Genomic DNA, 111,961 nt, shown 5'->3' on the forward strand with positions numbered 1-111,961 from the left:
GGCACCGCGCTGCTGAACACCATCGCCGCCTCGGCGACCACGGCGTACCTGACCGACCACGCGGCCCAGGCCGCGGCGGGCGGGGCGGCGGGCCGGCTCGTCCAGGCGCAGGCCATGGTCGAGGGCTACGCCTCCGCCATCTGGTGGGCGGTCGGCATCCTGGTCGCGGCCTCGGCCGTCGCCCTGACGCTGATCAACACCGGCCGTCCGGACATGGGCGGTCCGGTGGCCTCCGGCGAGGGGGCGGACGTCGAATTCAAGGTCCCGGTGATCGCCCACTGACGGCGGCGCCCGCACGGGAATGACTGACCACCCCGCTTGGTTCAAATTTGAACCAAGCGGGGTTAGTCTTTTCATGGCGGCCCTGTACCGACGACCGAGGAGCCCCCCATGACCCAGGCCCCCACACCCCCGACTCCGGCGGGCGCGACCCCGCGGGGGGCCCGCATGCCGGCGCTGTACCTCAGCCACGGCGCCCCGCCGCTCGCCGACGACCCGATCTGGCCGGGCGAACTGGCCGCCTGGTCCGCGGACCTGCCCCGCCCCACGGCGATCCTGATGGTCTCGGCCCACTGGGAGGAGGCCCCGCTCGCCCTCGGCGCCACCGAACCGGCTCCGCTCGTCTACGACTTCTGGGGCTTCCCCGAGCACTACTACCAGGTCCGCTACGAGGCCCCCGGCGCCCCGGAGCTCGCCGCCTCGGTCCGGGGGCTCCTCCAGGCCCCCGGCACCCCGGTCCAGGACATACCGGGCCGCGGCCTGGACCACGGCGCGTACGTTCCCCTGGTGGAGATGTTCCCGGAGGCCGACATCCCGGTCCTCCAGATCTCCATGCCCACCCTCGACCCGCGCCGCCTGATGGACATCGGCCGCAAGCTGGCGCCGCTGCGCGACGAGGGAGTCCTGATCATCGGCAGCGGCTTCTTCACCCACAACCTGGCCGCCCTGCGCCACGTGGGCGTGCCCGCCTGGTCGGCGGAGTTCGACGCCTGGGGCCACGAGGCACTCGCCTCCGGCGACCTGGACTCCCTGCTCGACTTCGAGGCCAAATCCCCCTCGGGCCGCCTGGCCCACCCCCGTACGGAACACTTCGCCCCGCTCTTCGTCACCCTGGGCGCGGCCGACGCCGCCGGCGACCTCACGGCCCGCCGCGACCCGGTCACCGGCTTCTGGATGGGCCTGTCCAAGCGCTCCCTCCAGTTCGGCTAGCGAGACCACGGCGCAGCGGTGCGCCGGGCCCTCATCCGGGCAGGGGGTCGCCCAGGCGCTTCTCGTACCACCGCACGTCCCAGTAGCGGTCGAACTTCCAGCCGGCCTCCGTGAACTCCCCGACCCGGCGGAAGCCGAAGCGCTCGTGGAGGCGTACCGAGGCCTCGTTCGGCAGGGCGATCCCGGCGAAGACCCGGTGCACCGGCTCCTCGGCCAGCGCCGCGAAGAGGGCTTCGTAGAGCAGCGTGCCGACGCCCCGGCCGACCGCGTGCGGGGCGAGGTAGACGCTCGCCTCCACCGATGTCGCGTAGGCCGGCTTCGGGCGGAATGCGCTGCTTGTGGCATATCCGGCCATTCGATCGCCCGTCCAGGCAACCAGAAGCCGGTGCGGGCCGTCTTCAGGGTGGGAGTGCAGCCACGGGCGGCGCTGTTCCGGAGTGAATTCGGCCGTGTCGAACGTGACGGCCGTCTCACGGACGTAGTGGTTGTAGAGGTCCGTGAGGAGGGCCAGATCGGCCTCAGTTCCGGGCCTGACCTGCACCTCTTCGAGTTCCTGCGACATTCGTTCCCCTCTCGTGGCGGGGCAGGGTACTGCAAGATCTCGAAAAAGGGACAACGGTGTGGGAATTCTGTCCCGATTCCAGTCGTTGTTTCCTTCGGAAGCGGGCACTCGGGAGAGTGTCCGGGGACGCACCACCGAGCCACACCGCGACCGAACTCATCGCAAGGGAGCACGCATGGCAACCCGCGCCGTCGCCCGTCGTCAATCCACGAGCAGCGCCCGCGCTGCGGGCGGAGAGATCGCAGACCGCGACCTGGTCGGCATGTACCTGGACGAGATCGCGCGCACCCCACTGCTCGACGCCGCCAAGGAAGTGGAGCTCTCCCAGATCATCGAGGCGGGCGTCTACGCCCAGCAGATCCTCGACGGTGCGATAGAGCGGGCCGGGGACACCCTGCCGCGCCCGGAGCTGGAGGCGCTGGCCGCCGAAGGCGAGCGTGCCAAGGAAGTCTTCATCCGCTCCAACCTCCGCCTCGTCGTGGCCGTCGCCCGGCGCTACCCGCGCAGCGGTCTGCCCCTCCTCGACCTGATCCAGGAGGGGAACGCCGGCCTGGTCCGCGCGGTCGAGAAGTTCGACTACGCCAAGGGCTTCAAGTTCTCCACGTACGCCACGTGGTGGATCCGCCAGGCGATCACCCGCTCCATCGCCGACCAGTCCCGCACCATCCGTCTCCCCGTCCACCTGGTCGAGGAGCTCGGCCGCATCCGCCGCGTCCAGCGCGAGTTCAACCGCGAGAACGGCCGCGACCCGGAGCACGCCGAGATCGCCGCCGAACTGGACTCGACGGAGAAGCGGGTGGGTGACGTACTGGACTGGGCGCGCGACCCGGTCAGCCTCAACATGGCGGTCGACGACGACGGCGACACGCAGTTCGGCGACCTGCTGGAGGACACCTCCGCGATCTCCCCGGAGCAGTCCGTCCTCTCCCTGCTGCGCAGCGAGGAGCTGGAGGACCTGCTCGGCAAGCTCGACCAGCGCACCGCGTCGATCATCAAGATGAGGTACGGAATCGAGGACGGCCGCGAGCGGACCCTGACGGAGGTCGGCAAGCAGCACGGCCTGACCCGCGAGCGGATCCGCCAGATCGAGAAGCACGCCCTGCTGGAGCTGAAGCGCATGGCCCGCGACACGGGCTTCGACGCGGTGGCCTGACGGCCCGCAGCCCAGCCCCCAGACGAGCCCCGGTACCTATCCCCCCCAGGCGCCGGGGCTCCCCGCTTCCTGGGGCTCCGCCCCAGACCCCGCGCCTCAAACGCCGGCGAGGCTGAAATATCCAGCCGCTCCGGCAGTATCCAGCCGCTCCGGCAACATCCAGCCCCTCCGGCGTTTGAGGAGCGGGGTCCGGGGCGGAGCCCCGATCTTTCAGCCTCGCCGGCGTTTGAGGCGCGGGGGTCCGGGGGCGGCGCCCCCGGTTACTGCGGGCCCGGCGCGGCGGCGGCCAGCCGCGCGCCCAGCGCACCCGCAGCAGCCACCAGCGCCGCCGGCTCACGCACAGTGAACGGCACTCCCGCCAGCGCCAGCTTCGCCACCAGCCACTCCGGCGCGTCCCCGCTCTCGAAGCGGACCACCGTCTCCGGCCCCCCGCCCGGCAGGGCGACGGCCCGCAGCCACGGCGGCAGCTCCTGCGCCCCCGCCGCGAAGGCGGCCTCCACGGCGTACGTCCGCTCCCCGCCCCGCAGCCCCCGCCGTACGAACTCCTCCGCGTCCACCGGCAGTTCGCGCGGCGCGAACCTGGCCCCCGTCGCGAACGGCTCTGCCACCCGGTCCACCCGGAAGGTCCGCCAGTCCTCCCGCTCCAGGTCGTAGGCGACCAGGTACCACCGGCTCCCCGTACTCACCAGCCGGTACGGCTCCACCAGCCGCCGAGACTCCGCCCCGTCCGCCGCCCGGTACGCGAACCGCAGCCGCTCCGGCCCCGCGACCGCCGACGCCATCGTCGTCAGCGTCCGCGGGTCCACGGTCGCCCCGTCCCCCCGCGTCAGCGCGGTCGTCGCCGACTGGAGCGCGCTCACCCGGTGCCGCAGCCGCGACGGCAGGACCTGCTCCAGCTTCGCGAGAGCCCGTACGGAGGCCTCCTCGACCCCCTCGATCGCATGCCCCGCCCCGGCCCGCAGTCCCACCGCGATCGCCACGGCCTCCTCGTCGTCGAGGAGCAGCGGCGGCATCGCCGCCCCCGCCACCAGCCGGTAGCCGCCTTCCGCGCCCAGGGTGGCCTCCACGGGGTAGCCGAGGTCCCGCAGTCGCTCGATGTCGCGCCGGATGGTCCGCGCGCTCACCCGCAGCCGCTGCGCCAGCTCGCTCCCGGGCCATTCGCGCGGGGTCTGGAGGAGGGACAGCAGGGAGAGCAGCCGTGCCGGGGTATCGGTCATGCGATCCAGGTTGCCAGCGAAAGCGGACACACTCTGACCTAGATCCCGTCTAGGTTTCTCCTCATGAGCACCGAGACGTCCATGACATCGCCCGAAAGAGAGAACGGGCCCGTACAAGAAGAGCGGAACGACGTAGCCCACGACGCACCCAGCTCACCCGGCGAGCCCGCCTCGCCCACCGACCGCCGCCGCTGGCTGGCGCTCGCCATCGTGATGACCGCGGCCTTCATGGACCTGGTCGACGTCACGATCGTCAACATAGCCATCCCCAGCATGCGCGAGAACTTCGGCGCCTCCACCAGCGCGATCCAGTGGATCACCGCCGGCTACGCCCTCGCCTTCGCCGCCGGCCTGATCACTGGCGGCCGTCTCGGTGACATCTACGGCCGCAAGCGCCTGTTCCTCGTCGGCATCGCGGGCTTCACGGCCGCCTCGCTGCTCTGCGGCATCGCCGCCAACCCGGGCATGCTCGTCGCCTCCCGCATCCTCCAGGGCGGTATGGCCGCCATGATGGTGCCGCAGGTCCTGGCGATCATCCACGTCACCTTCCCGCCGCACGAGCGCGGCAAGGTCTTCGGCATGTTCGGCGCGATCGTGGGCCTCGGCGCCGTCTCGGGCCCGATGCTCGGCGCGCTGCTCACCGAGTGGAACCTCTTCGGTCTCGAATGGCGCCCGATCTTCCTGATCAACCTGCCGGTCGGCATCGCGGGCGTGATCCTGGGCCGCAAGTTCATCGCCGAGTCCAAGGCCCCCAAGGCCCTGCGCCTCGACCTCGTCGGCGTCGTCCTCGCGACCCTCGCCCTGGTCATGCTGATCTTCCCGCTCACCCAGGGCCGGGAGAACGACTGGCCGCTGTGGGGCTTCGCCTGCATGATCGCGTCGCCGTTCGTCTTCGCCGCGTTCATCGCCTACGAGCAGTACAAGATCAAGAAGGACGGCTCCCCGCTGGTCGAGCTCTCCCTCTTCAAGGTCAAGAGCTTCGCCGGCGGTATCGCGGTCCAGCTCACCTTCGGCATCGCGACCGGCATCTTCTTCCTGGTCTGGACGCTGTACATGCAGATGGGCCTCGGCTGGAGCGCCCTGCGGGCCGGCTCCACGGGCATCCCCTTCTCCATCGCCGTCTCGGTCTCCGCGGGCCTCTCGGTCCAGAAGCTCGTACCGCGCTTCGGCCGCAAGGTGCTCCAGGCCGGCGCGCTCACCATGGCGGCGGGCCTGGTCCTCTACATCTGGGAGTCGCAGCACTACGGCATGGAGATCAGCTCCTGGCAGATGGCGGCCCCGCTGATCGTCATGGGCATCGGCATGGGCCTGATCGTGGCCCCGCTCAACGACACCACGCTGTCCGAGGTGCCGCGCGAGCACGCGGGCTCCGCCTCCGGCCTGATCAACACCACCGGCCAGATGGGCAACGCGCTGGGCCTCGCCCTGACCTCCGTCGTCTTCTTCGGGCAGATCGACGACGACAGGGTCTTCGGCCCGCCGTACGTCGAGGCGTTCCGCGGCGCGCTGTGGTGGGTCGCGGCCGTCCTGGTCGTGATCTTCTCGGTGATGTTCATGCTGCCGCGCAAGGCGATCCCCATGGAGCAGCGCGAGGGCGGCTCCGAGCACGCCGGATCGGCCGCCCCCGCCGCCGAGAAGGTCCCGGTCGCCTAGGCACCCGTCCGGGCCCCGATCTGGTTCTTCCTGCACGGACATGCCCGCACCTCGTGGCGGGCATGTCCGTTTTTCTTTGTTTCTGTCCATAAATGGGCGTACGGTGAGGGGAAACCACAGATTCGGGCATCGAACGGACGTAAATCCACATGTACGCGCCAGAGCGCCGCCAGGAGATCCTCCGCATGGCTCGCGAGGCGGGCAGCGTCGACGTGCTCTCCCTCGCCGACCGGTTCCAAGTCACCGCCGAGACCGTGCGCCGCGACCTCAAGGCCCTCGACCGGGCCGGCCTGGTCCGCCGGGTGCACGGCGGGGGCATCCCGGCCGGCCGCCTCGACTTCGAGCCGGACCTCACCGAGCGCGAAGCCACCGCCGCCGACGAGAAGGCCCGCATCGCGGCCGCCGCACTGGCCGAACTCCCCGACGGCGGCAGCATCGTCCTCGACGCCGGCAGTACGGTCGCCCGCCTGGCGGCCGCGATCCCCGTCGACATCGCGCTCACCGTGGTCACCCACGCGCTGCCCGTCGCCGCCCGGCTCGCCGGCCACACCGGCATCGACCTCCACCTCGTCGGCGGCCGCGTCCGGCACCGCACCCGCGCCGCCGTTGACGCGTGGGCGCTGCGCGCGTACGCCGAGATCCGCGCCGACGTGCTCTTCCTCGCCACGAACGGCTTCGCCGCCGAGGGCGGACTGACCACCCCCGACCTCGCCGAGGCGGCCGTCAAGCGCGCCGCGATGGCCGCCGCCCGCCGCGTCGTCCTCCTCGCCGACTCCGCGAAGGCCGGCCAGGAGCACTTCGCGCGCTTCGGCTCCTTCGCGGACGTGGACCTCCTCATCACGGACACGGGGCTCGCCCCCGCCCACCAAGCGGCGATCGAGGCCGCCGGTACGGAAGTTGTGCTCGTATGATCCTGACCGTCACCGCCAACCCCTCCCTCGACCGGACCTACGAGGTCCCCTCGCTGGACCGCGGCGCGGTGCTGCGCGCCGCCGCCGAGCGGGTCGACCCCGGGGGCAAGGGCGTCAACGTCTCCCGCGCGGTGGCCGCCGCGGGATTCCGTACGACGGCGGTCCTCCCGCTCGGCGGCGCCCCGGGCACCCTGCTCGCCGAACTCCTGGGTGCGCAGGGCGTGGACGTCACGGCCGTCTCCATCGCGGGCCAGACCCGCTCGAACGTCTCCATCGCGGAGCCGGACGGCACCCTCACCAAGATCAACGCACCCGGCCCGGAGCTCTCACCGGAGGAATCCGCCCTCCTCCTGGAGACGGTCCGCACGTGCTCCGCCGACGCCGCCTGGATCGCCGGCTGCGGCAGTCTCCCGCGCGGCCTCGGGCCCCGGTGGTACGCCGACCTGGTCACCCGCGCCCACGGAGCGGGCGCCCGCGTCGCCCTGGACGCCTCGGGCTCCGCGCTGCTGGCGGCGCTCCCGGCCCGCCCGGAGGTGATCAAGCCGAACGCGTCCGAGCTGGCGGCGGCGGTGGGCCGCCCGCTGGCCACCCTGGGCGACGCGCTCAAGGCCGCGGAGGAACTGCGCACCCGGGGCGCCGGCGCCGTACTGGCCTCGCTCGGCCGCGACGGCCAGCTCCTGGTCTCCGCGGACGGCGCCCACTACGGCACCGCGCCGGTCCCCGCCGACCGGGTCCGCAGCAACGTGGGGGCGGGCGACGCCTCCCTGGCCGGCTTCCTGATCGCGGGAGGCACCGGCTCCGCCGCCCTCGCCTCGGCCCTGTCCCACGGCGCGGCCGCGGTCCAGCTGCCCGGCAGCGCCATGCCGACGCCCTCCGACCTGCGCCCCGGCCAGGTCCACATCACCCGGGACCTCCCGCTGGACCTCGCCCTGTCCGAACCCGCGACGGCCTGAAGCGTCACCTCACCCGGGCGCGGAGCTCCATGGCGTCGCGCGCGGCGCCCTCGCTCTCGTACACCTCGCACATGTGCCGCCCGTCGGGGGTCACCGTGTGCTCGACCTCCCACAGACTGACCTCGCTCCCGTCCACCAGCACGAAGGCGTGCTCGTACAGGCTGAAGCCGGCGTCCCGCCCGTCGGACAGGCACTGCCGCCCGCCGAACGCCTGCGTGATCTGGTGCGCGTACGCCGACCGCAGCCGCTCCGCCACCGGCTCACCGGGCCGGTCCGCGTTCTCCGCGCGGCGCAGCACCCGCCGGGCGTGGTCGGCGGACTGCTCCACCGCGTACTCCCGGTGCCGCCGCACCGGCGTGGAGGCCGCGAACAGCGCGCTCAACGCCGCCAGGTCGTTCTCCGGCTCCTCGTCGCCCGGCAGCAGCACCGGATCGGGCGCCGCCCCGGCGGCGGCCTCACCGAACAGCCGGGCCACCGCCAGGCAGGTCTCCGCCTTGCTCGCGAAGACCTCGTGACGGACCGTCCGGTCGCCCTCCAGCCGGTACGCCAGCTCCCACAGCGAGACCGAACCGCCGTCCGTCAGCAGATAGGTGTGCCGGTGGGTCTCCCGCCAGATCCCCGTCGCCGGGCTGTGGTGGGTGGTGTAGAGCGAAGAGCTGTGGGCGAGCGCCGTGCCGAGGCGCTCGACCAGCCTGTCCGGCAGGTCGAAGGAGTTGAGGGCGCGGCCGAGGAGTCGGTCGAGGTGCGCCTCGGTTGTCTCGTACGGATCGCTCAAGGGGGGTCTCCAGGCCGTCGCAGCTTGTCACTTCGCGGAAGCTCAACGTAACCCCTGGTTCTGACATCACGTCCGGGGTTCGGTAAAACGTCCGGGAAGCATCGGAGGTTCCCGCCACCCCTTCAGGTCAACTTGCGTACGGATGCGCATGGTTCGGCCTGCTCTGTGGTGGAGCGCGGGAGTATGGGCCACATGGCAACGAATACAGTGGGCGTCCCCCGGCAACAGGGACGGCCCGGCAGTCGACACGAGGGCGAACGGGACGCCGCACCACGGGGGTTGGCCTGGCTCCTGGTCCTCACCGGGGCGGCCGGGCTGCTGGCCTCCTGGGTGATCACCCTCGACAAGTTCCTCCTGCTGGAGGACCCGAACTTCAAGCCCGCCTGCAGCCTCAACCCGGTGGTTTCCTGCGGCAGCGTGATGAAGAGCGACCAGGCGGCGGTCTTCGGCTTCCCCAACCCCATGCTGGGACTGGTCGGGTACGCCGTCGTGGTCTGCGTCGGCGCGGGCCTGCTGGCCGGCGCCCGCCATCGCGGCTGGTTCTGGCTGGGTCTGAACGCGGGCACGCTCTTCGGCACCGGCTTCTGCGCCTGGCTGATGGTCCAGTCGCTCTACGAGATCAACGCGCTCTGCCTGTGGTGCTGCCTGGCCTGGGTGGCGACCCTGCTGATGTTCTGGGCGGTCACCGCGCACAACGTCCGCACCGGCGCGCTCCCCGCCCCCGGCCCGCTGCGCGGCTTCTTCACCGAGTTCGGCTGGGCCCCGCCCGCCCTGCACATCGGGGTGATCGCCATGCTGGTCCTCACCCGGTGGTGGGACTTCTGGACCTCCTGACCCCCGTGCGCGAGGGCCCCGGCAGCTGGACGCTGCCGGGGCCCTCGTCACATCGCCGCGGCGCTCGACGCGGGTGGGGTCCCCCCGGGCGGAGTCCGGGGGGAGTCCGGGGAGGAGATCAGCTGCCGGCCGAGAGGTTGCCGGACAGGATCGGGATGTTGCTGAGGATGTGCGAGAGCGGCTCGTCGCCCTTGGCCTGGGTGGAGTTCTCGGTGCACTGCTGGTTCTGCGGGTTCGACAGGACGTTGATGTCCTGGACACCGATGTTGGCCGCGCCGACCAGCGACTGGGTGTTGATCTTCGCCGGCAGGGCGATGCAGGGCTTGTTCAGGGTGCCCTGGACCAGGCTGAGCTGCGGGCTCATGTCGCCGTGGGTCTTCTGGTTGCCGTAGATCTGCGCGGCACCATTGCCGTTGACGGTGTTGACCCCGTTGTCGTTGCCGATGGCCATCGCCGGGGCCGCGGCAGCGGCGCCCGCGCCGACCGCAACGGCGGAAACCGCGGCGGCGGTCATGAACTTCTTGAACATCTTGATCCTTTTGTCGCACGAGTGCCCGCTGATGGAGCGCCCTGGTCAACTGGCCCGACCGGGGGTTAGTTCCGCCGCTTCACTCAAACGGCCCGTGCGCGCCGGGGTTTTCCCCGGCCCGGGTGAGTGGCCTCCGGACGTGTGCGCGAAGCCCGTACGCAGCCCTCAGCGGTTCAAGATCCGGTTGCGCTCCGTGCGAGGTGTTCGCACGGTGGGTGAGGAAGCGGATCGCTCGGGTCCGTTCGCGTGTCCCCACCAGTTCGCGTGTCCCCACCAGAAGGAACCTCCATGCACCGCACGAAGCCGTCCCGCGCCCGCCTCCTCGTCCCGTCGGCGCTCACCGTCGTCATACTGTCCGGCGCGGCCGCCCCCGCCGGCGCCGCGGACGGTGAGGGCTCCCGGGCCGTCAACGATCGAGTGGCCTCCGTCCAGCGGCAGGTCGACAAGATCGAGAAGCGCGCCGCGGCCGCCGGGCCGATCGACGACCTCCTCACGAACCTGGGCAAGACCCTCGAGGGCCTCCTCGCGACGGTGGGCGGTCTGCTGCCCGACGGGGTGAAGCTGCCGCCGATCGAGCTGCCGAAACTCCCGGAGCTGCCCGGCCTCCCCGACCTGTCCGATCTCATCCCCAAGCTGCCCCCGGTGGAGCTCCCGCCGATCGACGGGCTGGTGCCGGAAGTTCCCGCGACCCCGCTGGTGCCGCCGGTGGACGCCGTGCCCGAGATCCCCGAGATCCCCGAGATCCCCGAGATTCCGGAACTCCCGGAGGTTCCGGACATCCCCGCCCTTCCGTAGGGCTCAGGGCGGGCGGGAACCCGCCTCGTGGTTACGACAATTGAGCCGAACAGGTCTAATCGCGCGTGTACCCGTGTCGTCATGGGAGGCTGGGCCGTTTCGCTCGGTGTGAGCCCCGGATCGGGGCAGAACGTCGAACAGAAGGTGCACTTCCCATGAACTCTGCCAAGAAGGCCGCCCTGGTCCTGGCCACCGCTGGTATCGCTGCGGCCGGTGCCGCCGGCTCCGCCGTCGCCGACGCGTCGGCCGAGGGCGCGGCCGTGGGTTCCCCCGGCGTCCTCTCCGGCAACCTGCTCCAGGTCCCGGTGCACGTCCCGATCAACGTCTGCGGTAACTCCGTGAACATCGTCGGTCTGCTGAACCCGGCGTTCGGTAACGTCTGCATCAACGACTGACGTCGGCTGCACAACCTGCTGTGGGCGCCCCGGCCTTGCCGGTGGCGCCCACAGTCGTGTCGTGCGTGTTCAGCCGGGGCGGTCTCAGCCCTGGCCGCCGTTGAGCTTCACGCCGCCGAGCATCGGGGACGCCTGGGTGGCGCCGTTCGCGAGGCCGAGCACAGTGCCGGGCACGTTGTTGCGGGCCTTGTTGACCTCCTGGACGGTGCCCACGACCTTGTTGACGTGGTCGCCCTGCTCGGCCAGCGCGGCGCCGGCGGTCTGCGGAAGCGACTCGGACACCGGGTTCACGGCCTCCGTCACCGCGGTCACCCCGCTCGTCAGGCTCATGGGCACGGCCGAGGCTTCGGCGGCGAAGGCGGGGGCGGTGGCGGCGAGGGAGGCGACGGAGCCGACGACGACAGCGGCGACCTTCGTGAGCTTCATTATCGAAATCCTCTTCTTTTCGTGGGCAGAGGCGTCAGTGGCGACCGGCGCGCCACTTTCCCCATGGGTAACGATTCCCCGCCGCTACGGAAACGCGGACGCGCGTGTGATTAGCGGCGGGATCACGACAGCGGCCGGAGAATCCGACAAGGGATTCTCCGGCCGATATTTCTTCTGATTACCGGTATTGCCGGTCAGGCGATGCGCGACCGCCGGTACAGAATGGCGCCGCCCAGGATCAGGGCGGTGGCGAGGGCCGCCGCGGCCGCGGGCTGACCCGCGCCGGTCTCGGCCAGCATGGGCGCGGTCACCTGCGCCGGAGCGGGCACCGGCGCAGGCGCCTCGGCGGGGGCCGGAGCCGGAGCCGGGGGCAGGTGCACGGGGACGTCACCGGCGGGGGCGGCCGGCGGCTGGTCCGCCGGCGGTACGACCTCGGGCGCCGGGGCCGGGTGCTCTACGGGCTGACTCCCGTGCGGCGGCCGGGGCGCGGGCGCCTCCTCCCCGACCGGGGCGGGGGTCTCCGGCGCGGGGGCGGGTGCCGGAGCCGGCAGCGGAGCCGGGTGCTCCTCCACGGGCTGCGGCATCGGGTGCGGCCGGTCGGGCGCGGGCGGGGCGTGGTGCTCCGGCGGGGGCGGTGCGGACCCGGGGTGGTCGTCGCACTCCTCCTCCTTGCCCTCCTCCTCGGCGGGGCCGCCGTAGCCGCCCTCGTGGCGCTCCTCCTCGACGCGCGGCTTCGCGTGCCGCGGCCCGTCGCGGCGGGGTTCCTGCTGCCGCTGCTCCTCGTAGCGCGGCGACTCGTGGCGCTGCTCCGGCACCGCGTGCCGCGGCCCCTCGCGCTCCTCGAGGTAGCGCGCGAAGGCCTCGGCGTTCTCGGGGCTGAGGTAGCGCTCGTACGCGTGGTCCTCGTTGCTGTGCGAACCGGTCGTGGTGGCGCACTTGTTGCCCATCGCGGGGTTGAGCGCCGCACCGCCGTCCACGCTGTTGCCGCACACGTTCGGGGCGAGGGTGAGCGGTACCGAGACGCTGTTACCGGCCAGCACACCCGGTGAGTGCGAGGCCTCGGCGCTCGCTCCGGGGTGCGCGTAGGCCGCGCCCGCCGCGATCGACAGCAGACTCGACGCGGCCGCAGCCGTGAGCATGCCCTTGCCCAGAACCTGTCGGCTCAGTACCTGTCGCATGGATCCTTCCCTGTCTACCGGCGCTACCGCCGGTGTCGAATCGAAGGTGGCCTCGGAGTGCACCGCCGTGCACTCCGAGGCCACCCCGAGGAGGTTTGCCCGTGTGGGCGCAACCGCTTCGTCAGCGGTTGACGCAGACGTTGCCGAAGGCCGGGTTCAGTGCCGCGACCAGGTTGATGGTGTTGCCGCAGATGTTGATCGGGATGTTGATCGGCACCTGGACGGCGTTGCCCGAGAGGACGCCGGGGGAACCCACGGCGGCGCCCGAGGCGTCGGAGTTGGCCATGGCGGGGGTGGCGGCACCGGCCGCCATCAGAACCCCGGCGGTCAGCGCCACGGCCTTCTTGTGCATCATTTCTTTTCTATCCTTCCCGCAGAGGTGTATCCGCTGCAGAATTAACAACGAGTGGCCCGGGGAAAAGAAACCGCACTTTTCGTGCAGTCGGCCTGGAACTCACCCCAATGCCCCGGCTTGAATTCGGGGCGACCGGCGGATTTGAGCAGCCGATTTCCGAGAGGCGGGGAACCGGGCTTTACATGCGGCGAGGCCGCCGCGACCCGAAGGTGCGACGGCCTCGCGGGCACCGGCCTCGGTCAGCTGCCCTGGGACACGTTGCCGGAGAGGATCGGGATGTTGCTGAGGATGTGCGACAGAGCCTCGTCACCCTTGGCCTGGGTGGAGTTCTCGGTGCACTGCTGGGTCTGCGGGCTGGACAGGACCGGGATGTCCTGGACGCCGATGTTGACCGCGGAGACCAGCGACTGCAGGTTGGCCTTCGCGGGGAGGGCGATGCAGGGCTTGTTGAAGGAGCCCTGGATCAGCGCCATCTGCGGGCTCATGTTGCCGTAGGTGGCCTGGTTGCCGTAGATCTGCGCGGCACCATTGCCGTTGACGGTGTTGACGCCGTTGTCGTTCCCGATGGCCATCGCCTGCGGGGCCATGGCGGCACCCATGCCCACGACCGAGGCGGCAACCGCGGCCGAAGCCATCATCTTCTTGATCATTGTCGTCCCTTTTTTGCAGGATTGCCCGGTACTGGAGCACCCGGAACAACGGCGCTGCCACGGTTCGGGTTGCGTGGCTTCACTCGGATGCAGCCGTTTCGGGCGGCGCGGTTGACGCTCAGGCGTTCACGCAGGTGTTGCCGAAGGCCGGGTTCAGCAGGGCGATCACGTTCACGGTGTTGCCGCACACGTTCACCGGGACGTCGACGGGGATCTGGAGCAGGTTGCCGCTCAGGACGCCGGGCGACCCGCCGGCGAAGCCGTGGGCCGTCGCACCGTCCCCGCCGTCCCCGCCGTCCGCGGAGGCGAGGCCCGCGCCGCCCATCAGCACGGCGACGCCCGCGACGGCCACGGTGGTGCCGCGCACCAGCCTCTTCTTCATCTCGGTATTCCCTTTTGGTTCGAACGCTGGTGCAACTCATAACGACCCGCCCGTTCCGAGGGTGCGTGCTATCGCCCAAAAGGCCGTACGAGCGAGTCCGACGTGATTTCCAGCCCGATTTCTGACAAAGTTCACTCCTGTTTTGTTCCCTTGATCGAAAATGGAGACAGGGTCATGGGTTCCTCCCGCAGAATCCTCGGCACGCTCGGTCTGCTGTCCTGCCTCACGCTTTCCGCGCACGCCCCCGCGGCGTGGGCGGCGCCTCCCGCTCCCAAAGAGCTGCCCCGGGTCCCCTTCACTCAGCGTTACCAGGCCGTGCAGCACGGCGGGCTGGTGCGCGCCTCCAACTCCGGCATCAGCTGCCGCCGGGAGGAGTCCCCGCAGGCCGAGCCGTGCGCCGAGGTCAAGAAGGGCGCGGCCGGGGTCAACAGCGACTTCGAGATGTTCTACAGCGAGGTCGACAAGGACCCGGACACCTACAACTCCACCCGGGCCGAGCTCAAGGTCCCGCAGGGCGCGAAGGTCTCGTACGCCCGCCTCTACTGGGGCGGGAACCTGCGGGTGGGCGAGCAGAAGCCGCCGGAGGACAACGGGCGGGTGCTGGTCGCCGAGCCGGGCGGCTCGTACAAGGAGGTCCTCGCCGACACGGTGATGGGCCACCGCACGGACGCGGGCAGCGATGCCTACCAGGCCTCCGCCGACGTGACCCCGCTGGTGCGCAAGGGTGGCGCCGGGATGTGGACGGTCGCCCAGCTCAACATCGCCATGGGGCACTCCGACGTGGGGGCCTGGGGCGGCTGGACGCTGGTCGTCGCCTACGAGCACCCGCAGGAGCCGGTGCGCCGGATCTCGCTGTGGGACGGCTTCGAGGGGCTCGCCGCCCCGGGCGGCGACGGAAAGGTCGAGATCGAGGGCCTGGACGCGCCGGCCGGGTCCGCGGGCCGGGTCGGGCTGGTCGCGTACGACGGCGACCGGGGCACCCTGGGCGACTCACTCACCGTGACGGCCGACAGTGGACGCCGGGTGAGCCTCAGCGACGGAGAAAATCCTTTTAATGATGTTATGAATTCCACGATCACGGAATTCGGAAATCAGTCGTTCGTGCGACAGCCCGAACATATGAATAATCTCGGATATGACGCGGACGTGTTCGACCTGAGTCCCGCCCTGTCCGGTGGCGCCCGCAGCCTGAGCTTCAGGTTCACGGGCGAAAGTCAGGGTCATTTCCTCGGTGTGCTCTTCGTTCAGACAGACGCGCGCCGCTGAACGTAGGAGACCACTCCACGTGCCCACACAACCTCGGGCAGCACAGCCCACGACCGTCCTCCATCTCGTACAACCCGTCGACGGCGGTGTGGCCAGGGTCGTCACCGACCTCGTCCGCGCACAGACCGCCGAAGGCCTTCGCGCCGTCGTCGGCTGCCCGTCCGGCGGCACCCTCGCCGAATCCGCCCGGGCCGCCGGGGCCGAGGTGCTCACCTGGCGTGCCGGACGCTCCCCGGGGCCCGGCCTGCCCGCCGAGCTCCTCGGGGCCCGGCGGCTGCTGCGCCGGGTCCGGCCCGACCTCCTGCACGCCCACAGCGCCAAGGCCGGGCTGGCCGGGCGGCTCGCCGCGCGCGGCGCCGTACCCACCGTCTTCCAGCCCCACGCCTGGTCCTTCGACGCGGTCGGCGGGGCCACCGGCGCACTCGCCCTGCGCTGGGAGCGGTACGGGGCCCGCTGGGCCGACCGGGTGCTCTGCGTCAGCGAGGCCGAACGCCGTGCGGGCGAGACCGAGGGCATCACCGCCCGCTGGTCGGTGATCCGCAACGGCGTGGACCTGGGCCACTTCCGCCCCCGCGAACCCGACCCCGACCACGACAAGGCCCGGGCGCGCGCCGAACTGCCGCTGCCCCCCGTCTTCCGGACCGACGGCGGGCCGCTCGCCGTGTGCGTGGGCCGGATCTGCCACCAGAAGGGGCAGGACATCCTGCTGCGGGCCTGGCCGGAACTGCTGGGCACCGTGCCCGCGGCCCGCCTCGCCCTCGTCGGCGACGGCCCCGACACCGAACGGCTGCGCCGCACGGCCCCGCCCGGAGTGCTCTTCGCGGGCGCCGCCGCCGACATCCGACCGTGGCTTCGGGCCGCCGATCTCGTTGTACTGCCGTCGCGGTGGGAAGGCATGGCGCTCGCCCCGCTCGAAGCCATGGCCTGCGGCCGCCCGGTCCTGGTCTCCGACGTCAGCGGTGCCCGCGAGAGCCTGCCGCCCGGCCAGGGACGTCTGTGCCTGGTGCCGCCGGAGGATCCGACGGCGCTGGCCAAGGCGCTGGCCCGGCTGCTCGCCGAACCGCGGCTCCTCGCCGAACTGGGGGAGCAGGCCCGGCAGCACGCCCGGACCGACTTCGACGTGCGGCGGACCACGGACGCGGTCACCGGCCTGTACCACGAACTGCTGGGCAGGCCCCGGCCCTTGAACCAGGAGCGCATCAGCCGATGACGATGGACAGCGCACCCGCCCGGCACACCGGGCAGGGCGGCACGGGGCCCGCCGGCGGCAGCGCCTTCGCGCCCGCGCCTCACGCGGGGGCCCGCCGCTCCGCGACCGCCATCCACCCCCCGCGCAGGCCCAGGACGGACCAGGCCCGGTCCGCCGTACGCCCGAAGCGGGTCCGGCGCCGCAGCCGGGTGCTCCCGCTGCTCACCGCCGACGCGCTGGCCGCCGTACTCACGGCGGCGACCCTGCCCGGACCGGCGTTGCCGGCCGTCGCCGTGCTCCCCGTCCTGCTCGGCGCGCTGCACGCGCAGGCGGGGCTGTACCGGCCGCGGCTCGCCCCCTCCGCACTCCTCGAACTGCCCGTGCTGGCCGGGCGGTCCGCCGTCCTGTGGTGCGGGGCGGCCGCCGTCGTGGCCGCCCTGGACCCGGCCCACGCCCTGGGCTGGAGCGTGCTGCTCACCGCCGTCTGCCTCCAGGTCGTGCTCGCGTGCGCGGGACGAGGTGTCGTCAACCAGCTCCAGCATCGTGCGGCCGTTCGCAGGCCCGCCTCCGCCCTCGTCGTCGGACCCGGCGCCGGGGCGGGCGCGGTGGCCGCCGCCCTGTACGGCCGCCCCGAGTTCGGGCTGCGCCCGGTCGGGATCGCCGATCCCTCTGTGACCTACGCCCCGGCCGAAGGGGACGCCGGCGCCCTGCCGTTCCTCGCCACCCACGAGGACATCCGGCGCGCGGTCATCCAGAACTCCGTCCGGCACGCGGTGTTCACCCGCCCGCCGGAAGCCGACGAGCGCACCGCCTCCCTGGTCCGGCTCTTCCACGACCACGGCTGCCGGCTGTGGCTCGCCGACCCGGCCGGCACCGCCAAGGTCACGGGCATGCGCCTCGCGCACCCCGCCGACCAGCTGTGGGGGTACGCCGTACAACCGCTGCTGCCCCGTCCGGCGCGGCCGCTGGAGCGCTGGGCCAAGCGGGGCATCGACGCCGTGCTCGCGCTGGTCGCGCTGATCGCCGCCGCGCCCGTGATGGCCGCCTGCGCGCTCGCCGTACGGGTCGGGGACGGGCCGGGGGTGATCTTCCGGCAGGAGCGGGTCGGGCTCTACGGACGCCCCTTCACCCTGCTGAAGTTCCGTACCCTGCGCGCCGACGAGCACGAGGCCGCCACCCGCTGGACGGTCGCGGGCGACCGGCGGATGAGCCCGGTCGGCTCCTTCCTGCGCAAGTCCTCGCTGGACGAGCTGCCGCAGCTGTGGAACGTCGTACGGGGTGACATGAGCCTGGTCGGCCCGCGCCCCGAACGGCCCTTCTTCGTCGCCAAGTTCTCCACCGTCCACCCCGGCTACGAGGCCCGGCACCGGATGCCCGTCGGCATCACCGGCCTGGCCCAGATCAACGGCCTGCGCGGGGACACCTCCATCGAGGACCGGGCCCGCTTCGACAACCACTACATCGACACCTGGTCGCTGTGGCAGGACCTGTGGATCCTCGCCCGCACCGCGGCCTCCTTCTTCCGCTTCCGGCTGGGGGGCAGCTGATGAGCCTTGCCGTGTCCCTGAACGGTGTACGGCCCGACCTGTCGGGCCTGCTGCGCCGGCACTGGCCGCTGCTGCCGCTCGCCGCGACCGTGCTGTTCCTGCTCGCCCCGCTCCCGGCGGGGGACGCGACCACCTCCGGGAAGGTCGGCCCGGCCGACGCCGCCTCGCTGCTGCTGGTGTTCGTCTGCGCGGTGCAGGCGCTGCGCGGCCGGGTGCGGGCGCTGACCCCGCTGGGCGTGCTCGTGCTCGGGGCGCCGGGGGTCGGGCTCGCGGTCGCGACGATGACCGCGGGGGACCCGTACGCGGCCCTGCCCGGCTTCGTGCGCTACCTCCAGGTCTTCGTGCTGGTCCCGGCGGCGGTGGTGCTGCTGGTGCGCGACGCCAAGGAATTCCGGCTGGCCGCCGGGTGCTTCGTGGTCCTGGCGCTGGTGCAGGGCGCGGTGGGGGTCGTGCAGTACGCCACCCACACCGGGGCCTCGTACCAGGGCGAGGACATCCGAGCCGTGGGCACCTTCGGCCCCGGTGACGTCATGGGCATGGCCACGGTGGTGGCGTACGGGCTGGTGGTGGCGACCGCCGCCGCGCTGGCGCCGGACCTGCCGCAGCGGGTCCGGCGGATCGCCGGGGGCTCCGCGCTGGTGCTGGTGCTGCCACTGGTGCTGTCCTTCAGCCGGGGCGCGTGGATCGCCACCTTCGGCGCGGCGGTCCTGGTGATGGGGCTGGCCGGGATCCGGCGGGCGCTGAAGGTGGTCGCCGCGCTGGCCGCCGCCGGGGTGGTGCTGGTGGGTGGCCTCGGGGTCGGCTCCGAGATGGTCGCGGAACGGCTGACCTCGATCACCCAGGTGTCGAGTGCGCCCGACCAGTCGGTGACCGACCGTTACACGATGTGGGCCGCCGCCGAGTCGATGTGGCGCGAGCGGCCGGCGGTGGGGGTGGGGCTGAAGGGCTTCCCCGCCAACCGTGACGGGCACGCCTCGCTGGGACTGTCCTCCGGCAGCGACACCGCGGGCGCGGGACAGGCCTACATCCGCCAGCCGCTGCTCTCCCCGCACAACATGTACCTGCTCATCCTGAGCGAGCAGGGGCTGATCGGGCTGACCGCGCTGGCGGGGGGCTGGGCGGCGCTGCTGGTGGCGGGGCTGCGGCGGGTCGCCTCCGGCGCTGCGGGCATGCGGGACTGCGGGCTGGTCGCGATCGGCCTGTTCGTGTGGCAGCTGACGGACTTCCTCTACGCGGACATCGGGGGCCCGTCCACGGTCCTCACCGGGGTGATCATCGGCTTGGCGGCCTGGTGGGCGTTGCCCTCCCGGGGGATGGCTGGTTCCGGGGCCGCGGCTGAGGGTTCCGGTTCCGCCGGCGCGGGTCCACTGCGTGGGGCTGCCGCGGTTTCCGGTTCCGCCTCCGGCGCGGGTTCACGGGGTAGGGCCCCCGGGGTTGCGGCTCGCCGGTGACGGACACCACGCCTTGGCGGCCCGCCGCCGGCCCCCCGGCCGGGGCGGGCCCCGCCCGTGTCCCGGGTGCCCCGGACCTCGGTCCGTCGCGTGCCCCCGGGGGCACGGATCCCGGCTCCGCCGGTCCCCCCTGGAGCGCGCCCGTGCCCGGGCGCCCCGGCAACGGCCCGGGTCTGCCCGGTGGCCCGGGCGGGCCGGGTGCGGTGGATCCCGGGTTCGTCGCCGGGGTTCTGCCGGGCCGGAACGCCTCCGGGGCCGTGCCCCGTTCGGTCGCACCCTCCGGTGGGGCGGGTGCGGTGGACCCGGGGTTCGTCGCCGGGGCGCTGCCCGGGCGGGGCGGGGCCGCGGCCGTGTCGCGGCCTGGTGGTGAGCCCGCCGCGCGGGAGGCGGTGTTCGGCTCCGCCGGGTATCCGGGCGGAGCCTCGGGGAAGCGCAGTGTGCCCGTGGCCGCGCGGGGCGCGAGCCGCTCCGCCGACGTGCCCCAGGCCCCCGCCGCGCCGGGGCGCGACCGGTTCGGCTCCGCGGCGCTGCCCGAAGGACCGGCCGCGCCGGCGCGGGAGCGGCTCGGTCATGGCCACCGCGCCGGCGGTCCCGGCGGCACCGGCGGGAGCCAGCCCGGCGCCGGTGGGAGTCCGCCGTTGGGGCGGTTCCTGGCGAAGGCCGCCGCCGTCACCGCCGGGCTGACCGCGGCCGGGGCGGTGTTCGGGCTGGTGCGCGACCAGACCATCGCACACCTCTTCGGGGCCGGGCACGACAGCGACGCCTTCCTGATCGCCTGGACCGTGCCCGAGATGGCCTCGACGCTGCTCATCGAGGACGCCATGGCGCTGCTGATGGTGCCCGCCTTCAGCCACGCCCTGGCCCGGCGGGCCGCCAGCCGGGCCGGGCTCACCCGCAAGGAGGCCCGCGCGCAGGATCCCGTACGGCTGCTCGTGGGGGCGACCCTGCCGCGGCTCGTCGTGTTCCTGGCCGCCGTCGCCTCCGTGCTGGTCGTCGCCGCGCCGGTCGTGGTCGGGGTGCTCGCGCCCGGCCTGCCCGATCCCGGACTGGCCGTCGAGTGCACCCGTATGACGGCCCTGACCGTGCTCTCCTTCGGAATCGCCGGCTACTTCAGCGCGGCGCTGCGGGCGCACCGGTCCTTCGTGCCGCCCGCCGCGATCTACGTGTCGTACAACGTCGGCATCATCGGGACCATGGTGGCCCTCCACGCCCTGTGGGGGGTGCGGGCCGCCGCCGCGGGCGTCGCCGCCGGCGGGCTGCTGATGGTGCTCGTCCAACTGCCCGCCTTCATCCGGAACGTGGGCTTCGGCGGGCCCCGCGCCAAGCGGACCGCCCCGCGCAGCCAGCGCGACCGGGACCGCCCCACCCTCATCGCCTTCGGGGTCATCGCCCCCGTGATCTTCTTCGCCGTCTTCCGCCAGTCGCAGGTGCTCGTCGAGAGGTTCCTGGCCGCCTCGCTGCCGTCCGGGGCGATCTCCCACCTCAACTACGCGCAGAAGGTCGCGCAGATGCCGATGGTGCTCTCCCTGATGATCTGCACCGTCACCTTCCCCGTCGTCGCCCAGGCCATGGCCGTCGGAGAGCCGGAGAAGGCCCGTCGGCGCGTCGAGCAGGACCTCGCGCTGGCCTCGCTCGCCGTGCTCATGGGCACCGCGCTCGTCATCGGGTACGCGCCCCAGATCATCCAGGTCCTCTTCGAGCGCGGTGCCTTCACCCACCAGGACACCCTCGCCACCGCCTCCGTCATGCGGGTCTACGGACTCGGACTGCTCGGCCACTGCCTCGTCGGGGCGCTGTCCCGGCCCTTCTTCTCGACCGCCCGGCCCACCTGGTTCCCGGCGCTCGCGATGGGCGCCGGACTGCTCGTCAACGTCGTGGCCGGAGCCTTCGCCGTCGACTGGTGGGGCACCTACGGGATCGCCGCCGCCAACGCCGCCGGCATCTCCACCACCGCCGCCCTGCTGCTCACCGGCCTCGGCTCCCGGATCATCGCCATCCAGGTCCGCCGGGTCGCCGTCAGCATCGGACGGCTCGCCGTCGCCGCCGTCGCCGCCTGCGTGACCGGCTGGATCGCCGGGCCCATGATCCCCGACCCGATGCTCAGCGCCGCCCTCGGCTGCCTGCTGGTCCCGGCCATGTTCGGAGCCACCGGCATGGCCATACGCGCCCTCGAAGTCACCGCCCTGCCCGGTCAGATCTCCCAGTTCACGCAGAGGTTCCGCAATGTCCGCTGACACCGACACGGCCCACGAGGCCGTGGTGGTCCCCGCCCGCCGGACCGCTTCGCCGTGGGTCCTGATGTACCACTCGGTCGCCGAGTTCACCGACCCCGCCGAGGACCCGTACGGGATCACCGTCACCCCGCGCGCCCTGGAGGCGCAGCTGCTGTGGCTGCGCTCCCGCGGCCTGCGCGGGGTGTCGGTCGGCGAACTGCTCCGGGCCCGCGCGGCCGGGCGGGGCGCCGGGCTGGTCGGGCTGACCTTCGACGACGGCTACACCGACTTCCTGACCCGGGCGCTGCCGCTGCTGCGGCGCTACGGCTGCACCTCCACCCTCTTCGTGCTGCCCGGGCGGCTCGGCGTGGACAACGTGTGGGACCCGCTGGGGCCGCGCAAGTCCCTGCTCACCGCCGAGGGCATCCGCGAGGTCGCCGAAGCCGGACAGGAGATCGGCTCGCACGGACTGCTCCACCAGGACCTCACGGCGACCTCCGACGACGTGCTCCAACAGGAACTGCGGGGCAGCCGCGACCTGCTGCGCGAGCTGACCGGCACCCTGCCCGAAGGATTCTGCTACCCGTACGGGCACCTCGACGCCCGGGTCGTCGACGCCACCCGCGCCGCCGGATACGGCTACGCCTGCGCCATCGACCCCGGACGGCTCGCCGGCCCGCACGCCCTGCCGCGTACGCACGTCAGCCAGGCCGACGGCGGCGCTCGGCTGCGCATCAAGCAGCTGCGCCACCGCACGCGCGAGCTGCGGCGGGCGGTGCACCGGTGAAGAAGGTCAAGGCACTGCACGTCATCACCGGGCTCGGGGTCGGCGGTGCCGAGCAGCAACTGCGGCTGCTGCTACGGCACATGCCGATGCAGTGCGACGTCCTCACGCTGACCAACCCCGGGCCGGTGGCCGAGGGGCTGCGCGCCGACGGGGTGCGGGTCGTGCACCTGGGGATGCGGGGCAACCGGGACCTGGGGGCGCTGCCGCGACTGGTGAAGTTCATCCGGCGCGGCCAGTACGACATCGTGCACACCCACCTGTACCGGGCGTGCGTGTACGGGCGCCTCGCGGCCCGGATCGCGGGCACCAGGGCGACCGTGGCCACCGAACACTCCCTCGGCGAGGGCGAGATCGAGGGCCGCCCGCTGTCGGGCGGGGTGCGGGCGCTGTACCTCGCCAGCGAGCGGCTGGGCGCGGCGACCGTGGCCGTGTCGGACACCGTCGCCGCCCGGCTGGAGGGGTGGGGGGTGCCGGCCGCGCGGGTGCACGTCGTACCCAACGGGATCGAAGCCGTCCGCTTCCGCTTCGAGGAGGGCGTGCGGCGGGCCACCCGGGCCCGGACCGGACTGCCCGAGCGGGCCTTCGTGGTCGGCGGGGTCGGGCGACTGGTCCCGGGCAAGCGGTTCGACGTCCTGGTGCGGGCTGTTGCCGCGCTGCCGGGCGCGCACCTGCTGCTCGCCGGGGACGGGCCGGAGCGGGCGGGGCTGCGCCGGCTGGCCGCCGAGCTCGGCGCGCAGAGCCGGATCCACCTGCTCGGGGAGCGCGACCCGCTGGGCGACAGCGAGGACGGCCGCACCCCCGGGATCCCGGCGCTGCTGGCCGCCATGGACGTCTTCGTCTCCCCGTCGCGGGAAGAGGCCTTCGGGCTCGCGGTCGTGGAGGCGCTGGCCGCCGGACTGCCCGTCCTGCACGTGACGTGCCCCGCCATCGACGACCTGCCCGCCGCCCAGGCCCCCGGGGCCCGGCGCATCGGCACCGGCACGGAGGAACTGGTCGCGGCGCTGCGGGGCCACATGGAGGCGGGTGCGCGCAGGCTGCCACCGCCGCCGGTGGTGCGCCGCTACGACATCGCCCGCAGTGCGCGGCAGCTACTGGACGTCTACGACCTTGCCCTTTCGGCTGCGCCGGGCCCGGCAGGTCCGCGTGCGGGTGCGGCGCCGTTGCCGGGGGCGCTGCCCCCGGACCCTCCCCCTGCCTCCGCCGGGGGGACCCCCAACGCCTCAAACGCCGGCGGGGCTGAAAGAGCGCCTCGATCGCCGGCGGGGCTGGATCGGCTGGAAGTGCCGGGCGCCGGTGGCTGATCCGAATCCCAGACGGGGTCCCCATCGGGACCCGAACCAACTCCCCTCCCTCCAGGAAGCGAGCACGCTCATGGCCGATACCGCCGACCAGAAGAAGTCCGACGCGAAGTCCGACGCGAAGTCCCAGGCGAAGTCCGACGCGAAGTCCCGGGCGAAGTCCGGGAAGAAGTCCGAGAAGAAGTCGGACCACCGCTCGGAGAAGAGGCAGCGCCGGCGGTCGATGTCGCTGCCCGCGTGGTGGCCGTTGCCCGCGTGCGCCCTGCTGGGGCTGGCCGCGGGCGGGGCGTACGGGGTGGTCAAGGCCCCCGAGTACGCCGCGACCAGCTATGTCGTCGCCGTCCCCGACGACACCACCGAGCCGGCCACCGCCCTCGGCTTCGCGCAGGCGTACGCCCGTATCGCCACCAGCAGTTCCACCCTCGCCTATGCCCAGCCCCGCGCGGGCATCGACGCCCGGAAGCTGCGCACCCAGGTGCGGGCCGAGACCTCGCCCGAGTCCCCGATGATCGCCATCACGGGTACGTCGAAGAGCCCCGCCGAGGCCGCCGACATCGCGAACGCGGTCGCCGACGCACTGTCGCTGAGCAGCAATCAGGCCGCCAAGAACACCGGTGTCCAGCTGCTCCTCTTCAACCAGGCCGTGGCCCCCTCCGACCCCGCCTCCCCGTCCGCCGCCATCAGCGGAGCCGTCGGGATGTGCGCCGGCGGGCTGGTGGGCGGTCTGTGGCTGCTCGCCCGGCCGGGCCGCGCGCGGCGTCCCGAGGAGCCGGAGGCGGCGACGGCGGTGGAGACCGCGGCCGGGCCGGTCGCCGAGCCCGCGGTCGAGGAGTACGCCTCGCTCCCCGCCCAGGGTGAGCACGCGGAGGCCAAGGAGAAGGAGTCCGTGCGATGAGTTCGGGCTCCGCCGGGGCCCTGTCGGTGACGCTGTGCCGCGACCCCCGGCAGTTCGCCGCGCTGGAGGAGCCGTGGAACCGGCTCGTCCGCGGCTGTCCCACCGCCACCCCCTTCCAGAGCCACGCCTGGCTGCACTCCTGGTGGCTGTCGTACGGGAAGGACGGCCGGCTCCGGATCGTCCTCGTCCGGCGCGGCGAGGAGCTGGTCGGCGCGGCCGCGCTGATGCTCGTACACCGGCCGCTGCCGCTGCTGGTGCCGCTCGGCGGCCTCATCACCGACTACTTCGACGTGCTCGTGGCCGCGGAGCACGCCGACCAGGTCGTCCCGGCGCTGGCCCGCGGGCTGCACCGGGCCGCCCGTGGCGCGGTCGTCGACCTGCGGGAGGTCCGCCCCGGGGCCGCCGTCGAGCAGCTGGCCAAGCACTGGCCCGGGGTGGGCGCCCAGCTCACCGACTCCACCTGCATGGAGCTGCCCGCGCTGCCGTTCGACGAGCTGGTCAAGCGGATGCCCGCCTCCGGCGGCCAGCGGGTGCGGGCCAAGCTGCGCAAGACCGACGCGGCCGGGATCGAGGAGCACGAGGTCACCGAGCACGAGGTGCCGCGTGCCGTACGGAACCTGCTGCGGCTCCACGAGAAGCAGTGGCGCGGCCGCGGGGTGACCCCCGAGCACCTCAAGCCGCGCTTCGCCGAGCACCTGACCCGGGCCACCCGGCGGATGGTGCGGGCGGGGGAGGGGCGGCTGACGGAGTTCCGGCTGGACGGGAAGGTCGTGGCGGCCAACGTCACGCTGCTGTCGGCGGCGCTCAGCGGCGGCTACCTGTACGGGGCCGACCCGGACCTGCGGACGCGGAAGGTGGACGTGGCGACGCTGCTGCTGCGCTACGAGGCCGGGCGGGCGCTCGCCGAGGGCCGCCCGGTGGTGAGCTTCCTGCGCGGCAACGAGCCGTACAAGAACCACTGGCGGCCCGAGACGGTCGTCAACCAGCGGTTCCTGCTGGCCACCAGCGCGCTCGCGCCCCTGCTGCGACTGCACGAGTCGCAGGTGACGGGGCGCGAGCGGGCGGTGGACGCGCTGCGGGAGGCGCTGCCGGCCGCCAGGGACTGGCGGGCGCGGCTCAACGAACTGCGGGTTCGATGACCCGTCTAGAAGGGCCAGTAGCCGGAGTCCTTGCCCCAGTCGAACTTGATGCAGACCGACTGCTTGCCGACCAGCGCGGAGAGCCATTCGCCGAAGTTGAGCGGCACGCACCACTGCTTGGGGTCGTTGACCGGCGGCTTCTCCGGCTGCGGCAGGGGCTTCGGCGGGGTGGGCTGGGGCGCCGGGACGAGCGGGCTCGGGACGACGGGCGAGGGGGAGGCCGAGGGCTTGGGCACCTCGGGCGTCGGGACGAGCGGGCTGGGAGTGACCGGCGCCGGGGCCTCGGGGCTCGGGGTGACCGGGCTGGGAGTGACCGGCACCGGGATCTCCGGGCTCGGGGCGACCGGGCTCGGGGTGACCGGTGCCGGAGTGACCGGTGCCGGGACGAGCGGGCTCGGTGTCACCGGCAGCGGGACCTCGGGGCTCGGCGAAGCGGGCGAGGGCTTGGGGATCTCGGGAGTCGGGACCTGGGGAGTCGGGACCTGAGGCGTCGGGACCTGAGGCGTCGGGACCTGGGGTGTCGGCATCGGGATCGGGATCGGGATCTCGGGCGTCGGGACGACCGGAGTGGGTACGGCCGGCGTGGGCACCACGGGGGTCGGGACCACGGGCGTGGGCACGACCGGGGTCGGAACCACCGGGGTCGGCACCACCGGGCCGGGCAGATCGGGCCGCAGCGCGTCGCGGAAGACCTTCGCGGACTGCGGGTTCTGCTTGCACTGCCACACGCCGTGCGGGCAGTAGTCGGTGATGGTGTGGTAGAGCGGCTTCTGCTGCTCGATCCACTTCAGCATGCGCCGTACGTACTCCGGATTGTCCCCGCGCCGGAACAGCCCCCACTCCGGGTACGAGATCTCCTTGCCGTGTGCCTTCGCGAAGTCCACGTGCTGCTGGAGCCCGTACGGCTGGACGATCTGGTCGTCGAAGTCCCGGCCGGGACCCTGGTCGTACGAGTCCATGCCGATGATGTCGACCACGTCGTCGCCGGGGTAGCACTCGGTCCAGCCGATCGCGTCCTTGCCGCGGTTCGGGGCGAAGTCGAACTTGAACTTCTGCCCGGGCACCGAGCGCATCGTCGTGACGATGCGCTTCCAGTACCTCTTCCAGTTCTCCGGGTCCGGTGCGCAGCGGTGGGTGTAGGTGGTGCCGTTCATCTCCCAGCCGAGCACGATCACCGTGTCCGGGACGCCCAGCGACACCAGCCGCTCGGCGAGCCGCTCGAAGTGCAGGTCGTACCAGCCGAGCGCGCCCGCCCTGATCAGCCGGGCCACCCGGCGGTCGGGCACACGGCTCTCGTTCCGTGCCTGCATGGGCACGTTGAGGACGAAGATCCGGTCGTCCTCGGCCTGGCGCCATTCGGCCCAGTCCTCCAGGAAGGAGACCCTGCCCTCGATGCCGGCCCACTGGTCACCGGGCAGATAGGTGTGGCCGACCCGGATCTCCTTGCCGCCCAACCAGCGCGACAGGCGCGGGATCCGGCTCACCCCGCGCGGCCCGTAGTGGAGATAGGCGCCCATGGCGATGTCGGAGGCGGTGGAGCCCTCGGGCCGGTCCTCGACGGGCGCCGCGAGTGCGGCCCCCGTCGCGAGCAGTCCGGCCGTGACCGTACCGATGCAGGTGCTCGCCAGTCGGCGTCGTGGTCTGGGCATGGCGTCTCCCGAGCTTTCCTGAATCGGTGTGCTTACCAAAGACGTTAGGCATCAGATCTGACGAATGGCCTGTCCGGTGACTGCCGCATAGGCCATTCGCAGGTGCACACCACCCCCGCTTGGTCCGACTAGGTGAAAGACACCGTTGCCATGTACGCGCATCCCAACCACGTGCCCGCCGTTGTGCTCAGACTCGATCGCAATCCGTTCCACCACGGAACCCTCGGCGCCGTCAGATCCCTTGGCCGCAAGGGCGTGGAGGTCCATGCCGTCGTCGAGGCCGGGGGAGGTCCCATGGGGCGTTCGCGGTACCTGCGCGCCGTACATGCCGGGCCGGCCGGCGGGTTGGACCCGGAGGCGCCCGAGGCGTTGCTGGAGTGCCTGACCGGGGTGTCGGAGCGGATCGGCCGCCCGGCCGTGCTCTTCGCCATGGACGACCTGAGCGCCATCGCCGTGTCCCGGGTCGCGCCGATGCTCCGCGACCGTTTCCGGATTCCCCATCAGCCCGACGACCTGCCCGCCCGGGTGGCCGACAAGGCCGAGCTGTCCAGGCTCTGTTCGCGGTGGGACGTGCCGCACCCGGAGACCGTGATCCCGGCGAGCGGGGCCGAGGCGGCGGAGGCGGCCTGGCGGCTCGGGCTGCCGGTGGTCGCCAAGTGGAGCAGGCCCTGGCTGCTGCCCAGCGGGGCCGACGGGCTGCGGAGCACCACGCTGCTGCACACCCCCGCCGAGGCGCGCCGGCTCTACGAGCGTTCCGCCGAGGCCGGGAGCCGGCTGCTGCTCCAGCGGTTCCTGTCGGCCGGACCGGACACCGACTGGTTCTTCCACGGCGCCTTCGCGCGGGGCGGTCGTCCGCTCCTCGCGGGATCGGGCCGCAAGGAGATGTCCTGGCCGGTGCGGACGGGTCTGACGGCGGTGGGGCGCTGGCTGCCGGACCCGGCGGTGGAGGAGGCGGGGCTGCGGCTCGCCGAACGGCTGGGCTACCAGGGGATCCTGGACCTGGACTTCCGCCGGGACGAGCGGGGCGTCTTCCGGCTGGTGGACTTCAACCCGCGCCCCGGCGCGCAGTTCCGGCTGTTCACGGACGCGGCCGGGCTGGACGTCGTACAGGCGATGTACCTGGATCTGACGGGCCAACGGGTTCCGGAGCCCTCGGGCGGTCCGGGACGGGTGTTCGTCGCCGAGAACTACGCGCTGCTGGCGGCGGTCCGCGGCGGGTCGCTGCCCCGTCGCCGGGCGGCGCGCCCCGCGGTGTCCGCGCCGGCGGTCGCGGGCCAGGCGCCCACTGCCGGCGATCCGGCGTCCGCGACGCCGCCGGGCGGCCCCGCCGGGCCCGTGCGGGTGTGGCCGAAGGGCGAGCGGGGGCGGGTGGAGGCGGCCTGGTTCGCCGCGGACGACCTGCTGCCGTTCCTGGCGATGCTCTGGGCCCTCCTCCGGCGAGGGTTCGACAAGGGGGCGCGCGTCCTGCGGGGCGTGCCCGCGCAGGGCCGTCGCACCGCGCTCGCGGCGGTCCGGGCCCCCCGGCAGCGGGGGCGGGACCAGCCGCAGCAGGCCGCGCTCCCCCGACCGGCCCCGCCGGAGGCATCGGCCGAGCCGGACGAGCTGGTGACCCGTTGACCTTGCCCGGCGCGGCGGACGGGCCGGGTCGGTGACCATCGAGCTGGAGGAACGGCCGTGACGCGCATCGAGGACCTCGTGGTGATCGGCGCGGGCCCGTACGGGCTGTCGATCGCCGCCCATGCGGCGGGCGCGGGGCTCGACGTACGGCTGCTCGGGCGGCCGATGGCCTCGTGGCGCGACCACATGCCCGAGGGCATGTACCTGAAGTCGGAGCCCTGGTCCTCCAACCTGTCCGCGCCGGACGGGCGGCACACGCTCGCCGACTACTGCGCCACCCGCGGACAGGTCGCGGAACACGGCACTCCGCTGCCGATCGGCACGTTCAGCGCGTACGGGATGTGGTTCGCCCGGCACGCCGCGCCCGAGGTGGAGGAGGTGACCGTCACGGAGGTGACCCCGCAGGGCGACGGCTTCCGCGTCCGCACCGCCGAGGGACCGCCCCTGCTCGCCCGTACGGTCGCCCTCGCGGTCGGGGTGATGCCCTTCGTCCAGCACCCCGAGGCGCTGCGGGACCTCCCTCCCGACCACTACTCGCACAGCAGCGGCCACCGCGACCTGACCGGCTTCGCCGGCCGCGAGGTCGCCGTGCTCGGGGCCGGGCAGGCGGCCCTGGAGACCGCCGCCCTGCTCGCGGAGCAGGGTGCCCGGCCGTGCCTCGTCGCCCGGCGCTCCCGGCTGAACTGGAACACCGTCCCGCAGCCCCTGGACCGGCCCCCGCTGCGCGCCCTGCGCGATCCCCACAGCGGCCTCGGCACCGGCTGGCGCAGCTGGGTGTGGTCGGAGCTGCCCTGGGCGGTGCGCAGGCTGCCCGCGCCCACCCGGGAGCGGATCGCGGCGACCGCGCTGGGTCCGGCCGGCGCCTGGTGGCTGCGGGACCGCTTCGAGCGGCGCGTCCCCGTCATGCTCGGGCACCGGCTGCACCGGGCGGTGGCGGTCGGTGAGCGGACCCGGCTCGGCCTGTCCACCCGATCGGGGGAGTCCGTGGTCCTGGACGTCGCGCACGTCATCGCGGCCACCGGCTTCGCCCCGGACCTGGCCCGCCTGGAGCTGCTCGACGCGGGCCTGCGGGCCGCGCTGGAGACCGTGGGGAAGAGCAGGGCGCCGGAGCTGAGTGCGGGCTTCGAGTCCTCGTGGCCCGGGCTGTTCTTCGCGGGGCTGCTGACGGCTCCCTCATTCGGCCCTTCCATGCGATTCGTGCACGGTGCGGGCTTCACGGCGGGGAGACTGGTGAAAGGAGTCCTGCGGCGCCTCGGTTCCCGGGGTTCGCGGCCGGGCTCCACCGGTCTCGCACGGCTCGACCGGGCTGCTCCCCCCGGACACCTTCCCCGGCTACCGCTGGGAGGGGCTCCCAGGGGGTACTCCCAGGGCATCTGAAGACGTATCTGCGGTGAGATCCGCGGTGAGAGGGGTCCGTGATGAGCGCGGAGCGAGCACAGGGCCGCGGCTGGGTACGCATTCCGGCCAGTCGCGCGGAACAGCCCGCCACGGCCAGGACCGCCGAGTACGACCGTGCCCCGTACGGGGGCGCGTACGCCGGTCCGTACGCCGGTCCCCACGCGACGGGCTCCGCCACCGACCAGCCCACGATCTACCTCTCCGTCGTCGAGCGCTGGCGGCAGGCCGGGCGCACCCTTCCGGGGCATCCTGACGAGGAGTGGGAGCGGCTGATCTCCCAGCCGTGCTGGCCCGGCCGTTAGGTGGTGTGGATCGTGGCAGCGGCGGAGCGCGACGGCCCCGAGCCGGGTCGGCAGTCCCCCGTGACCGGTCCCGGGGAGCGGCTCGCGCTGAACGGCATGGGCAGTTTCGAGTGGGACCTGAGCACTGGCGCGGTGGCGCTGGACGAGGCCGGGATGGCCGTCCTCGACCTGGGGCCGGGGGAGTTCGACGGCACCCGGGAAGGGGTCGGGCTGCGCATCCGGCACGAGGACCGGGTCCGGCTGGCCGAGACCATCGCCGGGGTGCTGGAGGGCGGCGGGGACACGTACGGCTCGTACTTCACGGTGCAGCGGCGCGACGGCCGCGACCAGTGGACGCACACCTCCGGCCGGGTGCTGCGGGACGGTGCGGGGCTGCCGCAGCGGGTCGTGGGGATCGTCCGGGACGCGACGGCCGAGCTCGCCCACGCGACGCTGCTGCGCAAGCTGGAGGCGGCGCGCGCCCAGCAGACGACGATCGTGCAGCGGACCACGGAGGCCCTCTCGCGGGCGGTCACGGTCGACGACGTCACGGCCGCGCTGACCGGGGCCGGCGCGCTGGAGCGGCTCGGCGCGGACGGGCTGGCCCTGGGGCTGGTCGAGGGCGGCACCATCAAGATCATCGCGCTCAGCGGGGAGTCGCTGGAGATCCTCAGCGAGCGCAAGTTCACCCGGCTGGACGGTTCGCTGCCGCTGTCGCACGCGGTCCTCACCCGGCAGGCGCGCTTCGTCACCTCGCTCACCGAGCTCGGCGGGGAATTCCCGCTCCTCTCGGACTACCTGAACCGGATCCAGTTCGACGCGGCCGCCTACCTGCCGCTGATCGCCCAGGCCAAGGCCATCGGCGGACTGGTCCTCTTCTACCGGCGGCGCACCGAGTTCAGCCCCGAGGAGAAGAACCTCTGCCTGGGCCTGGCGGGCATCGTGGCCCAGTCGCTCCAGCGGGCGCTCCTCTTCGACCAGGAGCGGGAGTTCGCGACGGGTCTGCAGGCCGCCATGCTGCCGCGCCGGATCCCGGAGATCACGGGCGGGGAGATCGCGGTCCGCTACCACGCCGCCTGGAGCGGGCGGGAGGTCGGCGGGGACTGGTACGACGTGATCTCGCTGCCCCGCGACCGCGTCGGCATCGTGGTGGGCGACGTACAGGGCCACGACACGCACGCGGCGGCCATCATGGGCCAGCTGCGGATCGCGCTGCGGGCGTACGCGGGGGAGGGCCATCCGCCGTCCACCGTGCTGGCCCGGGCCTCGCGCTTCCTCGCCGAACTGGACACCGAGCGCTTCGCCACCTGCATGTACGCACAGGTGGACCTGGAGACCGGCGGCGTACGGGCGGTCCGCGCGGGCCACCTCGGGCCGCTGATCCGGCACACGGACGGGCGTACGGGCTGGCCCAATGTGCGCGGCGGCCTGCCGCTGGGGCTGGCCTCGGTCTTCGAGCAGGAGGAATTCCCCGAGACCCGGCTCGACCTGGTCCCCGGGGAGACCCTGGTGCTGTGCACGGACGGCCTGGTGGAGGAGCCCGGGACGACCATCACCGTCGGCATGGACGCCCTCGCCCAGGCGGTGCGCAGCGGCCCGCAGGGCGCCGGCGAGCTCGCCGACCACCTCTCCGACCGGCTCTGGGAGCGCTGGGGCTCCGGGGACGACGTGGCCCTGCTGGTGCTGCGCCGGGCCCCCGACCCGGGCACCCACCGGGCCCCGCGCATCCACCAGTACGTGCACCAGGCCGACCCGGAAGGGCTCTCGGAGGCCCGCTTCGCCCTGCGCCAGGCCCTGCGCGACTGGGGCATGCCGGAGCTCGCCGACGACGTGGAACTGGCGGCCGGGGAGCTGCTGGTCAACGCCCTGCTGCACACCGACGGCGGGGCGGTGCTGACGATGGAGGTACTGCCCGAGCCGGTCCGGCGGATCCGGCTGTGGGTCAAGGACCGCTCCAGCGTGTGGCCGCGCAGGCGCACTCCGGGCGAGTCGGCCACCACGGGGCGCGGGCTGCTCCTGGTGGACGCGCTGGCCACGCACTGGGGCGTGGAGTCCCGGGGCGAGGGCAAGGCGGTGTGGTGCGAGTTCGATGTGGGCGGCAGCCCCCGGAGCGTGGGGTGACCGGGCGCTCACCCCGAGTTGTGGGATGCGGGGGTCGGGGTGATGATGCGGACCATGGAACGGATCGCGTGATGAGGGGCCTGAGCAAGGGCGCCGTGACGGGCATCCTGGCCCTGCTCCTGCTGGCGGCCGGGGTGCCGACCGTCCTGGACCGCACGACGGGGCGCCCGCACGCGGACCCCGGGTGCCAGTCGACGGCCTTCATGTCGATGACGGACGTCACCCCCGAGTGCCGGTGAACCGAGCGCCGGTGAACCGAGCGCCGGTGAGTCGAGTACCGGCGCATCGAGTGCCGGCGCATCGAGTGCCGGCGCATTGAGTGCCGGCGCATTGAGTGCCGCGAGGTCTTCCGGCCGGTCCTGACCGGCCGGAAGACCCCGTGACGGTGGATCAGCGGCCTTCGATCAGCTCGATCTCCTGGGTGTCCTGCGCGACCGTGTCGACGGACCGCGGCATCAGGCCCGAGAAGTGGACCTCGTTGAGCTGGACCTCGGCCAGCGCCGGGCCGGAGTGGACGTGCGGGGTGAACCGCAGCGTGCCGGTGGCCTCCCATGCGTGCTCCTCCCCGTCGCAGTCCGCCTCACCGCCGCCGAAGCCGAGCCGGGTGCCGTCCTGGACGACGGCCGCCGCGATCTGGAGCTTCGCCCCCATGGGTGACGGGGAAGAGCAGTGGTAGGTGCCGAAAAGGGTGACCTTTCCGTCCTCGGAGATATGACCGTACGGCTGTACGGAAATTCCCTGGTCGAAAACAGTGGCGTTGGCCGGGGCGGTGAATACCGCCGTTGCGGCCAGTGCCGAGAGCGCCGCCAGGGCCATGCGGGAGCCGTGAATAGCCATCGTTCCTCCGGGTGGTTGTGGGCGGCGGGAATCCGCCGGAACGAATTGTGCTGGCAGGCGGGCGTACACACTCGCTCCGTGCACTCGTGTCGGTGTGTGCAATTGCCTGCTCGGGCGCGTGAGACTGGCCGAAATACATCCCCGAAGGGATCTCGCATGCGCCATTCCGTCACCGCCCGCTTCGTTCCCGGCCTCGCGCCCGTCCTCGCCGCCGCCCTCCTCCCGCTCCTCCTGTTCGGTGCCACCGCCTGCCAGAGCGCCCCCGAGGGCGCCGCGCTCGCCCCGGCCGCGGCCCCCGACGTCCCGGTGGACGACGGGGCGCCGGGCGCCGAGGACGCCGCACAAGCCCCCGCACGGACCGCCGCGAAGGCTGCCCATGTGGGTGAACCCGTACGGGTGGACGGCCGGCAGGTCGGCCGCCACCTCCAGATCGTGCTGGCCGCGTACGTGGACCCCGCGGTCAGCGTGGAGAAGAACTTCGCCCCGCCGGCCGGCAAGCGCTGGGTGGCCGCCTCGATGTCCTTCGTCAACGTGGGCGGGGCCTCGTACGGGGCGCTCGGACGCATGTGGGCGCACGACAGCGCGGGGAAGCGCCACCCGGTGGTGCCCACCGGTGAACTGACGACCGGCAAACCGCTCGTCTTCGATTCCCTGGAGGTCGGTGAGCGGGCCGATGGATGGGTCGTGTTCGAAATTCCGGAAAACGCGCGCATTGTGCGGCTCCAGTATCAGGATGCGAACGTTCGGACGAATTCCGGAGAAGGATTCTGGGCGGTCTAGCCCGCCCGGGTGAAAGGCCGTGAAAGGCTCGGGGGAGAGACCACTAGGGTGCGGCGCATGACTTCTACTCAAGCCGAAATCGACCGGTCCCAGCTCGGCACCCTTTCGGTGCTCGCCTGGATCGGCGACCCCTCCGAGGCGCACGACATCCCGTACCTCCTCGCCTACACCCTCGGTGACGGCCCGCAGGGCCGGGAGGCCGGTGAGGTGGCGGCCCGCGGGCTGCTGGAGGAGATCGGCCTGCCCATCGGCGACGTCGTCATGGACGGCACCCGCAACCCGGCCAACTTCCCGGTGCAGATCCTGCTGCAGGGCAACCAGATCGCGCTCACCCTGCCCGGGATGAACGCCAAGTGCACCGCCCCCGACGAGTGGGTCGCCGCGGCGGACGAGAGCGGGCAGGCGTACTTCCTCTTCGCCACGCGCGCCTGGCCGGAGGCGGTCCCCGGGCAGCCGGTCGCCCCGGAGACCCTGCAGGCGTTCGCGGGCGACGAGTCGGTGCTCACGGGCAGCGCCCACTGCGTCCTCGCCGTGCGGCGCCTGCAGAAGTAGCGGCGCCGCACGCCATGTGTTCCGGCCGCCGGGCTCCCAGCCTGCCCGGTGGCCGGTCCTTTGCGTTCAGGGCCGCTCGAAGGCGAACTTGAGCGAGCGGACCCGGTTGTCGAAGTTCGACCCCGCCAGGTCCGGCAGGCCCACCGCGCGCAGCCCGACCGGCCGGGTGAGCAGCTCGCGGAAGAGGGCCTTCATCTCCACCCGGGCCAGGTGCGCGCCCAGGCAGAAGTGCGGACCGCCGCCGCCGAATCCCAGGTGCGGATTGGGCGAGCGGGTGATGAGGAAGGCGTCGGGGTCGGGGAAGACCGCCTCGTCGCGGTTGGCGGAGGCGTAGTACAGGACCACCTTGTCGCCCGGATGGAACACGTGCCCGTCCATGGTGTGTTCGGCGGCCACCGTCCGGCGGAACTGGATGATCGGCGTCGAATGGCGGATCATCTCGTCCACCGCGCCGTCCGCGTACTTCTCGAAGTCCGAGAGCAGCAGGTCCCGCTGGTCCGGGTGATCGGTCAGCAGGGTCAGGCCGTGGGTGATCGCATTGCGGGTGGTCTCCACCCCGGCGACCATCAAGAGGGAGAAGAAGGCGCCGAGTTGGCGGGCCCCGAGGGCCTGGCCGTCGACGTTCGCGCAGACCAGTGCCGAGATCAGGTCGTCGGTGGGGTTCTTGCGCCGCTCCCGCCCGATGCCGGCCACCATCCGCTGCATGCGGGCCAGGGCGCGCAGCCCGCGGCCGGGCATCCGCAGCCGGGCGGCCAGGCCCCGCTCCACGCCGATGTTCTCGGAGGCGTGGTTGACGCGGTCGGCGATCTCGGCGCGGTAGCGCTCCGGGATGCCCATCATGTTGCAGATGACCTCCAGGGGCAGCCGGGAGGCCACCGCCGAGACGAACTCGTCGGGCTGCCCGTCCAGTACGTCGTCCACGATGCGGGTGGCCACGGCGTGGATGTCGGCCTCGGCGGCGGCCAGCAGGCGGGGCGTGAAGGCCCGCTGCACGATCTTGCGCAGCTGGGCGTGGTCGGGGCCGTCCAGATTGACCATCGAGTCCCCGAACAGCGCGCGGACCCAGCGGGCCGGCTCGGGGGTGGTCACGCCGGGGGCGCTGGCGAAGACCTTGGGGAGCCGGCTGGCCTCTTGCACCTGGGCGTGCCGTACGAGGGCCCAGTGGCCGGTCCCTTCGGGGACGAAGACGGGGGCGGTGGCCTCGCGGAGGCGGGCGAAGGCGGCGAGGCGGTGGGCGGGGGGCGCCTGCCAGAAGCCTGGCTCGGCCAGTTCCCTGCCGGGGTCTTCGCCGGGACGTTGTGCGGGGAGTGTCATGGCCTGCAAAACGGCGGCGGGGCGCAGGAGTGACGGTTCGGCGTGGCGCCGTTGTTTCAGCCCCGCCGGCGATCGAGGCGCGGGGTCTGGGGCGGAGCCCCGGCTCTCTGAGCCGCCAGGGTCATGCCGACCGCGACGGTCGCCGCCGCGACCAGGCCCGCGTACAGCACCGCGTACGCACCCGCCCACGTGCACGCCAGCACGACGAGCGCCGACACCGGCAGGGTCAGTTGCTGGGCCAGGCCGCGCTTGAAGTGGCGGGAGTGCAGGAACCAGACCATCAGGAGGAACAGTGCGGTCGGGACGGTCACGGCCGCGTTGGCCGCGAGCTGGGAGATGTGCGCCTTGCCCACCGCGTGCTCGACGGCGACCTCGATGCCCGCGCCGATCGCCGCGCCCGAGGCGAAGATCAGCAGGTGGCCGTAACCCCACGGGATCGCCTCGCGGTTGGACGTCAGCCGTTCGTGCATCGGCACCGCGAAGTAGATCCACCACGCGGCGAAGACGATCAGCAGTCCGCCGCCGGCGATCGGCAGCAGCAGGCCGAGCGCCTCGTGCTCGTCGACCGCCGACTTGACCGCCACCGTGGCCGCCGCGATCGTCTCGCCCAGCACGATGATGGTGAACAGGCCGTACCGCTCCACGATGTGGTGGGCGTGCCAGGGCGTCTCGTGCCCGCGTTCGGCGAGCGCCGGGACCAGCAGCTCCGCCGCGGCCAGCACGAGGAACAGCCACCGCTTGGCGCCGTCCGGGGCGAACAGCAGCCCCACCCAGCCGGCCTGACAGATCACCAGCCCGGCCGCGTACTTCAGCGCCGCCGCCCTGGCCTCGCCCTGCTCCCCGGCGGCGGCGCGCAGCCACTGCGAGGTGAGCGCGACGCGCATGATGACGTAGCCGATGACGGCGACGGTCCAGTCGTTCTCGTCGAAGGCCCGGCTCACCCCCGCCGCGTAGACGAGCACACCGGCGATCTGCACCAGGGTCGCGATCCGGTACGGCACGTCGTCCACGTCGTAGGCGGAGGCGAACCACGTGAAGTTCATCCACGCCCACCACACGCCGAAGAAGACGAAGAAGTAGCCGATCACGCCGGTCCCGGGATGGCCCTCCGCCAGCGCGTGCACCAGCCGGGCACCGGCCTGCGCGATCGCGACGACGAAGCAGAGGTCGAAGAACAGCTCCAGCGGGGTGGCCGCGCGGTGTTGCTCGTCGCGGCTGCGGGCGGTCATGGGGGTGTAGGCCATACCGGCCAGGAGACCAGAGGGACGGAAGTTCAGCAGGCCGGACGCGCTGCCCGCGGCGCCGCTGTGCCCCGGGCGGAAGATGCGCGGCGGGACCTTGTCCCGGCGTCGACAGTGCGTTCTCCTCTGCCGCCGGGGGTCCCGCGCGGCGGAGCCTGGAGGGGTCAGGACCCTTCTCGCAGTTACAGGACAGCCCATGAGTTCCGCCACGCAGGAAGCCCGGAGACCACTCGCGACGCCCGCCGATCCGGCGCAGTACCGCCCCGGTCGCACCATCACCCCCTGGACGCCGGAGGATCCGGCCTTCTGGCGCTCCACGGGCAAGAGGGTCGCGACCCTTCGCCGTGACGAGCGCGATGTGGGGCTTCGTGGCCTTCTACGCCTCGTGCGTGGTGGTGGCCTGGTGGTTCTACGCCCGCCCCGGAGCCGAGGCCCCCAGCTGAGGGGTGTCCCCAGGGCCTAGTCCTCCAGGCGGACGGGCATCAGGAGCGAGAAGGTGTCCTCGGTGTCGGTCCGGCGGATCGCCAGGGGAGCCTTGGGGGCGCCGAACTCCAGGATCAGGCGGTCCGGGGCTCCGGCGGCGAGGGCGTCCAGCAGGAAGTCCCGGTTGACGGCGACGTGGTCCTGGCCCTCGTCACCGTCCTCGCAGAGGGCGACGGCGCCGTCGGCCGTCACCTTGAGGACGCTGAGGGCCGACCCGCACTGCTCGCTTGCCCGGACGGGACCGCTTGCCACCGCCTCCCGGAAGGCCGGGACGTCGACGAGGGCGCGGCGCCCCGCGGGCAGGTGGACGAGGCGACGGTAGTCGGGGAAGTCGTGATCGAGGCACTGGCCGGCGGCCTGACGGTTCCCCGTCTCCAGGGCCACGCGGTCACCGTCCACGGTGAGCCGGACGGCTGGGTCGTCGCTCAGCAGCGCGCGCATCGCGTCGGCGAGGGGGGACGGCACGATGACCTGCACGCGGGGACCGTCATGGCCGCCGGTACCGGCCTGCCCGACAGCCATCCGGTACCGGTCGGTGGCCACGACACGGAGCGCCTCCCCCTCGATGTCGAACAGGACGCCGCCGAGCATCGGCAGCTCCGGGTCGGTACTGGCGGCGAACCGGACCGCGTCCAAAGCGGCCGCCAGCTCGGGCGCGGGGACGGTCAACCGGACGGAGGCGGTACGGGGCAAAGCCATGGATGTCTCCCTGCGTTCGAGTAGCGCTCGGACCGTGGAGAACTCGCTGCGGGCATCGGACAGCCCCTCTTCCAGGCGGCGCAGGTGCCCCTGGAGCAGTTGCCGCACCAGATCGGTGTCGGCACCGGACCAGCCGGCCAGCACCAGCCGGATGTCCGCCAACGGCATGCCCGCCCGGCGGAGCCGGGCCAGCAGCCGGGCCTCTCCGAGCTGGTCGGGGCCGTACCAGCGGTAGCCGCTGACCGGGTCCACCCAGGCCGGGACCAGCACGCCGGCCCCGTCGTAGAACCGCAGGGCGCTCACGCCCAGTCCGCTGTCCCGAGCCATCTCACCGATACTGCGCATCTCGCTCTCCACACCCGGAACTCTGAGCCCTGAACCAGGTCGAGGGTCAATTCCGGCCCACCCACGCGCCGATTTGTGAATGCTTTCGCAAGCGCGCGAGGGGCCTGAACCGGCCGGTGCGGGAGCGGTATCCGCAGATCCGCTCCACCAGCGGCTACGGAGACCCGCGGATCCGGAGCACCGGCCCCGGCCCGGGTGCCGGCACCGAGCAGGAGCCGGAGCGCTCCTCGAAGCTCAATGCCCGTCTGGCCCTGGCCCTCACCGTCGTCATTGGACAGCTCTGGGCGCTGACCGTCACCGTCAACGAGTGGATGAAGGGCAACACCGGCACGGCCTGGTGGGGAGCGGGATTCCTGATCCTGTCCTTCCTCGTCGTGATCGGACTGTGGCTCCTCGACCCGAAGGACAGATGACCATGTCCATACGCACGAACAGCGACTCCGCCGTCCGCTCGCACCGTCTGGAGACCTACAAGCCCGGCGCCACCATCGGCGACTGGCGGCCCGAGGACGAGGGCTCGACCTTCCGGCAGATTCCGGTGATCTTCCGCGACCAGCACATGAGGGAGGCCGAGGGCATGGGCCCCGAGGCGCAGGCCGCGGCTCTGAGGCAGTCGGAGATGGAGGCGGGCGCCGTCACCGGCTTCTCCTCCGCCATCGCCGCCTACGGCTTCTTCTTCATCCCCGCGATGTTCGCGGCCATGGCCGTCACCCACGCGCTGTGGATGTTCATCGGCTTCTATGCCACTTGCCTGGTGGTGTGCTGGTGGTTCTACACCCGCAAGGGCGCGGAGGCCCCCAGCTGAGCGGGGCCGGGGGCCGGGGCGGCCGTACCCTGGAGGCATGAGCAGCGCCCCCGCCCCCGACCCGCAGTCCTCGCATCCCGGCCCCGGGGCCGAGAAGCCCCGGCCGAAGCCCCGGCTGGTCTTCGACGACCCGCTGGACCAGCAGTCCTCGGACGACACCGACCGCGGCTGGGGCGAGCGGCCGCCCGCCGGCGGAAGCGCGGCCGACCTGGCCCGCTTCCTCGACGAGAAGCCCCCGCACCACATCTGACCGGCCGAGGCGGCCGGAGCGGCTAGAACGCGTCGCGCGAAGCCGTGGGACCGGCGCCGCCGCCGTTGGTGCGCTGCGCGACCAGCGTGTCCCGGATCTCCTGGAGGACCACCAGCTCGGTGATCTCCATGGTCTCCTGGACGCCCTCCCTGGCCTTGCGGCGGGCCTCCTGCTTGGCGAGGTACTTCGCCATCGGCAGCACCATCAGGAAGTACACGACCGCCGCGGTGATCACGAAGGTCAGCGTGGCGTTCAGCACGGAGCCCCAGAGGATCTCGACACCCGTCGGCTGGCCGTCCGGCCCGATGGCGCAAGGGTTTTTGATGCACGTCTTGTAGCCGTCCAGGCTCTGCGTGCCGATCGTGCCCACCACCGGGCTGATGATCCCCTTGACCACCGAGTTCACGATGTTCGTGAACGCGGCGCCGATGACCACGGCCACCGCCAGGTCGACCACGTTGCCGCGCATCAGGAAGGCCTTGAAGCCTGCCAGCACGCTCTCCTTCTTCTTCTCGCTCACCACTGAGCCTTTCTTCACATGTGCCAAACACGGAGCCAACGGTTCCGAAAGCTACGGCAGTCCAGGCGCGGTGTGTCCAGTCGGCCCCCGTCTGACGGTGACTTGACTGGTCGTATGTGCAAATCAACACAACGTCACCGCCAGCCGCGTCACGGCGCCCGCCCCCACGAGAGCCCGCGCCGTGTCCCGGGGCACCGACAGGACCACCAGCGCCCCACCGTCCCCAACGCCCTGCTCGGGACGGGGCACTTCGGCAACCCGGGCCCCAACGGCCACCACCCTGGGCGGTCCGGCGCGCTCCGCCGCGACCACGTCGACCCGGTCCCCGGGCCGCAGCAGCCGCACCGTCGCCGCGTCCGCGATGCGCACCGGGGCCGACACCATCCGCACCGCGGCGGGTGGCGCCGCACCCCGGGAGGCCGCTACCGCCGGTGGGGCGCTGCCCCGGGAGGCCTGCGCCTCCGTGCCGCCCACCGCCAGGGCCGCCGCCACCACGGCCAGCCCGGCCGAGGCGGCCCGCCGCCGACGCCGCACGGTCCGGCGCAGCCGGTCCCCGCCCCGCCCCACGCGCAGCGGCGGGAACAGCGGGACCGGGCGCGCGGGGGGACACGTAGAAGGAGAGGGAGGAGACGCGCATCGAGATGCAGAGCGAGATGCAGAGCGAGATGCAGAGCGAGACGCAGAGGAAGACGCCGAACGAGATGCGGAGCGAGACGGAGACGAACAGGGCGAAGGAGTAACGGACATGACGACCACCACCAAGCGGAGTGAGTGCTGTGCCCGGACCCGGCGCCCGGACACATCTCACGATCCGGCCTCCCGCGGAATCCCGCTCCGGCCTGTGGACGATCCCCAGCTTGTGGACAATCGCGTCACCCCCAGGAGTTACCCGGCGGCCCTGACCTGCCTCAACGCGGCCACCGGATCCGCGGCCCGCGCGATCGACCGGCCCACCACGATGTGCGAGGCCCCGGCCTCGAAGGCCGCCCGCGCAGTCCCCGGGCGGGCGTGCTCGTGCGCCGGACCCCCCGCCGCGCCCGCCCCGCCCTCGGCCGCCAGCGTCACGCCGGGCGTGACGATCAGCCGGTCCGGTCCCAGCAGCTCGCGCAGCGGCCCGGCCTCCCGCGGCGAGGCGACCACCCCGTCGCACCCCGCGCGCACCGCCAGCCGGGCCAGCCGCAGCACCTGCTCCTCGGGGTCCGCGTCGATGCCGATATCGGCGAGGTCGCTCCCGGTCATGCTGGTGACCACGGTCAGGGCGAGCACCCGCAGCCGCGGGAACTCCCGCGCCGCCTCCACCGCCGCGGCCATGATCCCCGTACCGCCCATGCCGTGCACCGTCACCATGGAGGCGCCCAGCGCGCCGGCGGCGCGGACGGCGCCGGCGACGGAGTTCGGGATCTCGAAGAGCTTCAGGTCGAGGAAGACCTCGTGCCCCCGGGCGACGAGCTCCTCGACGAGCCCGGGACCCGCGGCGGTCAGGAGCTCCAGGCCGACCTTGTAGAAGCCGCACGCGTCGCCGAGGCGGTCCACGAGCGCCTCGGCGGCCCGGCGGTTGTCGAAGTCGAGGGCGACGATCACTTGCCTGTCGGTGTTCACGCCGACATTGTCGAGGTCAGGGCCGCGCCGGGATCCGGCAGGCCTCCGAGAAGCCCTGACTGGTCAGGCCGAAGGCGCTGTTGACGCGCGAGCGCCAGTTCTCCAGGGCGACCATCGCGGTGAGTTCGACGAACGCCGCCTCCCCGAGCCGCGCGATCAGCTCCGCGGCGAGCTCGTCCGTGACCGCCGGCTCGGTCTCGGTCATGGCCTCGGCGTACTCCATGACCAGCAGTTCCAGCTCGGTGTACACCTCGCGCGCCTCCCGCCACCGCGGGATCTGCTCGATCTTCTCCGCCGAGATGCCCCGCTCCCGGCCCTCCCAGTAGCCGAAGTCCATGCACCAGGAGCAGTTGATGCGGGCCGCCGCCGCCATCACGGCGAGGTGCTTGAGTCCGGCGTCGAGGGCGTTCCACTTCGCCGCCTGCTGCTCCAGGCGCACGTACGAGAACAGCACGCGCGAGTTGTGCCCGTACGCCTGGCCGGGGTCCAGCACCTTGCCGTAGGTCCGGCGGGAGTACCAGGCGCCGATGCGCATGAGGAGGGTGCGGGGCGGGGTGAGCGAGATGCGCGGCATGGCTGTCAGCTCCAGGGTGGACGGTTCGGTCGGGCCTTCACCAGGAAGACAAGACAGCCGTGCCGGATGTGACACCCTCGACTAGGGCAGCTCGATGCCAAGGTCCCAGCCGTCGTGCGCGTGGGTGCACAGGCAGGCGCGGGACTCCGTGGCCGGCAGGGCCGCCACCGCGTCGAAGAGGACCTCGCGCAGGCGGCCGACGTTCTCGCCGAACACCTTCAGGACCTCCGTGTGGGACACGCCCTCGCCGGTCTCGGCGCCCGCGTCCAGGTCCGTGACCAGGGCCATCGAGGTGTAGCAGAGCCCCAGCTCACGGGCGAGGACCGCCTCCGGGTGGCCCGTCATGCCGACCACCGACCAGCCCGCCGCCGCGTGCCAGCGCGACTCGGCGCGCGTCGAGAACCGCGGCCCCTCGACGACGACCATGGTGCCGCCGTCCACCGGCTCCCAGCCCCGTCCCCGGGCCGCGGCCAGCGCCACCGAGCGCCCCACCGGGCAGTAGGGGTCGGCGAAGGTGGTGTGCACGACGTTCGGGACGCTGCCGTCCGGCAGCGGCTCCCCGTCGAAGAAGGTCTGGACGCGGGTCTTCGTACGGTCCACCAGCTGGTCCGGGACGAGCAGCGTGCCCGGTCCGTACTCGGCCCGCAGCCCGCCGACCGCGCACGGGCCGAGGACCTGGCGGACGCCGACGGAGCGCAGGGCCCACAGGTTGGCCCGGTAGTTGATCTTGTGAGGCGGGACCGTGTGGCTGCGCCCGTGCCGGGGCAGGAAGGCCACCTGGCGGCCGGCCAGCTCACCCACGTACAGGGAGTCGCTCGGGGGTCCGTACGGGGTCTCCACCTGGATCTCGGAGACGTCCTCCAGGAAGGAGTAGAAGCCCGAGCCGCCGATGACACCGATCTCTGCGTTCACCATGCGGCCCACCCTAACCGGGCATGCCGAAGGCCCCGCTGCCCGGTCGGGGCGGGCGGGGCCTCGGGTGGAGCTGAAGCGATCAGGCGGCCGACGTGGAGCTGCTGCTCGTGCTCGACGACGTCGAGGAGGACGAAGCGGCGGGAGCGGCGGCGGTCGACGTCGAGGACGACGAGGAGCCCGAGGACGGCTTCGAGGCAGGGGTGCTGCTCGACGAAGCGCCACGGCTGTCGTTCCGGTAGAAACCGGAGCCCTTGAAGACGATGCCGACCGCGGAGAACACCTTCTTCAGGCGTCCGTCGCAGCTCGGGCACACGGTCAGTGCGTCATCGGTGAACTTCTGCACGGCCTCAAGGCCCTCACCGCACTCGGTGCACTGGTACTGGTAGGTCGGCACGAATTTCCTCCTGGCACTCTCACTCAATGAGTGCTAACGACGCTCCATGGTGACGTATTCCGGCGGATCAGTCCACCGTCACCGGCACGCGGTGACCCATCCCACGCTCGTTCACCCGGTTACGGGCGGCCGGCGCGGGGGTGGCCGGGACCGCGGGGGCGGCCGTCGGCGCGGACGAGCTGATGATCCGGCTCGGGGCCTGCGGGGCCAGCTTCGCACGCAGCGCCAGCAGGGTGGTCAGCGCGAGCGCGGTGGCCGCCATGGGCACCAGGAAGCCGTACGAGGACCCGTGCGCGTCCGTCAGGCTGCCGGCCAGGATGACGGCGATGGCCTGACCGAAGGCGATCGAACCGGTCAGCCAGGTGAAGGCCTCGGTCCGGGCGCCCGCGGGGACCAGCTGCTCGACCATCGTGTATCCGGTGATCAGCGCCGGGGCGATGAACAGGCCGACGACCAGGCCGAGCGCACCCAGCAGGATCATCGAGTGGGCGGCCCACAGGACGGACGCGGCGGCGGTGAGGCCGATGTAGCCCAGGATCAGCCGGCGGCGCGGGCCGATCTTCCAGGCGACGGCGCCCATGGCGATGCCGGCGATCATGTTGCCGGCGGCGAAGACGCCGTAGAGCATGCCGTTGGCCCCGGGGTTGCCGATCTCGTTGGAGAAGGCGGCGAGCGAGACCTGCATGCCGCCGAAGACGGCGCCGATCCCGAGGAAGGCGAAGATCAGGACGTGCAGGCCCGGGAAGGACAGCGCGAAGGCACGCTTCTCACCGGTGGCCGACATGGCGTGCGGCTTGGGCTGCGTGGCCCGCCGGGCCGCGAAGAGCAGGCCGCCGAGCAGGGTCAGCGTGGCCTCGGTGACCAGGCCGGCCGCCGGGTGGACGCCGGTGCACAGGGCGGTCGCCAGGACCGGGCCGACGACGAAGGTGAACTCGTCGGTGACGGACTCGAAAGCGGCGGCCGTCGGCAGCAGCGGCGAGCCTTCCAGCTTGGCGGCCCAGCGCGCGCGGACCATCGGTCCGACCTGCGGCACCGAGGCGCCGGCGGGTACGGCGGCGAGGGCCAGCGCCCAGACAGGCGCGTTCAGCAGCGCGAGCGCCGCCAGGCCGCTGACGGCGGCGGAGTGCGTGAGGACGACCGGGATCAGGACGGCGCTCTGGCCGAAGCGGTCGGTGAAGATGCCCATCAGCGGCGCGGACAGCGCCATCGAGATGCCGGTGACGGCCGCGACGATGCCGGCGCTGCCGTAGGAGCCGGTGGTGTGCTGGACCAGGAGCAGGATGCTGATGGTCAGCATGCCGAAGGGGAGACGGGCTGCGAAGCCGGGGAGTACGAAGCCGAGGGCGCCGGGTGTGCGCAGGAGCTTTCCGTAGCCGGGGCGGGCGGACGTGTCGGTCGTGACCGCGGATGTCACGGCCTTGCCTTTCCGCTGCCTGGTAGAGCGTCCCCGTCTGCGGACGGTGCTTCGCTTTGTGAGCGGCCGCACCCGTACATGTGGGAGCCCCGAGAGCTGTCCTCTTGCGCAGAACCGAGTGATACCTGGGCGCCCACTGCGGGAGGGTGCCACGGCCGCTTTGCGGTCGCGCCAGCTCTGCATCAGGCAGAGTTGGTTCGATCTGTTGTGCCTTCATCGTACAGGGGATCCCTCTACCACGCCCTGTGATTACGGTGACAAGCCGTGCCTTCACCTGCGATTAACTGGAATTTCGCATTCAGGAGGCCCCTAAATTGGGGTGAATCCAGACGAAGTCCGTCGAAAATGCCGAATTAGAGCGTCGCTCTAACGCGTGGTCCCGGACCCGTTGCCCGTCCCCAGCCACCCCGCCAGCTTGCCGCCCCGGGCCACCGCGCGCAGCCGCGCCTCGGCCGCGTCCCGTACCGGATCCGTGGCCACCACCAGCAGCTCGTCCCCGCGCCGCAGCACGGTCGACGGCATCGGTACGAAGCTCTTCGCGTCCCGGACCACCAATGTGACCGAGGCCCCCGGCGGCAGCCGCAGCTCGCTCACCTCCACGCCGTGCATCCGCGAGGCGGGCGGGATCGCGAAGGAGAGCAGGTGGCCGCGCAGCTTCTCCAGCGGCGCCGACTCGATGCCGAGGTCGGAGGCGGACTCCTGGGAGTCCCCGAGCTCCAGCTTGCGCGCCAGCCAGGGCAGGGTCGGCCCCTGCACCAGGGTGTAGACGACGACCAGCACGAAGACGATGTTGAAGACGCGGTCGCTGCCCTCGATCCCGGACACCATCGGGATGGTCGCCAGGATGATGGGCACGGCGCCGCGCAGGCCCGCCCACGACATCAGGGCCTGCTCCTGCCACGGAATGCGGAAGGGCAGCAGGCTGACGAAGACCTCCAGCGGCCGCGCCACCATCGTGAGCACCAGCCCGATGACCACGGCGGGCCAGAAGTCGTGGACCAGCTCGTGCGGGGTGACCAGCAGGCCCAGCAGCACGAACATGCCGATCTGGGCGATCCAGCCGAGCCCGTCCGCGAACCCCCGCGTTGCCGGCCAGTGCGGCAGCTTCGCGTTGCCGAGCACCATCGCCGCCAGGTACACGGCGAGGAAGCCGGAGCCGTGCGCCATCGCGCCGGCCGCGTACGCCACGATCGCGATGGCCATCACGGCGATCGGGTAGAGGCCGGAGGCGGGCAGTGCCACGTGCCGCAGGCCGTACGCGCCCAGGAAGCCCACGGTCAGGCCGATCGCGGCGCCGATCGCCAGCTCCAGCGCGATCTTGCCGAGCAGCACGTACCAGTCGTCGACCGGGCCCACGGTCGCGAAGGCCACCACCAGGATGACGACGGGTGCGTCGTTGAAGCCCGACTCGGCCTCCAGGACGCCCGTGATCCGGGAGGGCAGCGGGACCTTGCGCAGTACGGAGAAGACTGCGGCCGCGTCGGTCGAGGAGACGACCGCGCCGATGAGAAGGGACTGGCGCCATTCCAGGCCGACCAGATAGTGCGCCCCCGCCGCCGTGACGCCCACGCTGACCGCCACGCCCACCAGTGACAGCACGATCGCGGCCGGCAGCGCCGGCTTGATCTCTTTCCACTTGGTGCCCAGACCACCCTCGGCGAGGATCACGACGAGTGCGGCATAACCGATGACCTGGGTCAGCTCGGCATTGTCGAATACGACGTTGCCTATGCCGTCCTGGCCTATCGCGATGCCTATGCCGAGGTAGATGAGCAGGCTGGGAAGGCCGCTGCGTGAAGAGATGCGTACCGCCGCGACCGCGACGAGCAGCACGAGCGAGCAGACCAGCAGAAGCTCATTGAGCGTGTGGACAGTCAGCGGGCGGCCCTCCTCAGTGCGCCCGGTGGATCGGTCCTCCAGGCGACAAGTTCGGCAAGTAGTTCGTTACCTTACCTAATCTTTGACGCGCCCTTTACGCGATAACCACATTGTGAAACGCCTGTTCCCCCCTGTCCTCAGCACCTCCGGCCCCTGGCGGATCAACGAAGCACGTCCTGCGCCTATGGTTGCTCCCAGTACACCCAGGACCACCCTGCCCCTCTAAGGACAGCGATGCCCGCCAACGAAACCGCTCCTCCCGTCAAGAAGAAGGGGCGACGTGCCCGTCTGATCGTGCTCGTCCTGGTCCTGGCGCTCTTCGCGGGCCTCGGCTACGGGGCGTACTGGAGCGTGGACAGCGTGCGCGCCTCCTTCCCCCAGACGACCGGCTCCCTCAAGGTGCCGGGCCTGACCGGGACCGTCGACGTGAAGCGCGATGCCCACGGCATCCCGCAGCTCTACGCCGACAACGACGCCGACCTCTTCCGCGCGCAGGGCTTCGTACACGCCCAGGACCGCTTCTGGGAGATGGACGTGCGCCGGCACATGACCTCCGGGCGGCTCTCGGAGATGTTCGGCGCCGGCCAGGTCGAGACCGACGCCTTCCTGCGCACGCTGGGCTGGCGCCAGGTCGCGCAGGCCGAGTACGACACCAAGCTCTCGGAAGAGACGAAGAAGTATCTGCAGGCCTACGCCGACGGGGTCAACGCGTACCTGAAGGGGAAGTCCGGCAAGGACCTCTCCGTCGAGCACGCCGCCCTCAAGCTCAGCGACGACTACCACCCCGAGCAGTGGTCGCCGGTGGACTCGGTGGCCTGGCTCAAGGCGATGGCGTGGGACCTGCGCGGCAACATGCAGGACGAGATCGACCGCGCGCTGATGTCGAGCAAGCTCTCGCCGGCGCAGATCGACGAGCTCTACCCGCCGTACCCCTTCGACCGGAACAAGCCGATCGTCGAGGGCGGCAAGGTCGAGGGCGGGAAGTACGCGCCCCAGGGCTTCAGCGGCGGCTCCACCGGAGGCGGCACCGGCTCGGGCAGCGGTAGCGGGTCCGGCTCCGGCAGCTCCGTCGGCTCGCAGCCCTCCACGGCCATGGGCGGCGCCTCCGCCACCGGCCTCGCCGACAACGCCACGGCCCAGGGCGCGACCGTGGGCCTGCGCACGCAGCTGAGCTCCCTCGCCGACACCCTGGACGAGATCCCCGCGATCCTCGGCCCCAACGGCAGCGGCATCGGCTCGAACTCCTGGGTCATCTCGGGCAAGTACACGACCACCGGCAAGCCGCTGCTCGCGAACGACCCGCACCTGTCCCCGCAGCTGCCCTCGGTCTGGTACCAGATGGGCCTGCACTGCCGCGCGGCCTCGCCCCAGTGCCAGTTCGACGTGGCCGGCTACACCTTCTCCGGCATGCCGGGCGTGGTCATCGGCCACAACACCGACATCGCCTGGGGCATGACCAACCTGGGCGCCGACGTCACCGACCTCTACCTGGAGCAGGTCAAGCCCGAGGGCTACGTCTACGACAACAAGGTGCTCCCCTTCACCACCCGTGAAGAGGTCATCAAGGTCGCGGGCGGCGACAGCAAGAAGATCACCGTCCGCACCACCAACAACGGCCCGCTCGTCTCCGACCGCAGCGACGAGCTCGGTACGGTCGGCGCCAGCGCCCCCGTCGCCAGCTCCGCCCCCGACCGCGGCGACGGTTACGCCGTCGCCCTGCGCTGGACCGCGCTGGACCCGGGCAAGTCGATGGAGGCGGTGTTCAAGCTCAACCGGGCCAAGGACTTCGCGGGCTTCCGGGCCGCCGCCGCCGATTTCGAGGTCCCCTCCCAGAACCTGATCTACGCCGACAACAAGGGCGCCTCCGGCAACATCGGCTACCAGGCCCCGGGCCGGATCCCGGTCCGCGGCCAGGGCGACGGCCGGATGCCCGCCCCGGGCTGGGACTCCAAGTACGCCTGGAAGGGCGGCAGGGACGGCGCCGCCGGCTACATCCCGCAGAACGAGATGCCCTGGGACCAGAACCCGTCGCGCGGCTACATCGTCACCGCCAACCAGGCGGTCGTGGAGAGCGGGAACGGCGCGGGCAAGTACCCGTACCTGCTGACCACCGACTGGGGCTACGGCGCCCGCAGCCAGCGGATCAACGACCTCATCGAGGCGAAGATCAAGGACGGCGGCAAGATCTCGACCGATGACATGCGCACCATGCAGATGGACAACAGCAGCGAGATCGCCGCGCTGCTGACCCCGATGCTGGCGAAGATCGAGGTCTCGGACCCGGGCGTGCGCGCCGCGCAGAAGCTGCTGGACGGCTGGAACTACACGCAGGAGCCCGACTCGGCGGCCGCGGCCTACTTCAACGCGGTCTGGCGCAACATCCTCAAGCTGTCCTTCGGCGACAAGATGCCCAAGGAGCTGCGGATCGAGGGCAGCTGCATGAACGTGCTCGGCAACGGCACCGGCCCCGCCGACGACCTCGCCAAGACGGTCCGCGAGTGCGGCACCCGCGGCTCCGACTCGGCGCAGCCGGACGGCGGCGACCGCTGGTTCGAGGTGGTCCGCCGCCTGGTCAAGGACGAGAAGTCGCAGTGGTGGAGCTCGCCCAAGACCCTGACCCAGCCGGCGACCACCACCCGCGACGAGCTCTTCGCCCGGGCCATGAAGGACGCCCGCTGGGAGCTGACCGCCAAGCTCGGCAAGGACCAGTCCACCTGGAGCTGGGGCCGGCTGCACCAGCTGACGCTGAAGAACCAGACGATCGGCACCGAGGGCCCCGGCTTCATGCAGTGGCTCCTCAACCGCGGCCCGTGGAACCTGGGCGGCGGCGAGGCCACCGTCAACGCGACCGGCTGGAACGCCTCCAGCGGGTACGGGGTCACCTGGGTGCCGTCGATGCGGATGGTCGTGAACCTCAACGACCTCGACAAGTCCCGCTGGATCAACCTGACGGGCGCCTCGGGGCACGCGTACAACTCGCACTACACGGACCAGACGACGATGTGGGCCAAGGGCGAGCTGCTGGACTGGCCCTTCGGCAAGGAGGCCGTGGACAAGGCGACGGTGGACACCCTGACGCTCAAGCCCGAGGGCTCATAGGCGGGCAGGCGTCACGAGCCGAAGCGGCGCACCCCTGACGGGGTCGCCACCGCTTGTACGGGGTGGTCGTGCGGTTCCTCCGGGACCCGCGCGACCACCTCGTCGTCGTAGAGGAGCACGACCAGCGCGGGATGCGCCCCGGCGCGTTCCAACCGCTCCAGCACCCGGTCGTACGAGCCCCCGCCGCGACCGAGCCGCATGCCGCGCCCGTCCACCGCCAGCCCGGGCAGCAGCACCGCGTCGGCTCCGGTCACCGCGTCCGGGCCGAGCGCCGGGCCGGTCGGCTCCAGCAGCCGCATCTTCCCCGCGTGGGCGGTCTCGGCGAGGCTCCGCGGGCCCTCGTACGCCGCCCAGTCGAGGTCGTTGTCGGGCAGCAGCAGGGGAAGCAGCACCTGCTTGCCGGCCGCGCGCAGGGCGTCGAGGAGCTCCCGGGTGCCGGGTTCGGTGCCGACGGAGACGTACGCCGCCACCGTGCGCGCACCGGCCAGTTCGGGCAGCTCGAAAGCCCTGACGGCGAGTGCGGTGGCCGCCGTACGGCAGGTGTCGGGGGACAAGGCGCGGCGGGCGGCGAGGAGTTCTCGGCGCAGCGCGGCCTTGGCGGAAACGGGGGGCGGGTTCTCTGCCACGGCGGATCAAATATCCTTGCGAATCGGGGCATACATGGATCTACCTGCTGCGATCTAGCTTGGCGTTCGGCAGGACCCACTATCGTTCGGGGCATGACTATGTTGCACCCCGTGATCAAGAAGGCCGTGATTCCGGCCGCTGGCCTCGGTACTCGGTTCCTTCCGGCGACCAAGGCGACCCCGAAGGAAATGCTCCCGGTTGTGGACAAGCCGGCCATCCAATACGTGGTGGAGGAGGCCGTCGCGGCCGGGCTCGACGATGTGCTCATGATCACTGGGCGTAACAAGCGTGCTCTGGAAGACCATTTCGACCGGAACTACGAGCTGGAGTCGGCCCTCATCGCCAAGGGCGACGACGACCGCCTGAAGAAGGTCCAGGAATCCAGCGACCTCGCCACCATGCACTACGTCCGCCAGGGCGACCCGCGGGGCCTCGGCCACGCCGTGCTGTGCGCCGAGCCGCACGTCGGCCGCGAGCCCTTCGCCGTCCTCCTCGGTGACGACCTCATCGACCCGCGCGACCCGCTGCTGCGTCAGATGTCCGAGATCTACGCCCGCACCGGCGGCACCGTCATCGCGCTCATGGAGGTCGACCCGGCCAGCGTCCACCTCTACGGCTGCGCCGCCGTCGAGGCCTCGGACGAGGCGGACGTGGTCCGCATCACCGGACTCGTCGAGAAGCCGGAGCCCGAGGACGCCCCCAGCAATTTCGCGGTCATCGGACGCTACGTCCTCAACCCCGCGATCTTCGACATACTGCGGGAGACCGAGCCGGGCCGCGGTGGGGAGATCCAGCTCACCGACGCCCTGCAGAAGCTGGCCGCCGACGAGAGCGTCGGCGGTCCGGTGCACGGCGTGGTCTTCCGGGGCCGCCGCTACGACACCGGGGACCGCGGCGACTACCTGCGGGCCATCGTCCGCCTCGCGTGCGAGCGCGAGGACCTGGGCCCGGAGTTCCGCACCTGGCTTCACCGTTACGTCACGGAGGAGATGTAGCACCTTGAGCAGTTCCGCACCGCAGGACACCGGCCACCGTCTGTGGTCCGTGGACGAGCACCTCGCGGACATCCTCGCGGCCGTCCGGCCGCTGGAGCCGATCGAGCTCCAGCTGCTGGACGCCCAGGGCTGTGTCCTGGTCGAGGACGTCACCGTGCCCGTCGCCCTCCCGCCCTTCGACAACAGCTCGATGGACGGCTACGCCGTCCGCACGGCCGACGTCCAGGGTGCGAGCGAGGAGTTCCCCGCGGTGCTGACGGTCATCGGGGACGTCGCGGCCGGCAGCGGCGAGCTGCCCACCGTGGGCCCCGGCGAGGCCGCCCGGATCATGACCGGCGCCCCGCTGCCGCCCGGCGCGGAAGCCGTCGTACCGGTGGAGTGGACCGACGGTGGCACGGGCGGCGGCGCGGCCGCCGGGATGACCCCGGCCAGCGCCGCCCCCGAGCAGGCGGGCGGCGAGGTACGGGTGCACCGTGCCGCCGAGCCCCGGGCGCACGTTCGCGCGCGCGGCAGCGACGTACAGGCCGGTGACCTGGCGCTGGCGGCCGGTACGGTCCTGGGCCCGCCGCAGATCGCCCTGCTGGCCGCCATCGGGCGCGGCACCGTCCGGGTCCGGCCGCGCCCGCGCGTGGTGGTCCTGTCCACGGGCAGCGAGCTGGTCCAGCCCGGCGAGGCGCTGACCTCCGGGACGATCTACGACTCCAACAGCTTCGCGCTGGCCGCGGCCGCGCGGGACGCCGGGGCCATCGCCTACCGGGTCGGCGCCGTCGCGGACGACGCCGACACCCTGCGCGCCACCATCGAGGACCAGCTGATCCGGGCCGACCTGCTGGTCACCACGGGCGGGGTCAGCGTCGGCGCGTACGACGTGGTCAAGGAGGCGCTGTCCTCCGTCGGCTCGGGCGACGGCGCCGACGGCGAGATCGCGGGCGGCGGGATCGACTTCCGCAAGCTCGCCATGCAGCCCGGCAAGCCGCAGGGCTTCGGCATGATCGGCCCCGACCACACCCCGCTGCTGGCGCTGCCCGGCAACCCGGTGTCCTCGTACGTCTCTTTCGAGCTGTTCGTGCGTCCCGCGATCCGCGCCCTGATGGGGCTGCCGGAGCCGGAGGTCCGGCGGCCGAGCGTGCGGGCGGTGCTGACGGCCGACAAGGCGCTCGGCTCCCCGGCCGGCCGCCGGCAGTTCCTGCGCGGCAAGTACGACGCCGTAAGCGGAACGGTCAGCCCGGTCGGCGGATCGGGCTCCCACCTGATCGCCGCACTGGCGCACGCCGACTCGCTGATGGTCGTACCGGAAGACGTCACCTCGGTGGAGCCGGGGACCGAGCTGGAAGTGGTCCTGCTCGGCTGAAGTCGGGCAGGTGCGGGTAGCGTGTGTCGCACCACACAGGCCCTGCGGGGGCCCAGAGCGGAGCGGCACAGCAATGAGCACCCAGAGCAGGCTGACCCACATCGACGAGGCCGGCGCGGCCCGGATGGTCGACGTCTCCGCGAAGGACGTCACCACCCGGACGGCCCGCGCCAGCGGACGGGTCCTCGTCTCCCCCCGGGTGATCGAGCTGCTGCGCGGCGAGGGCGTGCCCAAGGGTGACGCCCTCGCCACCGCGCGGATCGCCGGGATCATGGGGGCGAAGAAGACCCCCGACCTGATCCCGCTGTGCCACCCGCTGGCCGTCTCCGGCGTGAAGGTCGACCTGAAGGTCGCCGACGACGCCGTCGAGATCCTCGCCACCGTGAAGACGACCGACCGTACGGGCGTCGAGATGGAGGCGCTGACCGCCGTCGCGGTCGCCGGACTCACCGTGATCGACATGGTGAAGGCCGTCGACAAGGGCGCGGTCATCACGGACGTCCGGGTGGAGGAGAAGACCGGCGGCAAGTCCGGCGACTGGGCGCGTTCGTGAACGCCCCGCGCGGCGGCGAGGTCCACAGCCACACGCATCCGGCCGCCGAGTCCGCTCCGGCGCCCGCCTCCACGGGCAGGGCCCTGGTCGTCACGGCCTCGAACCGGGCCTCGCAGGGCGTGTACGCCGACAAGGGCGGCCCGCTGCTGGCCGAGGCGCTGGAGAAGCTCGGCTTCACGGTGGACGGCCCCCGGGTGGTCCCCGACGGCGATCCCGTCGAGCAGGCGCTGCGCGAGGGCGTGGCCGCCGGGTACGACGTCATCCTGACCACCGGCGGCACCGGCATCTCGCCGACCGACCGCACCCCGGACGCCACCGCGCGGGTGCTGGACTACGAGGTCCCGGGCATCCCGCAGGCCATCCGCGCCGAAGGCCTGGCGAAGGTGCCGACCGCGGCCCTGTCCCGGGGCCTGGCGGGCGTGGCCGGGCACACCCTGATCGTCAACCTGCCGGGCTCCACGGGCGGGGTGCGCGACGGCCTCGCCGTCCTGTCCCGGATCCTGCCGCACGCGGTGGACCAGATCCGGGGCGGCGACCATCCCAGACCGGCGGACACCTCCGGGAGCGCGAGCTGAACAGCCCCACCTGGCCGGTGGTCCTGAAGGACGGCGATGTCACGCTCCGGCCGATAAAGCTGCGGGACCAGAAGGCCTGGCGCGAGGTCAACCGGCGCAACCGCGACTGGCTCCGGCCGTGGGAGGCCACGATTCCGCCGCCCGCGCCGTGGGGGCCGGTGATCCAGCGGCCCACGTACCGCCAGATGGTCCGCCATCTGCGGGCGGAGGCGAACGCCGGCCGGATGCTGCCCTTCGTCATCGAGTACCAGGGCCGGCTGGTCGGCCAGCTGACGGTCGCCGGGATCACCTGGGGCTCCATGTGCGCGGCCCACGTCGGCTACTGGGTGGACCGGGACGTCGCGGGCCGCGGCGTGATGCCGACGGCGGTCGCGCTGGCCGTGGACCACTGCTTCGAGAAGGTCGGACTGCACCGGATCGAGGTGTGCATCCGCCCCGAGAACGGGCCGAGCCGGCGCGTCGTGGAGAAGCTGGGCCTGCGCGAGGAGGGGCTGCGGCCCCGCTATCTGCACATCGACGGGGCCTGGCGCGACCACCTGGTGTACGCGGTCACGGTGGAGGAGGTGCCGGAGGGGCTGCTGCGCCGCTGGCACCGGGCGCGGCAGTCGCAGTCCCCGCCGAAATAGCGGTGGCGGTGGACGGCCGCCGAAACCGCTAAGCGAATATCTGTTCGAATTAAGCGGGTCATCGAACCGATTCGCCCATAACCTGATCCGAAGAATCACAAAAAAAGTCCGTGATATCAGCGAGATCGCGCGACACACCGGCCCAATTGGCCGATCCCCTCGCCCGCACCCCTCTACGGTGTGGGGTGTGAGCAGCAGCGGCCTCATCTACGCAGTCATTGTCGGGGCCTGGGCCGCCTACTTGGTGCCCATGTGGCTCCGGAGGCAGGACGAGCTGAACGAAGCCCGTCCGACGGAACGCTTCTCCACCGCCATTCGGCTGCTTTCCGGCCGGGCGGGAATGGAGCGCCGTTACGCCAAGGGGCTGCGTGAGCGCGGTGGCGAGGAGGCGGGGCCCCAGCCCCACGCGGACCCGGACGCCGCGACGGAAACGGTGAATTCCGTTGACGCCGACGCCCGGGCCGTCGTCGTGCCCCCGACCAGGGCGGAGCCGAGACCGGCCACCGCCGAGCGGGAGCAGCGCGCGGAGCGGGCCCGGCGCGAACAGCGCCTCCAGGTCCTCGCCCGCCGTCGGCGCACCACCGCACTCCTCTTCCTGGTCTTCACCCTCGGCGCGGTCGTCGCCGCGGTGGGCGGCCTGCGCTTCCTGTGGGCCCCGGCCGTGCCCGCCCTCCTGCTGAGCACGTACATCGTGCACCTGCGGGTCCAGGAGCGACGGCGCTACGAGTTCACGATGGACCGGCGGCGCGCCGAGGCGGCCGCGCGGCAGCTGCGGGAGAACCGCCCGCGCCGCCGCCAGGCCGAAGGAGCGGCCGAGGCCGGCGCCGAACCGGACCCCGCGCCACCGGTCTCCCCGCAGGAGGCCGGGCGGCGGGCGCTGGTCGAGCAGACCGACCACGCCGAATGGGTGGACCAGCAGCGCGAGCGCGAACGCGGCCCCGCCCGCGGTGACAGCTGGGAGCCGGTGCCGGTCCCGCTGCCGACGTACGTGACGGCCCCGGTAGCCCCGCGCGCCACCGGCCCCGCGACCCCGGACGCCTGGAGCGCGACCCGCTCCAGCACCGCCGAGCCGACGGAGCCCCGCCTGCGCGCCCAGCCCGAGCCCGCCAAGCCGGACCCGAAGCAGCAGACCACCCCGCGCCCCCGCGGCCAGGGCCGCGGCCGCACCCCGCTGTTCGACCAGTACGAGAGCGACGACCGGCCCCGCGCCGCGAACGAGTGATCGGTGACCTGCGCGGACGCTCCCGGATACCGGTTTTGGAGCACCCGCGCGGGGATGCTAATGTTTCACACGTCGCAAGGGCCTGTGGCGCAGTCTGGTAGCGCACCTCGTTCGCATCGAGGGGGTCTGGGGTTCAAATCCCCACAGGTCCACAGACGACAGTTCACGGGTTGCTCCCGAGAACGTCAAAAGATCCCGTCCGGTCGTCAGACCGGACGGGATCTTTGTTTTGGCTCAGAGGCCGAGGACGCCGGGGTGTTCCGCCAGAGTGCGGAGGTGGCCGCCGGGGTCGGGGATCAGGGAGCGGCCGGACAGGTCCAGGAGCCCCAGCGTGCCCGTCACTTCCGCCGCGAGGGTCCCGTCGGCCTTGCGGATGTCCTGGCGGAGCCGGAAGGTCTTGCCCTCTCCCCAGGTGAAGAGACAGAAGACGTCGACCTCCTCCCCGCCCTGGAGCTCCCGCTTGAACCTCAGCGTGCATTCGAGCTGAGCCGGCCCGACCCCGCTCGCCAGGAGCTTGTCCCCGGGCACCCCCGCGGCCCGGAGAACCTCCCACAGGGCGTGCTCGCAGTACTGCAGGTAAACGGCCTGGTTGAGGTGGCCGCGGGTGTCGAGCTCGTACTCGCGGACACCGATACGGACGCTGAACGGCTGGGGCACGTCGGTGGATCCCTTTCTGGTAGAAGTGCTGTCGTCCGGAGCCGGAATCCCGGTCAGACCATCCGGTGCGGGCTGTACGGGGACCAGCTCCACTGGCGCCAGTACCCCTCCGAGACACCGAGCCAGGTGCGCAGGGCGTCCGGGCCGTCCAGGAACTCGTGCATGCTCATCAACAGCCAACTGTGCACCGCCTGGCTGTCGCGACAGTCCCCGCAGTGGCCGGAAGTACAGCAGAACTGCACCGTCTCCAGGTCGGCGCCCCACGCGTTGAACCCCGGCAGCACCGGATTGCCGTTGGCGATCCGGTGCTCGTGCGCCTTGTGGTCGACGCTGATGCTGGGGCAGACGTCGTACCCGAAGCTCTGACCGTGCGAACGGCCCGTGATCAGGGCCTCTATGTAGTACGGGTCGTTGACCACCGCGTCCGGGAACAGCTGTTGCACCCGCAGGGCCTCGTTGAGCAGTTTGCGGCCCTCCGGCTCCTTGAGGGGATGCTTGCCGCCGTACTCGCTGTAGAAGTTGAAGCTGACGAGATTCCCGTTCTCCGCCATCTTGCGGACGGTCTCCTCGATGTAGCCGGAGCCTTGCTCGGTCAGCGCGTAGACGAAAGTGGCCCGGGGGTCACCGCGGTAGTTCTCCAGAGCCGTGTCGATGAGGCCGGAGAACCGCCGGCCGTTGGGGTGGATCGCGCGTAACTGGTCGTCCAGCGGGCCGCCGCCGAAGACGGACACCGCAATCGCCACCTCCTCGAAGCCCTCCATCGGCAGCGCGAGCAGACCGTTGGTGGAGATGGTGACGAAGTCCAGCAGTTCGACGAACGGCCGGATCCGGTCGGGAACAAGCGTCGGCTCCCCGCCGATCAGTAGGGCCGAGGTGACCCCGTCGGCCTTGATGCGCTCCACGAACGCCCGGACCTTCGTCAGGTCGCGCTCGTCGCGCACCGCCGAGTCGAAGTCGTGGGCGAAGAACCAGCACCCGTCGCACCGGATGTTGCAGGCACCGGTCAGGTGCACCTCCGTGTTGCGCACCTTGCGGCTGAACGACCGCAACGCGTCGAGCCGCACGCCGAGTTCCGGCTCCTGCCGGACGATGTCGGCGACCCGCTCGCGGATCTCCTCCCGGGAGCGGGGCCGACGGGTGAGATTGAGCGGTACGGATGACATGGTCGGGCTCCTCTGCCAACAGGTCTTCCACGGGCCGTGCGGGTCATGACGGGAGTGTCAGTCCGAGCTTGAGCACCTTCGCGCCGCCGCGGATCTCCCAGTCACGCCGGGCCTCGGCGTTCGTGCGCGTCCGCAGACCCCAGCGGACCGCGATCTCCGCCTTCTTGGCCTCGGGGTTGCCGAACACTGCGAGCGAATGCGGCCACAGCCGGTCCACAGCGGCCTGCACCTGCTTCTTTCCGTCCGTGTCCTTCACCAGGCCGCGGACGATCCGCGCGCCGTGCGCGATGTGGACCCGCTCGTCCTGGATCACGGTCCGGAAGGAATCCGCCCAGGGGCGGTAGCTGCTGACGGACATCTCCTTGAGCAGCTCCATGACGGCGTCCTCGATGAGCCAGGACACGACACCGCGCTCGGCCCATGTGGTGCTGTTGTGGAAGTCCGCGGACAGGAAGAGCTTGCGCCGCTCCTCCAGCGACTGGGTCCCCATGTACGTGGTGTCCACCCCCAGGTCGGAGAGGACCGCGCTGGCGACCTTGAAGTGGTTGAACTCCTCGGCGGCCCGTTCGCAGCAGACCTGACGCTCCTCCGCGTTCGGCGCGAGCGGGTAGAACACCCGGATGTAGTCGTCGGCGCCGGACAGCTCCCCCTCGGTGTGGATGAGCATCTGGCGTTTCGCCATGTCCTGGTATTCCGCGGGCATGTCGAGGAACTCGGCGGGAGTGCGTACTACGGTCACTTCGTCGTCCAGCGGCACCTTGGTCACCTTTTCTCTGGTCAGGCGAGGTCTCAGGGCGGCAGCACCCTGACACGGGCGGTGTGGGGGTGTCTTGTAGAAACCGGCCCTGACGCACGGCGGCCGGCGGGTGCCCCGGATCAGCCGGTGAGCGCGATGCCGGTGGGCTCCCCGGGTATCCGGTCCACGGGCAGCGGCCCGGCGGCTCCCGATCTACGGCGGACCAGGAAATCGGCCGGGGTCAGACTGGTCATCGCCTTGAACTCGCGGTGGAAGTGGGCCTGGTCGTGGAATCCGCAGGCCGACGCCGTCGCGGCGGCCGACTGGCCGCCGGTGAGCATGCGCAGCGCGGAACGCAGCCGGGCCACCCGCGCGGCCGGTTTCGGCGAGAGGCCGATCTGCTCCTCGAAACGCCGCCTCAGCTGCCGCTCGCTCCAGCCGACCTGCGCGGCCAGCACGCCGACGTCCGGCGGCCGCGTCCCGGCGGACAGCAACTGCCAGGCCCGTGCCACCCGCGGGGCGGCCGGGGGCCCTGTCTCCAGGGCGCGGGTCAGGACCGAGTCCAGGAGGCCGAAGCGGCCGGCCCAGCCCGGGATGGAGGCGAGCACGGCGGGAAGGGCCCGGCCCCGGGCGCCGAGTACGTCCTCCAGCGCGACGACGGTGTTGGCAAGGTCGTGCATGCCCGTCCCGAAGAGGGTGAAGGCGGTCCATGGCGCGAGCATGACCTGGAGGCCGCTGACGGGACCGTCGTGCTCGACGAGCACCGCGTGCGTGTGCAGACCGGACACCAGAGAGACGAGGGAGACGGCCGGACGAGGCCGGTCGCCGCGCAGGTCCGTGACGCTGGCCGGGCCGCCGAATCCGGCGACCAGGGTCACCATTCCGTCGGGGAGCTCCAGACGCCGGCGCACTCCGGCCGGATCGAGGCGAAAGCCCCGGTAGCCGCAGACCCCCGGGCGTAATCGCGGGTGCGGCAGGGCCCAGGCGAACTCCCATGTTCCGGACGGGCAGGACCAGACCCTCATATCAGCTCCTTGTAGTGGCATGACCGGCAAGGCCGCTCCGGGGCCCGTTTGTCGCTTTTGGCAACGTAAGGCGCCGTACTGGTAGGGCGTGAGACCAAGGAGCGTCAGTTCCGCCCTCGTTGAGATTGGCCGTATGACGCACCCGGACGAGGCGGGGGGCTCAGCCACAGGGCCCGTCCGATCTCGGGATCGGACGGGCCCCTGCGTTTTTGCGTCAGTTCACCGAGTCGAGCTTCGTGAGCTGTTCCGGGGTCAGGGTGAGGTCCACCGCACCCAGGCTCTCCTCCAGTTGGGCCACCGAGGAGGCGCCGACCAGGGGGAGCACCGGGATGTCGCCGCCCATCAGCCAGGACAGGACCACCTGGTTGACGGTGGCGCCGGTCTCGGCGGCCACCTCGCGGACCGTACGGAGGCGGGGTTCGGTGCCCGCGTGGTCGAAGCCCGGGCCCAGCGGCTTGTCGTCGCGGACGTAGGCGCCGGCGATCAGCGGGGAGTACGAGACCTGCGTCAGCGACGGGTTGTCCCGGAGGTAGCTGAGCAGGTCGCCGCTGACCAGGCCCTGGTTGCCGTCGGGCGAGCGGAGGCTGGGAATGTCGGTGCGCTGGCGCAGGTAGCTGTGGTGGTGCTGGAGCACCTCGTACCCGGGCACGCCGGCCGCGGCGGCGAGCGTACGGGCGCGCTCCACGCGCCAGGCCCAGTGGTTGCTGGCGCCGAGCAGGCCGGCCGTGCCGTCCGCGACGACCTCGGCGAAGCCCTGGACGGTCTCCTCCAGCGGGGTGTTCTCGTCCATGATGTGCGCGTACAGCAGGTGGATGCGCTCGATGCCGAGCCGCTCCCGGCTGCGTTCCGCGGACTCGCGGATGACCTTGGCGGACAGGCCCTCCACGTCGCGGCTGAAGCCGCTGCTGGGCTGGTTGGGGCGGGCGCCGAGTTTGGTGGCGACGGTGATCTCGTCGCCGATGCCGCGGCTGCGCAGCCAGCGCCCTACCAGCTCCTCGCTCTCGCCGCCCTGGGTGCCGTTGACCCAGAAGGCGTAGTTGTTGGAGGTGTCGATGAAGGTGCCACCCGCCTCCACGAAGCGGTCGAGGATCGCGTACGAGGTGGCCTCGTCGACGGTGGTGCCGAAGGTCATCGTGCCGAGGCTCAGCACGCTCACTTCGCGGCGGGTCTCGGCGGCGGTGCCGATGACGCGGTACTTCACGGTGGTGCCTTTCGGTTCGGACCTTGGGAAATGATGCGTCCATGATGATCAACGGTGAGTGGGACGGCGGCACGGGGCAGGCCTGGGCCGCGCTCGGCGGGGCGCCGGAGGCGGTCGGGCGGGTGCGGTACCGGGGAGCGGGGAATCTGGGCGAGGGGCCGCTGCCGGTACGGGAGTTGGCGCGGGCGACCGTCGGAGCGTGCGCGCTGGCCGCGGCCGAGCTGGCCGCCGTACGGGCCGGGGGCGGCGTGGACGACGTGGCTCCGCTCGTGGTGGACGAGGGGGCCGTCGCGACGGCGTTCGTCAGCGAGCGGCACCTGCGGGTGGCGGGGCGGGCCCCGGTGACCTTCGCGCCGCTGTCCGGGTTCTGGCGGGCGGCCGACGGGTGGGTGCGGACCCACGCCAACTATCCGCACCACGAGGCGGCGTTGGTCCGGGCGCTGGAGCTGCCGTCCGCGACGCCGGAGGCGGTGCGCGCCGCGGTGGCGGGGCGGACGGCCGTCGAGGTGCAGGAGCTCGTGTACGGCGCGGGCGGGCTCGCCGTCGCCGTGGCGGGCGAGTACGGGGAGCCGCAGCCGCTGGTGGAGGCCGTACGGGAATCCGGGGCGCGGGGGCGGGCCCTCGGGGCGGCCCCGGCCGGGCGGCCCGCGGCCGGGGTGCGGGTCCTGGACCTGACCCGGGTCATCGCCGGGCCCGTCGCGACGCGGACGCTCGGCGTGCTGGGGGCGGACGTGCTGCGGATCGACTCGCCGGGGCTGCCGGAGGCGGACGACGCGTACGCGGACACCGGCTTCGGGAAGCGGTCGGCGCGGCTGGACCTGGCGGTGGCGGGGGACCGGGCGGTCTTCGAGGGGCTGCTGGCCGAGGCCGACGTGGTGGTGGCGGGGTACCGGCCGGGGGCGCTGGAGCGGTACGGGCTGGGGGCGCCGGAGCTGCTGGAGCGGTGGCCGGGGCTGGTGGTGGCCGAGCTGTGCGCGTGGGGGTGGCGCGGGCGGGGGCCGTGGGCGGGGCGGCGGGGGTTCGATTCGCTGGTGCAGGCGGGGTACGGGATCGCCGCGCGCTGTGCGGGGGCGGAGGGCGTGCCCGGGGTGCTGCCGGCGCAGGCGCTGGACCACGGGACGGGGTATCTGGTGGCGGCGGGTGTGCTGAGGGCGCTGGCGGAGGGGGGTGGGCGGGGGCTGCGGTTCTCCCTCGCGGGGACCGGGTCGTGGCTGGTCCGGGACCTGTCCCCGGCCGGGGCGGCGGTTGGTCCCGGGTACACGGCGGAGCCGTTCCTGCGGGAGACTCCGTCGGGGTACGGGGTGTTGCGGCACGCCGCCAGTCCCTTCGGGGAGTGGGCGGCGGGGCCGTCGCGGTGGGGCACGGACCGTGCCGTCTGGCTCCCGCGGTAGGGCCGCTGCGGGCCGGCTGCCGCGGGTCGGCTGCCGGGGCTCCGCCCCGGACCCCGCGCCTCAAACGCCGGCGGGGCTGGAAGAGCCGGCGGGGGTGGATGTGCAGGCGGGGCTGGGGCAGGTGGACGTCAGTGGCTTGGCCATGCAGCGGCTGGAGTCGTGGAAGCGGTAGTAGCCGAACTTGGCCGAGTGGGCGTAGCCGGAGGAGAGGTAGAGGGCTATCGCCTCCGGCTGCTGGTCGCCCGTTTCGAGGACCATGCGCAGGCGGCCCGCCGCGCGGGCGTCCGCTTCCAGGGTTGCCAGGATCCGGCGGGCCAGGCCCAGGCCGCGGGCTTCCGGGACGACGTACATGCGCTTGAGTTCGGCGTCGCCGTCCGAGTAGCCCTCGTCGTTCTGGTCCTGGCAGCGCCAGCCGCCGCTCGCGACCGGGGTGTCCGTCGCGTCGTACGCCAGGAGGTACAGGCCCCGCGGCGGGGCGAACATCGCCGGGTCCAGGAAGGTGGCATCGCCCTCGCCCTCGTACCGCTCCTGGTATTCGAGCTGGACCTGGTCATTGAGCTTGACCGCGTCCGGGTGGTCGTACGGCACGGTGCGGAGCTGTATCCGGTGAGACATCCGAACATCGTACGGAACCGTCCCGCTATGGTGCTGGGATGCTCACCGTGACCTCCGTGAATGTGAATGGGATCCGCGCCGCCGCCAAGAAGGGCTTCGGGGCGTGGCTCGAGGGATCCGACGCCGATGTGGTCTGCCTTCAGGAGGTACGGGCCGAGGAGGGGCAGATTCCGGAGGACGTGCGCAGGCCCGAGGGGTGGCACACCGTGTTCGCGCCGGCCCTCGCCAAGGGGCGGGCCGGGGTCGCGCTGTACACGCGGCGCGCGCCCGAGCGGGTGCAGGTCGGGTTCGGGAGTGACGAGTTCGACACGAGTGGGCGGTATCTGGAGATCGATCTGCCCGGCGTGACCGTGGCCAGCCTCTACCTGCCGTCCGGGGAGGCCGGGACCGAGAAGCAGGACGAGAAGTACCGGTTCATGGGGGAGTTCCTGACGTACCTGGCGGCGCTGAAGGTGCGGGCTGCCGCGGGCGGGCGCGAGGTCGTCGTGTGCGGTGACTGGAACATCTGCCACCAGGAAGCCGACCTCAAGAACTGGAAGACGAACCGCAAGAACGCCGGCTTCCTCCCCGAGGAGCGGGAGTGGCTCGGGAAGGTGTACGCCGAGGCCGGGTACGTGGACGTGGTGCGCGAGCTGCACCCGGACACGGAGGGGCCGTACTCCTGGTGGTCCTACCGGGGGCGGGCCTTCGACAACGACGCCGGCTGGCGCATCGACCTCCAGGTGACGACCCCGGGGCTGGCCGCGAGGGCCGTCAAGGCCTTCGTCGAGCGGGCCGAGACCCACCCCGAGCGCTGGTCCGACCACGCGCCCGTGACCGTCGTCTACGAGCTGGGTTCCTGACCCGCGGCGGAAGCCAGCAGGCGGTCCATCGCCATCGTCAGCTCCGCCTCGACCACGCTCTTCGCCAGCGGGCGCAGGCGCGGGAGCGCGTCGGGCGGGAGGTGGGTGGCGATCAGCTCGGTGAACAGGAGCGCCATCGCGTCCGCGTGCTCGCGGACGCGGCGGCCCGCCTCCAGGACCGCGGACAGGGGGACGCCCTCGCGGACCAGGGCCGAGGAGGCGTCCAGCAGGCGCCGGCTGACGTGCACGATCGCGTCCCCGTCGACGGCGAGGTAGCCGAGGCCCAGGGAGGCCGCCAGGTTCTCCGGGGTGACCTCGCCCTCGAAGTAGTCGGCCAGTGCCTCCGGGGTGAGGCGGACCGGGGTCTCCTCCGACCCGCCCATGCCGAGCAGTTCGCCGAGCTGGCCGACGTCGCGGCCGGACTCGAAGGCGGCGGTCAGCTCGGCGATGCCGCCGAGGGTGTGGCCGCGCTCCAGCAGGGCGGCGATGGTGCGCAGCCGGGCCAGGTGGTGGTCGTCGTACCAGGCGATCCGACCCTCGCGGCGGGGTGGCGGGAGCAGTTTGCGCTCGCGGTAGAAGCGCAGGGTGCGGACGGGGATGCCGGCCGCCTCGGCCAGTTCCTCCGTGCGGTACTCGCGCGCCCTCTTCGCTTGCGTCTCTTCCTTCGCCACAGACGCACCTTATGGCGTACCAGCGGTAACTTTCCGGGCGTGACCCCTACCCATGAGTACGGTGCTGCTCTACCCTCCCGATTGTGCCAGTGATTGCTGGCAGTGTTTCGATGGTGTGCGGCGTTGCGTGGCTGGGACTGCGGATGAAGCGGAAGGCGGCGGGCATGGGTGGCACGGGCGGCTTGGGCGAACGCGAGCATGTGCGCGTGGCGGTGATCGGGTCCGGATTCAGCGGGCTGGGCGCCGCCGTGCGGCTGCGGCGCGAGGGGATCACCGACTTCGTCGTACTGGAGCGGGGTGACTCGGTCGGCGGGACCTGGCGCGACAACAGCTACCCGGGGTGCGCCTGCGACGTTCCCTCGCACCTGTACTCCTTCTCCTTCGCGCCCAATCCGGACTGGCCCCGGACCTTCTCCGGGCAGCCGGCCATCCGCTCCTACCTGGAGCACGTCGCCGACACCTTCGGGCTGCGCCCGCACATCCGGCTCGACTCCGAGGTCCGGATGATGCGCTGGGACGCCGACGAGCTGCGCTGGGAGATCGAGACCGCGCAGGGCGAGCTGACCGCCGACGTGGTGGTCTCCGCGACCGGTCCGCTGTCCGAGCCGAAGATGCCGGAGATCCCGGGGCTCGCCGGGTTCCCCGGCAAGGTCTTCCACACCGCGCGCTGGGACCACGACTACGACCTCGCGGGCAAGCGCGTCGCCGTCATCGGTACGGGCGCCTCCGCCATCCAGATCGTGCCCGTCATCGCCCCCGACGTGCAGCGCCTGACGCTGTTCCAGCGGACCCCGCCGTGGGTGATGCCGCGCACCGACCGGGCCATCACCGCCGTGGAGCGCTGGCTGCACCGCCAGCTGCCCTTCACCCAGGCGGCGCGCCGCGGCCTGCAGTGGGGGATCCGGGACCTCCAGGTCAGCGCCTTCACCAAGCGGCCTGGCCAGCTCGGGCTCATCGAAACGCTCGCCAAGGCCAACATGGCCCGTTCGATCAAGGACCCGGCGCTGCGCGCCAAGCTGACGCCCTCCTACCGGATCGGCTGCAAGCGGATCCTGCTCTCCAGCACCTACTACCCGGCCCTGGCCCGGCCCAATGTGGACCTGGTCGCCTCCGGGCTGAAGGAGATCCGGGGCTCGGTCCTCGTCGCCGCCGACGGGACGGAGACCGAGGTCGACGCGATCATCTTCGGCACCGGCTTCCACGTCACGGAGCTGCCGATCGCCGAGCGGGTGGTGGGCGTGGAGGGGAAGACCCTCGCGGCCGAGTGGAAGGACGGGATGGCCTCGCTGCGCGGAGCGAGCGCGGCCGGCTTCCCCAACTGGATGACGATCATCGGTCCGAACACCGGGCTCGGGAACAGCTCGATGATCCTGATGATCGAGTCGCAGCTCAACTACATGGTCGATTACCTGCGGCAGCTCACCCTCCTCGGTGGAAGCAGCCTGGGCGGGAAGGTCGCGCTGGCCGCGCGGCCCTCCGCCGTGAACAAGTGGAACCGGCACGTGCAGGACCGGATGAAGCGGACGGTGTGGAGCACCGGCGGCTGCACCAGCTGGTACCTGGACGCGCAGGGCCGCAACACGACGGTCTGGCCGGGCACGACGGGCGAGTTCCGGCGTGAGACCCGGACCGTGGACCTCGCCGAGTACGAGGTCGTACGGGTACGGGAGCGCGAGCGGGCCGCGGAGGGCGCCGCGTGAGCCGGCTGACGCACGTCACCTCCGGGCGCTACGCACCGCCCGTCGCGCGGCGGGAGCTCGTCGCCGTCTCGGCCGACGGGGCCCGGCTGCACGTGGAGGTGCACGGGGAGGAAGGGGCGCCGGCCGTGGTGCTCGCGCACGGCTGGACCTGCTCCACCGCCTTCTGGGCCGCGCAGATACGGGAACTGGCCACGGACCACCGGGTCATCGCCTACGACCAGCGCGGGCACGGCCGCAGCCCCGCCGCCCGGGCGCACAGCACCACCGCCCTCGCGGACGACCTCGTGGCGGTACTCGGGGCCGCGCTCGACCCCGGGGAGCGCGCGGTCGTCGCCGGGCACTCCATGGGCGGCATGACGATCATGGCGGCCGCGGGCCGGCCGGAGTTCGCCGAGCACGCCGCGGCCGCGCTGCTGTGCAGCACCGGCAGCTCCCGGCTGATCGCGGAGGCGCGGGTGGTGCCGCTGGCCGCCGGGCGCGTACGGACCCGTATCACCAGCGCGGTCCTCGGATCCCGCGCCCCCCTCGGGCCGGTCACGCCCGTCGCCCGGAAGGTCCTCAAGTACGCCACCATGGGCCCCGGCTCCGCGCCCGACAAGGTCGAGGCGTGCGCCCGTATCGTCCACGCGTGCCCCACCACGGTGCGCCACGCGTGGTCCCAGGTCCTGGCCGGGCTGGACCTCGACGCCGGCGTGGCCCGGCTCGCCGTTCCGACCGCCGTCGTCGGGGGCACCGTCGACCGGCTCACCCCGATCGTGCACGCACGGCGCCTGGCCGCCGCGCTGCCGAACTGTGCCGGCCTCACCGAGCTCACCGGCATGGGTCACATGACCCCGATCGAGGCCCCCGAGGCCGTCAGCACCGTCATACGAGACCTCGTCGAGTCCACGAAGGACACGAGCGGCACCAACGGCACGAAGGAGACGACGGCATGAGTCCTCGCAGGAGTCTGGAAGGCCAGGTCGCCGTCGTCACGGGCGCCGCCCGCGGGGTCGGCGAGCTGCTCGCCCGCAAGCTCTCCGCCCGCGGCGCGAAGATCGCCCTCGTCGGTCTGGAGCCGGAGGCGCTCAAAGAGGTCTCCGAGCGGCTGCACGCCGACAGCGACCACTGGTACGCCGACGTCACCGACCACGAGGCCATGGCCCGCGTCGCGCAGGAGGTCAAACAGCGCTTCGGCAAGGTCGACATCGTCGTCGCCAACGCGGGCGTGGCCGCCGGCGGGCCCTTCGTCGAGTCTGACCCCGACGCCTGGCGCCGGGTGATCGAGGTCAACCTCATCGGCGGGGCCGTCACGGCCCGGGCGTTCCTGCCCGTACTCATGGAGAGCCGCGGCTACTTCCTGCAGATCGCCTCGCTCGCCGCGATCACCCCGGCGCCGATGATGACCGCCTACTGCGCCTCCAAGTCCGGCGTCGAGGCCTTCGCCCACTGCCTGCGCGCCGAGGTCGGCTACAAGGGCGTCAAGGTCGGCGTCGGCTACCTCTCCTGGACCGACACCGACATGGTGCGCGGTGCCGACGAGAACGACGTCATGCGGGAGCTGCGCCAGCGACTGCCGTGGCCGTCGAACCGCACCTACCCGCTCGGGCCCGCCGTCGACCGCATCGTCGCGGGCATCGAGCGGCGCTCGCCGCACGTGTACGCGCAGTGGTGGCTGCGCGGGATGCAGGGGATGCGCGGCTACCTGCCCGGGATGATCGCGGCTGCCGGGCAGCGGGAGATGAAGCGGTTCGAGCCGCGACTGGGCAGCGTCTCCAAGGGACTTGTGGGGGCCGGCGGGGCCGCCGACGAGCAGGAGCGCGCACAGAACCGCTGATCGAAATGCGCGCTTTGTCCACCCGTGAAATTCTGGTCGAGGCCCAACCACCAACACCCCTCATGGAGTGAAAAGCATGGGTATCAAGGACCAGTTCCAGGAGAAGGCGCAGGAGCTCAGGGAGCGGGCCCAGCGGGCTGCCGAAAGCACCCGTGACGAGGCGTCCGAGCGCGTCGCCCCGGTCAAGGACTCGCCGAGGCAGACCTTCGACGACATCCGCGACGAGCTCGACGACCGGACCTAGGCCACGCAGACGCAGCGCCGACAGCGCCGAGGGGCGCGATCCACGGAGTCGTGGGTCGCGCCCCTCCCGCATGCTCACCGCTCACTGCACCGCATCACTGCCTGGGCGGCAGCTTCGGACGGCGCCGGTCCGGTACGTCCGTGTAGCCGGGCGGCACCGCGGCCGGGTCCTGTTCCAGCAGCTCCAGCGCCAGGTGCACGGCATCGTCCAGCTGTGCGTGGCGCCCCTCCGCCCAGTCGAGCGGGGTGCGCAGGATCGCCAGGTCCGGCTCCACGCCGTGGTTCTCCACCGACCACCCGTACTCGGGGAACCAGGCGGCATTCATCGGCACCGTGATCACCGTGCCGTCGCCGAGGGTGTGCCGGCCGGTCATGCCGACCACCCCGCCCCAGGTGCGCTGGCCCACCACCGGACCCAGCCCCAGCAGCTTGAAGGCCGCGGTGATCATGTCCCCGTCCGAGGAGGTCGCCTCGTCGGCCAGCGCCACGATGGGACCGCGGGGCGCGTTGGAGGCGTACGAGACCGGCTGGGCGTTGCGGGTCAGGTCCCAGCCGAGGATGGAGCGGGTCAGCTTCTCCACCACCAGCTCGCTGATGTGCCCGCCCGCGTTGCCGCGTACGTCCACGATCAGTGCGGGCCGGGACATCTCCATCCGCAGGTCGCGGTTGAACTGCGCCCAGCCCGAGCCGCCCATGTCGGGGATGTGGAGGTAGCCGCACCGGCCGCCGCTGATCTCCCGGACCACCTCGCGCCGCTTGGACACCCAGTCCTGGTAGCGCAGCGGCCGCTCGTCGATCAGCGGCACGATGGCGACCCGGCGGGCCCGGCCCTCGCCCTCCGCGGGCTCGAAGGTCAGCTCCACCGTGGTGCCGCCCGCCGCCGAGAGCAGCGGATAGGGCCCGGTCACCGGGTCCACGGGCCGCCCGTCCACGTGGGTGAGCACCGCGCCCTCCCGGATGCCGGTGCCGGCCAGCGGGGAGCGGGCCTTGGAGTCCGAGGACTCGCCGGGCAGGATCCGGCTGACCACCCATGTCCCGTCCCGGGGGACCAGGTTGGCGCCGAGCAGGCCGATCGCCCGCTGGTAGTGCGGGGGGCCCTCGTTGCGGCGCGCGGGGGAGACGTAGGCGTGCGAGGTGCCGAGCTCGCCGAGGACCTCCCGCAGCAGGTCGGCGAACTCGTCCGGGGAGGCGACCCGTTCGACCAGGGGGCGGTACTGGCGCAGCACCCCGTCCCAGTCGATGCCGCACATCTTGGGCTCCCAGAAGTACGCGCGGATGATCCGCCCGGCCTCCTCGAAGGCCTGGCGCCACTCGGCCGCCGGGTCCACCTCGTGCAGGATGCGCCGCAGGTCCAGGTAGACGGTCGAGTCGCTGTCGCCGGACTCGGTCGCCGGGACCGCGCGCAGGTCGCCGTCGTCGTTGATCACGAGCCGGGTGCCGTCGCCGCTGACCGCGAACCAGTCCAGCCCCGAGGCCAGTTCCGTCTTGCGGGCCTTGGTGAGGTCGAAGTGCTCCAGCGTCGGCTTGCCGCTGATGTCGGCCGGGTTGGCGAAGGTCTCGCCGAGCGCGCCCGAGATCGGCCAGCGCAGCCACACCAGCCCGCCGCCGCTCACCGGGTACAGGGCCGAATACTTGGACGCGGTCACCGGGAAGGGGGTGACCCGGCTCTCCAGCCCCTCCACCTCCACGATCACCGCGCCGTCGCCCTCGCCCGAGTCCCCTTCCACCGGGTCGAGTCCGCCCGCCGCGGGCCGTCCCTCGGCGGAGTGCGCGAAGGGGGAGGGCGTCGCGGAGGACAGCGGCACCAGGTACGGGCGGCAGCCCAGCGGGAAGGACAGGTCGCCGGTGTGCACGTCGTAGACCGGGTCGAAACCGCGCCACGACAGGAAGGCCAGATAGCGGCCGTCCCGGGTGAAGACCGGACTCTCGTCCTCGAAGCGGCCGTTGGTGACGTCGACGATGACGCGCGCCCCGGGTCCGGAGATGCGGGCCATCTTGATCTGCCGCAGCGACCGCCCGATGCCCGGATGCGACCAGGTCAGCCACACGCCGTCGGGGGAGAAGGCCAGGTCGGTGACGGGTCCGTTGATGGACCGGATCAGCTCGGTGACTTCGCCGTTGGACTCCTCCGTCGCGTCGATGAGCAGCAGCCGCCCGTCGTTGGAGGCGATGGCGAGCCGCTCCCCCTCCGGATCGGAGAGCAGCTCCGTTACGCGCCCCAGCTCGCCCGAGGCCAGCCGGCGCGGCTCCCGCTCCCCGGAGGCCCGCGGCAGGTAGGCGATCTCGATCGCGTCCTCGCCCTCGGCGTCGGTCACGTAGGCGACCTGACCGCCGCTCCCGAGCATCTCCGGCAGCCGCACCCGCACGCCGGGGGTGTCGGCGATGGTGCGGGCGGGGCCGTCGCGGTGGGTCAGCCAGTACAGGCTGCCGCGCACCACGACCGCGCTGGCCCGGCCGGTGGCGTCCACGGAGAGCGAGTCGACGTGGTTGGCGGCCGGCACCTGGTAGGTGCGCCGGCCCGCGCGCGAGCCCCCCAGCCGGACCTGGAGCTTGCGCGGGACGGCGTCGGGGGCCAGGGAGTCGACGAGCCAGATGTCCCCGGCGCACTGGTAGACGACGCGGCGGCCGTCGCTGGAGGCGTGCCGGGCGTAGAACTCCTCGTGGTCGGTGTGGCGGCGCAGGTCGGTGCCGTCGGGCAGGCAGGAGTACAGATTGCCGACGCCCTCGTGGTCGGAGAGGAAGGCGATGCGGCCGTCCACGAACATCGGGGCGTCGAGGTGGCCGTCGATGTCCTCCAGGAGCCGTTTGCCGTGCAGCCACAGGCGGCCGGTGGCGCCGCCGCGGTAGCGCTTCCAGGCGGCGGGCTCGTGCGGGGGCTTGCCGGTGAGCAGGAGGCTGCGGTGCTCCCCGTCGATGTCGGCGACCTGGATGTCGGAGCAGGGCCCCCAGGGGAGGCGGCCGCCGGGGCTGCCGTCGGTGGGCAGCTTGTAGGCCCAGGCGAAGTACGAGAAGGGCTGGCCGTGCGAGGAGACCGCGAGGACGTTGCCGTCCGGGTCCCAGCCGCAGACGCGGGTGTCGGTGGCGCCCCAGTAGCTGAGCTGGCGGGCGGGGCCGCCGTCGACGGGGGCGAGGTGGATCTCGGGGTCGAGGCTGCGCCAGGTGGTGAAGGCGATGTGCCGGCCGTCGGGGGAGAAGCGGGGGTGGCTGACCCGGGTCCGGTCGACGGTGATCCGCCAGGCCCGGCCGGGGGTCTGGCCGTCGGGGACCAGCGGGGCGACCCAGAGGTCGTCCTCGGCGGCGAAACAGAGGAGGTCGTCGTGCAGGTGCGGGAACCGGAGGTACGCGACGTCGTGACTCACCCCCCAATGCTTTCCGCGCCGGGGAGCCCTGGCAACTCGTACAGGTGATCCAGGTCACCGCCACAAGCGAAACGGAACGGTTTCGTTTCGCTGGGGGTCGGGGGTATCGTCTTAAGCGTACGAAGTAGTTTCGTTCCCACGAGTGGGACGTTCGGACGGGAGAGACGGAGATGACCGAGGCGATGACGGCCCGGCGCAGCCGGATCACCCCCGAACGGCAGGCCGAACTGCACGAGGCGGTCCTCGACCTCCTGCGTGACGTCGGCTACGAGGCGCTGACCATGGACGCGGTCGCCGCCCGTACGAAATCCAGCAAGGCCACCCTCTACCGCCAGTGGGGGAGCAAGCCGGAGCTGGTCGCCAAGGCCCTTCGATGTACGCAGCCCGTCTCGCTGCGGGAAATCGACACGGGCAGCCTGCGCGGGGACTTCGCGCTCATGGTGGAGCACTCCGACGACGCGCAGATGGCCAAGGACACCGCGCTGATGCGGGGTCTGTGCCATGCCGTCCACGAGAGCCCGGAACTCCACAAGGCGTTGCGGGACCTACTGGTCGACCCGGAGATCACCGGGCTGCAGGTGATGCTGCAGCGCGCGGTGGACCGGGGCGAGATCGTCCCGGGGTGCCCGGCCCTGGACTTCGTACCGCACATGCTCATCGGGGCGTTCATCGCGCTCCCGCTGATCGAGGACCGTTCGGTGGACCGGACGTTCCTCGGTGACTTCATCGACGCCGTGGTCTTCCCCGCCCTCGGCGTCTGATCCTCCCCGTCCCCCGCACTGCTCCTGCTGCTCTGACACGCCGCTCTCGTCGTCGGGCCGGCTTTCCACGCCCTGATCCATCCGGATCCATCCCACGACCTGAACGGGAGAACCACCGACGTGGCTACCTTCCTCTATCGAATCGGCAAGGGCGCCTTCCGGCGCCGCTGGCTCGTCGCCCTCGCATGGGTGGCACTGCTGTTCGCCGCCGGCTTCGGCGCGGCCACCGCGTCCGCACCCACCTCCGGCTCGTTCTCGATACCCGGCACGGAGGCCCAGAAGGCCTTCGACCTGCTGGACCAGCGCTTCCCGGGCATGGACGCGCGCGGCGCCACCGCCCGCATCGTCATCAAGGCCCCCGAGGGCGCCAAGGTCACCGACCCCGGCCCCAAGGCCGAGGTCCAGAAGATCGTCACCGGACTGAAGTCCGGACCGGGCGCGGAGCAGATCTCCTCCGTCGCCGACCCGTACGAGACGCAGGCCGTGAGCCAGGACGGCTCCACCGCCTACATCAGCGCCAAGTACGACGTCAGCGGCATGGAGCTGAAGGACGCCACCCGCGACGCGCTCAAGGACTCCGGCACGCAGGCCAAGGCCGCGGGCCTGAACGTCCAGATCGGCGGCGACGCGCTGATGGCGGCCCCCGAGACCGGCTCCGGCGAGATCATCGGCATCGCGGTCGCCGCGGTCGTCCTGGTGATCACTTTCGGCTCGCTGATCGCGGCCGGGCTGCCGCTGCTGACCGCGCTGATCGGCGTCGGCATCGGCGTCTCCTCCATCACCGCGCTCGCCAACGTGCTGGACCTCGGCACCACCACCTCCACCCTCGCGATGATGATCGGCCTCGCGGTCGGCATCGACTACGCCCTCTTCATCGTCTCCCGCTACCGCGCGGAGCTCGCCGAGGGCCGTGAGCGGGACGAGGCCGCCGGCCGGGCCGCCGGAACCGCTGGTTCCGCCGTCGTCTTCGCCGGTCTGACCGTGGTCATCGCCCTCGTGGGCCTGGCCGTCGTCAACATCCCGATGCTGACCAAGATGGGCTTCGCGGCCGCGGGCACGGTGGTCATCGCCGTGCTCGTCGCCCTGACCCTCGTACCGGCCATCCTCGGTTTCGCCGGCAAGAAGGTCCTGCCCGCCGGCCAGAAGAGCAAGCTGTTCGGCAAGGGCAAGCCTGCTGCCGAGAAGAAGGCCAACGGCGGCACCCGCTGGGCCCGCTTCGTCCTGCGCCGCCCGGTCATGGTGCTCCTCGCCGGTGTGATCGGCCTCGGGATCATCGCCGTACCGGCGAGCAAGCTGGAGATGGCCCTGCCGGACGACGGCTCCCAGCCGGTCTCCACCACCCAGCGCCAGGCGTACGAACTGCTGTCCGAGGGCTTCGGTCCCGGCTTCAACGGCCCGCTGATGGTGGTCGTGGACGGGGACAAGTCGCTGGCCGACAAGACCGTCGACCGCATCAAGGGTCTGGACGGCGTGGCCGCGGTCACCCCGCCGAGCCCCAACGAGGCCGGCGACACCTCGGTGATCACCGTCATCCCGAAGGACCGCCCGTCCTCCGGCCTGACCAAGGACCTGGTCCACGAGATCCGCGACGGCAGCGGGGACGACGTCCTCGTCACCGGATCCACCGCGATGGAGATCGACTTCACGCAGAAGATGAACGACGCGCTGCTGCCCTACCTGGCGCTCGTGGTCGGCCTGGCCTTCCTGCTGCTGATGCTGGTCTTCCGCTCGATCCTGGTCCCGCTCAAGGCGGCCCTCGGCTTCCTGCTCTCGGTCGTCGCCGCCCTCGGCGCCGTCGTCGCGGTCTTCCAGTGGGGCTGGCTCAGCTCGGTCTTCGGGGTGGAGCAGACCGGTCCGATCATGTCGATGATGCCGATCTTCATGGTGGGCGTCGTCTTCGGTCTGGCCATGGACTACGAGGTCTTCCTCGTCACCCGCATGCGTGAGGCGTACGTCCACGGCGAGCGCCCGGGCCAGGCCGTGGTGACCGGCTTCCAGTACAGCGCGCGGGTCGTCGTGGCCGCCGCGGTCATCATGATCGCGGTGTTCGCGGGCTTCCTCGGAGCCAGCGACCAGATGGTCAAGATGATCGGCTTCGGTCTGGCCGTCGCCGTGTTCTTCGACGCCTTCGTGGTCCGCATGGCCATCGTCCCGGCGGTACTGGCGCTGCTCGGGCACAAGGCCTGGTGGCTGCCGAAGTGGCTGGACCGGCTGCTGCCGAACGTGGACGTCGAGGGCGAGAGCCTGCGCAAGCACCTCGGGGACGCGGGGGACTCCCCGAAGTCCCCGGAGGGCCCGGGCAAGGACCGCGAGCTGGTCAACGCCTGACCCCGTTCCGTACGGCTGACACCCCGGCCCCGTACCGCCTGATCACCAGGCGGTACGGGGCCGGGGCGCGTTGCGCCTAACGAGTGGCGGAGGCGGAGGCAGAGGCGGGGGCGGGCGCGGGGGCGTACGTGCGGCGCAGGAAGCGGCGCAGGGCCGCGATGTCGAACTGGACCACGGCGACGCCCTCGGGGGAGTGGAACTCCACGACGGCCTGGACGCGGCCGCAGGGCCAGACGCGCACGTCCCCGGTTCCGGTCGGGGCCTGGAGGCCCGCCTCCAGCAGGGCGCGGGGGAAGACCCACTCGTTGTCGGTGCCCTCGGGGGACAGGTCCGCGGGGAAGACGATCCGTACGGCCAGCGGCTCGGACCCGGTGAAGCGCAGGGCCACCGGAACCTTCCGGTAGAGGGGGTCGTCGCTGATCACGCGCGCGGTCACGCGCTCCTCGACGGCGGTCGCGGGGGGATTCTCGGCGGTGGCTGACACGACAAGACTCCTCTATTCGGAACATTCACGTCCGCTTGTCCTCCAGCCTCGCACATTCCGACGAAACCGCACGGAACTATTTGTGACGTAGACGCTCTTGCCAACGGTTTGCAACTGGGCACTACTCTTGAACGGTTCAAGACTGTGAGAAGCGGAGCCACTCCATGCATGTGCCCGACGGATTCATCAACACACCCGTCTCGGTGGCCGCCGGAGTGGTCGCCGCCGCCGCGGTGGCCGTCAGCCTCCGGGGCGCCCGACGCGAGCTCGACGAGCGGACCGCGCCGCTCGCCGGCCTCGTCGCCGCCTTCATCTTCGCCGTCCAGATGCTGAACTTCCCGGTCGCCGCCGGCACCAGCGGGCACCTGCTGGGCGGGGCGCTCGCCGCGATACTCGTAGGCCCCTACACGGGTGTGCTGTGCGTGTCCGTCGTGCTGCTGATGCAGGGCATCCTCTTCGCCGACGGCGGGCTGACCGCCCTCGGCGTGAACATCACCGTCATGGGCGTCGTCACCGTCGTCATCGCCCACCTCGTCTTCCGCGGGCTGCTCAAGGTGCTGCCGCCCGGCCGCCGCTCCGTGACCGCCGCCGCCTTCACCGGAGCCCTGCTCTCGGTACCGGGCGCGGCCGCCGCCTTCACCGCCGTCTACGCCGTCGGCGGCACCACCGACGTGTCCCTCGGCAAGGTGCTCACCGCCATGGTCGGCGTGCACGTGCTCATCGGCATCGGCGAAGCCGCCATCACCGCGGCGACCGTGGGCGCCGTGATCGCCGTACGGCCCGACCTCGTCCACGGGGCCCGCGGGCTGAGCACGCCGCTGAAGCTGCGCGTCGGCGGCGAGCTCGTCGACGCCCCCGCGGCCGCCCCCTCCCCGGTGGCCGCCCGCTCCACCACCACCGTGTGGGCCACCGGCCTGGTCACCGCACTCGTCCTCGCCGGATTCGTCTCCTTCTACGCCTCCGCCAGCCCCGACGGCCTGGAGAAGGTCGCCGCCGACCAGGGCATCGACCAGAAGGTCGAGGAGCACGCGGCGAAGGACTCCCCGCTCGCCGACTACGCCGTCAAGGACGTCGCCGACGCCCGCCTCTCCGGCGGCCTCGCGGGCGCCCTGGGCGTCGGGGCGACCGTGGCCGTCGGCACCGGGGTCTTCCGGGTCGTGCGCCGGCGCCGCGCGACCGAGCCGTCGGCCGTCTGAGATGGGAGCCGGGCACGCCCACAAGCTCTACAGGCACGGCCACTCGCCGGTCCACGAGCTGCCCCCGCACTGCAAGCTCGCCGCGACCTTCGCCTTCGTCGTGGTCGTCGTGTCCACACCGCGCGAAGCGGTGTGGGCCTTCGGCCTGTACGCCGTCCTCCTCGCGGGGACCGCGGCCGCGGCCCGGATCCCGGCCGGCTTCCTGCTGCGTCGGCTGCTGATCGAGGTCCCCTTCGTCGCCTTCGCCGTGCTCATGCCCTTCGTGGCGGAGGGTGAGCGGGTGGAGGTGCTCGGCATGTCGCTCAGCGTCTCCGGCCTGTGGGGCGCCTGGAACGTCCTCGCCAAGGGAACGCTCGGCGTGGCCGCCTCCGTCCTGCTCGCCTCGACGACCGAACTGCGGGCCCTGCTGCTCGGCCTGCAACGGCTCAAGCTGCCGCCGTTGCTCGTGCAGATCGCGACCTTCATGATCCGCTACGGCGACGTGATCAGCGACGAGCTGCGCCGCATGTCCATCGCCCGCCGCTCGCGCGGATTCGAGGCAAGCGGAATCCGGCACTGGGGGGTGCTGGCCAAGACGGCCGGCGCGCTGTTCATCCGCTCCTACGAGCGCGGCGAGCGGGTCTACCTCGCGATGGTCAGCCGCGGCTACGCCGGCTCGATGCCGGTGATCGACGAAGTCGCGGCCACGCGCGCCCAGTGGGCGTACGCGGCCGTACTCCCGCTGACGGCCCTCGCCGTCTGTCTGATGGGATGGACGCTGTGAACCTCACCCCTTCGCTGGAAGTCTCCGGTCTCGCCTACGCCTACCCCGACGGCCACCAGGCCCTCTTCGGGGTGGACCTGACCGTCGGGCGCGGCGAGCGGGTCGCCCTGCTCGGCCCCAACGGCGCCGGCAAGACCACCCTCGTGCTGCACCTCAACGGGATCCTGGGCGGCGGGGTCGGCTCGGTGACCGTGGCGGGGCTGCCGGTGGAGAAGCGGAACTTCGCCGAGATCCGGCGCCGGGTCGGGATCGTCTTCCAGGACCCCGACGACCAGCTGTTCATGCCGACCGTGCGCGAGGACGTGGCCTTCGGACCGGCGGCGGCCGGCCTGCGGGGCGCGGAGCTGGCGGAGCGGGTCCACGGCGCCCTGGAGCAGGTCGGGATGGCGGAGTTCGCCGACCGCCCGCCCCACCACCTGTCCTTCGGGCAGCGCCGCCGGGTCGCGGTGGCGACCGTACTGGCCATGCGGCCCGAGATCCTGGTGCTGGACGAGCCCTCGTCCAATCTGGACCCGGCCTCGCGCCGCGAGCTCGCGGACATCCTGCGCTCGCTCGACGTGACGGTGCTGATGGTGACGCACGACCTGCCGTACGCGCTGGAGCTGTGCCCGCGCTCGGTGATCCTCAGCGAGGGGGTCATCGCGGCGGACGGCCGCACGCAGGAGCTCCTGTGCGACGAGAAGCTGATGCGGGCGCACCGGCTGGAGCTCCCCTTCGGCTTCGACCCCCGTTCGGTGGCGGTGGCCTGAGCGCGGGTGGCCTGAGCACCCGTGGCACGAGCACCCGTGGCATAAGCACCGGTCGTCGATTGTTGGATTGCTCGTGAACATCCAGGGTGTGGTGGCGGAGGGCTTCGAGTCCGTCAGGGACGCGTTCGTACGCAACTTCGAGGTGCTCGGGGACCGGGGCGCGGCGGTCGCCGTGTACCGCGACGGGCGCAAGGTCGTCGACCTGTGGGGCGGCACCAAGGACGCCGACGGTACGGAGCCCTGGACCGAGGACACCGCGCAGGTCGTCCGCTCCGCTACCAAGGGCGTGGCCGCCGCCGTACCCCTGCTGCTGCACCAGCGCGGGCTGCTCGACCTGGCCGCGCCGGTGGGCTCGTACTGGCCGGAGTTCAAGACGGGCGGCAAGGACAAGGTCCTGGTCCGGGACCTGCTCGCGCACCGGGCGGGCGTCCCGGCGCTGGACCGGGGGCTGACCGCCGCCGAGGCCGCGGACGGGGTGTCCGGGGCGCGCGCGGTCGCCGCGCAGACGCCCTTCTGGGAGCCGGGCACCGAGCACGGCTACCACGCGCAGACCTACAGCTGGCTGCTGTCCGAGCTGGTGCTGCGGGCGACCGGCCGCACCCTGGGCTCGATCCTGGCGGAGGAGATGGCGGAGCCGCTGGGCGTGGACTTCTGGATCGGCCTGCCGGAGGCCGAGGCCCACCGGGTGGGCCGGGTGGCCCCGGTCGACCCTCCCACGAGCGCGGGCCTGCTGAGGACCCGGCCGCGGCGAAACGTTTCCGAGGCCTACGCCGACCCGGAGTCCCTCACCCGCCGCGCCTTCGCGGCCATCGACCCGGTGCCCGACGAGAACGCCCCCGCCTACCGGGCCGCGGAGCTCCCGGCCTCGGCGGGCATCGGCACGGCCCGCGCCCTGGCCCGCTTCTACGGGGCCACCATCGGCGTGGTGGAGGACGGCGCCCGGATCTTCACCCCGGAGACCACGGCCCTCGCCGGCCGTGAGCTGTCCGCGGGCCCCGACCGGGTGCTGGTCGTGAACACCCGCTTCGGCCCCGGCTACATGCTGCACGGCCCGGCCTCCCCGCTGCTCTCGCCGGCCTCCTTCGGGCACCCGGGCCGCGGAGGCTCGCTCGCCTTCGCGGACCCGGAGGCGGGGATCGGCTTCGGGTACGTGACCAACGCGCTGGCCAAGTCGGTGACGGCCGACCCGCGGGCGCAGGCGCTGGTCAGGGCGTTGCGCTCCGCGTTGTAGCCGGGCAGAGACAGCCCCGCCGGCGATTGAGGCGCGGGGTCCGGGGCGGAGCCCCGGCAACGGCGCCGGGTCAGCCGGCGTTGAGGACCTCCGCCACCACCGGCCCCGCGGCTTCGCCGCCGTGGCCGCCGCCCTCGACCATGGCCGCCGCGGCCACGTCGCCGCTGAAGCCGGTGAACCAGCTGTCCGGGCTGCCCGCGCCGTCGACCTCCGCGGAGCCGGTCTTCGCGCCCTTGTCCGAGCCGCGGACCGAGGCCATCGCCTCGCTGCCGGTGCCGCTGGTCGCCGTCAGCTTCATCATCTTGACCAGCTGCGCCGACACCCCCGGCTTCAAGGAGCGCGGGGCGTCGGCGAGGGTGCGCCCGTCCAACGAGGCCTTCACGATCACCGGCTGGCGGAACACCCCGGTCCGTGCGGTCGCCGTGATCGAGGCCACGTTCAGCGGGTTCATCGTGATCGTGCCCTGGCCGATGTACGCGGCGGCCGCGCCCGCCCCCGAGACCTCCGGAACCGACCCGTCCACCGAGACGACGCCGGTCTTCCAGTCGAGCCCGATCCCGAAGACCTCCTTGGCCTCCCGGGGCAGCGCGCTGTTGTCCTTCACGTCGTCGATCAGGCTGATGAAGGCGGTGTTGCAGGACTTGGCGAAGCTCGAAGCGAAGGGCTCGCCCTCCGACTTGAAGTTGTTCAGGTTGTGGAAGGACTTCCCCTCCCACGTGGCGGTCGGCGGGCAGGACGCCGGCTTGTCCGCCGCCACCAGGCCCTTCTCGATGAGCATGGCCCCCGTCACGATCTTCATCGTCGACCCCGGGGCGCGGGCCCCCTTCATCGCCGCGTTGAAGTTGTCCTTGCGGTGGTTGGCCACGGCCAGGATCTCGCCGGTGCTCGGCTGGACCGCGACCACGGAGGCCTCGGCGTGCTTCGCCACCGCCTTCTCGGCCGCGGCCTGCACGTCGGCGTCCAGCACGGTCTGGATCTGCCCCGGCTTGCCCTCGGCCAGCGTGAGCAGGGTCCGCTTGGGGGCGTCCTGGGCGGCCGGCTCGATCCACACCTCCGCGCCCTTGGCGCCGCCCGCCTTCTCCCCGTACGCCTTGCGCAGGTCGTCGAGGATGGCGCGCAGCGAGGGGTACTGCTCGGCCGTCAGCTCTTTGCCGTTGCGGTCGAGTGCCTTGACCGGCGGGCTCGCCGGGGTGCCCGCCCGTAGCTTCTCGTCCTTCTGGAGCTGCGGGTGGATCACCGAGGGCTGCCAGTCGACCAGCGGCTTCCCGCTGGTCAGCCCGCGGACGACGGTCAGCTGGGAGTCGTAGGCGAGCGGCTTGGTCGTGCCCTCGTAACTGATCTCCGCTTCGACCTTGAAGGGCACGGTGGTGCCGTTCGGCGTGCCGGGCGTGATCACGGCCTTGGACACGTACGCCTTGGTCTTGAATTCCCCCACCGCGGCCTGCGCGGCCGCGGAGTTGTTGGTCAGTTCGGCGGCCACCCCCGCTTCCCCGGCCGCCCACGCGGCCAGGAAGGCCTTGGCGGTCGCGGCGGTCTCCTTCGCGCTGACCGGCCCGCTGCCCTTCTCCGCCTGGGTGGCGCTCTCGCCGTCCTTCGCGTCGCCGCCCGAGTCCCCGACCAGGGCGTACACCCCGTACCCGGCACCGCCGAGCATCGCGAGAAACACCCCGCCGATGACGGCGCCCTTCGCTGCCCCGTTCACTCTGTCCCCATCCCCCGGGTCCACGGTTCTCTGAACGTGTTCAAAGAACCCTTGGCTCGGACCTTACGCTGTGGAGTGGATCTGTGCGACGTCTGTTACCGGACCGGAACATCCCGGGCGGCCGGCAAATCACTTGGGGGCGGGCCGCCCCTGTCCCTAGAGTGCGGCTGTGGAGCTCACCTACCGGCGGTACGCCGCTGCCGAGGCCGATGACCTGGTCGCCTTCCTCACCGGAGACACCTGGCCGTTCCACGGCTCTGCCGTGGTCGATCCCGACCAGGCCCGGCAATGGGTCTCGGACGGCCGCTACTGCGGCGACGAGAACAGGACCTTCTGGATCGCCGACGGCGACGACACCCTCGGGCTGATCCGCCTGATGGGCCTCGCCGACAGCACGCCCGTCTTCGACCTGCGGATCCGGTCCCCGTACCGGGGCCAGGGCGTCGGCGGCCACGCGCTGACCTGGCTGACGGGATACCTGTTCACCGAGCTCCCGCAGATCCGGCGGATCGAGGCCACCACGCGCCAGGACAACGTGGCGATGCGCCGCACCCTCCGGCGCCGCGGGTACGTCAAGGAGGCGCACTACCGAGACGCGTGGCCCGCGGCCGGCGGCGCGGTCCACGACGCGGTCGGATACGCCGTCCTGCGGCGGGACTGGCTCGCCGGCACGGCGACGGCCCCCGCGTGGAACGACGAGCACATCCTGCGAGGCCGCGGCTGAGCCGCGGCCTCGGCCGAGGCCCGGCCGCGTCGGGCTACACCCAGGTGTCCAGCCACATGCGGCCGCGCCAGGAGTCCATCGGGAGGGACTGGCCCGTGTAGATCGGCCAGAAGTAGATGAAGTTCCACACGATCAGCAAGACCAGCACGCCCGCCCCGATCGCCCCCAGCGCCCGCCGGCGTTCGGACGAGCCGGCCGGGCCCAGCAGGGCGCCGATCATCATCGCCACCGCCAGGCACAGGTACGGGACGAAGACCACCGCGTAGAAGTAGAAGATCGTCCGCTCCTGGTAGTTGAACCAGGGCAGCAGACCCGCCGCCAGCGCGCACGCGATCGCGCCCGCCCGCCAGTCGCGGCGGAAGAACCACCGCCACAGCACGTACAGCAGCGCGAAACAGCCCGCCCACCACAGCAGCGGGGTGCCCAGCGCCAGCACCTCGCGGGCGCACTTGCCCGTCTCGGTCGCCGGGCAGCCGTCGGTGCCGGGTGCGGGGGACTCGTAGAAATAGGAGACGGGCCGGCCCAGGACCAGCCAGCTCCACGGGTTTGACTCGTAGGTGTGCCCCGAGGTCAGCCCCACGTGGAACTTGTAGACCTCGGTCTCGTAGTGCCACAGGCTGCGCAGCCACTCCGGCAGGAACGACAGCGCGCTGCCCTGGTCGTGCTTGGCCGCCCAGTCGCGCAGGTAGCCGCCCTTGCCGTTGTCCGGGCTGAAGATCCACCCCGACCACGAGGCCAGGTACGTCACGATCGCGACCGGGACCGTGGACACGAAGGCGGGCAGCGCGTCGCGGCGCAACATCGCCGCGTACGGGGCGCCCGCGCCCGCGGTCCGGCGCGCGGCCGCGTCCCACAGCACGGCGAGGATCCCGAAGAAGGCCAGGACGACGAAGCCGTTCCACTTCGTGCCCGCGGCCAGGCCCAGGCAGACACCGGCCAGGATCCGGTACGGCCGCCAGCCCAGCCGCAGCGTCTCGGCGATCTTCACATCGGGCCGGGTCCGGCCCTCCTCGTCCACCGGCAGCGCGTCGGCGAGTCTGGCCCGGGCCTTGTCCCGGTCGATGAGCAGCGCCCCGAACGCGGCGAGCACGAAGAACATCAGCACCAGGTCGAGCAGCGCGGTGCGGCTCATCACCAGGTGCAGGCCGTCCACCGCGAGCAGCGCCCCCGCCAGACAGCCGAGGAAGGTGGAGCGGAACAGCCGGCGGCCGATCCGGCACAGCATCAGCACCGACAGGGTGCCGAGCACGGCGGTCATGAACCGCCAGCCGAACGGCGTGAAGCCGAACATCCACTCGCCGAGCCCGATGACCCACTTGCCGACGGGCGGGTGCACCACGTAGCCCGGATCCACCGGCAGGGGGACCCCGTCCGGGTTGGCGAGGATCGACTTGTCGATGTCCTTGGGCCAGCTCGCCTCGTAGCCCTGCTTGATCGTGGCCCAGGCGTCCTTCGCGTAATACGTCTCGTCGAATATCACCGCCTTCGGGCTGCCCAGGTTCACGAACCGCAGCACCCCGGCGACCAGCGCCACCAGCAGCGGCCCCACCCACGACAGGACGCGCTGCCAGGTCCCCCACACCTGCGGCGGCATGCCGAAGGTCATCCACAGCTGCCGGGAGGGCTTGGCGTACGGGGGCACCAGGCGGGTGCGGACGTCCGCGCGCGACGACGCGCCGGCGCCCGCCGGCACGTAGCCGAAGGCGCGCAGGCGGCGCAGCCAGGTGGGCGGCTCATCTTCGCGTCCCACCGGTGAGGCGGGCGGGGCCCCCGCGGGGCTGGGCGGCGGCGTCGCGGTACTGGTCACCGGCACATCGTAGGGAAGAGATCTGTGTGCGCCACCAGTGGCGGGGGGCGGCGGGTCACGGGGCTGAGAGGATGGGCGGGTGACAACTGACCAGCCCCGCGGTACCGAGCCCACCACGACCGCCGCCACGGCCGCAGGCCTGACGGGCACGCTCGTGCTCGCCGGCACCCCCATCGGCGACCTGGCCGACGCCCCGCCGCGCCTCGCGGCCGAGCTGGAGCGGGCCGACGTGGTCGCCGCCGAGGACACCCGGCGGCTGCGCCGGCTGACCCAGGGGCTCGGCGTGCACACCACCGGGCGCGTCCTGTCGTACTTCGAGGGCAACGAGTCCGCGCGCACCCCGGAGCTGGTCGAGGCGCTCCAGGACGGCAAGCGCGTCCTGCTGGTGACCGACGCCGGCATGCCCTCGGTCTCCGACCCCGGCTACCGGCTGGTCGCCGCCGCCGTGGAGAAGGACATCAAGGTCACCGCCGTCCCCGGGCCCTCCGCGGTGCTCACCGCGCTCGCCCTGTCCGGGCTGCCCGTGGACCGGTTCTGCTTCGAGGGGTTCCTGCCGCGCAAGGCGGGCGAGCGCCTCGGCCGGCTGCGCGAGGTCGCGGCCGAGCGGCGCACCCTCGTCTACTTCGAGGCCCCGCACCGGCTCGACGACGCCCTGGCCGCGATGGCCGAGGTCTTCGGCGCCGACCGGCGCGCCGCAGTGTGCCGCGAGCTGACGAAGACCTACGAGGAGGTCAAGCGTGGCGGTCTCGGCGAGCTCGCGGCCTGGGCCGCCGAGGGCGTGCGCGGCGAGATCACCGTAGTCGTGGAGGGCGCCCCCGCGGCCGGGCCCGGCGATGTGGACGACGAGGAGCTGGTGCGCCGCGTACGGGTGCGCGAGGAGGCGGGCGAGCGGCGCAAGGAGGCCATCGCGGCGGTCGCGGCCGAGGCCGGGGTACCCAAGCGCGACGTGTTCGACGCGGTGGTCGCGGCAAAGAATGCGGCACAAAAGGTGCCGTAGGTCGGTAAAGGACTAACCTGAAAGGCAAAGCTCAGACCGCGCACCGGGCGCTTTGGGCATGACTCGCCCAAGGACCGTCCAACACTCGACAGGGCCTGATGCGCTCCCGCCCGAAGAGGCGTCCACTGGCAATGCACCAGTGGAACAAGAGGAGCTGGCATGAGTGAGATCGCAGACACCCCGGCATCCGCAGTCGCGCCCACCGCAGTCCCTGCCGTCGTTTACGCAGCCGACGTGCACACCGTGCACGAGGCGTACTCCTTCGCCTGCATGAAGTGCGGCTTCGGCTGGGAGCAGGGTTACGCGATAGAGCACCACGTCGACGGCAAGGGCGAGCCGTTCATCATGTACACGGTCAACAGCGAGCGGGTGCCCTCCCCGCTGTCCAACCCGACCTGCCTGAACTGCGGCGGACACGTCGTACGCATCATGCGGGCCGGCCAGGTCTCCTCCGTGCTCGGCACGATCGACCGGCTCTACCACCACCGCATCGCCCCCGGGATCGCCGGACCGGTGCCGGCGGGAGCGGACCTCCCCCGCACCCGGAAGCCGCGCGCGCACGACGCTCCCGGACCCGTCTCCGTCGAGGAGGCCGAGCGGGGCCGGGGCTGGTTCGCCCGGCTGCTGGGGCGCCTGCGCCCGTCATAACCGGTCGTAGACGGCCCTAGCCGGTCGGGCCCGGGCCGTCACCGCCGCGGCCGGTCATAAGATCGGCCGCATGAGCTCTTCCCCGGCCTCCTCCGCCTCCAAAGCCTCCAAGGACGCACCGCCGCCGCTGCCCGAGCCCCTCCGGGTGGCGGTGGCGGACTCGCACACGCACCTGGACATGCAGTCCGGCACCGTCGAGGAGGGCCTCGCCAAGGCCGCCTCGGTGGGCGTCACCACCGTCGTCCAGGTGGGCTGCGACGTGAAGGGCTCCCGCTGGGCCGCCGAGACCGCCGCCGCGTACGAGAACGTCCACGCGGCCGTGGCCCTCCACCCGAACGAGGCCCCCCGCATCGTCCACGGGGACCCCGACGGCTGGTCCCGCCAGGGAGCCAGGACCGGCGGCGGCGAGGCCGCGCTGGACGAGGCGCTGGCCGAGATCGAGGCGCTCGCCGCACTCGACCACGTGAAGGCGGTCGGCGAGACCGGGCTGGACTACTTCCGCACCGGGCCGGAGGGGATGGCCGCGCAGGAACGCTCCTTCCGCGCCCACATCGAGATCGCCAAGCGGCAGGGCAAGGCACTCGTCATCCACGACCGAGAGGCCCACGCGGACGTGCTGCGGATCCTGCGCGAGGAGGGCGCGCCGGAACGGACCGTCTTCCACTGCTACTCCGGGGACGCCGCCATGGCCCGGGAGTGCGCCGCCGCCGGGTACTACATGTCCTTCGCCGGGACCGTCACCTTCAAGAACGCCGCGCCGCTGCGCGAGGCCCTGGCCGTGGCCCCGCTGGAGCTGGTGCTCGTCGAGACGGACGCGCCCTACCTCACCCCCGCGCCGTACCGCGGACGGCCCAACGCCCCGTACCTCATTCCGCTGACGGTACGGGCCATGGCGGCGGTCCGCGGCCTCGACGAGGACGCCATGGCCACCGCGCTGGCCGCCAACACCGCCCGCGCCTTCGCCTACTGATCCCGCACCCTCCAGCGGCCGCCACCCACCCCGCGTCGACACGCTGGGTGTCCGGCCGACTTTGGAGAGTGACGACTCCCTCCGCTAGGGTGCCGTGCCCCAACCAGCGGGTGCCGGATCACCAGTGGAGCGAGCGTCGTGAGCGATACGCAGGGCAGTCACCGCCGTGGTGGTCCCGTCCCGGAGGCGTACGAGGATCCCGGCGCCCCGCAACCGGGGGTCCCGGCCCCGCGCCGGGCGGGGCGCCGCCGCGCACGCCAGAGCGGGGCGCCGACGCAATGGCCCGACCCCCAGGCCCCGACGATGCCCGCCGTGCCCGGCCCGGCGGCCGCGCCCGCCGAGGCCGGATCGGGCCGCCGCAGGGCCGCGACCCCCGTCGCGGTGCTCCCCACCCCCTCGCCGGGGCCCGGCACCGGCAGGCGCCGCCGCACCACCCCCGCCGAGCCCCCGGCGGGGACCTGGCGGCGGATCGTGCCGCAGGCCCTGGTCGTCGCCTTTCTCGCCGGGGGCACGACCGCGTTCGTCGCCGCCGACAAGTCGGTACGGCTCACCGTGGACGGGGTCCCCAGGAACCTCCACACCTTCGCCGACGACGTCGACGAGCTGCTCGCCGCCGAAGGCCTCGGCGTCGGCCCCCACGACCTCGTCGCCCCCGCCCCCGGCGAGCCGCTCGAAGACGGCGAGGAGGTCGTCGTCCGCTACGGCCGCCCCCTGCGCCTGACCCTCGACGGGCAGCAGCGCCAGATGTGGACCACCGCCCGCACCGTCGAGGGCGCACTGCGCCAGTTCGGCATCCGCGCCGAGGGCGCCTACCTCTCCGCCCTCCGCACCGCGCCCGTGCCCCGCGAAGGCATGGCCCTGAGCGTCCGCACCGAACGCAGCATCACCTTCATGGCCGACGGCAGCGAACGCACCATCCGCACCAACGCCGCCACCGTCCAGGAGGCCCTCGACCAGGCCGGCATCACCCTGCGGGGCCAGGACACCACCTCCGTACCCCCCACCGCCTTCCCGCGCGACGGCCAGACCGTCACCGTGCTCCGCATCACCGGCACCCGCGAGGTCCGCGAGGAGCGCATCCCGTACGAGACCGAGAAGATCCAGGACCCGGACCTCTTCGCCGGCATCGAGGTCGTCGAACGCGCCGGCCGCCCCGGAGCGCGCAGGGTCACGTACAGCCTGCGCACCGTCAACGGGGTCCGGCAAAAGCCCCGCCCCATCGCCGACGAGGTCGTCCGCGAGCCCGTCACCCAGCTCGTCAAGGTCGGCACCAAACCCCTGCCGAGCTCCGTCGCGGGCGCCGACGGCCTCGACTGGGGCGCCCTCGCCCGGTGCGAGTCCGGCGGCCGCCCCGCCGCCACCGACCCCTCGGGCACCTACGGCGGCCTCTACCAGTTCGACGCCCGCACCTGGCAGCGCCTCGGCGGCAGCGGCCGCCCCCAGGACGCGTCGGGCGCGGAACAGACGTACCGGGCGAAGAAGCTCTACGTGCAGCGGGGGGCGAGTCCCTGGCCCCACTGCGGCCGTAGTCTTACCCGGTGAGCACCGCAGAGCAGCAGCCCAACGAGACCCCTTCTGACGCCCTACTCGGACCGGCCGAGATCCGGGAGCTGGCCGCCGTACTCGGCGTGAAGCCGACGAAGCAGAAGGGGCAGAACTTCGTCATCGACGCCAATACGGTGCGCCGGATCGTGCGCACCGCCGGGGTACGGCCGGACGACGTGGTCGTCGAGGTCGGGCCGGGGCTGGGCTCGTTGACGCTCGCGCTGCTGGAGGCCGCGGACCGGGTCGTCGCCGTCGAGATCGACGACATCCTGGCGGCCGCGCTGCCCGCCACCATCGAGGCCCGGATGCCCGCGAAGAAGGACCGCTTCGCGCTGGTCCACTCCGACGCGATGCTGGTGACGGAACTGCCCGGGCCGGCGCCGACCGCGCTCGTCGCGAACCTGCCGTACAACGTGGCCGTGCCCGTCCTGCTGACCATGCTCGACCGCTTCCCGAGCATCGAGCGGACCCTGGTGATGGTGCAGGCGGAGGTCGCCGACCGGCTGGCCGCCGAGCCCGGCAACAAGGTGTACGGGGTCCCCTCGGTCAAGGCCAACTGGTACGCGGACGTCAAGCGCGCCGGGGCCATCGGCCGCAAGGTCTTCTGGCCCGCCCCGAACGTCGACTCCGGGCTGGTCTCGCTGGTGCGTCGCGCCGAGCCGATCAAGACCACCGCCTCGAAGGCCGAGGTCTTCGCGGTCGTGGACGCGGCCTTCGCGCAGCGCCGCAAGACGCTGCGCGCCGCGCTGGCCGGCTGGGCCGGCTCGGCGGCGGGCGCGGAGGCGGCGCTGGTCGCCGCGGGCGTCTCCCCGCAGGCGCGCGGGGAGTCGCTGACGGTGGAGCAGTTCGCCGCGATCGCCGAGAACAAGCCCGAGGCGGAGAGGCCCGCACTGTGAACGTGACCGTACGAGTCCCCGCGAAGGTCAACGTGCAGCTGGCGGTGGGCGCGGCCCGGCCCGACGGTTTCCACGACCTCGCGAACGTCTTCCTCGCCGTCTCCCTCTACGACGAGGTCACGGCGACGGCGGCCGACGAGCTGACCGTGACCTGCACGGGCCCCGACGCCGACAAGGTCCCCCTGGACCGGACGAACCTCGCCGCGCGCGCCGCCGAGATCCTGGCCGAGCGCAACGGCCTCGCGCCCTCGGTCCACCTCCACATCGCGAAGAACATCCCCGTGGCGGGCGGCATGGCGGGCGGCAGCGCGGACGGCGCGGCGGCCCTGCTGGCCTGCGACACCCTGTGGGGGCTGAACACCCCCCGCGCCGAGCTGCTGGACATCTGCGCGGAGCTCGGCAGCGACGTCCCCTTCAGCCTGGTCGGCGGGGCCGCGCTGGGCACCGGCCGGGGCGAGCTGCTGACCCCGGTGGACGCCGGAACCTTCCACTGGGTGTTCGCGGTGGCCGACGGCGGCCTGTCCACCCCGGCGGTGTTCCGCGAGTTCGACCGCCTCACGGCGGGCACGCCGGTCCCGGCCCCCGAGGCCTCCCCGGCGCTGCTCGCCGCCCTGGCCTCCGGCGACCCGGACCGGCTGGCCGTCACGCTGGCGAACGACCTCCAGCCGGCGGCCCTTTCGCTGCGGCCGCAGCTGGCGGACACCCTGGCGGCGGGCACGGACGCCGGAGCGCTGGCCGCGCTGGTCTCCGGCTCGGGGCCGACGACGGCGTTCCTGGTCCGGGACGAGGAATCGGCGGAAAAGGTGGCTGCGGCGCTGTTCGCCTCCGGCACGTGCCGCGCCACTCGCGTGGCCTCGGCCCCGGCCCCCGGGGCCACGGTCCTGGCTTAGCCAGCCCCGCCGGCGTTTGAGGCGCGGGGGTCCGGGTGCGGAGCCCCCGGCAGCGGCGCCGCACCCGGGGCTCCGCCCCAGACCCCGCGCCTCAAACGCCGGCGAGGCTGAATTACTCAGGCCCGAGTTGAGTACCCGCACGCTGTCGGCGGAGCCGGGCCGCGGGCGAGCGTAGGCCCATGACAGTCAGCGCACGCGACATGGCCGCCGCCACCCCCGCCGGCCGCGACCGGTACGTCGACCTGCTGCGGGTCGCCTCGCTCGGCACCGTCATCGCGGGGCACTGGCTGATGGCCGCCGTCAGCAGCGACGGCATAGGGAATCTGCTCGCCCTCGTGCCCGCGCTCCAGGTGCTCACCTGGGGGCTGCAGATCATGCCGGTCTTCTTCTTCGTCGGCGGGTTCTCGCACGCCCTGTCCTACCGGTCCGTGCAGCGCACCGGCGGCGGGCGGCCCGTCTACGCCGTCTTCCTGCGGGCAAGGCTGCGCCGGCTGCTGCGGCCCACCCTGGTCTTCGTCCTGGTCTGGGCCGCCGTCGCGCTCGCCGTGCAGCTCGCCGGGCGGGGCGAGGGGCGGCTCGGCGGGGCCGCGCTGCGGATGGTCACGCAGCCGCTGTGGTTCATCGGGATCTACCTGGCCATGGTCGCCTTCACCCCGCCGCTGCTGAAGCTGCACGAGCGCCACGGCTGGGGGGCGTTCGCCGCGCTGGCGGGTTCGGCCGCCCTGGTCGACGTACTGCGCTTCGCGCTCGGGGTCCCGTACGTGGAGTTCCTGAACTTCGCCTTCGTCTGGCTCGCCGTCCACCAGCTGGGCTTCCTGCGCGCCGACGGCCGGATCCGCCGGCCCGCCGCCCTCGCGGCCGCGGGCCTTGCCGGGGCCGTGCTGCTGGTGGCGTACGGGCCGTACCCGCTGTCCATGGTCGGGATGCCGGGCGAGAAGGTCTCCAACATGGCCCCGCCCACCCTGGCCCTGCTCTGCCACGGCATGTGGCTCGTCGGAGCCGTGCAGCTGCTGGCCCGGCCCGCCACCGCCTGGCTCGCCCGCCCCCGGGTCTGGCGCGGGGTCGTCGCCGCGAACGGCATCGCCATGACCGCCTTCCTCTGGCACCTCACCGCCATGCTCGCCGTGTACGGGGCCCAGCTCGCCCTCGGGATCGGGCTGCCCGAGCCCGCCACCGCCGCCTGGTGGGCGCAGGTGCCGGTGCGGATCGTGCTGGCCGCCCTGCTGACCGGGCTGCTCGTCGCCTGCTTCCGCCGCTTCGAGGCCCCGGCCCCGGCCGCGGCCTCCACCGCACCGGGGAGCGACGGGAGCGACGGGAGCGGCGGGAGTGGCGGAAGCGGCGGGAGTGGCGGAAGCGGCCCCTGGGCGGCCCTCGGGATCACCCTCTGTCTCCTCGGCATCCTCGGCCTGTCCATGACCGGGCTCGGCGGCCTGCTCGACGGCCACAGCGCCACCCTGATCGCCTTCCCGGTGACCGCGCCCGTCGCGATCGCCATGGCCCTGGCGGGTGCCCTGCTCGTGGAACGGTCCGGCGCCGCCCGGCGCGTTAGGCTGAGGGGCTGATCCACACCCTCCCCCAGACTCGGTCCGGGGGTACCCCACCTGGAGCGCGTCTGATGGCGGTCAATCTGGTCAATGTCGAGGCAGTCAGCAAGGTGTACGGCACACGTACCCTGCTGGACGGCATCTCCCTCGGCGTGTCCGAGGGGGACCGTATCGGCGTCGTCGGCCGCAACGGCGACGGCAAGACCACCCTCATCCGGATGCTCGCCAAGCTGGAGGAGCCGGACACCGGCCGGGTCACCCAGTCCGGCGGCCTGCGCATGGGCGTCCTCACCCAGCACGACTCCCTCGATCCCAAGGCCACCATCCGCCACGAGATCATCCGGGACATGGCCGACCACGAATGGGCCGGCAACGCCAAGATCCGCGACGTCCTGACCGGACTCTTCGGCGGGCTCGACCTGCCCGGCTTCGACCAGGGCCTCGACACCGTCATCGGCCCGCTCTCCGGCGGCGAGCGCCGCCGCATCGCGCTCGCCAAGCTGCTCATCGCCGACCAGGACCTCCTGATCCTCGACGAGCCCACCAACCACCTCGACGTCGAGGGCATCTCCTGGCTGGCCAAGCACCTCCAGGAGCGCCGCTCCGCGCTCGTCTGCGTCACCCACGACCGCTGGTTCCTCGACCAGGTCTGCACCCGCATGTGGGACGTGCAGCGCGGCGACGTGCACGAGTACGAGGGCGGCTACAGCGACTACGTCTTCGCCCGCGCCGAGCGCGACCGCATCGCCGCCACCGAGGAGTCCAAGCGGCAGAACCTCATGCGCAAGGAGCTGGCCTGGCTGCGCCGCGGCGCCCCCGCCCGGACCTCCAAGCCCCGCTACCGCATCGAGGCCGCCAACGAGCTCATCGCCGACGTGCCGCCGCCGCGCGACAAGTCCGAGCTGATGAAGTTCGCCAACGCCCGCCTGGGCAAGACCGTCTTCGACCTCGAGGACGTCAGCGTCCACGCCGGTCCGAAGGAACTGCTCAAGCACCTCACCTGGCACCTGGGTCCCGGCGACCGCATCGGCCTCGTCGGCGTCAACGGCGCCGGCAAGACCTCCCTGCTGCGCGCCCTCGCCGAGGCGGCCCGCACCCAGGGCGAGGTCCAGCCCGCCGCCGGCAAGGTCACCGTCGGAAAGACCGTCAAGCTGGCCTACCTCTCGCAGGAGGTCGGCGAGCTCGACCCGTCGCTGCGGGTCCTGGAGGCCGTCCAGCGGGTCCGCGACCGCGTCGACCTCGGCAAGGGCCGCGAGATGACGGCGGGCCAGCTGTGCGAGCAGTTCGGCTTCACCAAGGAGAAGCAGTGGACGCCGGTCGGCGACCTCTCCGGTGGTGAGCGGCGGCGGCTGCAGATCCTGCGCCTGCTGATGGACGAGCCCAACGTCCTCTTCCTCGACGAGCCCACCAACGACCTCGACATCGAGACCCTGACCCAGCTGGAGGACCTCCTCGACGGCTGGCCCGGCTCGATGATCGTGATCTCCCACGACCGGTTCTTCATCGAGCGCACCACCGACACGGTGATGGCCCTGCTCGGCGACGCGAGCCTGCGGATGCTGCCGCGCGGCCTGGACGAGTACCTGGAGCGCCGCCGCCGGATGATCGAGGCGGCCACCCCGGCGCCCGCCCCGGCCGCGGCCGCCGCCGCGAAGTCCACGGCCTCGGGGGACTCGCGTGCCGCGAAGAAGGAGCTCCAGAAGATCGAGCGGCAGCTGAACAAGCTCTCCGACCGCGAGGGCAACCTGCACGCCCAGATCGCCGAGAACTCCACCGACTACGACAAGGTGGCCAAACTCGACGCGGAGCTGCGCGAACTCCTCGCGGACCGGGACGATTTGGAAATGCGCTGGCTGGAGCTGGCCGAAGAGGCGTAGCAACTGGCCTGATAACGGCGGCGTCACGGGCCGGTCCTCCCTTGGGAACAGGGGGCGGACCGGCCCGATGTATGTGCGCCGTCAGTGATAGAAAGGTCATCCTCCACGCCCCCTCCGAAGCCGAAAGTGTGCGCTGATGACCGAGCCGCCCCAGCCGCCGAACCAGCCGCCGACACCTTCCGGTTACGGCCACCTGCCCGGCCCGCCGCAGCCGGGTTACGGGTACCCGCCGCAGGGCGAGAACCCGTACGCCCAGCCGGCCACGGCTCCGGCCCCCGCCCCCGCCCCGTACGCGCAGCAGCCGCAGCAGCCTCCGTACGCCCAGCAGCCGCCCACCGTCCAGCAGCAGCCCCCGCTCGGCGTTCCGAACGGCCTGCCGCCGAAGAAGAAGCTGACCGTGCTGATCGCCGCGTCGGTCGCGGCGGCCCTCCTCGCCGGAGGCGTGGGCTACATCGCCTTCTTCAAGGACGACAAGGGCGGCAAGGAGCCCGTCGCGCAGGAGTCCACGCCCGCCGGCCCCTCCGGCTCCCCCTCCGTGGACAAGGGCAACGGCAACGGCACCGGCGACGGCGGCCAGCAGACCGACCTCAACTCCGGGCGCAAGCAGGGCGAGGACAAGGTCCTCTGGTTCAAGACCGCCAAGGTCGACGGTCCTGGCATGGGCGTGGATTCGGCAGCCCAGTGGGTCGTCGGCGACACCGTGGTGAAGAGCGTCTGGAAGTCGCTCACCGGTTACTCGGTCACCGACGGCAAGGAGAAGTGGACACTCCCCTTCCCCGCCGTGATCTGCTCCGTCGCCCGGCAGACCACCGCCGACGGAAAGACGGCTCTCATGTACCGGGACGGCGAGGGCGACAGCGCCTCCTGCACCCAACTGCGCGTGGTCGACCTCAAGACGGGCAAGGAGGTCTGGTCGAAGGAGGTGCCCAAGGAGGGGCTCTTCGACATCTTCACCAGCCCCACCCTGGCCATGACGGGCGACACCGTGACCGTCAGCCGCGGCGGCACCGCCAGCGCCTTCAAGATCAGCAACGGCGACAAGCTCTTCGGCCACGCGCTGGGCGAGGGCTGCAACCCCGACTCCTACGAGACGGGCAACGGCAAGATGATCGCCCTCGCCACCTGCTCCGACGACGACGCCAGCGCCGAGGTGCAGGGCGTCGACCCGGTCACCGGCAAGAAGGGCTGGGCCTTCCGGCTCCCCAAGAAGTACAAGGTCACCAGCATCTACTCGGTGGACCCGGTCGTCGTGGACGTCGGCAACGAGGAGACCAAGGAGCGTTCCATCGTGGTCCTCGGGCCCGACGGGAAGCAGACCGCCACCCTCGCCGGCGCGGGCAGCTTCGCCATGGGCTGCGGCGACACCGGCCTCTTCCGGTCCCTGACGACCTGCCCCTCGGCCGTCGTCGACGGGGGCACCCTCTACCTGCCCACCGCGGCGGCCGCCGGCGCGGCCAACGAGATCGTCGCCTTCGACCTGGCCACCGGCAAGGACAAGTGGCGCACCCCGGCAGGGGACAAGCGCACCCTCACGCCGCTCAAGGTCCTGAACGGGCAGCTGATCGCCTACCGCAAGGCCGAGTCGGACCAGGGCGGCGAGGTCATCTCGATCCCGGCCGGCGGCGGCACCCCCACCGCGCTCCTGCGTCACCCGTCGGGCCCCGCCGCCCCGATCGAGAGCGCCTTCCGCACCCCGAAGCTCGACTACGTGGACGGGCGGTTCTTCATCTCCAGCCCCCGTCTGAACGCCCAGGGCAAGGACGAGAAGCTCCTCATGGTCTTCGGAAAGTGAACCCGCCCAACGACCGCCCACCGAGAGGCAAGAACACCCCATGAGTACCCCGCCGCCCCCCCACCAGCCGCCGTCCGGCGGCTTCGGAGCGCCGCAGGAGCCCGCACCGGGCGGGTTCGGCGCACCCACGCCGCCGCCTCCGCAGGCCCCGCCCGGCCCGCCGGCGCCCCCGCAGCAGCCGCCGACCGGGCAGCCCGCGTACGGGTACCCACAGCCCGGGCCCGGTTACGGCTACCCGCAGCAGCCCGGCACCCCGCCGCCGTTCGGCACCCCGCCGCCGTTCGGCGCGCCCGTGGCCCCGGCCGTGCCCGCCGCCCGGCCCCCGGCCGGCGGCAACAACGACAAGCGCACCCAGCTGATGATCGTCGGCGCGGCCCTGCTGGCCATCGTCCTCATCGTCGGGGGCGGCCTCTGGTACGTCTCCGGCGACGACGACGGCAAGCAGAAGACCGCGCAGAGCGACCCCAGCGCCTCCGCGGACGGTGACAAGCCCGGAACCTTCGTGCCCGGCACCGAGAAGGCGCCCTCCAACCCCAAGTCGAAGGTGCTCTTCAACCAGCCGAGCCCGACGCCGGCCGAGGTCGTCAACGTCACCGGTTCCTGGATCACCGACTCCACCTACATCAAGGCGGACGTCTCGAAGGTCGTCGGCTACAACCTCGTCGACGGCGGCAAGAAGTGGGAGCTGCCCTTCCCGGGCGAGCTCTGCGGTGCGACCAAGCACGTCAGCGAGAACAAGTCGGCGGTCCTCTTCCGGCCCGCCCAGCCCACCCCCGAGAACAAGTACCCGGCGTGCACCGAGGTCGGCGTCATCGACCTGGAGAGCGGCAAGCTCGTCTGGTCCGGCAACGCCAAGAGCTCCAACGGCGGCGACAAGCCGGTGTCGTTCTCCGAGGTCACCCTCAGCGGCAAGACCGTCGCCGCGGCCGGCGTCTCCAACGGTGGCGCCGCCTGGAACCTCGCCGACGGCAAGTCCCTGTGGCTGCCCAAGGTCGACGGCGAGAGCTGCCGCGACACCGGCTACGCGGGCGGTGAGGCCCTGGCCGTCATCCGCAAGTGCGGCCAGAGCCCCAACTACACGCTGTACGCGCAGCTCCTCGACCCGGCCACGGGCGCGCCCACCGCCTCGTACAAGCTGTCCCCGGGCATCGAGTACGCGCACATCGTCGCCACCAAGCCGCTGATCGTGGCGGCCGACGTCGGCGACAACGCGAAGGGCGGCAAGGGCGTGAGCGACCTCTTCGTCGTCGACCCCAAGGGCGAGCTGAAGGCACGTATCCCGCTCGCCTCCGGGAACTTCGCCGCCAAGTGCGGATCCACCGAGGTCGAGAAGTGCTCGCAGATGGTGGTCGGCAACGGCAAGCTCTACGTGCCCTCCGAGGAGCATCAGGGCCAGTCCTCCAGCGGCCGCACCAACGAGCTGCTCTCCTTCGACCTGGAGACCGGCAAGCAGACCACCGACCGCGCCGACGCGGGCGAGCGGTACACGATCTTCCCGCTGCGCATGGACGGGTCGAACATCATCGCCTACAAGGTCCCCCCGTACGACAAGGGCGGCCAGATCGTCAGCATCGACGGCAAGACGATGAAGGAAACCCTCCTCATGGAGAACCCGGCGGACAAGGAGACGCAGCGCGCCGAGACCGGTTTCTCGCCGGAGTACAGCGAGTACCGCTACCACAACGGCAAGCTCTTCGTCTCCCGCACGAACGTCCGCAAGCCGTACTCCGACAAGGCCGACCCGGAGTACCTCTTCGTCTCGTTCACCGCGAGCTGACCCGCACGGCACCACCGCGAAGCCCCCGAACGGTCCCCACCGATCGGGGGCTTCTGCGCGGTATCCCCCTCGCAAGGTCGAACAAGCGTTTGACGATCCTCGCCCCCTGGACGGGGGCGATTCCTTTCAGCTCGCGTGGGCGGGCTTCGGGGTTCACGCATCCGCCTCCGGCCGGTGGCCGGGACTCGCATCCTGGGGATGCTGCGCGTGCTGTTGATGTCCGAGCCGCCCTCCCCCAGACTCCGTCCGGGAGGTGCCCCCAGGCGGGCTCGGGCCTCGATCTCGACCGAGGCGTTGTGGTCGGCGTCGTCCTCGTGCCCGCAGTGGGTGCAGGCGAAGAGCCGGCCGCATCCCTTGCGGGATTCGGGATCGACCTGGCCACACTTGGCGCAGGTCTGGGAGGTGTGGAACGGTGGGACGGCGACGAGTACGGACCCGTACATGCGGGCCTTGTACTCAAGTTGCCGCCGCCGTTCACCGGGGGCGTGGTCGAGGACCGACCGGTTCAGCCGGGCCTTCGCCCGGACGTTCTTCCCCAGGGCTACGGCGGTGCCTTTCGCGGAGGCGGTCATGTTCTTCACGCGCAGGTCCTCGATACCGATCAGGCCGTGGTTTTTGGCGAGTTCGGTGGTGAGCTTGTGCGTGAAGTCCCGCCGCCGGTTGGCCCGGCGGGTGGTGATCTTCGCGATCTGGGCGATCGTTGTGCGCAGGCGGCGGCTGTACTTCCCGACGTTGTGTTTCTTGGCGTAGGTGATCTGTCGTGCCTTGCGCTGCTCCAGCGCCTTGAGCCGCTTCTTCTCGTTGGCGGTGAGCGTTGGCGGCACGAGGCGGGGTGTGGCCTCGGTGGACACGAACGCGGATGCGACGACGCCGAAGTCCACCCCGCACGCCGGCTTCCCGTTCGGAGCATCCGGCGGGCGTCCGGTGTGGACACCGAAGGAGATGTGCCAGCCGTTGCCGTCCCGGGACACCGTGGCGTTGCGGATCGTGCCCCCGATGGCACGGGAGAGCCGGAACCGCACCCAGCCGACCTTCGGCAAACGCACCTCGGCCCACTTGCGGTTCAACTTCCGGAACTCCACCGCCTGCCCGGGAAACGGGACCGACAGACGGTGCCCGCGCTTCTTCCGCGCCGGAAACCGGGCCGGGTGATTGGGGTTCCAGAAATTGTCATACGCCTGGTCCAGCTGACGCAGGATCTGCTGCCCAGTCTGCGCGGGCAGATCACCGATCCAGTCGAGATCCGCACGGGCGGCCGTCAGGTGCTTGCACTGCTCTGCCGACCGCAGGGTGTACCGGCGCTGATCCCACAGATACACGCGCTGCTCCAGAGCGACGTTCCACAGAGCACGCGCCGTATGACCCCACCCGGTCAGGACGTGGTCCTGCTCACCAGTGGGGTACGCGCGATACTTGCGCCCCGCGTCCACCTTCACGCCTCCTATCGTCCCGACCATTTATGGCCGACGTGGCCCAGATCCGAAAAAGACAGACATTGCCCTTTCGTGATGCACGCACACGTGGTTTTCGGTAAAAGTGCCGTACGGAGTGTTCTCCGATGCGTATCTCAAGCGGGTGGAGGAGATTGTCCCCGTGCAGCGCTTGGGGTCCGACTCCTACTTCGCCGGATCCGTCGGCGGTCGAGCGGAAGCCCGATGCGCGGCGATTAATCCTGGTAGCTTGCCGGGTCAGAAGGTGGGGGGTGGGTTCCGCAATGGGCGTACGGGTCGTGGTCGTCGACGAGCACCGGCTGCTGGCCGAGGCGCTCGCCTCTGCCCTGAAGCTGCGCGGTCACCGGGTGCTGGCCGCCGCCGCCCCGGCCGCGGGCGCCGCCGACCTGGTGATCAGCCGTGCGCCGGAGGTGTGTCTCTTCGGCACGGCCTCCCCCGCCGAGCCCGGGGTCTTCGAGCCCGTCGTCCGCATCAAGCGGGAGCGCCCGCAGATCGCCGTCGTCGTCCTGGGTCCGGTGCCGAACCCGCGGGGGATCGCGGCCGCCTTCGCCGCCGGCGCCTGCGGGTACGTACGCCAGGACGAGCGCATCGAGGGCGTGGAGCGGGCGCTGGCCAAGGCGAGGGGCGGGGAGGTGGCGATCGCCCCGCAACTGCTGCAAGGGGCCTTCGCGGAGCTCCTGAACCCCGCGGCCCAGCCCGATGACGAGGGCAGCCGGCTGCTGCGGCTGCTGACCCCGCGCGAGGTGGAGGTGCTGGTGCGGGTCGCCGAGGGCGAGGACACCCGGCTGATCGCCGCGGGCATGGAGATCGCACCGAGCACGGCCCGTACGCACGTGCAGCGGGTGCTGATGAAGCTGGGCGTGGGTTCGCGGCTGGAGGCGGCCGCGCTGGCCGCCCGTACCGGTCTGCTGGACCGGGCCCTGCCCGGGCAGCCGTCCGCCGCCCTCGCGGACTGAGGCGGCCCGATTTTCCCGCCCGATTTCCCCGGACGCGCCGAATCCGGTAAGCCAGTCTCCTAGCATGCGCGTGCACCGTGCATGGTCCCCTGGGAGAGGCAGTAGTCGAGTGAGCAAGACGGCGAGTCACAAGTACCTGGTAACCGGTGGCGCCGGATACGTCGGCAGTGTGGTCGCTGCCCACCTGCTGGAGGCCGGCCACGAGGTCACGGTCCTCGACGACCTCAGCACCGGCTTCCGCGTCGGAGTCCCGGCGGGCGCCGAGTTCATCGAGGGCCGGATCCAGGACGCCTCCCGCTACCTGGACTCCTCCTACGACGCGGTGCTGCACTTCGCGGCCTCCTCGCAGGTCGGCGAGTCCGTGGTGAACCCGGGCAAGTACTGGGAGAACAACGTCGGCGGCACGCTCGCCCTGCTGGCCGCGATGCGCGAGGCGGGAGTGCGCAAGCTGGTGTTCTCCTCCACCGCCGCCACCTACGGGGAGCCGACGGAGGGCCTGCTGACCGAGGCGTCGGTGACCGCGCCGACCAACCCGTACGGGGCCTCGAAGCTGGCCGTGGACCACATGATCGCGGGGGAGTGCGTGGCGCACGGCCTGGCCGCGGTGTCCCTGCGTTACTTCAACGTGGCGGGCGCCTACGGGGAGTTCGGCGAGCGGCACACCCCCGAGACGCACCTGATCCCGCTGGTCCTCCAGGTCGCGCTGGGCGAGCGGGAGTCGATCTCGGTGTTCGGCGAGGACTACCCGACCCCGGACGGCACCTGCGTACGCGACTACATCCACGTCGCCGACCTGGCGGAGGCCCACCTGGCCGCCCTGGAGAGCGCCGTCGGCGGGGAGCACCTGATCTGCAACCTGGGCAACGGGAGCGGCTTCTCGGTCCGCGAGGTCGTCGAGACCGTCCGCAAGGTGACCGGCCGGGACATCCCCGAGGTCGTCGCCCCGCGCCGGGCCGGCGACCCGGCGATGCTGGTCGCCTCCGCCCGCACGGCGCACGAGCGCCTCGGCTGGACCCCGAGCCGCTCGGACCTCACCGGGATCATCACGGACGCGTGGAACTTCGCGCGTACGCACACCTCCTGAACCACGGGTTGCCGCCCGCCCCACTGCTTCCACCCGCGCCCCCCGCACCCTTCCGGTGCGGGGGGCGTGCGCGTATCCGGGTGCGCTGTGGCTGAGCGCTGTGCGCGGGCGCCCGGCGTGCACACGCCGGGTGAAATGCCCCCCGTGCATCTGCCCGTGGCACGCGCCGGGTCGGAAGCCGCCATCCGGACCTTCGGCTCAGGCGAATTCCAGCCACCACAAAGCCTGTTCAGGAGCCTCGGGCGGGAAAATCGCTGGGAAAACTTCTGCTATTCGGCCAACTGCGAGCCGCCCCCGGCCCTACGCTGATGCGTGACACCGGTGGGGGCCGGTGTTGATCAGGGGTCGAGACAAGTCGGGTACGTCGTCCGGTCCGGGGTAGTGCAGAGATGTCACGGCGGCGGCCGGGGCAGCTGCGGATCACCCGGTCCGGGCGCCGTACCCGCCGTTGTCCGTTCCCCTACCCTTGGGGGTTTTGTGGTTCGTATCCGGGTTCTCGTCGTCGACGATCACCGCATCTTCGCCGAATCGCTCGCAGCCGCGCTCGCGGCCGAGCCGGACGTGGACGTGTCCGCGGCCGGCAGCGGCCCCGCCGCGGTGCGCTGCCTCGAACGCGCGGTGGCCGAGGGCCGCCGCTTCGACGTCCTGCTGGTCGACGCCGATCTCGGCGCGGTCGCCGGGGCTGTGCCCGCCCAGCGGGAGTCGGGCTCCGGACCGCCGTCGCCCGCCCCGGACGGGATCGCGCTGGTCGCCGGGGTTCGGGTGGCCCACCCCGGGGTCCGTACGGTCGTCCTCGCCGAGCGCGACGACCCGCGCCGGGCCGCGCTCGCGCTCCAGGCGGGCGCTTCGGGCTGGGTGGCGAAGGACTGTTCGCTCTCGCGGCTGCTGGCGGTCATCCGCGGGGTCCTGCGAGAGGAGACCCACCTGCCGCCCGCGCTGCTCACCGGGGTGCTCCGTGAACTGACCGCGGCGCGCAAGCACCGTACGGACAGCGAACGGCTCGTCGAGTCGCTCACCCCGCGCGAACACGAGGTGCTGCGCTGCATGGTGGCGGGGCTGGGCCGCAAGGACGTGGCGGCGCGGCTGTTCCTGTCCCCGCACACCGTCCGCACCCACATGCAGAACGTGCTGGGCAAGCTCGGGGTGCACTCGACCCTGGCGGCGGTGGCACTGGCCCGCCGGGCGGGCGTACGACCGGCGGACCTAGCCGGGGATGTTGTCGAACGGAGCGGTCAACTGGCGTAGCAGCCCGGCGAGATCGCCGCGCTGGTTCTGCGAGAGCTGGGCGAGGATCGCCCGCTCCTGGGCCAGCAGCCCGGCGAGGGCCTGGTCGGCGCGGTCCCGGCCCTCGGGGGTGAGCCGCACCAGGACCCCCCGGCGGTCGCTGGGGTCCGGGAGCCGTTCGACGAGGCCCTTCTTGGCGAGACGGTCGATGCGGTTGGTCATGGTGCCGGAGGTGACCAGTGTCTGGGTCAGGAGCTGGCCGGGCGAGAGCTGGTAGGGCGCGCCGGCGCGCCGCAGGGAGGTGAGGACGTCGAACTCCCAGGGCTCCAGGCCGTGCTCGGAAAAGGCCAGCCGGCGGGCGCGGTCGAGGTGCCGTGCGAGCCTGCTGACGCGGCTCAGTACCTCGAGCGGTTCCACGTCGAGGTCAGGGCGCTCCCGCCGCCATGCCGCCACCAGTCGGTCGACCTCGTCCTCCATGCCGATCAGTGTAAGGGGTCTGTCGATGTGAAGTCTCTTGATGTCCAGTATCTCGATCACAAGTATCTTGACATCAAGATATAAAAAAAGCGAGCATGGGGCATGGAGGGGGCCGGAACAGATTCCGCTTCCGACCGCCCCGCCAGCAGGGAGGCTCGAACATGTATTCCGATACCGCGCAGGCCGGGACCCCCACGTCCACGGCGCCCTCCGCTCCCACCTGGGATCCCCAGCAGTACCTCCGGCACTCAGGCCACCGCACACGGCCCTTCCTGGACCTCCTCACCCGCATACCCGAACTCCCCGGCAGGCCCGCCCGCATCGCCGACCTCGGCTGCGGCCCCGGCAATGTCACCTCGCTCCTCGCCGGCCGCTGGCCGGAGGCGCGCATCACGGGCTTCGACCTCTCCCCGGAGATGCTCCACCGCGCCGGCCAGGAGTACGCCGGCCCCACTCCCGGAGGCGGCAGCCTCGACTTCCGCCACGGGGACCTCGCTTCCTGGCTCCCCGAGGAGCCCTACGACCTGATCGTCTCCAACGCCGCCCTCCAGTGGGTCCCCAGCCACCCCGGCTCCTTCGGTGCCTGGATCAACGGACTGCGCCCCGGCGGCACCTTCGCCTTCCAGATCCCCGGCAACTTCAAGGCCCCCAGCCACGCCCTGCTCGCCCAGCTCTGCGACACCCCGCGCTGGCGCTCCCGGCTCGCCGGCCACGGCGCCCGCTACATTCATCACCTCGAACCCGCGGAATACCTCGCCCGCTTCACCGCACTCGGCTGCGCCACGGACGTCTGGGAAACCACCTACCACCAATTGCTCCAGGGACCCGACCCCGTACTCGACTGGGTCAAGGGCACCGCCCTGCGCCCGGTGCTCACCGCCCTCGGCGACGACCGCGAAGCCGTGGACGCCTTCCTCTCCGAATACCGGGACCTGCTGCGCGTGGCCTACCCGAGCGGGCCACGCGGCACCGTCTTCCCGTTCCGCAGGATCTTCGCCGTCGCCCGCAAGGAGGCCTGACCGTGCTGACCGCAGTCGACCACGTCCAACTCGCCGCGCCGCCGGACTCGGAGGACCGGCTCCGCGCGTACTACACGGACGTCCTCGGCATGACCGAGATCCCCAAACCGCCCGTGCTAGCCGCACGCGGGGGCTGCTGGTTCGCCGCGGGACCGGTCCAGCTGCACCTCGGCATCGAGGAGGACTTCCGGCCCGCCCGCAAGGCCCACCCGGGACTGCGGGTGACCGGCATCCAGGCGTACGCGAGCAGACTGGAGGAGCGCGGGGCCAAGGTCGTCTGGGACGACAACATGCCGGGCCATCACCGCTTCTACTCCGAGGACCCCGTGGGCAACCGGCTCGAATTCTTGGAACGGCACAGCCTGGACGATGCGTCCTAGGGCGAAGCACACCGGACGCCCGCACCACACGACGGCGCCCCGCCACCGGATCTCCGGTGACGGGGCGCCGTCGTACGCCCTCGTACGAGCGGGTACGGGGCTCAGCTCTTGCGGCGGCCCACCAGCTGCGGCTTCGACTCCAGGCCGTCCAGCCCGTGCCAGGCCAGATTCACCAGGTGCGCGGCGACCTCCGCCTTCTTGGGCTTGCGCACGTCCAGCCACCACTGCCCGGTCAGCGCCACCATCCCGACCAGCGCCTGCGCGTACAGGGGGGCCAGCTTGGGGTCGAAGCCCCGCGCCTTGAACTCCAGGCCCAGGATGTCCTCGACCTGCGTGGCGATGTCGCTGATCAGCGAGGCGAAGGTACCGGTCGACTGGGCCACGGGGGAGTCCCGCACGAGGATCCGGAAACCGTCCGTGTAGGACTCGATGTAGTCCAGCAGCGCGAACGCCGCCTGCTCCAGCAGCTCCCGCGGATGCCCGGCCGTCAACGCTCCCGTCACCCCGTCCAGCAGCTGGCGCATCTCCCGGTCCACGACGACCGCGTACAGCCCCTCCTTGCCGCCGAAGTGCTCGTACACCACCGGCTTGGACACCCCGGCCTTCGCCGCGATCTCCTCCACCGACGTGCCTTCGAAGCCCTTCTCCGCGAAGAGGGTCCGGCCGATGTCCAGCAGTTGCTGGCGCCGCTCCGCGCCCGTCATCCGTACCCGGCGGCCACGCCTGGGCTTGTCGCTGCTGGAATTACCGCCGTCGATCGCCACGCTCCCCATCATGCCGCGTTCGGCTCGTTTTCCCTGCGCCGGGCGTCGATCCGGGCCGCCGACGGCCAGCGCACGTCCGTGGCCCAGCCGAGCTGCTCGCACCAGCGGATCAGCCGCGCGCTGGAGTCGATCTGGCCGCGCAGGACACCGTGCCGGGCCGAGGTCGGGTCGGCGTGGTGCAGGTTGTGCCAGGACTCGCCGCACGAGAGCACCGCCAGCCACCACACGTTGCCCGAGCGGTCCCGGGATTTGAACGGGCGCTTGCCCACCGCGTGGCAGATCGAGTTGATCGACCACGTCACGTGGTGCAGCAGCGCGACCCGTACCAGGGAGCCCCAGAAGAACGCCGTGAACGCGCCCCACCAGGACATCGTCACCAGACCGCCCACCAGCGGCGGGATCGCCAGCGAGACGATCGTCCAGAAGATGAAGTCGCGCGAGATGCGGCGGATCGCCGGATCCTTGATCAGGTCGGGGGCGTACTTCTGCTGATCGGTCTGCTCCTCGTCGAAGAGCCAGCCGATGTGCGCCCACCACAGGCCCTTCATCAGCGCCGGCAGCGTCTCCCCGAACCGCCACGGCGAGTGCGGGTCACCCTCGTGGTCCGAGAACTTGTGGTGCTTTCGGTGGTCCGCCACCCAGCGCACCAGCGGGCCCTCCACCGCCATCGAACCCATCACGGCGAGGACGATCCGCAGCGGCCGCTTCGCCTTGAAGGAACCGTGCGTGAAGTAGCGGTGGAAGCCGATGGTGATCCCGTGGCAGGCCAGGAAGTACATGAAGACCATCAGGCCGATGTCCAGCCAGCTCACCCCCCAGCCCCAGGCCAGCGGCACCGCCGCCAGCAGCGCCAGGAAGGGAACGATGATGAACAGCAGGAGGGCGATCTGCTCGATCGAGCGCTTGTTCTCGCCGCCCAGCGTCGCGGACGACGCAGGTGTGTCGGAGGACGCGGAGGCGCCCTCGATCAGATCGGGACTGGTGGTCATGTGGGGTCCCCTGGGGGGTCAGAGTGTCGGCAGGCTCCGGGTTACGAACCCTACGGACCCGTAACCTACGGCATCGTAAGTATGGCAAAGCCGGGTGGCGGGGCAACAGGAGCGCGGCCGGGGGCAACGGCGTGCGCGCGAGCCGGTCACGCGCCGCCTGATGAGACATTTGCCCAGGCACACGGACGGGACACCTATCCTGTTGCCGTCGGACAGCGCGGTCCGCACGGGCAGCCCAGCTGCGCATCAGGTCGGGGCACCTCCCAGACGTAGTCGTGGGGGAGGCGTTGCCGCGCACGGCCGGGAGCCCACCGCCCAGTAGCGCTCGATCACTGCAAGGAGCCGCACCTGTGAGCAGTGCTGACCAGGTCCCCGCCCGCACCACGGACGCCGCGAACGCAGAGCTGCGCGCGGACATCCGCCGCCTCGGAGACCTCCTCGGGGAGACCCTCGTACGCCAGGAGGGTCAAGACCTCCTCGACCTCGTCGAACGCGTCCGCGCCCTCACCCGCACCGACGGCGAGGCCGCAGCCGCCCTGCTCGGCGACACCGACCTGGAGACCGCCGCCAAGCTGGTGCGCGCCTTCTCCACCTACTTCCACCTTGCCAACGTCACCGAGCAGGTGCACCGCGGCAAGGAGCTGCGCGCCCACCGCGCCGCCGAGGGCGGGCTCCTCGCCCGCACCGCCGACATGCTGAAGGACGCCGACCCCGAGCACCTGCGTGCGACGGTCAGGAACCTCAACGTCCGCCCCGTCTTCACGGCGCACCCCACCGAGGCGGCCCGCCGCAGCGTCCTGAACAAGCTGCGCCGCATCGCCGCCCTGCTGGAGGAGCCCGTCACCGGCGCCGGCGACCGCCGCCGCCACGACCTGCGCCTCGCGGAGAACATCGACCTCGTCTGGCAGACCGACGAGCTGCGCGTGGTGCGCCCCGAGCCCGCCGACGAGGCCCGCAACGCCATCTACTACCTCGACGAGCTGCACGCCGGGGCCGTCGGCGACGTCCTGGAGGACCTCGCCGCCGAACTCCAGCGCGTCGGCATCGAGCTGCCCGCCGGCACCCGCCCGCTCACCTTCGGCACCTGGATCGGCGGCGACCGCGACGGCAACCCGAACGTCACCCCCGAGGTCACCCGCGACGTGCTGATCCTCCAGCACGAGCACGGCATCACCGACGCCCTCGAACTCATCGACTTCCTGCGCAGCCTCCTCTCCAACTCCATCCGCTACACCGGAGCCACCGAGGAACTGCTCGCCTCCCTGCAGGCCGACCTGGAACGCCTCCCTGAGATCAGCCCGCGCTACAAGCGGCTGAACGCCGAGGAGCCGTACCGCCTCAAGGCCACCTGCATCCGGCAGAAGCTCGTCAACACCCGCGAGCGCCTCGCCAAGGGCATCCCGCACGAGGAGGGCCGCGACTACCTCGGCACCGCCGAGCTGCTCGCCGACCTCACCCTCATCCAGACCTCCCTGCGCGAGCACCGCGGCGCGCTCTTCGCCGACGGCCGCATGGACCGCACCATCCGCACCCTGGCGGCCTTCGGCCTCCAGCTCGCCACCATGGACGTGCGCGAGCACGCCGACGCCCACCACCACGCGCTGGGCCAGCTCTTCGACCGGCTCGGCGAGGAGTCCTGGCGCTACGCCGACATGCCGCGGGACTACCGGGGCAAGCTCCTCGCCAAGGAGCTGCGCTCCCGCCGCCCGCTGGCCCCCACCCCGGCCCCGCTCGACGCGGCCGGGCAGAAGACCCTCGGCGTCTTCTCCGCCATCAAGGACGCCTTCGAGAAGTTCGGTCCCGAGGTCATCGAGTCCTACATCATCTCGATGTGCCAGGGCGCCGACGACGTCTTCGCGGCGGCCGTCCTCGCCCGTGAGGCCGGCCTGATCGACCTGCACAGCGGCTGGGCCAAGATCGGCATCGTGCCGCTGCTGGAGACCACCGACGAGCTGCGCGCCGCCGACGTCATCCTCGACGAGATGCTCGCCGACCCCTCCTACCGGCGCCTGGTCTCCCTGCGCGGGGACGTCCAGGAGGTCATGCTCGGCTACTCCGACTCCTCCAAGTTCGGCGGCATCACCACCTCCCAGTGGGAGATCCACCGCGCCCAGCGCCGGCTGCGCGACGTCGCCCACCGCTACGGGGTGCGGCTGCGCCTCTTCCACGGCCGCGGCGGCACCGTCGGCCGCGGCGGCGGCCCCTCCCACGACGCGATCCTCGCCCAGCCCTGGGGCACCCTGGAGGGCGAGATCAAGGTCACCGAGCAGGGCGAGGTCATCTCCGACAAGTACCTCGTCCCCTCGCTGGCCCGCGAGAACCTCGAACTGACCGTCGCGGCCACCCTGCAGGCCTCCGCCCTGCACACCGCGCCCCGCCAGTCCGACGAGGCCCTCGCCCGCTGGGACGCGGCCATGGACACCGTCTCCGACGCCGCGCACTCCGCGTACCGGGAGCTCGTGGAGGACCCGGACCTGCCCGCGTACTTCTTCGCGGCCACCCCGGTGGACCAGCTCGCCGACCTGCACCTGGGCTCGCGCCCCTCGCGCCGCCCCGACTCCGGCGCCGGCCTCGACGGCCTGCGCGCCATCCCGTGGGTCTTCGGCTGGACCCAGTCCCGCCAGATCGTCCCCGGCTGGTACGGGGTGGGCTCGGGCCTCAAGGCCCTGCGCGAGTCCGGCCGGCAGGACGTCCTCGCCGAAATGGGCGAGCGCTGGCACTTCTTCCGCAACTTCCTGTCCAACGTCGAGATGACGCTGGCCAAGACGGACCTGCGGATCGCCCGCCACTACGTCGACACCCTCGTGCCCGAGCACCTCAAGCACGTCTTCGCCCGCATCGAGGCCGAGCACGAGCTGACCGTCCGTGAGGTCCTGCGCATCACCGGCGGCGAGAAGCTCCTGGACTCCCACCCGGTGCTCCAGCAGACCTTCGCCGTGCGCGACGCCTACCTGGACCCGATCTCCTACCTCCAGGTCTCCCTGCTGGCCCGTCAGCGCGAGGCCGCGGCCCGCGGCGAGGAAGCCGACCCGCTGCTCGCCCGCGCCCTGTTGCTCACCGTCAACGGCGTCGCCGCGGGCCTGCGCAACACCGGCTGAGGCCCCGGACCCGGACCCGGACACGAGGAAGCCCCCGCACCGACCGACGGTGCGGGGGCTTCCCCGTACGGGCTACGCCTGGCTGCGGCGGCGGACCACCAGGACGCCACCCGCGGCGATCAGCGCGGCGGCCAGCGTCGAGACCAGGGCGATCGGCAGGTCGGACCCGGTCTTGGCCAGGTCACCGCCGGTGGTGCCACCCGAGACCGGAGCCGGGGAGGTCGCCGAGGAGCTCGGCGTGCCCGACGGCGTACCGCTGCCGCTCGGGGAGACCGAACCGGAGGGGGAGACGGACTGCGAGGGCGTCACCGACCCGGACGGGGAGGCCGACTGCGACGGGGTGCCCGACGGCGTGCCCGAGGGGGTGCCGGACGGGGTCCCGCTCGGCGTCGAGGTGGACGGGCAGGTGTGCGACAGGTTGAACCACTCCAGGCTGCCGCCCTTCACCTTGGCGACGGCCGAGGTGAGCTTGGCACCCGGCTCGGAGGCGACGTAGGCGTGGTTCTGGTTCGGCGGGCCGAAGGTGGTGACCACCTTCTGGCCACCCGGCTCGAAGGTCACCGTCAGCTCCACGAAGGAGATGTCCTTGGGGTTGCCCGGAGCGATGAAGTGCCAGCCGTCCTGGGACGCCGGGATGTCGGCGCAGGTCTTCTCCGTCGAACCGAAGCCGGCCGCGGTGATGGGAGTCTGCTGGTGCAGCGGGATGGTGTACGCGTCGGTCGCGAGGGCGGGAGTCGCACCGGCGGCGAGGACGAGCGAGGTCGCGGCGACGGCGAAGGCCGCACGGCGGATCCTGGAAGGGGTCATGGAGTACCTCTGGCACAGGTGAGGGAAATGGGCCGTGGGGGTGGCGCCGCTCAGCTTGCTGATGACGCCCCGCACCGGTCAAGGGGTACTCGTGAGTATTCGTATGCAGTTGTAGGACCATGTGATGGTATGTCCGAAGTAACGATCGGCCTACAGCCCCTGGATGCTCAGGAGTTGTACGTCGACTGGGCGCGCTCCAGCCCCTCCGCGATCAGGCACTCGACGGAATCCGCCGCCCGGTCCACGAACCACTCCAGCTCCTTGCGCTCCGTGGAGGAGAAGTCCTTCAGCACGAAGTCCGCGACCTGCATGCGGCCCGGCGGCCGGCCGATGCCGCAGCGCACACGGTGGTAGTCCGGGCCCATCGACTTGGTCATCGACTTCAGGCCGTTGTGGCCGTTGTCCCCGCCGCCCAGCTTCAGACGCAGCGTCGGATAGTCGATGTCGAGCTCGTCGTGGATCGCGACGATCCGCTCCACCGGCACCTTGTAGAAGTCGCGCAGCGCCGTCACCGGGCCGCCGGAGAGGTTCATGTACGTCATCGGCTTGGCCAGCACCACGCGGCGGTTCGCCGGTCCCGGCGGGCCCATGCGGCCCTCGACCACCTGGGCGCGGGCCTTGTGCGCCTTGAACTTCCCGCGGATCCGCTCCGCCAGCAGGTCGGCCACCATGAACCCGATGTTGTGGCGGTTGCCCGCGTACTCCGGTCCGGGATTGCCGAGGCCGACGATCAGCCAGGGTGCCGCGTCGTCCGACATCAAAAGCTCCTTAGGGCCTGAAGGGGAGGCCTGAATGTGGGCCGGAATGAAGACGACCGCCGTCCCGCTCCAGTGGAGCCGGACGGCGGTCGGTCAGCAACTGCTGAGAGGGAGGGGCGAGGCTCAGGCCTCGGTGCCCTCGGCCTCGGCGGCCGGCTCCTCGGCCTGCGGGGCGACGACCTGCAGGACGGCGATGTCACCGTCGACGGCCAGCGTGGTGCCGGCCGGCAGGACCAGGTCCGAGGCGTGGATGGTGGCGCCGGCCTCGAGGCCCGCGATGGAGACGGTGACCTCGGTCGGGATGTGGGTGGCCTCGGCCTCGACGGAGATGGTGTTCTGGAGGGTCTCCAGCATGTTGCCGCCGGCGGCCAGCTCGCCCTCGGTGACGATCGCGACGTCGACGGTGACCTTCTCGCCCTTCTTGACGATCAGGAAGTCGACGTGGGAGATCGAGCGCTTCAGGGGGTGCTTCTGCACGGCCTTCGGGATGACCAGCTCGGTGCCTTCGCCCTCGATGTCCAGGGAGAGCAGGACGTTCGGGGTGCGCAGCGCCAGCTGCAGGGCGTGGGCGTCCACGTTGACGTGCTTCGGGTCCGTGCCGTGGCCGTAGATGACGGCGGGGGTCAGGGCGTCACGACGCGCCTGGCGGGCAGAGCCCTTGCCGAAGGTGTCGCGGACCTTGGCGGCAAGCTTGATCTCGGACATGCTCACTCCTCGTGGGGTGACGGAAAACGGACGACAGTCACCCGGCCGAAACGGCCTGCTACGAAGAGCGCGTCGATAACGGAGCATCCGTACCGGAAAACAGGTACGGCCTCCCTCGCCGAGCAACTTGAAAAGTGTACCCGGCGGGGGAGGCCGCACCAAAAGGATCTAAGGCGGAGCGCTTACTGCTGCTCTTCGAAGAGGCTGGTGACCGAGCCGTCCTCGAAGACCTCGCGCACGGCGCGCGCGATCATCGGGGCGATCGACAGCACCGTGATCTTGTCGAGCTCCAAGTCGGACGGGTCCGGCAGGGTGTTCGTGAAGACGAACTCGCTGACCTTGGAGTTCTTCAGGCGGTCGGCGGCCGGGCCCGACAGGATGCCGTGCGTGGCCGTCACGATGACGTCCTCGGCGCCGTGCGCGAACAGCGCGTCGGCCGCGGCGCAGATGGTGCCACCGGTGTCGATCATGTCGTCGACCAGGACGCAGACGCGGCCCTTGACCTCACCGACGACCTCGTGGACGGTCACCTGGTTGGCGACGTCCTTGTCGCGGCGCTTGTGCACGATCGCCAGCGGGGCGTCCAGGCGGTCGCACCAGCGGTCGGCCACGCGCACGCGGCCGGCGTCCGGGGAGACGATCGTCAGCTTGGTGCGGTCCACCTTGGCGCCGACGTAGTCCGCGAGGACCGACAGGGCCGACAGGTGGTCCACCGGGCCGTCGAAGAAGCCCTGGATCTGGTCCGTGTGCAGGTCGACCGTGAGGATGCGGTCCGCACCCGCGGTCTTCAGCAGGTCGGCGACCAGGCGGGCCGAGATCGGCTCGCGGCCCTTGTGCTTCTTGTCCTGGCGGGCGTACCCGTAGGACGGGACGATCACGGTGATGGAGCGTGCCGACGCGCGCTTCAGCGCGTCGATCATGATCAGCTGCTCCATGATCCACTTGTTGATCGGAGCCGTGTGGCTCTGGATCAGGAAGCAGTCCGCGCCACGAGCCGACTCCTGGAAGCGGACGTAGATCTCGCCGTTCGCGAAGTCGAAAGCCTTGGTCGGCACGAGGCCGACTCCCAGCTGGTGTGCGACCTCCTCGGCCAGCTCGGGGTGGGCGCGGCCGGAGAAGAGCATCAGCTTCTTCTCGCCGGTCGTCTTGATCCCGGTCACAGCACTGTCTCCTCAGACGTGTTGAAGCTGCTCGCCCCCATGTGCGTCCGTCCCGCACACGGTGAGCCAGCCGAATTGCGTGCACCTATCACGGTACGCCGTCCCAGGCGTACCTGTTTCCGGTCAGTTCACCTCAGTGGCGCTCGGAGTCCTCCGAGACCGCCGACTGAGCCGCCGTCGCCGCGGCGCTTCCCGGACGCTTGCGAGCCACCCAGCCCTCGATATTCCGCTGCTGGCCACGGGCCACGGCCAGCGCACCGGGCGGCACATCCTTGGTGATCACGGACCCGGCGGCCGTGTAGGCGCCGTCCCCGATGGTGACGGGTGCCACAAACATGTTGTCCGAGCCCGTCTTGCAGTGCGAGCCGACGGTGGTGTGGTGCTTGTGCTCACCGTCGTAGTTCACGAAGACGCTCGCGGCGCCGATGTTGGTGTACTCGCCGATCGTCGCGTCGCCCACGTAGGACAGGTGGGGCACCTTGGTGCCCTCGCCGATCGTCGCGTTCTTCATCT

General features: G+C 72.1%; 106 protein-coding genes, 1 tRNA gene and 2 pseudogenes (2 of these 109 cut by a window edge). 65 read left to right on the top strand and 44 right to left on the bottom strand.

Features of this window, described 5'->3' with window-relative positions:
- Positions 1-282, top strand: the final stretch of a protein-coding gene (locus ACZ45T_RS13870) for an MFS transporter (protein WP_468440765.1). 1,251 nt of this gene lie to the left of the window's left edge; the window shows 282 of its 1,533 coding nt (coding positions 1,252-1,533); the start codon falls outside the window, past its left edge; it ends in the stop codon at positions 280-282.
- Between the two features lie 108 nt (positions 283-390).
- Positions 391-1,209 (top strand): dioxygenase family protein, encoded by an 819-nt coding sequence (locus tag ACZ45T_RS13875; RefSeq protein ID WP_468440767.1) that lies wholly within the window; start codon positions 391-393, stop codon positions 1,207-1,209.
- A 31-nt stretch (positions 1,210-1,240) separates the two neighbouring features.
- Here ACZ45T_RS13875 and ACZ45T_RS13880 read toward each other — a convergent pair whose 3' ends face one another.
- Positions 1,241-1,771, bottom strand: coding sequence for a GNAT family N-acetyltransferase (locus tag ACZ45T_RS13880; protein ID WP_468440769.1), 531 nt, complete (start codon positions 1,769-1,771; stop codon positions 1,241-1,243).
- A 175-nt stretch (positions 1,772-1,946) separates the two neighbouring features.
- Here ACZ45T_RS13880 and ACZ45T_RS13885 point away from each other — a divergent pair, with 175 nt between their 5' ends.
- Positions 1,947-2,924 carry a sigma-70 family RNA polymerase sigma factor gene (locus tag ACZ45T_RS13885; protein WP_468440771.1) on the top strand — a complete coding sequence of 326 codons (978 nt, stop codon included), beginning with the start codon at positions 1,947-1,949 and terminating at the stop codon, positions 2,922-2,924.
- 260 nt (positions 2,925-3,184) lie between these two features.
- Here the strand turns inward: ACZ45T_RS13885 and ACZ45T_RS13890 are convergent, their stop codons facing one another.
- Complete coding sequence (locus ACZ45T_RS13890) at positions 3,185-4,141, bottom strand: helix-turn-helix transcriptional regulator (RefSeq protein ID WP_468440773.1); 957 nt, start codon at positions 4,139-4,141, stop codon at positions 3,185-3,187.
- 63 nt (positions 4,142-4,204) lie between these two features.
- On the opposite strand from ACZ45T_RS13890, the gene ACZ45T_RS13895 reads away from it, so the two are divergent.
- From ACZ45T_RS13895 to pfkB, 3 genes are all read left to right on the top strand, one after another.
- Positions 4,205-5,794 carry an MFS transporter gene (locus ACZ45T_RS13895; protein ID WP_468440775.1) on the top strand — a complete coding sequence of 530 codons (1,590 nt, stop codon included), beginning with the start codon at positions 4,205-4,207 and terminating at the stop codon, positions 5,792-5,794.
- 149 nt (positions 5,795-5,943) lie between these two features.
- Entirely contained in the window at positions 5,944-6,705 is a 762-nt protein-coding gene (locus tag ACZ45T_RS13900; protein WP_468440777.1) for a DeoR/GlpR family DNA-binding transcription regulator, read from the top strand.
- On the top strand, positions 6,702-7,658 hold the full coding sequence (pfkB, locus tag ACZ45T_RS13905; protein WP_468440779.1) for a 1-phosphofructokinase: 957 nt from the start codon (positions 6,702-6,704) through the stop codon (positions 7,656-7,658). The genes ACZ45T_RS13900 and pfkB overlap by 4 nt, the downstream gene beginning before the upstream one ends.
- A 4-nt stretch (positions 7,659-7,662) precedes the next feature.
- On the opposite strand, the gene ACZ45T_RS13910 is transcribed toward pfkB, so the two are convergent.
- The gene (locus ACZ45T_RS13910; RefSeq protein WP_468440781.1) at positions 7,663-8,433 is read right to left on the bottom strand and encodes a DUF6227 family protein; all 771 of its coding nucleotides are present in this window, start codon (positions 8,431-8,433) and stop codon (positions 7,663-7,665) included.
- A 192-nt stretch (positions 8,434-8,625) separates the two neighbouring features.
- Here ACZ45T_RS13910 and ACZ45T_RS13915 point away from each other — a divergent pair, with 192 nt between their 5' ends.
- Positions 8,626-9,267, top strand: coding sequence for a vitamin K epoxide reductase family protein (locus tag ACZ45T_RS13915; protein ID WP_468440783.1), 642 nt, complete (start codon positions 8,626-8,628; stop codon positions 9,265-9,267).
- Positions 9,268-9,385: 118 nt separating this feature from the next.
- On the opposite strand, the gene ACZ45T_RS13920 is transcribed toward ACZ45T_RS13915, so the two are convergent.
- Positions 9,386-9,796 carry a rodlin gene (locus ACZ45T_RS13920; protein ID WP_468440785.1) on the bottom strand — a complete coding sequence of 137 codons (411 nt, stop codon included), beginning with the start codon at positions 9,794-9,796 and terminating at the stop codon, positions 9,386-9,388.
- 288 nt (positions 9,797-10,084) lie between these two features.
- Here ACZ45T_RS13920 and ACZ45T_RS13925 point away from each other — a divergent pair, with 288 nt between their 5' ends.
- The gene (locus tag ACZ45T_RS13925) at positions 10,085-10,591 is read left to right on the top strand and encodes a hypothetical protein (protein WP_468440787.1); all 507 of its coding nucleotides are present in this window, start codon (positions 10,085-10,087) and stop codon (positions 10,589-10,591) included.
- Between the two features lie 155 nt (positions 10,592-10,746).
- The gene (locus ACZ45T_RS13930; RefSeq protein ID WP_468440789.1) at positions 10,747-10,986 is read left to right on the top strand and encodes a chaplin; all 240 of its coding nucleotides are present in this window, start codon (positions 10,747-10,749) and stop codon (positions 10,984-10,986) included.
- An 84-nt stretch (positions 10,987-11,070) separates the two neighbouring features.
- Here the strand turns inward: ACZ45T_RS13930 and ACZ45T_RS13935 are convergent, their stop codons facing one another.
- The 5 genes from ACZ45T_RS13935 to ACZ45T_RS13955 all read right to left on the bottom strand — a co-directional run bounded on the left by ACZ45T_RS13935 (position 11,071) and on the right by ACZ45T_RS13955 (position 13,977).
- A complete protein-coding gene (locus tag ACZ45T_RS13935) occupies positions 11,071-11,412 on the bottom strand; it encodes a hypothetical protein (protein WP_468440791.1) in 342 nt (113 codons plus the stop codon).
- 194 nt (positions 11,413-11,606) lie between these two features.
- Positions 11,607-12,590: a chaplin gene (locus ACZ45T_RS13940; protein WP_468440793.1), complete on the bottom strand. Its 984-nt coding sequence runs from the start codon at positions 12,588-12,590 to the stop codon at positions 11,607-11,609.
- 121 nt (positions 12,591-12,711) lie between these two features.
- On the bottom strand, positions 12,712-12,945 hold the full coding sequence (locus ACZ45T_RS13945; protein ID WP_468440795.1) for a chaplin: 234 nt from the start codon (positions 12,943-12,945) through the stop codon (positions 12,712-12,714).
- A gap of 239 nt (positions 12,946-13,184) precedes the next feature.
- On the bottom strand, positions 13,185-13,595 hold the full coding sequence (locus tag ACZ45T_RS13950) for a rodlin (protein WP_468440797.1): 411 nt from the start codon (positions 13,593-13,595) through the stop codon (positions 13,185-13,187).
- A gap of 118 nt (positions 13,596-13,713) precedes the next feature.
- Entirely contained in the window at positions 13,714-13,977 is a 264-nt protein-coding gene (locus ACZ45T_RS13955) for a chaplin (RefSeq protein WP_468440799.1), read from the bottom strand.
- A gap of 174 nt (positions 13,978-14,151) precedes the next feature.
- On the opposite strand from ACZ45T_RS13955, the gene ACZ45T_RS13960 reads away from it, so the two are divergent.
- The 9 genes from ACZ45T_RS13960 to ACZ45T_RS14000 all read left to right on the top strand — a co-directional run bounded on the left by ACZ45T_RS13960 (position 14,152) and on the right by ACZ45T_RS14000 (position 25,762).
- Positions 14,152-15,243: a DUF3344 domain-containing protein gene (locus tag ACZ45T_RS13960; RefSeq protein ID WP_468440801.1), complete on the top strand. Its 1,092-nt coding sequence runs from the start codon at positions 14,152-14,154 to the stop codon at positions 15,241-15,243.
- A 19-nt stretch (positions 15,244-15,262) separates the two neighbouring features.
- Complete coding sequence (locus ACZ45T_RS13965) at positions 15,263-16,453, top strand: glycosyltransferase (RefSeq protein ID WP_468440803.1); 1,191 nt, start codon at positions 15,263-15,265, stop codon at positions 16,451-16,453.
- Positions 16,450-17,979 (top strand): exopolysaccharide biosynthesis polyprenyl glycosylphosphotransferase, encoded by a 1,530-nt coding sequence (locus ACZ45T_RS13970; protein WP_468440805.1) that lies wholly within the window; start codon positions 16,450-16,452, stop codon positions 17,977-17,979. Before ACZ45T_RS13965 ends, ACZ45T_RS13970 begins: the two co-directional genes overlap by 4 nt.
- Positions 17,979-19,430, top strand: coding sequence for an O-antigen ligase family protein (locus tag ACZ45T_RS13975; protein WP_468440807.1), 1,452 nt, complete (start codon positions 17,979-17,981; stop codon positions 19,428-19,430). The genes ACZ45T_RS13970 and ACZ45T_RS13975 overlap by 1 nt, the downstream gene beginning before the upstream one ends.
- 476 nt (positions 19,431-19,906) lie before the next feature.
- Positions 19,907-21,664, top strand: coding sequence for a murein biosynthesis integral membrane protein MurJ (murJ, locus tag ACZ45T_RS13980; protein ID WP_468441116.1), 1,758 nt, complete (start codon positions 19,907-19,909; stop codon positions 21,662-21,664).
- The gene (locus ACZ45T_RS13985; RefSeq protein WP_468440809.1) at positions 21,654-22,430 is read left to right on the top strand and encodes a polysaccharide deacetylase family protein; all 777 of its coding nucleotides are present in this window, start codon (positions 21,654-21,656) and stop codon (positions 22,428-22,430) included. The genes murJ and ACZ45T_RS13985 overlap by 11 nt, the downstream gene beginning before the upstream one ends.
- Positions 22,427-23,731, top strand: coding sequence for a glycosyltransferase (locus tag ACZ45T_RS13990; protein WP_468440811.1), 1,305 nt, complete (start codon positions 22,427-22,429; stop codon positions 23,729-23,731). Before ACZ45T_RS13985 ends, ACZ45T_RS13990 begins: the two co-directional genes overlap by 4 nt.
- 220 nt (positions 23,732-23,951) lie before the next feature.
- The gene (locus tag ACZ45T_RS13995) at positions 23,952-24,623 is read left to right on the top strand and encodes a YveK family protein (RefSeq protein WP_468441118.1); all 672 of its coding nucleotides are present in this window, start codon (positions 23,952-23,954) and stop codon (positions 24,621-24,623) included.
- Complete coding sequence (locus tag ACZ45T_RS14000) at positions 24,620-25,762, top strand: GNAT family N-acetyltransferase (RefSeq protein ID WP_468440813.1); 1,143 nt, start codon at positions 24,620-24,622, stop codon at positions 25,760-25,762. Before ACZ45T_RS13995 ends, ACZ45T_RS14000 begins: the two co-directional genes overlap by 4 nt.
- A 5-nt stretch (positions 25,763-25,767) precedes the next feature.
- On the opposite strand, the gene ACZ45T_RS14005 is transcribed toward ACZ45T_RS14000, so the two are convergent.
- A complete protein-coding gene (locus ACZ45T_RS14005; RefSeq protein WP_468440815.1) occupies positions 25,768-27,411 on the bottom strand; it encodes a glycoside hydrolase family 26 protein in 1,644 nt (547 codons plus the stop codon).
- A 294-nt stretch (positions 27,412-27,705) separates the two neighbouring features.
- Between ACZ45T_RS14005 and ACZ45T_RS14010 the strand changes: the two genes are divergently transcribed.
- From ACZ45T_RS14010 to ACZ45T_RS14030, 5 genes are all read left to right on the top strand, one after another.
- Positions 27,706-29,028, top strand: a complete 1,323-nt coding sequence (locus ACZ45T_RS14010; RefSeq protein WP_468440817.1) for a carboxylate--amine ligase — start codon at positions 27,706-27,708, stop codon at positions 29,026-29,028.
- Between the two features lie 66 nt (positions 29,029-29,094).
- Positions 29,095-30,405 carry an NAD(P)-binding domain-containing protein gene (locus ACZ45T_RS14015; RefSeq protein ID WP_468441120.1) on the top strand — a complete coding sequence of 437 codons (1,311 nt, stop codon included), beginning with the start codon at positions 29,095-29,097 and terminating at the stop codon, positions 30,403-30,405.
- Positions 30,406-30,446: 41 nt separating this feature from the next.
- Positions 30,447-30,728 (top strand): hypothetical protein, encoded by a 282-nt coding sequence (locus ACZ45T_RS14020; protein WP_468440819.1) that lies wholly within the window; start codon positions 30,447-30,449, stop codon positions 30,726-30,728.
- Positions 30,729-30,740: 12 nt separating this feature from the next.
- Positions 30,741-32,828: a SpoIIE family protein phosphatase gene (locus ACZ45T_RS14025; protein ID WP_468440821.1), complete on the top strand. Its 2,088-nt coding sequence runs from the start codon at positions 30,741-30,743 to the stop codon at positions 32,826-32,828.
- A gap of 71 nt (positions 32,829-32,899) precedes the next feature.
- Positions 32,900-33,067: a hypothetical protein gene (locus tag ACZ45T_RS14030; protein ID WP_468440823.1), complete on the top strand. Its 168-nt coding sequence runs from the start codon at positions 32,900-32,902 to the stop codon at positions 33,065-33,067.
- On the opposite strand, the pseudogene ACZ45T_RS14035 reads toward ACZ45T_RS14030, so the two are convergent.
- Together ACZ45T_RS14035 and ACZ45T_RS14040 are read right to left on the bottom strand one after the other, a co-directional pair.
- Positions 33,048-33,113 (bottom strand): annotated as a pseudogene (locus tag ACZ45T_RS14035) (pentapeptide repeat-containing protein); the annotation flags it as partial. The gene ACZ45T_RS14030 and the pseudogene ACZ45T_RS14035 sit on opposite strands and share 20 nt — an antisense overlap.
- A 105-nt stretch (positions 33,114-33,218) precedes the next feature.
- Complete coding sequence (locus ACZ45T_RS14040; RefSeq protein WP_468440825.1) at positions 33,219-33,665, bottom strand: DUF6299 family protein; 447 nt, start codon at positions 33,663-33,665, stop codon at positions 33,219-33,221.
- 156 nt (positions 33,666-33,821) lie between these two features.
- Between ACZ45T_RS14040 and ACZ45T_RS14045 the strand changes: the two genes are divergently transcribed.
- Both ACZ45T_RS14045 and ACZ45T_RS14050 read left to right on the top strand, forming a co-directional pair.
- Positions 33,822-34,445, top strand: coding sequence for a DUF4352 domain-containing protein (locus tag ACZ45T_RS14045; protein WP_468440827.1), 624 nt, complete (start codon positions 33,822-33,824; stop codon positions 34,443-34,445).
- Between the two features lie 57 nt (positions 34,446-34,502).
- Positions 34,503-34,997 carry a DUF5949 family protein gene (locus tag ACZ45T_RS14050; protein ID WP_468440829.1) on the top strand — a complete coding sequence of 165 codons (495 nt, stop codon included), beginning with the start codon at positions 34,503-34,505 and terminating at the stop codon, positions 34,995-34,997.
- A gap of 66 nt (positions 34,998-35,063) precedes the next feature.
- On the opposite strand, the gene ACZ45T_RS14055 is transcribed toward ACZ45T_RS14050, so the two are convergent.
- The 3 genes from ACZ45T_RS14055 to ACZ45T_RS14065 form a co-directional block, all read right to left on the bottom strand.
- On the bottom strand, positions 35,064-36,311 hold the full coding sequence (locus ACZ45T_RS14055) for a cytochrome P450 (protein WP_468440831.1): 1,248 nt from the start codon (positions 36,309-36,311) through the stop codon (positions 35,064-35,066).
- A 56-nt stretch (positions 36,312-36,367) separates the two neighbouring features.
- Positions 36,368-37,555 carry a low temperature requirement protein A gene (locus ACZ45T_RS14060; RefSeq protein ID WP_468440833.1) on the bottom strand — a complete coding sequence of 396 codons (1,188 nt, stop codon included), beginning with the start codon at positions 37,553-37,555 and terminating at the stop codon, positions 36,368-36,370.
- 456 nt (positions 37,556-38,011) lie between these two features.
- Positions 38,012-39,079: a DNA polymerase III subunit beta family protein gene (locus ACZ45T_RS14065; RefSeq protein WP_468440835.1), complete on the bottom strand. Its 1,068-nt coding sequence runs from the start codon at positions 39,077-39,079 to the stop codon at positions 38,012-38,014.
- A gap of 104 nt (positions 39,080-39,183) precedes the next feature.
- Between ACZ45T_RS14065 and ACZ45T_RS14070 the strand changes: the two are divergent.
- The 3 genes and pseudogenes from ACZ45T_RS14070 to ACZ45T_RS14080 form a co-directional block, all read left to right on the top strand.
- Positions 39,184-39,492, top strand: a pseudogene (locus ACZ45T_RS14070) (hypothetical protein); the annotation flags it as partial.
- A 2-nt stretch (positions 39,493-39,494) separates the two neighbouring features.
- Positions 39,495-39,884 carry a hypothetical protein gene (locus ACZ45T_RS14075; protein ID WP_468440837.1) on the top strand — a complete coding sequence of 130 codons (390 nt, stop codon included), beginning with the start codon at positions 39,495-39,497 and terminating at the stop codon, positions 39,882-39,884.
- 37 nt (positions 39,885-39,921) lie between these two features.
- On the top strand, positions 39,922-40,134 hold the full coding sequence (locus tag ACZ45T_RS14080) for a hypothetical protein (RefSeq protein ID WP_468440839.1): 213 nt from the start codon (positions 39,922-39,924) through the stop codon (positions 40,132-40,134).
- 22 nt (positions 40,135-40,156) lie between these two features.
- Here ACZ45T_RS14080 and mscL read toward each other — a convergent pair whose 3' ends face one another.
- The 8 genes from mscL to ACZ45T_RS14120 all read right to left on the bottom strand — a co-directional run bounded on the left by mscL (position 40,157) and on the right by ACZ45T_RS14120 (position 47,470).
- Positions 40,157-40,657, bottom strand: a complete 501-nt coding sequence (gene mscL, locus ACZ45T_RS14085; protein ID WP_468440841.1) for a large conductance mechanosensitive channel protein MscL — start codon at positions 40,655-40,657, stop codon at positions 40,157-40,159.
- A gap of 120 nt (positions 40,658-40,777) precedes the next feature.
- Positions 40,778-41,239 carry a hypothetical protein gene (locus ACZ45T_RS14090; RefSeq protein WP_468441122.1) on the bottom strand — a complete coding sequence of 154 codons (462 nt, stop codon included), beginning with the start codon at positions 41,237-41,239 and terminating at the stop codon, positions 40,778-40,780.
- Between the two features lie 300 nt (positions 41,240-41,539).
- Positions 41,540-42,253, bottom strand: coding sequence for an orotidine-5'-phosphate decarboxylase (gene pyrF / locus ACZ45T_RS14095; RefSeq protein WP_468440843.1), 714 nt, complete (start codon positions 42,251-42,253; stop codon positions 41,540-41,542).
- A gap of 16 nt (positions 42,254-42,269) precedes the next feature.
- Entirely contained in the window at positions 42,270-42,827 is a 558-nt protein-coding gene (locus tag ACZ45T_RS14100; RefSeq protein ID WP_468440845.1) for a carboxymuconolactone decarboxylase family protein, read from the bottom strand.
- An 81-nt stretch (positions 42,828-42,908) separates the two neighbouring features.
- Positions 42,909-43,742 carry an S-methyl-5'-thioadenosine phosphorylase gene (locus ACZ45T_RS14105; RefSeq protein ID WP_468440847.1) on the bottom strand — a complete coding sequence of 278 codons (834 nt, stop codon included), beginning with the start codon at positions 43,740-43,742 and terminating at the stop codon, positions 42,909-42,911.
- Between the two features lie 79 nt (positions 43,743-43,821).
- Positions 43,822-44,136, bottom strand: coding sequence for an FmdB family zinc ribbon protein (locus tag ACZ45T_RS14110; RefSeq protein WP_468440849.1), 315 nt, complete (start codon positions 44,134-44,136; stop codon positions 43,822-43,824).
- 67 nt (positions 44,137-44,203) lie between these two features.
- Positions 44,204-45,550 (bottom strand): MFS transporter, encoded by a 1,347-nt coding sequence (locus ACZ45T_RS14115; protein ID WP_468440851.1) that lies wholly within the window; start codon positions 45,548-45,550, stop codon positions 44,204-44,206.
- Positions 45,551-45,916: 366 nt separating this feature from the next.
- The gene (locus ACZ45T_RS14120) at positions 45,917-47,470 is read right to left on the bottom strand and encodes a potassium/proton antiporter (protein ID WP_468441124.1); all 1,554 of its coding nucleotides are present in this window, start codon (positions 47,468-47,470) and stop codon (positions 45,917-45,919) included.
- Between the two features lie 192 nt (positions 47,471-47,662).
- Between ACZ45T_RS14120 and ACZ45T_RS14125 the strand changes: the two genes are divergently transcribed.
- Positions 47,663-50,527 carry a penicillin acylase family protein gene (locus ACZ45T_RS14125; protein WP_468440853.1) on the top strand — a complete coding sequence of 955 codons (2,865 nt, stop codon included), beginning with the start codon at positions 47,663-47,665 and terminating at the stop codon, positions 50,525-50,527.
- Between the two features lie 11 nt (positions 50,528-50,538).
- Here the strand turns inward: ACZ45T_RS14125 and ACZ45T_RS14130 are convergent, their stop codons facing one another.
- Positions 50,539-51,153, bottom strand: coding sequence for a 5-formyltetrahydrofolate cyclo-ligase (locus ACZ45T_RS14130; protein ID WP_468440855.1), 615 nt, complete (start codon positions 51,151-51,153; stop codon positions 50,539-50,541).
- A 93-nt stretch (positions 51,154-51,246) separates the two neighbouring features.
- Between ACZ45T_RS14130 and galU the strand changes: the two genes are divergently transcribed.
- The 7 genes from galU to ACZ45T_RS14165 all read left to right on the top strand — a co-directional run bounded on the left by galU (position 51,247) and on the right by ACZ45T_RS14165 (position 56,628).
- The gene (gene galU, locus ACZ45T_RS14135) at positions 51,247-52,149 is read left to right on the top strand and encodes a UTP--glucose-1-phosphate uridylyltransferase GalU (protein ID WP_468440857.1); all 903 of its coding nucleotides are present in this window, start codon (positions 51,247-51,249) and stop codon (positions 52,147-52,149) included.
- A gap of 4 nt (positions 52,150-52,153) precedes the next feature.
- Positions 52,154-53,500, top strand: a complete 1,347-nt coding sequence (glp, locus tag ACZ45T_RS14140; protein WP_468440859.1) for a molybdotransferase-like divisome protein Glp — start codon at positions 52,154-52,156, stop codon at positions 53,498-53,500.
- 73 nt (positions 53,501-53,573) lie between these two features.
- The gene (gene moaC, locus ACZ45T_RS14145; RefSeq protein ID WP_468440862.1) at positions 53,574-54,053 is read left to right on the top strand and encodes a cyclic pyranopterin monophosphate synthase MoaC; all 480 of its coding nucleotides are present in this window, start codon (positions 53,574-53,576) and stop codon (positions 54,051-54,053) included.
- Between the two features lie 83 nt (positions 54,054-54,136).
- Complete coding sequence (locus ACZ45T_RS14150) at positions 54,137-54,628, top strand: MogA/MoaB family molybdenum cofactor biosynthesis protein (protein ID WP_468441126.1); 492 nt, start codon at positions 54,137-54,139, stop codon at positions 54,626-54,628.
- A gap of 17 nt (positions 54,629-54,645) precedes the next feature.
- Positions 54,646-55,254: a GNAT family N-acetyltransferase gene (locus ACZ45T_RS14155; protein WP_468440864.1), complete on the top strand. Its 609-nt coding sequence runs from the start codon at positions 54,646-54,648 to the stop codon at positions 55,252-55,254.
- A gap of 187 nt (positions 55,255-55,441) precedes the next feature.
- Positions 55,442-56,476: a divisome protein SepX/GlpR gene (gene sepX / locus ACZ45T_RS14160; RefSeq protein WP_468440866.1), complete on the top strand. Its 1,035-nt coding sequence runs from the start codon at positions 55,442-55,444 to the stop codon at positions 56,474-56,476.
- A 78-nt stretch (positions 56,477-56,554) separates the two neighbouring features.
- Positions 56,555-56,628, top strand: a tRNA-Ala gene (locus ACZ45T_RS14165).
- Between the two features lie 82 nt (positions 56,629-56,710).
- Here the strand turns inward: ACZ45T_RS14165 and ACZ45T_RS14170 are convergent.
- The 5 genes from ACZ45T_RS14170 to ACZ45T_RS14190 form a co-directional block, all read right to left on the bottom strand.
- A complete protein-coding gene (locus ACZ45T_RS14170) occupies positions 56,711-57,133 on the bottom strand; it encodes an acyl-CoA thioesterase (RefSeq protein WP_468440868.1) in 423 nt (140 codons plus the stop codon).
- Positions 57,134-57,186: 53 nt separating this feature from the next.
- On the bottom strand, positions 57,187-58,296 hold the full coding sequence (locus ACZ45T_RS14175; protein ID WP_468440870.1) for a radical SAM protein: 1,110 nt from the start codon (positions 58,294-58,296) through the stop codon (positions 57,187-57,189).
- Between the two features lie 43 nt (positions 58,297-58,339).
- Positions 58,340-59,062, bottom strand: coding sequence for a Phenylacetic acid catabolic protein (locus tag ACZ45T_RS14180; RefSeq protein ID WP_468440872.1), 723 nt, complete (start codon positions 59,060-59,062; stop codon positions 58,340-58,342).
- 110 nt (positions 59,063-59,172) lie between these two features.
- Positions 59,173-60,057: an AraC family transcriptional regulator gene (locus ACZ45T_RS14185; RefSeq protein ID WP_468440874.1), complete on the bottom strand. Its 885-nt coding sequence runs from the start codon at positions 60,055-60,057 to the stop codon at positions 59,173-59,175.
- A 214-nt stretch (positions 60,058-60,271) separates the two neighbouring features.
- Complete coding sequence (locus ACZ45T_RS14190) at positions 60,272-61,258, bottom strand: aldo/keto reductase (RefSeq protein WP_468440876.1); 987 nt, start codon at positions 61,256-61,258, stop codon at positions 60,272-60,274.
- A 44-nt stretch (positions 61,259-61,302) separates the two neighbouring features.
- On the opposite strand from ACZ45T_RS14190, the gene ACZ45T_RS14195 reads away from it, so the two are divergent.
- The gene (locus ACZ45T_RS14195) at positions 61,303-62,649 is read left to right on the top strand and encodes a CoA transferase (RefSeq protein ID WP_468441128.1); all 1,347 of its coding nucleotides are present in this window, start codon (positions 61,303-61,305) and stop codon (positions 62,647-62,649) included.
- A gap of 60 nt (positions 62,650-62,709) precedes the next feature.
- On the opposite strand, the gene ACZ45T_RS14200 is transcribed toward ACZ45T_RS14195, so the two are convergent.
- Positions 62,710-63,264: a GNAT family N-acetyltransferase gene (locus ACZ45T_RS14200; protein ID WP_468440878.1), complete on the bottom strand. Its 555-nt coding sequence runs from the start codon at positions 63,262-63,264 to the stop codon at positions 62,710-62,712.
- A 38-nt stretch (positions 63,265-63,302) separates the two neighbouring features.
- Between ACZ45T_RS14200 and ACZ45T_RS14205 the strand changes: the two genes are divergently transcribed.
- Positions 63,303-64,106 (top strand): exodeoxyribonuclease III, encoded by an 804-nt coding sequence (locus tag ACZ45T_RS14205; RefSeq protein WP_468440880.1) that lies wholly within the window; start codon positions 63,303-63,305, stop codon positions 64,104-64,106.
- Here ACZ45T_RS14205 and ACZ45T_RS14210 read toward each other — a convergent pair.
- On the bottom strand, positions 64,088-64,777 hold the full coding sequence (locus ACZ45T_RS14210) for a MerR family transcriptional regulator (RefSeq protein ID WP_468440882.1): 690 nt from the start codon (positions 64,775-64,777) through the stop codon (positions 64,088-64,090). The two genes, ACZ45T_RS14205 and ACZ45T_RS14210, sit on opposite strands and share 19 nt — an antisense overlap.
- Positions 64,778-64,920: 143 nt before the next feature.
- On the opposite strand from ACZ45T_RS14210, the gene ACZ45T_RS14215 reads away from it, so the two are divergent.
- From ACZ45T_RS14215 to ACZ45T_RS14230, 4 genes are all read left to right on the top strand, one after another.
- Positions 64,921-66,477: a flavin-containing monooxygenase gene (locus ACZ45T_RS14215; RefSeq protein WP_468440884.1), complete on the top strand. Its 1,557-nt coding sequence runs from the start codon at positions 64,921-64,923 to the stop codon at positions 66,475-66,477.
- Positions 66,474-67,412: an alpha/beta fold hydrolase gene (locus tag ACZ45T_RS14220; RefSeq protein ID WP_468440886.1), complete on the top strand. Its 939-nt coding sequence runs from the start codon at positions 66,474-66,476 to the stop codon at positions 67,410-67,412. Before ACZ45T_RS14215 ends, ACZ45T_RS14220 begins: the two co-directional genes overlap by 4 nt.
- Positions 67,409-68,293, top strand: coding sequence for an SDR family oxidoreductase (locus ACZ45T_RS14225; RefSeq protein WP_468440888.1), 885 nt, complete (start codon positions 67,409-67,411; stop codon positions 68,291-68,293). The genes ACZ45T_RS14220 and ACZ45T_RS14225 overlap by 4 nt, the downstream gene beginning before the upstream one ends.
- A gap of 76 nt (positions 68,294-68,369) precedes the next feature.
- On the top strand, positions 68,370-68,537 hold the full coding sequence (locus ACZ45T_RS14230; RefSeq protein WP_468440890.1) for an SPX domain-containing protein: 168 nt from the start codon (positions 68,370-68,372) through the stop codon (positions 68,535-68,537).
- 94 nt (positions 68,538-68,631) lie between these two features.
- Here the strand turns inward: ACZ45T_RS14230 and ACZ45T_RS14235 are convergent, their stop codons facing one another.
- A complete protein-coding gene (locus tag ACZ45T_RS14235) occupies positions 68,632-71,895 on the bottom strand; it encodes a S41 family peptidase (protein WP_468440892.1) in 3,264 nt (1,087 codons plus the stop codon).
- A 170-nt stretch (positions 71,896-72,065) separates the two neighbouring features.
- Here ACZ45T_RS14235 and ACZ45T_RS14240 point away from each other — a divergent pair, with 170 nt between their 5' ends.
- Positions 72,066-72,656 carry a TetR/AcrR family transcriptional regulator gene (locus tag ACZ45T_RS14240; protein WP_468440894.1) on the top strand — a complete coding sequence of 197 codons (591 nt, stop codon included), beginning with the start codon at positions 72,066-72,068 and terminating at the stop codon, positions 72,654-72,656.
- A gap of 120 nt (positions 72,657-72,776) precedes the next feature.
- The gene (locus ACZ45T_RS14245; RefSeq protein ID WP_468440896.1) at positions 72,777-74,984 is read left to right on the top strand and encodes an MMPL family transporter; all 2,208 of its coding nucleotides are present in this window, start codon (positions 72,777-72,779) and stop codon (positions 74,982-74,984) included.
- Positions 74,985-75,060: 76 nt separating this feature from the next.
- Here the strand turns inward: ACZ45T_RS14245 and ACZ45T_RS14250 are convergent, their stop codons facing one another.
- Positions 75,061-75,468: an SsgA family sporulation/cell division regulator gene (locus ACZ45T_RS14250; protein WP_468440898.1), complete on the bottom strand. Its 408-nt coding sequence runs from the start codon at positions 75,466-75,468 to the stop codon at positions 75,061-75,063.
- Positions 75,469-75,632: 164 nt separating this feature from the next.
- Between ACZ45T_RS14250 and ACZ45T_RS14255 the strand changes: the two genes are divergently transcribed.
- The 4 genes from ACZ45T_RS14255 to ACZ45T_RS14270 all read left to right on the top strand — a co-directional run bounded on the left by ACZ45T_RS14255 (position 75,633) and on the right by ACZ45T_RS14270 (position 79,407).
- Positions 75,633-76,664, top strand: coding sequence for an energy-coupling factor ABC transporter permease (locus tag ACZ45T_RS14255; protein WP_468440900.1), 1,032 nt, complete (start codon positions 75,633-75,635; stop codon positions 76,662-76,664).
- Between the two features lies 1 nt (position 76,665).
- Positions 76,666-77,427: a cobalt ECF transporter T component CbiQ gene (cbiQ, locus tag ACZ45T_RS14260; protein ID WP_468440902.1), complete on the top strand. Its 762-nt coding sequence runs from the start codon at positions 76,666-76,668 to the stop codon at positions 77,425-77,427.
- The gene (locus ACZ45T_RS14265; protein ID WP_468440904.1) at positions 77,415-78,176 is read left to right on the top strand and encodes an energy-coupling factor ABC transporter ATP-binding protein; all 762 of its coding nucleotides are present in this window, start codon (positions 77,415-77,417) and stop codon (positions 78,174-78,176) included. The genes cbiQ and ACZ45T_RS14265 overlap by 13 nt, the downstream gene beginning before the upstream one ends.
- Before the next feature lie 73 nt (positions 78,177-78,249).
- Positions 78,250-79,407, top strand: a complete 1,158-nt coding sequence (locus ACZ45T_RS14270; RefSeq protein WP_468440906.1) for a serine hydrolase domain-containing protein — start codon at positions 78,250-78,252, stop codon at positions 79,405-79,407.
- 70 nt (positions 79,408-79,477) lie between these two features.
- On the opposite strand, the gene ACZ45T_RS14275 is transcribed toward ACZ45T_RS14270, so the two are convergent.
- Positions 79,478-81,109 carry a penicillin-binding transpeptidase domain-containing protein gene (locus ACZ45T_RS14275; RefSeq protein ID WP_468440908.1) on the bottom strand — a complete coding sequence of 544 codons (1,632 nt, stop codon included), beginning with the start codon at positions 81,107-81,109 and terminating at the stop codon, positions 79,478-79,480.
- Positions 81,110-81,278: 169 nt separating this feature from the next.
- Here ACZ45T_RS14275 and ACZ45T_RS14280 point away from each other — a divergent pair, with 169 nt between their 5' ends.
- Entirely contained in the window at positions 81,279-81,833 is a 555-nt protein-coding gene (locus tag ACZ45T_RS14280; protein WP_468440910.1) for a GNAT family N-acetyltransferase, read from the top strand.
- 34 nt (positions 81,834-81,867) lie between these two features.
- Here the strand turns inward: ACZ45T_RS14280 and ACZ45T_RS14285 are convergent, their stop codons facing one another.
- A complete protein-coding gene (locus tag ACZ45T_RS14285) occupies positions 81,868-83,640 on the bottom strand; it encodes a dolichyl-phosphate-mannose--protein mannosyltransferase (protein WP_468440913.1) in 1,773 nt (590 codons plus the stop codon).
- A gap of 139 nt (positions 83,641-83,779) precedes the next feature.
- Between ACZ45T_RS14285 and rsmI the strand changes: the two genes are divergently transcribed.
- From rsmI to ACZ45T_RS14335, 10 genes are all read left to right on the top strand, one after another.
- The gene (gene rsmI / locus ACZ45T_RS14290) at positions 83,780-84,637 is read left to right on the top strand and encodes a 16S rRNA (cytidine(1402)-2'-O)-methyltransferase (protein WP_468441130.1); all 858 of its coding nucleotides are present in this window, start codon (positions 83,780-83,782) and stop codon (positions 84,635-84,637) included.
- A 159-nt stretch (positions 84,638-84,796) separates the two neighbouring features.
- On the top strand, positions 84,797-85,285 hold the full coding sequence (locus tag ACZ45T_RS14295; RefSeq protein ID WP_468440915.1) for a hypothetical protein: 489 nt from the start codon (positions 84,797-84,799) through the stop codon (positions 85,283-85,285).
- Between the two features lie 70 nt (positions 85,286-85,355).
- Complete coding sequence (locus ACZ45T_RS14300; protein ID WP_468440917.1) at positions 85,356-86,255, top strand: TatD family hydrolase; 900 nt, start codon at positions 85,356-85,358, stop codon at positions 86,253-86,255.
- 303 nt (positions 86,256-86,558) lie between these two features.
- A complete protein-coding gene (locus ACZ45T_RS14305; RefSeq protein ID WP_468441132.1) occupies positions 86,559-87,797 on the top strand; it encodes a ubiquitin-like domain-containing protein in 1,239 nt (412 codons plus the stop codon).
- Positions 87,794-88,696 carry a 16S rRNA (adenine(1518)-N(6)/adenine(1519)-N(6))-dimethyltransferase RsmA gene (rsmA, locus tag ACZ45T_RS14310; protein WP_468440919.1) on the top strand — a complete coding sequence of 301 codons (903 nt, stop codon included), beginning with the start codon at positions 87,794-87,796 and terminating at the stop codon, positions 88,694-88,696. Before ACZ45T_RS14305 ends, rsmA begins: the two co-directional genes overlap by 4 nt.
- A gap of 2 nt (positions 88,697-88,698) precedes the next feature.
- Positions 88,699-89,586: a 4-(cytidine 5'-diphospho)-2-C-methyl-D-erythritol kinase gene (locus tag ACZ45T_RS14315; protein WP_468440921.1), complete on the top strand. Its 888-nt coding sequence runs from the start codon at positions 88,699-88,701 to the stop codon at positions 89,584-89,586.
- A gap of 179 nt (positions 89,587-89,765) precedes the next feature.
- The gene (locus tag ACZ45T_RS14320) at positions 89,766-91,148 is read left to right on the top strand and encodes an acyltransferase family protein (protein ID WP_468440923.1); all 1,383 of its coding nucleotides are present in this window, start codon (positions 89,766-89,768) and stop codon (positions 91,146-91,148) included.
- Positions 91,149-91,201: 53 nt separating this feature from the next.
- Positions 91,202-93,007, top strand: coding sequence for an ABC-F family ATP-binding cassette domain-containing protein (locus ACZ45T_RS14325; RefSeq protein ID WP_468440925.1), 1,806 nt, complete (start codon positions 91,202-91,204; stop codon positions 93,005-93,007).
- 136 nt (positions 93,008-93,143) lie between these two features.
- A complete protein-coding gene (locus ACZ45T_RS14330) occupies positions 93,144-94,799 on the top strand; it encodes an outer membrane protein assembly factor BamB family protein (RefSeq protein ID WP_468440927.1) in 1,656 nt (551 codons plus the stop codon).
- Between the two features lie 40 nt (positions 94,800-94,839).
- A complete protein-coding gene (locus tag ACZ45T_RS14335) occupies positions 94,840-96,576 on the top strand; it encodes an outer membrane protein assembly factor BamB family protein (RefSeq protein WP_468440929.1) in 1,737 nt (578 codons plus the stop codon).
- On the opposite strand, the gene ACZ45T_RS14340 is transcribed toward ACZ45T_RS14335, so the two are convergent.
- Complete coding sequence (locus tag ACZ45T_RS14340) at positions 96,474-98,012, bottom strand: RNA-guided endonuclease InsQ/TnpB family protein (RefSeq protein WP_468440930.1); 1,539 nt, start codon at positions 98,010-98,012, stop codon at positions 96,474-96,476. The genes ACZ45T_RS14335 and ACZ45T_RS14340 overlap by 103 nt on opposite strands.
- A 278-nt stretch (positions 98,013-98,290) precedes the next feature.
- Between ACZ45T_RS14340 and ACZ45T_RS14345 the strand changes: the two genes are divergently transcribed.
- The 3 genes from ACZ45T_RS14345 (at position 98,291) to ACZ45T_RS14355 (ending at position 101,312) form a co-directional block, all read left to right on the top strand.
- Positions 98,291-98,983, top strand: a complete 693-nt coding sequence (locus tag ACZ45T_RS14345) for a response regulator transcription factor (RefSeq protein WP_468441134.1) — start codon at positions 98,291-98,293, stop codon at positions 98,981-98,983.
- Between the two features lie 109 nt (positions 98,984-99,092).
- The gene (gene galE, locus ACZ45T_RS14350; protein ID WP_468440932.1) at positions 99,093-100,067 is read left to right on the top strand and encodes a UDP-glucose 4-epimerase GalE; all 975 of its coding nucleotides are present in this window, start codon (positions 99,093-99,095) and stop codon (positions 100,065-100,067) included.
- Positions 100,068-100,544: 477 nt separating this feature from the next.
- A complete protein-coding gene (locus ACZ45T_RS14355; RefSeq protein ID WP_468440934.1) occupies positions 100,545-101,312 on the top strand; it encodes a LuxR C-terminal-related transcriptional regulator in 768 nt (255 codons plus the stop codon).
- On the opposite strand, the gene ACZ45T_RS14360 is transcribed toward ACZ45T_RS14355, so the two are convergent.
- Entirely contained in the window at positions 101,271-101,768 is a 498-nt protein-coding gene (locus ACZ45T_RS14360) for a MarR family winged helix-turn-helix transcriptional regulator (RefSeq protein WP_030386194.1), read from the bottom strand. The genes ACZ45T_RS14355 and ACZ45T_RS14360 overlap by 42 nt on opposite strands.
- A 161-nt stretch (positions 101,769-101,929) precedes the next feature.
- On the opposite strand from ACZ45T_RS14360, the gene ACZ45T_RS14365 reads away from it, so the two are divergent.
- Together ACZ45T_RS14365 and ACZ45T_RS14370 are read left to right on the top strand one after the other, a co-directional pair.
- Positions 101,930-102,787 carry a trans-aconitate 2-methyltransferase gene (locus ACZ45T_RS14365; RefSeq protein ID WP_468440936.1) on the top strand — a complete coding sequence of 286 codons (858 nt, stop codon included), beginning with the start codon at positions 101,930-101,932 and terminating at the stop codon, positions 102,785-102,787.
- 2 nt (positions 102,788-102,789) lie between these two features.
- Positions 102,790-103,167: a VOC family protein gene (locus ACZ45T_RS14370; RefSeq protein ID WP_468440938.1), complete on the top strand. Its 378-nt coding sequence runs from the start codon at positions 102,790-102,792 to the stop codon at positions 103,165-103,167.
- Between the two features lie 101 nt (positions 103,168-103,268).
- Here the strand turns inward: ACZ45T_RS14370 and ACZ45T_RS14375 are convergent, their stop codons facing one another.
- Together ACZ45T_RS14375 and ACZ45T_RS14380 are read right to left on the bottom strand one after the other, a co-directional pair.
- Entirely contained in the window at positions 103,269-103,940 is a 672-nt protein-coding gene (locus ACZ45T_RS14375; RefSeq protein ID WP_361939287.1) for a TetR/AcrR family transcriptional regulator, read from the bottom strand.
- Positions 103,940-104,920 (bottom strand): acyl-CoA desaturase, encoded by a 981-nt coding sequence (locus tag ACZ45T_RS14380; protein ID WP_468440940.1) that lies wholly within the window; start codon positions 104,918-104,920, stop codon positions 103,940-103,942. Before ACZ45T_RS14380 ends, ACZ45T_RS14375 begins: the two co-directional genes overlap by 1 nt.
- A gap of 350 nt (positions 104,921-105,270) precedes the next feature.
- On the opposite strand from ACZ45T_RS14380, the gene ppc reads away from it, so the two are divergent.
- Complete coding sequence (gene ppc, locus ACZ45T_RS14385) at positions 105,271-108,018, top strand: phosphoenolpyruvate carboxylase (protein WP_468440942.1); 2,748 nt, start codon at positions 105,271-105,273, stop codon at positions 108,016-108,018.
- A gap of 72 nt (positions 108,019-108,090) precedes the next feature.
- Here the strand turns inward: ppc and ACZ45T_RS14390 are convergent, their stop codons facing one another.
- The 5 genes from ACZ45T_RS14390 to glmU all read right to left on the bottom strand — a co-directional run.
- Positions 108,091-108,825: an LPXTG cell wall anchor domain-containing protein gene (locus tag ACZ45T_RS14390; RefSeq protein ID WP_468440944.1), complete on the bottom strand. Its 735-nt coding sequence runs from the start codon at positions 108,823-108,825 to the stop codon at positions 108,091-108,093.
- Positions 108,826-108,992: 167 nt separating this feature from the next.
- On the bottom strand, positions 108,993-109,583 hold the full coding sequence (gene pth, locus ACZ45T_RS14395; protein WP_468440946.1) for an aminoacyl-tRNA hydrolase: 591 nt from the start codon (positions 109,581-109,583) through the stop codon (positions 108,993-108,995).
- 123 nt (positions 109,584-109,706) lie between these two features.
- Positions 109,707-110,288 (bottom strand): 50S ribosomal protein L25/general stress protein Ctc, encoded by a 582-nt coding sequence (locus tag ACZ45T_RS14400; protein WP_468440948.1) that lies wholly within the window; start codon positions 110,286-110,288, stop codon positions 109,707-109,709.
- Between the two features lie 182 nt (positions 110,289-110,470).
- The gene (locus ACZ45T_RS14405; RefSeq protein WP_215017437.1) at positions 110,471-111,448 is read right to left on the bottom strand and encodes a ribose-phosphate diphosphokinase; all 978 of its coding nucleotides are present in this window, start codon (positions 111,446-111,448) and stop codon (positions 110,471-110,473) included.
- A 133-nt stretch (positions 111,449-111,581) separates the two neighbouring features.
- On the bottom strand, positions 111,582-111,961 hold the final stretch of the coding sequence (glmU, locus tag ACZ45T_RS14410) for a bifunctional UDP-N-acetylglucosamine diphosphorylase/glucosamine-1-phosphate N-acetyltransferase GlmU (RefSeq protein ID WP_468440950.1). 1,066 nt of this gene lie beyond the right edge of the window; 380 of the gene's 1,446 nt are visible here — the last part of the coding sequence; its start codon lies beyond the right edge, outside the window; its stop codon occupies positions 111,582-111,584.

It is taken from the genome of Streptomyces sp. NPDC030995 (genome assembly GCF_055571215.1).

What these genes read in the sequence shown, in the direction of transcription:
- ACZ45T_RS14100 (WP_468440845.1), bottom strand. Translation starts at nt 42,827, where the DNA reads ATGCCGCGCATCTCGCTCACCCCGCCCCGCACCCTCCTCATGCGCATC.
- ACZ45T_RS14255 (WP_468440900.1), top strand. Translation starts at nt 75,633, where the DNA reads ATGCATGTGCCCGACGGATTCATCAACACACCCGTCTCGGTGGCCGCC.
- ACZ45T_RS14330 (WP_468440927.1), top strand. Translation starts at nt 93,144, where the DNA reads ATGACCGAGCCGCCCCAGCCGCCGAACCAGCCGCCGACACCTTCCGGT.
- ACZ45T_RS13940 (WP_468440793.1), bottom strand. Translation starts at nt 12,590, where the DNA reads ATGCGACAGGTACTGAGCCGACAGGTTCTGGGCAAGGGCATGCTCACG.
- ACZ45T_RS14050 (WP_468440829.1), top strand. Translation starts at nt 34,503, where the DNA reads ATGACTTCTACTCAAGCCGAAATCGACCGGTCCCAGCTCGGCACCCTT.
- ACZ45T_RS13945 (WP_468440795.1), bottom strand. Translation starts at nt 12,945, where the DNA reads ATGATGCACAAGAAGGCCGTGGCGCTGACCGCCGGGGTTCTGATGGCG.
- ACZ45T_RS14020 (WP_468440819.1), top strand. Translation starts at nt 30,447, where the DNA reads ATGAGCGCGGAGCGAGCACAGGGCCGCGGCTGGGTACGCATTCCGGCC.
- ACZ45T_RS14075 (WP_468440837.1), top strand. Translation starts at nt 39,495, where the DNA reads ATGTCCATACGCACGAACAGCGACTCCGCCGTCCGCTCGCACCGTCTG.
- ACZ45T_RS14335 (WP_468440929.1), top strand. Translation starts at nt 94,840, where the DNA reads ATGAGTACCCCGCCGCCCCCCCACCAGCCGCCGTCCGGCGGCTTCGGA.
- ACZ45T_RS14240 (WP_468440894.1), top strand. Translation starts at nt 72,066, where the DNA reads ATGACCGAGGCGATGACGGCCCGGCGCAGCCGGATCACCCCCGAACGG.
- ACZ45T_RS14230 (WP_468440890.1), top strand. Translation starts at nt 68,370, where the DNA reads ATGGGTATCAAGGACCAGTTCCAGGAGAAGGCGCAGGAGCTCAGGGAG.
- ACZ45T_RS13975 (WP_468440807.1), top strand. Translation starts at nt 17,979, where the DNA reads ATGAGCCTTGCCGTGTCCCTGAACGGTGTACGGCCCGACCTGTCGGGC.
- ACZ45T_RS13995 (WP_468441118.1), top strand. Translation starts at nt 23,952, where the DNA reads ATGTCGCTGCCCGCGTGGTGGCCGTTGCCCGCGTGCGCCCTGCTGGGG.
- ACZ45T_RS14265 (WP_468440904.1), top strand. Translation starts at nt 77,415, where the DNA reads ATGGACGCTGTGAACCTCACCCCTTCGCTGGAAGTCTCCGGTCTCGCC.
- ACZ45T_RS14305 (WP_468441132.1), top strand. Translation starts at nt 86,559, where the DNA reads ATGCCCGCCGTGCCCGGCCCGGCGGCCGCGCCCGCCGAGGCCGGATCG.
- ACZ45T_RS14010 (WP_468440817.1), top strand. Translation starts at nt 27,706, where the DNA reads ATGGGGCGTTCGCGGTACCTGCGCGCCGTACATGCCGGGCCGGCCGGC.
- pth (WP_468440946.1), bottom strand. Translation starts at nt 109,583, where the DNA reads ATGTCGGACGACGCGGCACCCTGGCTGATCGTCGGCCTCGGCAATCCC.
- ACZ45T_RS14400 (WP_468440948.1), bottom strand. Translation starts at nt 110,288, where the DNA reads ATGTCCGAGATCAAGCTTGCCGCCAAGGTCCGCGACACCTTCGGCAAG.
- ACZ45T_RS13895 (WP_468440775.1), top strand. Translation starts at nt 4,205, where the DNA reads ATGAGCACCGAGACGTCCATGACATCGCCCGAAAGAGAGAACGGGCCC.
- ACZ45T_RS14030 (WP_468440823.1), top strand. Translation starts at nt 32,900, where the DNA reads ATGAGGGGCCTGAGCAAGGGCGCCGTGACGGGCATCCTGGCCCTGCTC.
- ACZ45T_RS13970 (WP_468440805.1), top strand. Translation starts at nt 16,450, where the DNA reads ATGACGATGGACAGCGCACCCGCCCGGCACACCGGGCAGGGCGGCACG.
- ACZ45T_RS14380 (WP_468440940.1), bottom strand. Translation starts at nt 104,920, where the DNA reads ATGACCACCAGTCCCGATCTGATCGAGGGCGCCTCCGCGTCCTCCGAC.
- ACZ45T_RS13925 (WP_468440787.1), top strand. Translation starts at nt 10,085, where the DNA reads ATGCACCGCACGAAGCCGTCCCGCGCCCGCCTCCTCGTCCCGTCGGCG.
- ACZ45T_RS14055 (WP_468440831.1), bottom strand. Translation starts at nt 36,311, where the DNA reads ATGACACTCCCCGCACAACGTCCCGGCGAAGACCCCGGCAGGGAACTG.
- ACZ45T_RS14185 (WP_468440874.1), bottom strand. Translation starts at nt 60,057, where the DNA reads ATGAGGGTCTGGTCCTGCCCGTCCGGAACATGGGAGTTCGCCTGGGCC.
- ACZ45T_RS14300 (WP_468440917.1), top strand. Translation starts at nt 85,356, where the DNA reads ATGAGCTCTTCCCCGGCCTCCTCCGCCTCCAAAGCCTCCAAGGACGCA.
- ACZ45T_RS14225 (WP_468440888.1), top strand. Translation starts at nt 67,409, where the DNA reads ATGAGTCCTCGCAGGAGTCTGGAAGGCCAGGTCGCCGTCGTCACGGGC.
- ACZ45T_RS14105 (WP_468440847.1), bottom strand. Translation starts at nt 43,742, where the DNA reads ATGGTGAACGCAGAGATCGGTGTCATCGGCGGCTCGGGCTTCTACTCC.
- ACZ45T_RS13960 (WP_468440801.1), top strand. Translation starts at nt 14,152, where the DNA reads ATGGGTTCCTCCCGCAGAATCCTCGGCACGCTCGGTCTGCTGTCCTGC.
- ACZ45T_RS14325 (WP_468440925.1), top strand. Translation starts at nt 91,202, where the DNA reads ATGGCGGTCAATCTGGTCAATGTCGAGGCAGTCAGCAAGGTGTACGGC.
- ACZ45T_RS14345 (WP_468441134.1), top strand. Translation starts at nt 98,291, where the DNA reads ATGGGCGTACGGGTCGTGGTCGTCGACGAGCACCGGCTGCTGGCCGAG.
- pfkB (WP_468440779.1), top strand. Translation starts at nt 6,702, where the DNA reads ATGATCCTGACCGTCACCGCCAACCCCTCCCTCGACCGGACCTACGAG.
- ACZ45T_RS14000 (WP_468440813.1), top strand. Translation starts at nt 24,620, where the DNA reads ATGAGTTCGGGCTCCGCCGGGGCCCTGTCGGTGACGCTGTGCCGCGAC.
- ACZ45T_RS14320 (WP_468440923.1), top strand. Translation starts at nt 89,766, where the DNA reads ATGACAGTCAGCGCACGCGACATGGCCGCCGCCACCCCCGCCGGCCGC.
- ACZ45T_RS13900 (WP_468440777.1), top strand. Translation starts at nt 5,944, where the DNA reads ATGTACGCGCCAGAGCGCCGCCAGGAGATCCTCCGCATGGCTCGCGAG.
- ACZ45T_RS14080 (WP_468440839.1), top strand. Translation starts at nt 39,922, where the DNA reads ATGAGCAGCGCCCCCGCCCCCGACCCGCAGTCCTCGCATCCCGGCCCC.
- ACZ45T_RS14365 (WP_468440936.1), top strand. Translation starts at nt 101,930, where the DNA reads ATGTATTCCGATACCGCGCAGGCCGGGACCCCCACGTCCACGGCGCCC.
- ACZ45T_RS14375 (WP_361939287.1), bottom strand. Translation starts at nt 103,940, where the DNA reads ATGGGGAGCGTGGCGATCGACGGCGGTAATTCCAGCAGCGACAAGCCC.
- moaC (WP_468440862.1), top strand. Translation starts at nt 53,574, where the DNA reads ATGAGCACCCAGAGCAGGCTGACCCACATCGACGAGGCCGGCGCGGCC.
- ACZ45T_RS13985 (WP_468440809.1), top strand. Translation starts at nt 21,654, where the DNA reads ATGTCCGCTGACACCGACACGGCCCACGAGGCCGTGGTGGTCCCCGCC.
- ACZ45T_RS14295 (WP_468440915.1), top strand. Translation starts at nt 84,797, where the DNA reads ATGAGTGAGATCGCAGACACCCCGGCATCCGCAGTCGCGCCCACCGCA.
- ACZ45T_RS13880 (WP_468440769.1), bottom strand. Translation starts at nt 1,771, where the DNA reads ATGTCGCAGGAACTCGAAGAGGTGCAGGTCAGGCCCGGAACTGAGGCC.
- ACZ45T_RS14065 (WP_468440835.1), bottom strand. Translation starts at nt 39,079, where the DNA reads ATGCGCAGTATCGGTGAGATGGCTCGGGACAGCGGACTGGGCGTGAGC.
- ACZ45T_RS14360 (WP_030386194.1), bottom strand. Translation starts at nt 101,768, where the DNA reads ATGGAGGACGAGGTCGACCGACTGGTGGCGGCATGGCGGCGGGAGCGC.
- ACZ45T_RS13920 (WP_468440785.1), bottom strand. Translation starts at nt 9,796, where the DNA reads ATGTTCAAGAAGTTCATGACCGCCGCCGCGGTTTCCGCCGTTGCGGTC.
- ACZ45T_RS14040 (WP_468440825.1), bottom strand. Translation starts at nt 33,665, where the DNA reads ATGGCTATTCACGGCTCCCGCATGGCCCTGGCGGCGCTCTCGGCACTG.
- ACZ45T_RS14175 (WP_468440870.1), bottom strand. Translation starts at nt 58,296, where the DNA reads ATGTCATCCGTACCGCTCAATCTCACCCGTCGGCCCCGCTCCCGGGAG.
- ACZ45T_RS14125 (WP_468440853.1), top strand. Translation starts at nt 47,663, where the DNA reads ATGCCCGCCAACGAAACCGCTCCTCCCGTCAAGAAGAAGGGGCGACGT.
- ACZ45T_RS13950 (WP_468440797.1), bottom strand. Translation starts at nt 13,595, where the DNA reads ATGATCAAGAAGATGATGGCTTCGGCCGCGGTTGCCGCCTCGGTCGTG.
- ACZ45T_RS14215 (WP_468440884.1), top strand. Translation starts at nt 64,921, where the DNA reads ATGAAGCGGAAGGCGGCGGGCATGGGTGGCACGGGCGGCTTGGGCGAA.
- galU (WP_468440857.1), top strand. Translation starts at nt 51,247, where the DNA reads ATGACTATGTTGCACCCCGTGATCAAGAAGGCCGTGATTCCGGCCGCT.
- ACZ45T_RS14195 (WP_468441128.1), top strand. Translation starts at nt 61,303, where the DNA reads ATGATCAACGGTGAGTGGGACGGCGGCACGGGGCAGGCCTGGGCCGCG.
- ACZ45T_RS13915 (WP_468440783.1), top strand. Translation starts at nt 8,626, where the DNA reads ATGGCAACGAATACAGTGGGCGTCCCCCGGCAACAGGGACGGCCCGGC.
- ACZ45T_RS14205 (WP_468440880.1), top strand. Translation starts at nt 63,303, where the DNA reads ATGCTCACCGTGACCTCCGTGAATGTGAATGGGATCCGCGCCGCCGCC.
- cbiQ (WP_468440902.1), top strand. Translation starts at nt 76,666, where the DNA reads ATGGGAGCCGGGCACGCCCACAAGCTCTACAGGCACGGCCACTCGCCG.
- ACZ45T_RS14390 (WP_468440944.1), bottom strand. Translation starts at nt 108,825, where the DNA reads ATGACCCCTTCCAGGATCCGCCGTGCGGCCTTCGCCGTCGCCGCGACC.
- ACZ45T_RS13890 (WP_468440773.1), bottom strand. Translation starts at nt 4,141, where the DNA reads ATGACCGATACCCCGGCACGGCTGCTCTCCCTGCTGTCCCTCCTCCAG.
- ACZ45T_RS14045 (WP_468440827.1), top strand. Translation starts at nt 33,822, where the DNA reads ATGCGCCATTCCGTCACCGCCCGCTTCGTTCCCGGCCTCGCGCCCGTC.
- ACZ45T_RS14200 (WP_468440878.1), bottom strand. Translation starts at nt 63,264, where the DNA reads ATGTCTCACCGGATACAGCTCCGCACCGTGCCGTACGACCACCCGGAC.
- ACZ45T_RS14005 (WP_468440815.1), bottom strand. Translation starts at nt 27,411, where the DNA reads ATGCCCAGACCACGACGCCGACTGGCGAGCACCTGCATCGGTACGGTC.
- ACZ45T_RS14060 (WP_468440833.1), bottom strand. Translation starts at nt 37,555, where the DNA reads ATGGCCTACACCCCCATGACCGCCCGCAGCCGCGACGAGCAACACCGC.
- ACZ45T_RS13885 (WP_468440771.1), top strand. Translation starts at nt 1,947, where the DNA reads ATGGCAACCCGCGCCGTCGCCCGTCGTCAATCCACGAGCAGCGCCCGC.
- ACZ45T_RS13930 (WP_468440789.1), top strand. Translation starts at nt 10,747, where the DNA reads ATGAACTCTGCCAAGAAGGCCGCCCTGGTCCTGGCCACCGCTGGTATC.
- ACZ45T_RS13875 (WP_468440767.1), top strand. Translation starts at nt 391, where the DNA reads ATGACCCAGGCCCCCACACCCCCGACTCCGGCGGGCGCGACCCCGCGG.
- ACZ45T_RS13935 (WP_468440791.1), bottom strand. Translation starts at nt 11,412, where the DNA reads ATGAAGCTCACGAAGGTCGCCGCTGTCGTCGTCGGCTCCGTCGCCTCC.
- ACZ45T_RS13955 (WP_468440799.1), bottom strand. Translation starts at nt 13,977, where the DNA reads ATGAAGAAGAGGCTGGTGCGCGGCACCACCGTGGCCGTCGCGGGCGTC.